General features: G+C 35.2%; 116 protein-coding genes and 1 tRNA gene (1 of these 117 running past the window's edge). 78 read left to right on the top strand and 39 right to left on the bottom strand.

Annotation, left to right across the window (positions count from 1 at the left end; translation table 11 throughout):
• The 6 genes from FVB9532_RS12065 to trpA form a co-directional block, all read left to right on the top strand.
• Nucleotides 1–248 carry the final stretch of an anthranilate synthase component II gene (locus tag FVB9532_RS12065; RefSeq protein ID WP_150545435.1) on the top strand. The gene continues 346 nt to the left of window position 1, outside the view, so 248 of the gene's 594 nt are visible here — the last part of the coding sequence; its start codon lies beyond the left edge, outside the window; the stop codon is at nt 246–248.
• A gap of 173 nt (nt 249–421) precedes the next feature.
• The gene (gene trpD / locus FVB9532_RS12060) at nt 422–1,414 is read left to right on the top strand and encodes an anthranilate phosphoribosyltransferase (RefSeq protein ID WP_150545434.1); all 993 of its coding nucleotides are present in this window, start codon (nt 422–424) and stop codon (nt 1,412–1,414) included.
• On the top strand, nt 1,414–2,208 hold the full coding sequence (gene trpC / locus FVB9532_RS12055; RefSeq protein ID WP_150545433.1) for an indole-3-glycerol phosphate synthase TrpC: 795 nt from the start codon (nt 1,414–1,416) through the stop codon (nt 2,206–2,208). The genes trpD and trpC overlap by 1 nt, the downstream gene beginning before the upstream one ends.
• A gap of 173 nt (nt 2,209–2,381) precedes the next feature.
• Nucleotides 2,382–3,290, top strand: coding sequence for a phosphoribosylanthranilate isomerase (locus tag FVB9532_RS12050; protein ID WP_150545432.1), 909 nt, complete (start codon nt 2,382–2,384; stop codon nt 3,288–3,290).
• Complete coding sequence (gene trpB, locus FVB9532_RS12045; RefSeq protein WP_150545431.1) at nt 3,287–4,474, top strand: tryptophan synthase subunit beta; 1,188 nt, start codon at nt 3,287–3,289, stop codon at nt 4,472–4,474. Before FVB9532_RS12050 ends, trpB begins: the two co-directional genes overlap by 4 nt.
• A gap of 182 nt (nt 4,475–4,656) precedes the next feature.
• Nucleotides 4,657–5,421 carry a tryptophan synthase subunit alpha gene (trpA, locus tag FVB9532_RS12040; RefSeq protein ID WP_150545430.1) on the top strand — a complete coding sequence of 255 codons (765 nt, stop codon included), beginning with the start codon at nt 4,657–4,659 and terminating at the stop codon, nt 5,419–5,421.
• Nucleotides 5,422–5,581: 160 nt separating this feature from the next.
• Here the strand turns inward: trpA and FVB9532_RS12035 are convergent, their stop codons facing one another.
• Entirely contained in the window at nt 5,582–6,121 is a 540-nt protein-coding gene (locus tag FVB9532_RS12035) for a DUF1697 domain-containing protein (RefSeq protein WP_150545429.1), read from the bottom strand.
• A 107-nt stretch (nt 6,122–6,228) separates the two neighbouring features.
• On the opposite strand from FVB9532_RS12035, the gene FVB9532_RS12030 reads away from it, so the two are divergent.
• From FVB9532_RS12030 to FVB9532_RS11940, 21 genes are all read left to right on the top strand, one after another.
• Nucleotides 6,229–8,061: a vWA domain-containing protein gene (locus tag FVB9532_RS12030; RefSeq protein ID WP_150545428.1), complete on the top strand. Its 1,833-nt coding sequence runs from the start codon at nt 6,229–6,231 to the stop codon at nt 8,059–8,061.
• 793 nt (nt 8,062–8,854) lie between these two features.
• A complete protein-coding gene (locus FVB9532_RS12025) occupies nt 8,855–9,496 on the top strand; it encodes a TetR/AcrR family transcriptional regulator (RefSeq protein WP_228482325.1) in 642 nt (213 codons plus the stop codon).
• Nucleotides 9,486–10,805 carry a TolC family protein gene (locus FVB9532_RS12020; protein ID WP_150545427.1) on the top strand — a complete coding sequence of 440 codons (1,320 nt, stop codon included), beginning with the start codon at nt 9,486–9,488 and terminating at the stop codon, nt 10,803–10,805. The genes FVB9532_RS12025 and FVB9532_RS12020 overlap by 11 nt, the downstream gene beginning before the upstream one ends.
• 17 nt (nt 10,806–10,822) lie before the next feature.
• Nucleotides 10,823–11,905 carry an HlyD family secretion protein gene (locus FVB9532_RS12015; RefSeq protein ID WP_150545426.1) on the top strand — a complete coding sequence of 361 codons (1,083 nt, stop codon included), beginning with the start codon at nt 10,823–10,825 and terminating at the stop codon, nt 11,903–11,905.
• Between the two features lie 3 nt (nt 11,906–11,908).
• Entirely contained in the window at nt 11,909–13,504 is a 1,596-nt protein-coding gene (locus FVB9532_RS12010) for a DHA2 family efflux MFS transporter permease subunit (protein WP_150545425.1), read from the top strand.
• Between the two features lie 250 nt (nt 13,505–13,754).
• Nucleotides 13,755–13,898, top strand: coding sequence for a hypothetical protein (locus FVB9532_RS19510; protein ID WP_194716544.1), 144 nt, complete (start codon nt 13,755–13,757; stop codon nt 13,896–13,898).
• Between the two features lie 129 nt (nt 13,899–14,027).
• On the top strand, nt 14,028–14,675 hold the full coding sequence (locus FVB9532_RS12005) for a flavin reductase family protein (protein ID WP_150545424.1): 648 nt from the start codon (nt 14,028–14,030) through the stop codon (nt 14,673–14,675).
• Nucleotides 14,662–14,799 (top strand): DUF2256 domain-containing protein, encoded by a 138-nt coding sequence (locus tag FVB9532_RS12000; RefSeq protein WP_150545423.1) that lies wholly within the window; start codon nt 14,662–14,664, stop codon nt 14,797–14,799. Before FVB9532_RS12005 ends, FVB9532_RS12000 begins: the two co-directional genes overlap by 14 nt.
• Nucleotides 14,772–16,091 (top strand): DASH family cryptochrome, encoded by a 1,320-nt coding sequence (locus tag FVB9532_RS11995; RefSeq protein WP_150545422.1) that lies wholly within the window; start codon nt 14,772–14,774, stop codon nt 16,089–16,091. The genes FVB9532_RS12000 and FVB9532_RS11995 overlap by 28 nt, the downstream gene beginning before the upstream one ends.
• 30 nt (nt 16,092–16,121) lie before the next feature.
• Complete coding sequence (locus FVB9532_RS11990; RefSeq protein WP_150545421.1) at nt 16,122–17,657, top strand: cryptochrome/photolyase family protein; 1,536 nt, start codon at nt 16,122–16,124, stop codon at nt 17,655–17,657.
• An 86-nt stretch (nt 17,658–17,743) separates the two neighbouring features.
• Nucleotides 17,744–17,902: a lmo0937 family membrane protein gene (locus tag FVB9532_RS11985; protein ID WP_150545420.1), complete on the top strand. Its 159-nt coding sequence runs from the start codon at nt 17,744–17,746 to the stop codon at nt 17,900–17,902.
• Between the two features lie 31 nt (nt 17,903–17,933).
• A complete protein-coding gene (locus FVB9532_RS19505) occupies nt 17,934–18,098 on the top strand; it encodes a hypothetical protein (protein ID WP_194716543.1) in 165 nt (54 codons plus the stop codon).
• 79 nt (nt 18,099–18,177) lie between these two features.
• Nucleotides 18,178–18,852, top strand: coding sequence for a hypothetical protein (locus tag FVB9532_RS11980; protein WP_150545419.1), 675 nt, complete (start codon nt 18,178–18,180; stop codon nt 18,850–18,852).
• Nucleotides 18,853–18,978: 126 nt separating this feature from the next.
• Nucleotides 18,979–20,250, top strand: a complete 1,272-nt coding sequence (gene kynU / locus FVB9532_RS11975; protein WP_150545418.1) for a kynureninase — start codon at nt 18,979–18,981, stop codon at nt 20,248–20,250.
• On the top strand, nt 20,250–21,641 hold the full coding sequence (locus FVB9532_RS11970) for an FAD-dependent oxidoreductase (RefSeq protein ID WP_150545417.1): 1,392 nt from the start codon (nt 20,250–20,252) through the stop codon (nt 21,639–21,641). The genes kynU and FVB9532_RS11970 overlap by 1 nt, the downstream gene beginning before the upstream one ends.
• A 184-nt stretch (nt 21,642–21,825) precedes the next feature.
• Nucleotides 21,826–22,587, top strand: coding sequence for a 2-keto-4-pentenoate hydratase (locus tag FVB9532_RS11965; RefSeq protein ID WP_150545416.1), 762 nt, complete (start codon nt 21,826–21,828; stop codon nt 22,585–22,587).
• 101 nt (nt 22,588–22,688) lie between these two features.
• Nucleotides 22,689–23,117 carry a RidA family protein gene (locus FVB9532_RS11960; protein ID WP_150545415.1) on the top strand — a complete coding sequence of 143 codons (429 nt, stop codon included), beginning with the start codon at nt 22,689–22,691 and terminating at the stop codon, nt 23,115–23,117.
• Between the two features lie 642 nt (nt 23,118–23,759).
• Nucleotides 23,760–25,208: an aldehyde dehydrogenase gene (locus tag FVB9532_RS11955; protein WP_150545414.1), complete on the top strand. Its 1,449-nt coding sequence runs from the start codon at nt 23,760–23,762 to the stop codon at nt 25,206–25,208.
• Nucleotides 25,209–25,286: 78 nt separating this feature from the next.
• Nucleotides 25,287–26,072, top strand: coding sequence for an SDR family oxidoreductase (locus FVB9532_RS11950; RefSeq protein ID WP_150545413.1), 786 nt, complete (start codon nt 25,287–25,289; stop codon nt 26,070–26,072).
• Nucleotides 26,073–26,241: 169 nt separating this feature from the next.
• Nucleotides 26,242–27,324, top strand: a complete 1,083-nt coding sequence (locus tag FVB9532_RS11945) for an amidohydrolase family protein (RefSeq protein WP_150545412.1) — start codon at nt 26,242–26,244, stop codon at nt 27,322–27,324.
• Nucleotides 27,324–27,965 carry an O-methyltransferase gene (locus FVB9532_RS11940; RefSeq protein WP_150545411.1) on the top strand — a complete coding sequence of 214 codons (642 nt, stop codon included), beginning with the start codon at nt 27,324–27,326 and terminating at the stop codon, nt 27,963–27,965. Before FVB9532_RS11945 ends, FVB9532_RS11940 begins: the two co-directional genes overlap by 1 nt.
• Here FVB9532_RS11940 and FVB9532_RS11935 read toward each other — a convergent pair.
• The 7 genes from FVB9532_RS11935 to FVB9532_RS11905 form a co-directional block, all read right to left on the bottom strand.
• The gene (locus FVB9532_RS11935) at nt 27,960–28,535 is read right to left on the bottom strand and encodes a phosphatase PAP2 family protein (RefSeq protein WP_150545410.1); all 576 of its coding nucleotides are present in this window, start codon (nt 28,533–28,535) and stop codon (nt 27,960–27,962) included. The genes FVB9532_RS11940 and FVB9532_RS11935 overlap by 6 nt on opposite strands.
• A gap of 9 nt (nt 28,536–28,544) precedes the next feature.
• A complete protein-coding gene (locus FVB9532_RS11930; RefSeq protein WP_150545409.1) occupies nt 28,545–28,823 on the bottom strand; it encodes a Sec-independent protein translocase subunit TatA/TatB in 279 nt (92 codons plus the stop codon).
• Between the two features lie 82 nt (nt 28,824–28,905).
• Entirely contained in the window at nt 28,906–31,218 is a 2,313-nt protein-coding gene (locus FVB9532_RS11925) for a M1 family metallopeptidase (RefSeq protein ID WP_150545408.1), read from the bottom strand.
• Between the two features lie 24 nt (nt 31,219–31,242).
• The gene (locus tag FVB9532_RS11920; RefSeq protein ID WP_150545407.1) at nt 31,243–31,746 is read right to left on the bottom strand and encodes a DUF6702 family protein; all 504 of its coding nucleotides are present in this window, start codon (nt 31,744–31,746) and stop codon (nt 31,243–31,245) included.
• Nucleotides 31,743–32,525: a BamP family beta-assembly machine protein gene (locus FVB9532_RS11915; protein WP_150545406.1), complete on the bottom strand. Its 783-nt coding sequence runs from the start codon at nt 32,523–32,525 to the stop codon at nt 31,743–31,745. Before FVB9532_RS11915 ends, FVB9532_RS11920 begins: the two co-directional genes overlap by 4 nt.
• Nucleotides 32,516–33,262, bottom strand: coding sequence for a BamP family beta-assembly machine protein (locus FVB9532_RS11910; protein ID WP_150545405.1), 747 nt, complete (start codon nt 33,260–33,262; stop codon nt 32,516–32,518). Before FVB9532_RS11910 ends, FVB9532_RS11915 begins: the two co-directional genes overlap by 10 nt.
• A 36-nt stretch (nt 33,263–33,298) precedes the next feature.
• Complete coding sequence (locus FVB9532_RS11905; RefSeq protein WP_150545404.1) at nt 33,299–34,093, bottom strand: BamP family beta-assembly machine protein; 795 nt, start codon at nt 34,091–34,093, stop codon at nt 33,299–33,301.
• A 110-nt stretch (nt 34,094–34,203) separates the two neighbouring features.
• On the opposite strand from FVB9532_RS11905, the gene pepE reads away from it, so the two are divergent.
• The gene (gene pepE / locus FVB9532_RS11900; protein ID WP_150545403.1) at nt 34,204–34,908 is read left to right on the top strand and encodes a dipeptidase PepE; all 705 of its coding nucleotides are present in this window, start codon (nt 34,204–34,206) and stop codon (nt 34,906–34,908) included.
• On the top strand, nt 34,908–35,822 hold the full coding sequence (locus tag FVB9532_RS11895) for a glutaminase (RefSeq protein WP_150545402.1): 915 nt from the start codon (nt 34,908–34,910) through the stop codon (nt 35,820–35,822). The genes pepE and FVB9532_RS11895 overlap by 1 nt, the downstream gene beginning before the upstream one ends.
• A 123-nt stretch (nt 35,823–35,945) precedes the next feature.
• Here FVB9532_RS11895 and FVB9532_RS11890 read toward each other — a convergent pair.
• A tRNA-Gly gene (locus tag FVB9532_RS11890) sits at nt 35,946–36,018 on the bottom strand.
• 114 nt (nt 36,019–36,132) lie between these two features.
• On the opposite strand from FVB9532_RS11890, the gene FVB9532_RS11885 reads away from it, so the two are divergent.
• From FVB9532_RS11885 to FVB9532_RS11840, 10 genes are all read left to right on the top strand, one after another.
• Nucleotides 36,133–36,684 carry a ClpP family protease gene (locus FVB9532_RS11885; protein WP_150545401.1) on the top strand — a complete coding sequence of 184 codons (552 nt, stop codon included), beginning with the start codon at nt 36,133–36,135 and terminating at the stop codon, nt 36,682–36,684.
• Between the two features lie 6 nt (nt 36,685–36,690).
• Nucleotides 36,691–36,975 (top strand): GNAT family N-acetyltransferase, encoded by a 285-nt coding sequence (locus FVB9532_RS11880; protein ID WP_150545400.1) that lies wholly within the window; start codon nt 36,691–36,693, stop codon nt 36,973–36,975.
• A gap of 4 nt (nt 36,976–36,979) precedes the next feature.
• The gene (locus tag FVB9532_RS11875; RefSeq protein ID WP_150545399.1) at nt 36,980–37,423 is read left to right on the top strand and encodes a GNAT family N-acetyltransferase; all 444 of its coding nucleotides are present in this window, start codon (nt 36,980–36,982) and stop codon (nt 37,421–37,423) included.
• Nucleotides 37,416–38,156 carry a M15 family metallopeptidase gene (locus FVB9532_RS11870; protein ID WP_150545398.1) on the top strand — a complete coding sequence of 247 codons (741 nt, stop codon included), beginning with the start codon at nt 37,416–37,418 and terminating at the stop codon, nt 38,154–38,156. The genes FVB9532_RS11875 and FVB9532_RS11870 overlap by 8 nt, the downstream gene beginning before the upstream one ends.
• Before the next feature lie 86 nt (nt 38,157–38,242).
• The gene (gpmI, locus tag FVB9532_RS11865) at nt 38,243–39,760 is read left to right on the top strand and encodes a 2,3-bisphosphoglycerate-independent phosphoglycerate mutase (protein ID WP_150545397.1); all 1,518 of its coding nucleotides are present in this window, start codon (nt 38,243–38,245) and stop codon (nt 39,758–39,760) included.
• The gene (locus FVB9532_RS11860; protein WP_150545396.1) at nt 39,760–40,299 is read left to right on the top strand and encodes a TlpA family protein disulfide reductase; all 540 of its coding nucleotides are present in this window, start codon (nt 39,760–39,762) and stop codon (nt 40,297–40,299) included. The genes gpmI and FVB9532_RS11860 overlap by 1 nt, the downstream gene beginning before the upstream one ends.
• Before the next feature lie 11 nt (nt 40,300–40,310).
• Nucleotides 40,311–40,730: a BT0820 family HAD-type phosphatase gene (locus tag FVB9532_RS11855; RefSeq protein WP_150545395.1), complete on the top strand. Its 420-nt coding sequence runs from the start codon at nt 40,311–40,313 to the stop codon at nt 40,728–40,730.
• On the top strand, nt 40,730–41,536 hold the full coding sequence (map, locus tag FVB9532_RS11850) for a type I methionyl aminopeptidase (protein WP_150545394.1): 807 nt from the start codon (nt 40,730–40,732) through the stop codon (nt 41,534–41,536). The genes FVB9532_RS11855 and map overlap by 1 nt, the downstream gene beginning before the upstream one ends.
• Complete coding sequence (locus FVB9532_RS11845; RefSeq protein WP_150545393.1) at nt 41,517–42,095, top strand: HNH endonuclease; 579 nt, start codon at nt 41,517–41,519, stop codon at nt 42,093–42,095. The genes map and FVB9532_RS11845 overlap by 20 nt, the downstream gene beginning before the upstream one ends.
• A 1-nt stretch (nt 42,096) precedes the next feature.
• Nucleotides 42,097–42,873, top strand: coding sequence for a class I SAM-dependent methyltransferase (locus tag FVB9532_RS11840; protein WP_150545392.1), 777 nt, complete (start codon nt 42,097–42,099; stop codon nt 42,871–42,873).
• Here FVB9532_RS11840 and FVB9532_RS11835 read toward each other — a convergent pair.
• From FVB9532_RS11835 to FVB9532_RS11800, 8 genes are all read right to left on the bottom strand, one after another.
• Nucleotides 42,870–43,808: an FAD:protein FMN transferase gene (locus tag FVB9532_RS11835; protein ID WP_228482323.1), complete on the bottom strand. Its 939-nt coding sequence runs from the start codon at nt 43,806–43,808 to the stop codon at nt 42,870–42,872. The two genes, FVB9532_RS11840 and FVB9532_RS11835, sit on opposite strands and share 4 nt — an antisense overlap.
• Before the next feature lie 52 nt (nt 43,809–43,860).
• A complete protein-coding gene (locus tag FVB9532_RS11830) occupies nt 43,861–44,217 on the bottom strand; it encodes a DUF8840 domain-containing protein (protein ID WP_150545390.1) in 357 nt (118 codons plus the stop codon).
• A gap of 78 nt (nt 44,218–44,295) precedes the next feature.
• Entirely contained in the window at nt 44,296–45,585 is a 1,290-nt protein-coding gene (nqrF, locus tag FVB9532_RS11825) for an NADH:ubiquinone reductase (Na(+)-transporting) subunit F (protein ID WP_150545389.1), read from the bottom strand.
• 16 nt (nt 45,586–45,601) lie between these two features.
• Complete coding sequence (nqrE, locus tag FVB9532_RS11820) at nt 45,602–46,219, bottom strand: NADH:ubiquinone reductase (Na(+)-transporting) subunit E (RefSeq protein WP_150545388.1); 618 nt, start codon at nt 46,217–46,219, stop codon at nt 45,602–45,604.
• A 22-nt stretch (nt 46,220–46,241) separates the two neighbouring features.
• Nucleotides 46,242–46,994, bottom strand: a complete 753-nt coding sequence (locus tag FVB9532_RS11815; RefSeq protein WP_150545387.1) for an NADH:ubiquinone reductase (Na(+)-transporting) subunit D — start codon at nt 46,992–46,994, stop codon at nt 46,242–46,244.
• 7 nt (nt 46,995–47,001) lie between these two features.
• Nucleotides 47,002–47,730, bottom strand: coding sequence for a Na(+)-translocating NADH-quinone reductase subunit C (locus FVB9532_RS11810; RefSeq protein WP_150545386.1), 729 nt, complete (start codon nt 47,728–47,730; stop codon nt 47,002–47,004).
• Between the two features lie 10 nt (nt 47,731–47,740).
• Nucleotides 47,741–48,910 (bottom strand): NADH:ubiquinone reductase (Na(+)-transporting) subunit B, encoded by a 1,170-nt coding sequence (locus FVB9532_RS11805; protein WP_150545385.1) that lies wholly within the window; start codon nt 48,908–48,910, stop codon nt 47,741–47,743.
• A gap of 14 nt (nt 48,911–48,924) precedes the next feature.
• On the bottom strand, nt 48,925–50,271 hold the full coding sequence (locus FVB9532_RS11800) for a Na(+)-translocating NADH-quinone reductase subunit A (RefSeq protein WP_150545384.1): 1,347 nt from the start codon (nt 50,269–50,271) through the stop codon (nt 48,925–48,927).
• A 196-nt stretch (nt 50,272–50,467) separates the two neighbouring features.
• On the opposite strand from FVB9532_RS11800, the gene FVB9532_RS11795 reads away from it, so the two are divergent.
• Genes FVB9532_RS11795 through apaG form a run of 3 tightly spaced genes read left to right on the top strand, consistent with a single transcriptional unit; the run spans nt 50,468 to nt 53,106 of the window.
• On the top strand, nt 50,468–51,718 hold the full coding sequence (locus FVB9532_RS11795; RefSeq protein WP_150545383.1) for a type IX secretion system plug protein: 1,251 nt from the start codon (nt 50,468–50,470) through the stop codon (nt 51,716–51,718).
• Nucleotides 51,719–51,722: 4 nt separating this feature from the next.
• Nucleotides 51,723–52,718: a DUF3667 domain-containing protein gene (locus FVB9532_RS11790; RefSeq protein ID WP_150545382.1), complete on the top strand. Its 996-nt coding sequence runs from the start codon at nt 51,723–51,725 to the stop codon at nt 52,716–52,718.
• Nucleotide 52,719: 1 nt separating this feature from the next.
• Nucleotides 52,720–53,106, top strand: coding sequence for a Co2+/Mg2+ efflux facilitator ApaG/CorD (gene apaG / locus FVB9532_RS11785; RefSeq protein ID WP_150545381.1), 387 nt, complete (start codon nt 52,720–52,722; stop codon nt 53,104–53,106).
• On the opposite strand, the gene FVB9532_RS11780 is transcribed toward apaG, so the two are convergent.
• Nucleotides 53,103–53,819, bottom strand: a complete 717-nt coding sequence (locus FVB9532_RS11780; RefSeq protein ID WP_150545380.1) for an NRDE family protein — start codon at nt 53,817–53,819, stop codon at nt 53,103–53,105. The two genes, apaG and FVB9532_RS11780, sit on opposite strands and share 4 nt — an antisense overlap.
• A gap of 144 nt (nt 53,820–53,963) precedes the next feature.
• On the opposite strand from FVB9532_RS11780, the gene pruA reads away from it, so the two are divergent.
• Entirely contained in the window at nt 53,964–55,592 is a 1,629-nt protein-coding gene (gene pruA, locus FVB9532_RS11775; protein ID WP_150545379.1) for an L-glutamate gamma-semialdehyde dehydrogenase, read from the top strand.
• Nucleotides 55,593–55,799: 207 nt separating this feature from the next.
• Here the strand turns inward: pruA and rsmG are convergent, their stop codons facing one another.
• Complete coding sequence (rsmG, locus tag FVB9532_RS11770; RefSeq protein ID WP_150545378.1) at nt 55,800–56,432, bottom strand: 16S rRNA (guanine(527)-N(7))-methyltransferase RsmG; 633 nt, start codon at nt 56,430–56,432, stop codon at nt 55,800–55,802.
• Nucleotides 56,433–56,534: 102 nt separating this feature from the next.
• Nucleotides 56,535–57,284 (bottom strand): TrkA C-terminal domain-containing protein, encoded by a 750-nt coding sequence (locus FVB9532_RS11765; RefSeq protein ID WP_150545377.1) that lies wholly within the window; start codon nt 57,282–57,284, stop codon nt 56,535–56,537.
• 127 nt (nt 57,285–57,411) lie between these two features.
• On the opposite strand from FVB9532_RS11765, the gene FVB9532_RS11760 reads away from it, so the two are divergent.
• From FVB9532_RS11760 to purT, 3 genes are read left to right on the top strand one after another with little or no spacing between them, the layout of a single operon-like run.
• Nucleotides 57,412–58,515 carry a fatty acid desaturase family protein gene (locus FVB9532_RS11760; RefSeq protein WP_150545376.1) on the top strand — a complete coding sequence of 368 codons (1,104 nt, stop codon included), beginning with the start codon at nt 57,412–57,414 and terminating at the stop codon, nt 58,513–58,515.
• A gap of 24 nt (nt 58,516–58,539) precedes the next feature.
• On the top strand, nt 58,540–59,730 hold the full coding sequence (locus FVB9532_RS11755; protein WP_150545375.1) for a pyridoxal phosphate-dependent aminotransferase: 1,191 nt from the start codon (nt 58,540–58,542) through the stop codon (nt 59,728–59,730).
• A 3-nt stretch (nt 59,731–59,733) separates the two neighbouring features.
• Nucleotides 59,734–60,897, top strand: coding sequence for a formate-dependent phosphoribosylglycinamide formyltransferase (purT, locus tag FVB9532_RS11750; protein WP_150545374.1), 1,164 nt, complete (start codon nt 59,734–59,736; stop codon nt 60,895–60,897).
• 55 nt (nt 60,898–60,952) lie between these two features.
• On the opposite strand, the gene FVB9532_RS11745 is transcribed toward purT, so the two are convergent.
• Both FVB9532_RS11745 and trkA read right to left on the bottom strand, forming a co-directional pair.
• A complete protein-coding gene (locus tag FVB9532_RS11745) occupies nt 60,953–62,449 on the bottom strand; it encodes a TrkH family potassium uptake protein (protein WP_150545373.1) in 1,497 nt (498 codons plus the stop codon).
• Complete coding sequence (gene trkA / locus FVB9532_RS11740) at nt 62,449–63,798, bottom strand: Trk system potassium transporter TrkA (protein WP_150545372.1); 1,350 nt, start codon at nt 63,796–63,798, stop codon at nt 62,449–62,451. The genes FVB9532_RS11745 and trkA overlap by 1 nt, the downstream gene beginning before the upstream one ends.
• A 135-nt stretch (nt 63,799–63,933) precedes the next feature.
• Here trkA and ubiE point away from each other — a divergent pair, with 135 nt between their 5' ends.
• Complete coding sequence (ubiE, locus tag FVB9532_RS11735) at nt 63,934–64,662, top strand: bifunctional demethylmenaquinone methyltransferase/2-methoxy-6-polyprenyl-1,4-benzoquinol methylase UbiE (protein ID WP_150545371.1); 729 nt, start codon at nt 63,934–63,936, stop codon at nt 64,660–64,662.
• A gap of 4 nt (nt 64,663–64,666) precedes the next feature.
• Nucleotides 64,667–65,362, top strand: coding sequence for a type IX secretion/gliding motility protein PorT/SprT (gene porT, locus FVB9532_RS11730; protein WP_150545370.1), 696 nt, complete (start codon nt 64,667–64,669; stop codon nt 65,360–65,362).
• Between the two features lie 3 nt (nt 65,363–65,365).
• On the opposite strand, the gene FVB9532_RS11725 is transcribed toward porT, so the two are convergent.
• Nucleotides 65,366–66,088: a TrmH family RNA methyltransferase gene (locus FVB9532_RS11725; RefSeq protein ID WP_150545369.1), complete on the bottom strand. Its 723-nt coding sequence runs from the start codon at nt 66,086–66,088 to the stop codon at nt 65,366–65,368.
• 35 nt (nt 66,089–66,123) lie between these two features.
• On the opposite strand from FVB9532_RS11725, the gene tamL reads away from it, so the two are divergent.
• From tamL to accD, 3 genes are read left to right on the top strand one after another with little or no spacing between them, the layout of a single operon-like run.
• The gene (gene tamL / locus FVB9532_RS11720) at nt 66,124–68,697 is read left to right on the top strand and encodes a translocation and assembly module lipoprotein TamL (RefSeq protein ID WP_150545368.1); all 2,574 of its coding nucleotides are present in this window, start codon (nt 66,124–66,126) and stop codon (nt 68,695–68,697) included.
• 51 nt (nt 68,698–68,748) lie between these two features.
• Nucleotides 68,749–69,816: a class II fructose-bisphosphate aldolase gene (gene fbaA / locus FVB9532_RS11715; protein ID WP_150545367.1), complete on the top strand. Its 1,068-nt coding sequence runs from the start codon at nt 68,749–68,751 to the stop codon at nt 69,814–69,816.
• A 32-nt stretch (nt 69,817–69,848) separates the two neighbouring features.
• Entirely contained in the window at nt 69,849–70,706 is an 858-nt protein-coding gene (gene accD / locus FVB9532_RS11710; RefSeq protein WP_150545366.1) for an acetyl-CoA carboxylase, carboxyltransferase subunit beta, read from the top strand.
• A gap of 60 nt (nt 70,707–70,766) precedes the next feature.
• Here accD and FVB9532_RS11705 read toward each other — a convergent pair whose 3' ends face one another.
• Nucleotides 70,767–71,408, bottom strand: coding sequence for a hypothetical protein (locus FVB9532_RS11705; RefSeq protein ID WP_150545365.1), 642 nt, complete (start codon nt 71,406–71,408; stop codon nt 70,767–70,769).
• A 186-nt stretch (nt 71,409–71,594) separates the two neighbouring features.
• On the opposite strand from FVB9532_RS11705, the gene rpsO reads away from it, so the two are divergent.
• From rpsO to FVB9532_RS11655, 10 genes are all read left to right on the top strand, one after another.
• A complete protein-coding gene (rpsO, locus tag FVB9532_RS11700) occupies nt 71,595–71,864 on the top strand; it encodes a 30S ribosomal protein S15 (protein WP_150545364.1) in 270 nt (89 codons plus the stop codon).
• 157 nt (nt 71,865–72,021) lie between these two features.
• Nucleotides 72,022–74,193, top strand: coding sequence for a polyribonucleotide nucleotidyltransferase (locus FVB9532_RS11695; RefSeq protein WP_150545363.1), 2,172 nt, complete (start codon nt 72,022–72,024; stop codon nt 74,191–74,193).
• Nucleotides 74,194–74,479: 286 nt separating this feature from the next.
• On the top strand, nt 74,480–75,283 hold the full coding sequence (gene proC, locus FVB9532_RS11690) for a pyrroline-5-carboxylate reductase (RefSeq protein ID WP_150545362.1): 804 nt from the start codon (nt 74,480–74,482) through the stop codon (nt 75,281–75,283).
• A 20-nt stretch (nt 75,284–75,303) separates the two neighbouring features.
• A complete protein-coding gene (gene proB, locus FVB9532_RS11685; protein ID WP_150545361.1) occupies nt 75,304–76,080 on the top strand; it encodes a glutamate 5-kinase in 777 nt (258 codons plus the stop codon).
• Between the two features lie 29 nt (nt 76,081–76,109).
• Nucleotides 76,110–77,309, top strand: coding sequence for a glutamate-5-semialdehyde dehydrogenase (locus FVB9532_RS11680; protein WP_150545360.1), 1,200 nt, complete (start codon nt 76,110–76,112; stop codon nt 77,307–77,309).
• Nucleotides 77,310–77,504: 195 nt separating this feature from the next.
• Nucleotides 77,505–78,368, top strand: coding sequence for a sigma-70 family RNA polymerase sigma factor (locus FVB9532_RS11675; protein ID WP_150545359.1), 864 nt, complete (start codon nt 77,505–77,507; stop codon nt 78,366–78,368).
• 167 nt (nt 78,369–78,535) lie between these two features.
• Nucleotides 78,536–78,943 carry a BLUF domain-containing protein gene (locus FVB9532_RS11670; protein ID WP_150545358.1) on the top strand — a complete coding sequence of 136 codons (408 nt, stop codon included), beginning with the start codon at nt 78,536–78,538 and terminating at the stop codon, nt 78,941–78,943.
• A 52-nt stretch (nt 78,944–78,995) separates the two neighbouring features.
• A complete protein-coding gene (rpe, locus tag FVB9532_RS11665) occupies nt 78,996–79,655 on the top strand; it encodes a ribulose-phosphate 3-epimerase (protein ID WP_150545357.1) in 660 nt (219 codons plus the stop codon).
• Nucleotides 79,642–80,628 (top strand): YpdA family putative bacillithiol disulfide reductase, encoded by a 987-nt coding sequence (locus tag FVB9532_RS11660; RefSeq protein ID WP_228482321.1) that lies wholly within the window; start codon nt 79,642–79,644, stop codon nt 80,626–80,628. Before rpe ends, FVB9532_RS11660 begins: the two co-directional genes overlap by 14 nt.
• 9 nt (nt 80,629–80,637) lie before the next feature.
• Nucleotides 80,638–81,384: an NYN domain-containing protein gene (locus tag FVB9532_RS11655; protein ID WP_150545356.1), complete on the top strand. Its 747-nt coding sequence runs from the start codon at nt 80,638–80,640 to the stop codon at nt 81,382–81,384.
• Here FVB9532_RS11655 and FVB9532_RS11650 read toward each other — a convergent pair.
• Entirely contained in the window at nt 81,381–82,205 is an 825-nt protein-coding gene (locus FVB9532_RS11650) for a zinc-dependent peptidase (RefSeq protein WP_150545355.1), read from the bottom strand. The genes FVB9532_RS11655 and FVB9532_RS11650 overlap by 4 nt on opposite strands.
• Nucleotides 82,206–82,292: 87 nt before the next feature.
• Between FVB9532_RS11650 and FVB9532_RS11645 the strand changes: the two genes are divergently transcribed.
• The 3 genes from FVB9532_RS11645 to FVB9532_RS11635 are packed head-to-tail and all read left to right on the top strand — an operon-like array spanning nt 82,293 to nt 85,675.
• A complete protein-coding gene (locus FVB9532_RS11645) occupies nt 82,293–83,423 on the top strand; it encodes a M20 metallopeptidase family protein (protein WP_150545354.1) in 1,131 nt (376 codons plus the stop codon).
• Nucleotides 83,420–84,568 (top strand): alanine racemase, encoded by a 1,149-nt coding sequence (alr, locus tag FVB9532_RS11640; protein WP_228482320.1) that lies wholly within the window; start codon nt 83,420–83,422, stop codon nt 84,566–84,568. The genes FVB9532_RS11645 and alr overlap by 4 nt, the downstream gene beginning before the upstream one ends.
• A gap of 54 nt (nt 84,569–84,622) precedes the next feature.
• Nucleotides 84,623–85,675 carry a flavin-containing monooxygenase gene (locus FVB9532_RS11635; protein WP_150545353.1) on the top strand — a complete coding sequence of 351 codons (1,053 nt, stop codon included), beginning with the start codon at nt 84,623–84,625 and terminating at the stop codon, nt 85,673–85,675.
• 191 nt (nt 85,676–85,866) lie between these two features.
• Here FVB9532_RS11635 and FVB9532_RS11630 read toward each other — a convergent pair whose 3' ends face one another.
• Nucleotides 85,867–86,274: a DoxX family protein gene (locus FVB9532_RS11630; RefSeq protein ID WP_150545352.1), complete on the bottom strand. Its 408-nt coding sequence runs from the start codon at nt 86,272–86,274 to the stop codon at nt 85,867–85,869.
• Nucleotide 86,275: 1 nt separating this feature from the next.
• Entirely contained in the window at nt 86,276–86,716 is a 441-nt protein-coding gene (locus FVB9532_RS11625; protein ID WP_150545351.1) for a hypothetical protein, read from the bottom strand.
• Nucleotides 86,717–86,785: 69 nt separating this feature from the next.
• Between FVB9532_RS11625 and FVB9532_RS11620 the strand changes: the two genes are divergently transcribed.
• Entirely contained in the window at nt 86,786–88,018 is a 1,233-nt protein-coding gene (locus FVB9532_RS11620; protein ID WP_150545350.1) for a BaiN/RdsA family NAD(P)/FAD-dependent oxidoreductase, read from the top strand.
• On the top strand, nt 88,008–88,958 hold the full coding sequence (locus tag FVB9532_RS11615; protein ID WP_150545349.1) for a bile acid:sodium symporter family protein: 951 nt from the start codon (nt 88,008–88,010) through the stop codon (nt 88,956–88,958). Before FVB9532_RS11620 ends, FVB9532_RS11615 begins: the two co-directional genes overlap by 11 nt.
• A gap of 11 nt (nt 88,959–88,969) precedes the next feature.
• Here the strand turns inward: FVB9532_RS11615 and FVB9532_RS11610 are convergent, their stop codons facing one another.
• From FVB9532_RS11610 to FVB9532_RS11590, 5 genes are all read right to left on the bottom strand, one after another.
• Complete coding sequence (locus FVB9532_RS11610; protein ID WP_150545348.1) at nt 88,970–89,464, bottom strand: hypothetical protein; 495 nt, start codon at nt 89,462–89,464, stop codon at nt 88,970–88,972.
• Between the two features lie 9 nt (nt 89,465–89,473).
• On the bottom strand, nt 89,474–89,800 hold the full coding sequence (locus FVB9532_RS11605; RefSeq protein ID WP_150545347.1) for a hypothetical protein: 327 nt from the start codon (nt 89,798–89,800) through the stop codon (nt 89,474–89,476).
• A gap of 214 nt (nt 89,801–90,014) precedes the next feature.
• Nucleotides 90,015–90,626 carry an FMN-binding negative transcriptional regulator gene (locus FVB9532_RS11600; RefSeq protein WP_150545346.1) on the bottom strand — a complete coding sequence of 204 codons (612 nt, stop codon included), beginning with the start codon at nt 90,624–90,626 and terminating at the stop codon, nt 90,015–90,017.
• A complete protein-coding gene (locus tag FVB9532_RS11595) occupies nt 90,626–91,147 on the bottom strand; it encodes a DUF421 domain-containing protein (RefSeq protein WP_150545345.1) in 522 nt (173 codons plus the stop codon). The genes FVB9532_RS11600 and FVB9532_RS11595 overlap by 1 nt, the downstream gene beginning before the upstream one ends.
• A gap of 75 nt (nt 91,148–91,222) precedes the next feature.
• Nucleotides 91,223–91,702: a TspO/MBR family protein gene (locus FVB9532_RS11590; protein ID WP_150545344.1), complete on the bottom strand. Its 480-nt coding sequence runs from the start codon at nt 91,700–91,702 to the stop codon at nt 91,223–91,225.
• A 98-nt stretch (nt 91,703–91,800) separates the two neighbouring features.
• Between FVB9532_RS11590 and FVB9532_RS11585 the strand changes: the two genes are divergently transcribed.
• The 4 genes from FVB9532_RS11585 to FVB9532_RS11570 all read left to right on the top strand — a co-directional run bounded on the left by FVB9532_RS11585 (nt 91,801) and on the right by FVB9532_RS11570 (nt 95,708).
• Nucleotides 91,801–92,883 (top strand): diphosphomevalonate decarboxylase, encoded by a 1,083-nt coding sequence (locus FVB9532_RS11585; protein WP_150545343.1) that lies wholly within the window; start codon nt 91,801–91,803, stop codon nt 92,881–92,883.
• A gap of 22 nt (nt 92,884–92,905) precedes the next feature.
• Nucleotides 92,906–93,844, top strand: coding sequence for a mevalonate kinase family protein (locus FVB9532_RS11580; protein ID WP_150545342.1), 939 nt, complete (start codon nt 92,906–92,908; stop codon nt 93,842–93,844).
• Between the two features lie 22 nt (nt 93,845–93,866).
• A complete protein-coding gene (locus tag FVB9532_RS11575; RefSeq protein WP_150545529.1) occupies nt 93,867–94,775 on the top strand; it encodes a geranylgeranylglycerol-phosphate geranylgeranyltransferase in 909 nt (302 codons plus the stop codon).
• Between the two features lie 99 nt (nt 94,776–94,874).
• Complete coding sequence (locus FVB9532_RS11570; RefSeq protein ID WP_228482318.1) at nt 94,875–95,708, top strand: pseudouridine synthase; 834 nt, start codon at nt 94,875–94,877, stop codon at nt 95,706–95,708.
• 38 nt (nt 95,709–95,746) lie between these two features.
• On the opposite strand, the gene FVB9532_RS11565 is transcribed toward FVB9532_RS11570, so the two are convergent.
• From FVB9532_RS11565 to FVB9532_RS11550, 4 genes are all read right to left on the bottom strand, one after another.
• On the bottom strand, nt 95,747–96,166 hold the full coding sequence (locus tag FVB9532_RS11565; RefSeq protein ID WP_150545341.1) for an OsmC family protein: 420 nt from the start codon (nt 96,164–96,166) through the stop codon (nt 95,747–95,749).
• Nucleotides 96,167–96,284: 118 nt separating this feature from the next.
• Nucleotides 96,285–97,352, bottom strand: coding sequence for a homoserine dehydrogenase family protein (locus FVB9532_RS11560; RefSeq protein WP_150545340.1), 1,068 nt, complete (start codon nt 97,350–97,352; stop codon nt 96,285–96,287).
• A complete protein-coding gene (locus FVB9532_RS11555; protein ID WP_150545339.1) occupies nt 97,315–98,328 on the bottom strand; it encodes an alpha/beta fold hydrolase in 1,014 nt (337 codons plus the stop codon). The genes FVB9532_RS11560 and FVB9532_RS11555 overlap by 38 nt, the downstream gene beginning before the upstream one ends.
• A gap of 3 nt (nt 98,329–98,331) precedes the next feature.
• Complete coding sequence (locus tag FVB9532_RS11550; RefSeq protein WP_150545338.1) at nt 98,332–99,624, bottom strand: O-acetylhomoserine aminocarboxypropyltransferase/cysteine synthase family protein; 1,293 nt, start codon at nt 99,622–99,624, stop codon at nt 98,332–98,334.
• A gap of 781 nt (nt 99,625–100,405) precedes the next feature.
• Between FVB9532_RS11550 and metK the strand changes: the two genes are divergently transcribed.
• From metK to FVB9532_RS11520, 6 genes are all read left to right on the top strand, one after another.
• Entirely contained in the window at nt 100,406–101,662 is a 1,257-nt protein-coding gene (gene metK / locus FVB9532_RS11545; RefSeq protein ID WP_150545337.1) for a methionine adenosyltransferase, read from the top strand.
• A gap of 93 nt (nt 101,663–101,755) precedes the next feature.
• Complete coding sequence (locus tag FVB9532_RS11540) at nt 101,756–102,337, top strand: carboxymuconolactone decarboxylase family protein (protein WP_150545336.1); 582 nt, start codon at nt 101,756–101,758, stop codon at nt 102,335–102,337.
• 31 nt (nt 102,338–102,368) lie between these two features.
• Nucleotides 102,369–103,229, top strand: a complete 861-nt coding sequence (locus FVB9532_RS11535; RefSeq protein WP_150545335.1) for a hypothetical protein — start codon at nt 102,369–102,371, stop codon at nt 103,227–103,229.
• A 2-nt stretch (nt 103,230–103,231) separates the two neighbouring features.
• Nucleotides 103,232–103,603 (top strand): response regulator, encoded by a 372-nt coding sequence (locus FVB9532_RS11530; RefSeq protein ID WP_150545334.1) that lies wholly within the window; start codon nt 103,232–103,234, stop codon nt 103,601–103,603.
• A gap of 111 nt (nt 103,604–103,714) precedes the next feature.
• Entirely contained in the window at nt 103,715–105,568 is a 1,854-nt protein-coding gene (locus FVB9532_RS11525; RefSeq protein ID WP_150545333.1) for a hypothetical protein, read from the top strand.
• Between the two features lie 102 nt (nt 105,569–105,670).
• Nucleotides 105,671–106,312 (top strand): MarC family protein, encoded by a 642-nt coding sequence (locus FVB9532_RS11520; RefSeq protein WP_150545332.1) that lies wholly within the window; start codon nt 105,671–105,673, stop codon nt 106,310–106,312.
• A 1-nt stretch (nt 106,313) separates the two neighbouring features.
• Here FVB9532_RS11520 and FVB9532_RS11515 read toward each other — a convergent pair whose 3' ends face one another.
• From FVB9532_RS11515 to FVB9532_RS11505, 3 genes are all read right to left on the bottom strand, one after another.
• Nucleotides 106,314–107,585, bottom strand: coding sequence for an NAD(P)/FAD-dependent oxidoreductase (locus tag FVB9532_RS11515; RefSeq protein ID WP_150545331.1), 1,272 nt, complete (start codon nt 107,583–107,585; stop codon nt 106,314–106,316).
• A 218-nt stretch (nt 107,586–107,803) separates the two neighbouring features.
• Nucleotides 107,804–110,041, bottom strand: coding sequence for a DUF7619 domain-containing protein (locus tag FVB9532_RS11510; RefSeq protein WP_150545330.1), 2,238 nt, complete (start codon nt 110,039–110,041; stop codon nt 107,804–107,806).
• A 125-nt stretch (nt 110,042–110,166) separates the two neighbouring features.
• Nucleotides 110,167–112,296, bottom strand: coding sequence for a Tex family protein (locus FVB9532_RS11505; protein WP_150545527.1), 2,130 nt, complete (start codon nt 112,294–112,296; stop codon nt 110,167–110,169).
• A gap of 779 nt (nt 112,297–113,075) precedes the next feature.
• Here FVB9532_RS11505 and FVB9532_RS11500 point away from each other — a divergent pair.
• Nucleotides 113,076–113,633 carry a phage tail protein gene (locus tag FVB9532_RS11500; protein WP_262714396.1) on the top strand — a complete coding sequence of 186 codons (558 nt, stop codon included), beginning with the start codon at nt 113,076–113,078 and terminating at the stop codon, nt 113,631–113,633.
• Nucleotides 113,634–113,771: 138 nt separating this feature from the next.
• Nucleotides 113,772–115,343, top strand: a 1,572-nt coding sequence (locus tag FVB9532_RS11495) for an immunoglobulin domain-containing protein (RefSeq protein ID WP_449405561.1), incomplete at its 3' end; no start/stop codon positions are given.

The raw sequence follows: 115,343 nt of genomic DNA, 5'->3' as shown, positions 1-115,343 counted from the left end.
TCTTTAAAAATCTTCCGCAGAAATTAGAAGTAGGCCGCTACCATTCTTGGGTAGTTCAAGACTTACCCCACTCATTAATCCCAACTTCTTATGATGAAAACGGACAAATCATGTCATTGCGTCACCGAGATTTTCAGGTGTATGGTGTCCAATTTCATCCGGAATCGGTACTCACGCCACAAGGAAAAGAAATCTTAAAAAATTGGATAGAAATCCCAGTTAAAAATGAAGAAACGGTCTCAGCTTAATTCCCTATCGTCACCCTGAACCTGCCCGTCCGGCAGGCGGGCTTGATTCAGGGTCACATCAGAAGGATGAGAACACGCTGATTGAAAATTCACAGGAATCGAATAAATGAAAAACGTCCTTTTAAAATAAATTCATCATCTAAAACTCTTTTTTAGAAGGAAAATAGGTAAAAATGAAACAATTACTCAACAGATTAACACATCACGAAATTTTAAGCAAAGCGGAAGCTAAACAAGCGCTTATCAATATTTCTGAAGGCAAAGCAAATCATAGTCAGGTTGCTAGTTTTCTTACCGTTTATATGATGCGTAGCATTACCATTGAAGAGTTAGCAGGTTTTCGTGATGCTTTATTAGAACTTGCGGTTCCCCTCAATTTAGCAGATCATCATCCCATCGATTTATGTGGAACGGGCGGCGATGGCAAAAACACGTTTAACATATCTACCCTAGCATCGTTCATCACTGCCGGAGCTGGAGTTAAGGTGACCAAACACGGAAATTACAGTGTTTCTTCGGTCAGCGGAAGTAGTAATGTTCTGGAAAATCTTGGAGTCAAATTTTCTAACGATCAGGCGTTTTTAGAAACCTGTTTAGAAAAAGCAGGCATATGCGTGCTACACGCACCACTTTTTCATCCGGCTATGAAGTTTGTCGCTCCGATACGAAAAGATTTAGCGGTAAAAACGTTCTTCAATATGTTAGGTCCCATGGTAAACCCTGCAAAACCGCCCAACCAAATAGTAGGAGTTTTTAGTTTGGAATTAGCGAGAATTTACAGTTATCTCTATCAACATACCGATACTAATTTTAAAATTGTACACGCCCTTGATGGTTACGATGAAGTTTCCCTCACCGGAGATACCAAAATTGTAGGTAATCAAATAAATACGGTTTTAACTCCCGAAGATTTTAAAGCTGAAAAAATTAAAGCCGAAGAAATTTATGGAGGAGAAACGATTCCTGAAGCGGTAAAGATTTTTCAGAAAATTTTAAACGGTCAAGGTTCTAAAGCTCAACATCAAGTGGTTTGTGCCAATGCTGCCCTAGCCATTTCAACCGCTAAAAACTGTAGTATTTCAGAAGGCTTAGCCTTGGCAGAAGAATCACTAAAAAGTGGTAAAGCCTTAGAAAAATTAAAAACACTCCAAAAATTAAGTGCATAATGGCTACTATTTTAGATACCATCGTCAAGCATAAGCTTACAGAAATTCAGCTAAAAAAAGAATTGCTTCCCATAAAATATGTAGAGCAATCGCCACTTTTTAACCGAGCATGTTTTTCGTTAAGCCAAGCTTTAAAGAAAAGTGAAAGCGGAATTATAGCAGAGCACAAACGAAGATCTCCTTCTAAGCCCAACATCAATCAAAATTTATATGTGAATGAAGTGCTTGTAAGCTATCAAAAAGCGGGAGCATGCGGAAGTTCTGTTTTAACCGATAATAGTTTTTTCGGAGGTTCTTTAGAAGATTTACAACTGGCTAGATCGAGTGTACAATTCCCTTTGCTGCGAAAAGATTTCATCATCGATGAGTATCAAATGCTAGAGGCCAAAGCTAACGGCGCCGATGTAATCCTATTAATTGCTGCCATTTTGAGTCCGCAACAAATAAAAAATTTCGCTTTACTCGCTAATGAATTAGGGATGGAAGTTTTATTAGAAGTTCACAACACAGAAGAATTACAAGCAAACCTTCAGGCACAAGTTCAACTCATTGGAGTAAACAACCGGAACCTAAAAACATTTGAAGTTTCTACGGAAATCAGTAAACAACTATCTTCCTTAATTCCTGAAGAAATGGTGAAAATTTCTGAAAGCGGACTCCAATCTACTTCCGATACTTTAGAATTAAGAGAATATGGTTACCGAGGTTTTTTGATAGGAGAAACGTTCATGAAAACTGAAAATCCCGGGGAAAGTGCTAAAAATTTTATTGAAGAAATTGAACGGAAAAAGTAAGATGAGATTCCGTGTCAGATACGGAAGACGAGATAAAGCGTCTAATTGAAGATCTTAGTCACCCCGAGCGGAGTCGAGGGACAGCATCACATCAAAAGAGCAAATCAAGATGAGACCCCAGATCAAGTTCGCCTGACGGACAGGCAGGTCTGGGATGACGAAAAGAACCAAATATGAAAAATAATAAGCCAAATACAAATGTTCCATTTCCTTCCCCTTGGGGGAAGGCTAGGTTGGGGCTTAAAGTCTGCGGAATGAAATATGAAGAAAATATTTTGGAGTTAACCCAACTCCAACCCGACTATATGGGTTTTATTTTCTATGAAAAATCACCTCGGTTTATGAATGAAAATATTCCTGATATTCATTCATCCATAAAAAAAACAGGTGTTTTTGTGAACGCAGAACCAAGTTTTATTCAACAAAAAGTTGAAGATTACAATTTACAGGCCATTCAACTTCACGGGAACGAAAATGTGGAGTATTGCCAACAATTAAGAAATTTATTCAGTAATAAAAAGCGAGATGAGATCCCGGATCAAGCCCGCCTGCCGGACGGGCAGGTCCGGGATGACGAATTTCCCGACGTCATGCTGAACTCGATTCAGCATCACATCAAAAATGAGAATAAGAATGAGCCCCTGAAACATATTCAGGGTGATGCTCTAAAAAAACAAAATCAACTTATTGAAAATTATCCCGAGCGGAGTCGAGGGACAGCATCACATCAAACCAAATCAAATTCCATTGAAATCATCAAAGCATTTTCTATTCAAGATCAATTCAATTTTCAGGAATTGGAAACATATCTTCCGGTGGTAGATTACTTTTTATTTGACACCAAAGGAAAAAATCCTGGAGGAAATGGTTTCACTTTCGATTGGCAAGTCTTAAAAAATTACCCTTTTCAAAAACCATTTTTCTTAAGTGGAGGTATTGGTTTAGAAGAAGTCGAAAAAATTAAGGCGTTTCAAGAATTTAATTTACCGCTTTATGCCCTAGATGTAAACAGTAAGTTTGAAACCCAACCCGGCAAAAAAAATATAGACGATTTAAAAAATTTTAAAACTCAATTGCTATGAGTACAACAAATCATATAAATGAACAAGGCTATTACGGTGAATACGGCGGTGCTTTTATTCCTGAAATGCTCTACCCAAATATTGCACAGTTAAAAGAAAACTACTTAGCTATTCTTAGCGAGCAATCATTTCAAGAAGAATATCAGCAATTGTTACGAGATTATGTAGGTCGCCCTACTCCACTCTACTTTGCCAAACGGTTAAGTGAAAAATACAACACCAACATCTATTTAAAACGCGAAGACCTTTGCCATACCGGTGCTCACAAAGTGAACAATACAGTTGGTCAAATTCTGTTAGCTAAACGCTTAGGTAAAAAAAGAATTATTGCTGAAACTGGGGCCGGACAACACGGAGTAGCCACCGCTACGGTTTGCGCACTCATGGGAATGCCGTGTTTTGTGTATATGGGTGAAATAGATATGAAACGCCAAGCGCCCAATGTAGCTCGTATGAAAATGCTAGGCGCAGAAGTGATCCCATCAACCTCAGGGAGTAAAACCTTAAAAGATGCTACCAACGACGCGATTCGAGATTGGATTAATCATCCTGAAGAAACCCATTATATTATTGGTTCGGTGGTTGGACCGCACCCTTATCCGGATATGGTGGCACGTTTGCAAAGCATTATTTCACAAGAAATTAAATTGCAACTACAAGAAAAAGAGAATCGAACCCAACCCGATCACATTATTGCTTGTGTAGGTGGTGGTAGCAATGCTGCCGGGGCTTTTTATCATTATTTAGATGAAAAAGAGGTCAACCTCATCGCCGTAGAAGCTGCCGGAAAAGGAATTAACAGTGGAGAAAGTGCCGCAACTTCTCAATTAGGGAATAACGGAATTATCCACGGAAGTAAAACGCTATTAATGCAAAGCAAAGACGGTCAGATTACCGAACCTTATTCTATTTCTGCGGGACTGGATTATCCTGGTGTTGGCCCAATGCACGCCCATTTATTTAGCAGTAAACGAGCAGAATTTTTATCGGTTACCGATGATCAAGCCATGCAAGCCGGAGCTGAGCTTACTAAATTAGAAGGGATTATCCCAGCAATTGAAAGTGCTCACGCTTTAGCGGCATTAGGACAGAAAAAATTTCAACCCGATGAGGTAGTTGTCATTAACTTATCCGGACGTGGTGATAAAGACCTAGAAACTTATATAAATTATTTTGATTTATAAATTGGGCGCCTGAGCGGGCTATTCGCTATATCTTTTTTGTTGTCATAATGAGCTTGTCGAAGTACAACAAAAAAGGATGCCGCTACTATCCCTAGCGCAAAAAAATCACAAACTGTAAACTGTAAACTGTAAACTGTAAACTGTAAACTGTAAACTGTAAACTGTAAACAAAACTAAAAATAATGAATCGCATCACCCATAAATTACGAGAAAACAAAAAGTTACTTTCTATCTATTTCACCGCTGGCTACCCTCAAATCGACGATACCAAAACCATTCTTGAGCAATTAGAAAAATCGGGGGTAGATGTAGTAGAAATTGGTTTACCCTTTAGCGATCCGCTTGCCGATGGCCCAACCATACAAGCAAGTTCTACCCAAGCTTTAAAAAATGGAATGACTAGCGAAAAACTTTTTGAGCAATTGAAAGACATTCGAAAATCGGTTTCCATTCCCTTGATTATCATGGGATATTTTAATCCGATGCTTCAATATGGAATTGAGAAGTTCTGCCAAAAATGTGAGGAAATAGGCATTGACGGACTCATCATTCCTGATCTTCCCTTAGAAGTTTATACCGAAGAATATCAAGAAATTTTTCAGCAATATGGTTTACAAAATATATTTTTAATTACGCCACAAACCACTGAAGAGCGAATTCAACAAATTGATCAAGTTTCCGAAGGCTTTATCTATATGGTAAGTTCAGCAAGTATTACGGGAAGTACAAATAGTTTTGGTGAAGCACAACAAGCTTATTTTGAAAGAATCGACCAAATGCAACTTCAACATCCACAAATTGTTGGTTTTGGAATCAGCAATGCTGAAACTTTTCAGAAAGCAACAAAATTTGCCAAAGGAGCGATCATTGGTTCAGCATTTATCAAACACTTAACTGAAAACGGAACCCAGCATATTGATGGTTTTATCAAGCAGATTAGAATGTAAAATTAATCTTTTTGATTATCTGTGATTTATAATAATGGGTGTTTTCGTCATTCTACATTGAAAAACAAAAATAGTAAGGATGAGACCCTGAATCAAGCCCGCCTACCGGACGGGCAGGTTCAGGGTAACGGTTTCTTATTATGATTCTACGGGTATTCAATCAATCTTTTAATAAACTAGAAATTTTTAAAAGCGTTTTCCAATTTCGAGCGGTGGCTTTGGTGCTTAGTTTTTTTTCGATAAGCGTGGTAGAGAGTTTTGAATTACGAACACCCTCGATATAATTTACAAAAAGATGCTTCCCTTGTATTTTAAATTCTTCCGATGCAAATTCTAATTCTTTAAAGTCTTTCACTAAATCTTCTTCCGGCTTTTCTTTTAAGAAAATTAGATGCAATTGCTTAAAATCTTCTACATCAGGAAACGGATTTTGAGTGATCGCTGCTTCAATTTCTTTCGAAGTTCTAACAATTACCGGAATTTCGTAACTATATTCTTCTAGTAAATGTTGTGCCAGTTTCTCTTCAAGAACCGCACTATTTTTCTCTTCCGCAGTAAAAAATAAATTTCCGCTTTGTATGTAAGTAGCAACCTCTTTGAAACCTATTTTCAAGACCGATTCACGTAAATCTGCCATTTTTAATTTTCGCTTTCCACCTACATTTATCCCTCGTAATAAGGCTACATATTGCTGACTCATTTTTGAATTTAGATTAAAAAATTTATGTAAATCTAATAAGTACGTAAAATTATTGTTTTTTTTGGCAAGTTGTTTGTTATTGAATTTATAACTTAAAACTTATCATTATGAAAAACGCATTACTCTTCACTTTATCATTTTTCTTTACAATACTCTGTTTTGCAAAAAAAATTACTGGAACAGTAACCGATGAACAAGGTATGCCAATACCAAGTGCAAATGTTCATTTAAAAAACTCAACGGTAAGTACCTATACAGATTTTGACGGAAATTACGAGATTGAAGCCGAAAAAGGAGATATACTTGTATATACTGCTATAGGTTTTGAAAAATTAGAAAAAAAGATTAAAAACAAAGCGGTAATCAACATTACTTTAATCGTTAATAAATCTCAATTAGATGAAGTTGTTATTACTGGTTTCGACAAGAAAATACTTTCTGGTAGAACGCAAGGAATAAAAGTAGAAAATTCAATGCCCAGTTCTAATTCTCAGTTATTATTCCGTGGAGCTAATTCAACTATTCCAGCAAATCCGCAACCAGTCCAAAACCGAGAATCTTATAAAGAAATTGAAGAAAACACCTTTAAAATGGTGAATGCTTCACCGCTTTCTACCTTTTCGATAGATGTGGATAAAGCGAGTTATAGCAATGTGCGTAGAATGATTAACAACGGACAAGAAATTCCAAAGGATGCCGTGAAAATCGAAGAGTTTATTAATTATTTCGATTATGATTATCCGCAACCTACCGGTAAAGATCCGTTTTCAATTAACACCGAAGTCGCGAAATCTCCGTGGAATAAAGATACCCAACTGGTAAAGATTGGCTTGCAAGGAAAAGAAGTTCCATTAGGTGACATTCCTCCATCTAACTTAGTATTTCTAATTGATGTTTCCGGTTCGATGAATTCTCCTAACAAACTTCCGCTTTTAAAATCGGCTTTCAAAGTATTGGTCAATCAATTACGTGACGAAGATAAAATTAGCATCGTTACCTATGCCGGAGCTGCAGGACTGGCGCTAGAACCTACTTCAGATAAAAATAAAATCATAGAAGCTCTTGACAAACTTAATGCAGGAGGTTCAACGGCGGGCGGTCAAGGAATACAATTGGCTTATAAAATTGCAGAAGAAAACTTCATTAAAAACGGAAATAACCGAGTGATTCTAGCCACTGATGGCGATTTTAATGTTGGTGCCAGCAGTGATCAAGCCATGGAAGATTTAATTCTTGAAAAAAGAAAAAGTGGCGTTTTCCTTACTTGCTTAGGTTTTGGTACCGGAAATTACCAAGATTCCAAAATGGAAACGCTAGCTGATAAAGGTAATGGAAATCACGCGTACATCGACACCATGCAAGAAGCCCAACGCGTTCTAGGTACCGAGTTTGGCGGCACTTTATATACGATTGCTAAAGATGTAAAAATTCAGGTAGAATTTAACCCGGCTAAAGTACAGGCTTACCGCTTGATTGGTTATGAAAATCGCTTACTTAACGCAGAAGATTTTAATGATGATAAAAAAGATGCCGGTGAATTAGGAAGCGGCCATACGGTAACGGCACTTTATGAAATTATTCCTGTTGGTGTAAAAAGTGAATGGTTAAAAGATGTGGATGATTTAAAGTATTCTGATAAAAAAATAAAAGGGAATGCTGATGAATTATTAACGGTAAAATTTAGATACAAAAAACCAGATGGCGATAAAAGTAAACTCATCACTAAAGTTGTGAAAGATGAAAACACTCCACTTGAAAAAGCTTCAGCAGATTTTAAATTTAGTGCGGCACTTGCGATGTTCGGGATGCATTTAAGAGCATCTGAATACGCTAAGAATATTTCCAAAGAAAAAATCGTTCAATTGGCAGAAGCCGGAAAAGGAAAAGACAAAGAAGGTTATCGGGCAGAATTTGTTCGGCTTGTTAATTCTTCTATTTAATGCAAAACAGCAAAAAAGTAAAGCCTTGTTAAAGACAGGGCTTTATTTTTATACCTCCAGAAAGCATTAAATTTTACTTAAAACTTATATTTCTATTAAAAAAATCAATAATTTACATGGGTTAAAAATGTAAATATCAAAGATCAAGAAATATATAAGCTAGCATTAGAAAAACACCAATTGTATTTTGGTAGCTTTTATTTTTATAAAAATTATATTATTGGTGAAATTAAGGAGGGTGTTTTCTATGACTGGAAAAAAGCTAATAGATTAATAAAGTTAGCCCTCAATTTTTATGGTAGTGGCAAGAAACCTCATTATATTTCCAATAGAAAAAACAGTTACTTCGTAAATCCAGCAGATTGGATTAAATTTTATAAATCTGAGCATCGTATAAGTTCATACCTCATTGTTCACCGTAGCAAATCTTCCATGTTCAATATCAAGTTTGAGAAAATGTTCTTTAAAGATAAAATACTTCATTTTGACAGTCTCCATGAAGCTGTAAATTGGGTAAATTCGACAAAGAAATAAAAAGCCTCAAAACTACGTAAAATGACTTAAAAATAAGTCAGGTGTAGTGGATCATGAATCTCTCCAAAAAATTAATTTTCAACTTCCTTCCCTATACAACTCACTAGCTGTTCCACATACATTAATCTACGGTTGGTCTAGCTATACTATTAATTGCGCAAAAGACAAATCAATTCCTACAAAACTACTACGGTAGGATTTTACTGAAATTTAAAAAAATTCAATAAAAACAAATTAAACAAACGTTTAATTTAAACAAATGTTTAATTTCGCATCTCATATGGGAATAAACGAAAAGCAATTAAAAATTCTACAGGTTACTGAACGCCTTTTTTCAGAACATGGCTTTGATGGCACTTCTGTTAGGACAATTGCAAAACAAGCGCAAGTAAATATTGCGATGATCTCTTATTACTTTGGTTCTAAAGAAAAATTATTAGAATCTCTTTTATATTATCGTTCACAAGGTTTTAAAGCTCAACTAAAAGAGGTACTGGCAAAAGATATTTCTTATCTACAAAAAATAGATGAGATGGTAGCGGTGATGATAGAACGTGTACACAAAAACCGTCGCATATACAAAATCTTACATTTTGAAAGCACCACCAATACTAGAAGATCGATTATCAATGATCATTTAATAAGAAAGAAGGAGACCTATAAAATTATTGAAAGCTTTATTAATGATGGACAAAAAGTAGGTGTTTTTAGTAAAGATGTAAATATTAAGCTTATTTCTTCCACCATTTTAGGCACCTATTTTAACTTTTATTACAATCACAACTATTTTAAAATCATTCACGGTTGGGATCCCGATACTTCTATAGATCATTTTGTAAAAAATGAACTTACTCAACACATACAAATTACTATTAAAGCCCTTTTAACCTATGAGAATTAAATATTTATTAATTCTTTTTCTACTTGTAACCGCTTGGAGTTCACTTAAAGCACAGGAAATGCAAAAACTCTCCATAGAAAAAGCTGTAGAAATAGCATTAAACAATAGTGATGAAGCAAAACTGGCAGACACAAAAGTTCGAACAGCAGAAAATCAACTTCAATCTACTAAAAACCTTCAATACCCAGATTTGAGTATCTCTGGCCAGTATCAACATTTATTTAAGCCGGATGTAGATGTAAAATTATTTTCCAATCAAAATCCCGATGCAGCTGAAGGCCAAGCTACCGCCTCTCCAAATGTCAACCAACTTCTTTTAGGACAAGCCAGTTTAAGTGTTCCCGTTTTTTCTGGTTTTAAGATTCAAAATACCATTGAAGCCAATGAAAATAATTTTAAGGCTGTTAGTTTTGATGCGAAAGAAAGCAAAGAGCAAATTGCACTAACAACCATTCAAAACTACATTAACCTCTATAAAGCACAACAAACTGTTGAACTCTTTAAGGAGAACCTGAAAAGCTCACAGCAACGGGTAAAAGATTTTTCGGCAATGGAAGAAAACGGGTTACTGGCCAGAAACGATTTATTAAAGGCAAAACTTCAAGAAGCTAATGTTCGGTTGAGTTTGGAAGAAGCTCAAAAACAAGTAAAAATCTTAAACTATAGATTAGCTATTTTTCTAAAACAACCCCGAAACACTCAATTTCAAATACAAGAAAATTTCGGTTTACCCCCAAAAGAAATTGCCATTAACGATGGTGATGCCAGGCCAGAACTAGAAGCTTTGCGCTATCGTCAACAAGCTTCTGAAAATGGAATAAAAGTAGCTAAAAGTAACTATTACCCATCGGTTTCCCTTTTAGGAGGTTATATCGCTGCAGATATTAAAAACGCCATTACAGTTACCAATGCTATGAATATAGGTATGGGACTATCTTACGACCTATCCAATATTTTTAAAAACAAAAGTGAAGTTAGAAAAGCAAAAAGTAAAGCTGAAGAAGTAGAATACAATTTAAAAATCTTAGATGACCAAATAAACGTTGAAATAGAAAATGCTCGACAAGAATATGAACTCGCCCAAAGAAAGCTTGATGTATTTGCAGAATCTGAAGAACAAGCTATTGAAAATTACCGAATAGTAAAAGATAAATATGATAATGGCCTGGTAGACACCAACGATTTGCTGGAAGCAGATTTACAAAAATTACAATCTAAAATTAATTTGGCCTATGCCAAAGCCAATATCACCTTGATGAAATATCAATTATATAAAGCTGAAGGTACTTTAACAAACCAGTTCAAATAAAAATGGAATCAAATAAAATGGAACAAAAGAAAAAAACCAATAAAAAATTTATTGTTATAATTTCTGTATTGGTAATAATTGGATTGGCCTACGGTAGCTATAAGTTTATTCATTCTTTATCTCATGAAGATACAGATGATGCTCAGATTGCTACCAATATGAGCCCTATTATTCCACGTGTAGGCGGCTATATAGAAAAAGTATATGTAACCGATAATGAAAAAGTTAAAAAAGGGGATACCCTTTTCACCATCGATAATCGCGACTATTTAGTAAAACTACAACAAGCCAAGGCGAGCCTAACTGCTGCTAAAAGTCAATTAGCAGTTACAGAGGCCGGTATTGGTTCTTCCCGTGCAAATGTACAAACCTCTGTTGCTGAAGTAAGTTCTGCCAAGGGAAATATAGAAACTGCAAAAATTAAATTATGGAGGGCTACCCAAGATTTTGAACGTTATAAAAATCTCTATGAAAATCATTCGATCACCGCTCAACAATTTGAACAAGCTGAAGCTACTAAAAAGGAAGCAGAAGAAGAATTAAAAATTCTCCAGCAACAAAAAAACGCTACCACAAGTCAGCAAAATGCTGCACAATCGCAAACCGAAGTTACCGAAAAACAAGTTTCAGTTGCAGAGGCCAATGTAGAAAGTGCGAAAGCTGTTTTGGAAGCTGCTCAATTAAATTTAGGATATACCGTAGTTATTGCACAAATCGATGGACAGCTTTCTGAGGTAGATCTAGAAAGAGGCCAATTTGTTCAACCGGGACAATCGCTATTTTATTTAGTTAACATAACTAAAAAATGGGTAATAGCCAACTTTAAAGAAACACAGCTTACAAAAATGAAAGTAGGACAAAAAGTTAGCATTGAAGTAGATGCTTATCCTGATATGGAGCTTGAAGGGGAAATTTCTGCATTCTCTCCCGCCACCGGTGCCCGCTTTTCATTATTGCCACCCGATAATGCGACCGGCAATTTTGTGAAAACTGTACAACGTATACCGGTAAAAATAAATTTCACTAAAAACAACAATCCAGAAGATCTCCAAAAATTACTTTCAGGTATGAATGTTCTTGTTGATGTACATTTAAAATAAATTATGGCCCAAGCTCAAGCAAATATACAAGATGATGATAGCTTAGTTGAATATGGCTTTAGAAGGGTAATTATTACCATTACTGCCATACTTTGCGCACTACTTGAAATTATTGATACCACTATTGTCAATGTAGCACTTAATGATATGCGCGGAAGCCTTGGGGCTACCCTTACAGACGTTGCTTGGGTAATCACTGCTTATGCTATTGCCAATGTAATTGTTATCCCGATGACAAGCTGGCTCTCTAAACAGTTTGGACGCAGAAATTATTTCGCAGCTTCAATTATCCTTTTTACGGTTTCTTCATTTTTATGCGGAAATGCTACTAATATATGGGAATTGGTAACCTTTAGATTTATTCAAGGGATGGGCGGTGGAGCCCTGCTAGTAACAGCTCAAACTATTATTACTGAAGTCTACCCCATTAAAAAACGCGGAATGGCTCAAGCCATTTACGGAATGGGCGTTATTGTAGGACCAACTTTAGGGCCACCATTAGGCGGATATTTAGTAGATAATTTTTCTTGGCCTTATATTTTTTACATTAACATTCCCATTGGAATCGTAGCTACCTTTTTAACCATTTTTTTTGTAAAAAGTCCCAAGTATGGTGAGAAACTTAAAGTAAACCAAGTAGATTGGTGGGGTATTATTTTATTAGCTTCATTCGTTGGTTCTTTACAATTTGTGTTAGAACACGGCCAACAAGATGATTGGTTTGAAGATTCAATGATTGTGAGCTTATCTCTAGTATCTATATTAGGTTTAATTCTTTTTATATGGCGTGAACTCGTGTATGAGAACCCCATAGTAAATTTACGGGTTTTAAAAGATGGCAACTTACGCATTGGTACCATTCTTACCTTTATTTTAGGATTCGGTCTTTTTGGTTCTACTTTTATTATTCCTATCTACACCCAATCCATCTTAGGATGGACCGCGACCGATGCCGGATTGTTGTTAATCCCAAGTTCTATCACCACTGGATTAATGATGCCCATTATAGGTAAATTACTTGAACGTGGAGTTTCTCAAAAATACTTAGCTGCCGGAGGGTTTATTATATTTTTCGTTTACAGTTATTGGATGTATGTATTAATGACTCCCGATACCGGTTCAGAACATTTTTTCTGGCCACTAGTAGTAAGAGGTGTTGGGCTAGGTTTATTGTTTGTTCCTATTACAACATTATCACTCTCTACATTAAGAGGAAAAAATATTGGAGAAGGTGCCGCCTTTACCGGAATGATGAGACAACTAGGAGGTTCCTTTGGTATTGCTATTATCACTACCATGGTTTCGCGTTGGACACAACAAAACCGAATAGATTTAATTCCTAACATAAATCCTAATAAATTTCAAGTTCAACAACGCATTAATGCTTTTCAGCAAATGTTTATTTCCAAAGGGTTTAGTATCAACGAATCTTTAAATAAAACCTATCAAACTATGGAAGGAATCATTATGAAACAAAGCACGATAATTGCTTATATGGATGTATTTTTATATCTAGGTATATTATTTCTAGTATGTGTACCTTTTGTATTGTTCATTAAAAAAGGAAGCAATAAAACAGATCATGCCTCAGCTCATTAAATAAAAATCAAGAGCATTTATTCATGATTGTTTAATTTCTTATTAAAATTTATACGATTGCCTAAATGGTATTCTTTCATCCGAAAATTATAGATTCCTATCATGTTCTTGATAGCATACATTGAATTAATTCTATAAAAGAATAAGAATTTTAAACAACTTTAAAGTTCACTTAACAAGATTTTACAATCCTTTTAATAAACCTAACTATAATTTATACCTACCTTTAAGGAAAATAAAAAATTGTATTATGGGACATATTGAAGATAATCGCAGAAAAAGAAAACATGATGACACTGAAAGTCCATTAGGAAATATAGGTGATCGCAAAAAAAACACCAATAAAGTAGATTTTGATGAACCTACCATCAGAAAACAAAAAAATAAAGAGTAATGGGTATATATAAAAACATACCATAAAATATAAAGCTGTCTTCATCGACAGCTTTTTTAGAATAAAACTATTTTTTGTTTAATCTTATTTATTAAAAATTAAACAAACTATGCCTTAAACTTACCCCAAATGAATTATTACAATAGAGAAGATATTGAAAACTTGGAAAAGCAATTTAGAATTAATTTGGTAAATAGCTTAAGTGGCTACAAATCTGCCAACCTAATTGCTACAAAATCTAAAGATGAAATTACCAATGTCGCTATTTATAGTTCTGTAATTCACCTAGGTAGCAATCCACCTTTACTCGGCTTTATTTTACGCCCCACTTCTGTGGAGAGAAACACGTATGATAATTTAGTTTCTACCGGAGAATTTACAGTAAACCACATCCACAAAGGAATTATTAAAGATGCTCACCATACTTCAGCTAAATATGATGGAAAGATTTCAGAATTCGATAAAACTGATTTAACCGAAGAATATCACAAAGGCTTTTACCCACCTTTTGTAAAAGAGGCAAAAATAAAAATTGGTTGCAAGCTGGTTAATTATTATTACTTGAAAGAAAACCAATGCCGAATGATTATTGGGGAAATAGAACATTTACTTTTTGAAGACGGTATTGAAGAAAAAGATGGCTGGCTTAACCTTGAAAAAGCAGAAACTATAGCCATAAATGGATTAGATGGTTATACAGAAACACACCTCATCGACCGGTTTGATCATGCTAAGCCCAACAAGGAAGTGAATTCTATTTTAGATGAAGAAAAGTGAACTTCCCACTAAAATTTGTCCGGTTTGTCAACGACCCTTTTCGTGGCGTAAAAAATGGGAAAAGGATTGGGAACACGTAAAATATTGCAGTAAAAAATGCGCGAAAAACAAACATACAATGTAATCTGGTTCAGAAACGACTTACGGGTTTTTGATAATTATTCCATTCAAAAGGCATGTCAAGAATCCCGACCAATTTTAGCAGTTTACTGTTTTGATCCTCGGCATTTTGAGGAGACTACATTTGGTTTTAAAAAAACTGAAAAATTTAGGGCTAAATTTCTGTTGGAAAGTGTACAAAATTTACAAAAAAATTTAAAAGAAAAACTCCATATTAGCCTATTGGTTTTTAATGATTATCCCGAGAAAATAATTCCAAATCTTGCGGAAAAATATCATTTTCAAAAAATTTTTCTGCAAAAAGAATGGACACAAGAAGAAGCCGAAGTTCAGCAAAATCTAAAATACCATCTTCCCGAAGTTGATTTTATTGAAACCTACGATCAATTTTTATTTCATCCGGAAGATATTCCTTACGAATCGTTTCAAAATATCCCGGAAATTTACACCCAATTCAGAAAAAAAACAGAATACCACGTTAATGTAAAACCCCCGGCTAATTTACCTCAACCTCAACCTGAAGAATACCTTGTAAAACATACAACGCAAGTTCCTCCATTAAAAGATTTAGAGTTAAGTGAAGTTGAAATAGATTCGAGATCTGCATTTCCTTTTCGTGGAGGCGAAGATGAAGCCGATAAACGTATACAGCATTATTTTTGGGACACATGTCAACTTCAGCATTATAAAGAAACACGTAACGGACTTCTAGGCGCAGATTACAGTTCTAAACTTTCAGCTTGGTTAGCCAATGGAAGTATTTCCGCAAGAAAAATTTATTGGGAAATCAAAAAATTTGAAAAGCAAATTGTAAAAAACGATAGCACCTATTGGCTCATTTTTGAATTGATTTGGCGGGATTACTTCAAATACATTTCCTTAAAACACGGCAATAAACTATTTCAGCTTAACGGAATTTCAACTAAAAATTTAGACTGGAACCACGATACAGAAACGCTTGCAAAATGGGTAAATGGTGAGACTCAAGAACCCTTTGTGAATGCAAATATGAAGGAAATTGATGCCACCGGATTTATGAGCAATCGTGGTCGACAAAATGTAAATAGTTTTTGGGCAAAAGAATTAAAACAAGATTGGCGAGTGGGCGCTGCCTATTTTGAAAGTATGCTCATCGATTATGATGTGCACAGCAATTGGGGCAATTGGATGTATAATAGTGGCGTAGGCAACGACCCTAGAGATCGGAAGTTTAATATAAAATCACAAGCAAAACGTTACGACCCCAATCAGAAATACCAACAAACTTGGTTATCTGGTCAAAAAGAATTGTTCTAAAACTCAACTTCAATCCTTTTTTGATTTAATATGAAAAAACTTCGATTTCTACTTGGCGACCAGCTCCATCACAAACATTCTTGGTTTTCTTCACCAGACAAAGACACGCTCTATTTTATGGCAGAGATGCGTCAGGAAACCGATTATACCGTACATCATATTCAAAAAGTTGTCGCGTTTTTCGCTGCTATGCGAAACTTCTATCAGCATTTAAAAGACAAAGGTCATCAAGTAATTTATTATGAAATTGATGCCAAGGAAAACAAACAGGATTTAATTGAAAACCTCCAGCAGCTTATCGATAAGTATGAAATTGAAAAATTTGAATATCAACTTCCCGATGAGTACCGTTTAAATGAACAACTCAAAGATTTCTGCTCGAATCTAGAAATTGATTCTGAAGCTTTCGACACCGAACATTTTTATACTTCTCGCACAGATTTAGCTGAATTTTACAAAGGCAAAAAAGAAATGACGATGGAATATTTTTACCGCGATATGCGTAAGAAACATTCTATTCTCATGCAAAATGAAAAAAATCCGGAAGGCGGTCAATGGAATTTCGATAAAAGCAACCGTAAAAAATGGAAAGGTCAACCTGAAATTCCGCACGAAAGAGGCTTTAGAAAAGATGTTTCTAACATTGTAAAACAAATTGAACAGCAGGAAATCAAAACCATGGGAAGTATCCAGGAGAAAAACTTTAACTGGCCAACTTCTCGCCCCGATTGCTTAAAAGTATTGAACTATTTCTGCGAAAATTTATTAGTTCATTTTGGAGATTATCAAGACGCCATGCATACAGAACAGCTATACCTTTTTCATTCCCGGCTTTCTTTTGCGATGAATTCTAAAATGCTATCGCCGCAAGAAGTTATTGAAAAAGTGATCGATACCTACCATGAAAATAAAAGTGATATTGATATTTCTCAAGTGGAAGGGTTTGTTCGGCAAATTTTAGGCTGGCGCGAATATATGCGTGGTATTTATTGGAAAGAAATGCCCGGTTACCGCAGAAGCAACAAATTAGACAATCAAAACAAACTCCCCGATTTTTATTGGAACGCCGAAACAAAAATGAATTGCCTTAATCATTCCATCAAACAAAGTTTAGAGGAAGCTTATGCGCATCATATTCAACGATTAATGATTACGGGCAATTTTGCTTTATTAGCACAAGTACATCCAGACGAAGTTGACGCTTGGTATTTAGGTATTTATATAGATGCGATTGAATGGGTAGAAATGCCCAACACCCGTGGAATGAGTCAGTTTGCCGATGGAGGAATTGTTGCTACCAAACCTTATGTTTCCAGTGGAAGTTACATTAACAAAATGAGCAATTACTGTAAAGATTGTCATTACAATGTCAATAAAAAGCAAGGAGAAGACGCTTGTCCCTTCAATTCTTTGTATTGGAATTTTTTAGACGAGAAGCGAGAACATTTTCAAGATAACCAACGCATGAATATGATGATGAGCCTTTTGAACAAGATGAATTCTGAAACCTTAAAAAAACATAAAGAGCGAGCCGCAGACATCCTAAAAAACCCAAATAAGTATTAATTCTTAGTTAATTGATAGTTAAACAATCGCAAGCGAAAAATCTTATTATATACATTTACTTCGACTAACTATAAAAATAAAAAACCATGGGTGATTTAATTTGGCTTATTATAGTAATCCTACTTATAGGATGGCTCATAGGCTTTTTTGGTTTTGGCGAAGCTGTTGGTAGTTTAATACACATCCTTTTAGTCTTAGCCGTAATCGGAATATTATATAGACTTGCCACTGGCAGAAGACCGTAAATTAATTAACGAATCAATTAAAATTAGAATTATGAAAAAATTATTTTTATGCCTATTTTTAGTAGGATCTTTAGCAACTACATTTACAAGTTGTAGAGAAGAAAAAAGTACTGGAGACAAAATAGAAGATGCCGCAGATGATGTTGGTGATTCTATGGAAGATGCTGCAGACGATGTGAAAGACGCTGTAGATTAATCTTTCATCAACAATAAAACAGAAACCTCTTGAGATCATCAAGAGGTTTTTTTATTTTTAATAAATAAATCATTCCAACATGAAACAACTCATTCTTCTTCTCATCCTATCAACTTGCGTGATAGGTTGTAAAAACGATTCTGAAAAAACCAAAACATCTACTTCCTCTGCAAAAGAGCTTTCCATCTTAGAAAAAATTGCTAATGCTCACGGCTATAAAAATTGGAAAAATATTAAAAAGCTTAATTACACTTTTAATGTAGATCGTGATTCGAGCCACTACGAGAGATCTTGGCAATGGTATCCTCAAAAGAATGAGGTCAAAATGCTATCAGCTAAAGACACGATTGAATATTTCCGTAAAGATATGGACAGTATTCAGCAACAAACAGACCAAGGTTTTATCAACGATAAATATTGGTTACTCTTCCCTTTTCAATTGGTTTGGGACAAAGGTTTTCAATATTCTGTAGAAGAAAATGTAAAAGCACCTATTAGTGAAAAATCAATGAAAGAAATCACCATTGCCTACGATCATCAAGACGGTTATACACCGGGCGATACTTATAAAATTTATGTCGATAAAGATTTTATCATTAGAGAATGGTCTTACATTGCTTCAGGTAGTCAAGAACCAAATTTATCAACTACTTGGGAAGGTTACCAAGACTTTAAAGGACTTAAAATCGCAACTTCCCATCAAAACAAAGAAGGAAATTTTAAACTCTATTTTACAAATATTAAAGTTGAATAGTTACTTGTGAAGTAATTCTCATTATTTCAAATTCTACAAAACAATCATTCAAACGTTTGAATTAATCAAAAGCAACTCATTAATTATTGCTAAATTTGTGGAAAACTCATTTTTTAGAACATAAAAATGCAAACAACCCAACATAAAAACACCTTGGAATTTGCGAAAGAGCAAGACCAAAAAGACCCTTTAAAACGCTTTAGAAATCAATTTCATATTCCCAAAGATAAAAACGGGGAAGAACAAGTTTACCTCTGCGGAAATTCATTAGGATTACAACCTAAACTCACCCAAGAATACATTCTACAAGAATTGGAAGATTGGAGCAATTTAGGCGTTGAAGGTCATACCGAGGCTAAAAACCCTTGGATGCCTTACCACGAATTTTTAACGGATAAAATGGCAAAAATTGTTGGAGCAAAACCATCTGAAGTTGTCATGATGAATACCTTAAGTGTCAATTTACATTTAATGATGGTTTCTTTTTATCGTCCAAGTATAGGACGCTATAAAATTGTGATAGAAAGCGATGCTTTCCCATCCGATAAATATGCTGTAGAATCTCAACTGAAATTTCACGGACATCAACCAAAAGATGCTTTAATTGAATGGAAGCCTAGAGAAGGTGAAGAACTTTGCCGTTATGAAGATTTAGAAAATATAATGGAGGAGCAAGGAGATGATATTGCACTCTTGCTTATTGGCTCTACCAACTATTATACAGGGCAATCTTTTCCTTTAAAAAAAATCACCGAATTAGGACATCGTCACGGAGCCAAAGTTGGTTTCGATTTAGCACACGGTGCAGGAAATATTCAACCTAATTTACACGAAACAGGACCGGATTTCGCCGTTTGGTGTTCCTATAAATATTTAAACAGCGGCCCTGGAAGTGTTGGGGGTTGCTTTGTTCACGAACGCCATGCCAACAACAAAGATTTAAAACGCTTTACGGGTTGGTGGGGACATAACAAACAAACGCGTTTTAATATGCGTCACGAATTTGACCCAATTCCCGGAGCAGAAGGTTGGCAATTAAGCAATCCACCCATTTTATCCTTAGCAGCTATTAGAGCTTCTTTAGCGATTTTTGATGAAGCCGGATTTGAAAATATTAGAGCTAAATCGGTAAAAATCACCAATTACTTAGAGTATTTGCTGGAGGAAATTGAAGGCGATCAAATTGAAATTATCACTCCAAAAAATCCAGAAGAACGAGGTTGTCAACTATCCATTAAGGTTCAACATGCCAATAAAGCTTTATTCGATAAATTGATGGCAGCCGGAGTAATTGCCGATTGGCGTGAACCGAATGTAATTCGCGTAGCTCCTGCCCCACTCTACAATTCTTTTGAAAATGTATACAAAATGGTTGAACGTTTAAAAGCACTCTTATAATGCAAAAGAAAGAAAACATCCTTATTATCGGTGCCGGACTTTGCGGTTCCTTATTGGCCTTACGAATGGCGCAACGCGGCTATCAAGTTCAACTTATTGAAAAACGTCCCGATTTAAGAAAAACCGATATCTCAGCAGGAAGATCCATCAATTTGGCATTTTCCAACCGTGGAATAAAAGCCATGAAACTCGTTGGCTTAGAGCAAAAAGCTTTAGAAATTTGCATCCCAATGAATGGACGAATGATTCACGATCAAGAAGAAAATACCTTTCTTTCCCCCTATAGTGGTTTAGAACACGAATACATCAATTCCATTTCCAGAACAGATCTCAATGCACTTTTATTAGAGGAAGCTGAAAAAATGGAAAATGTTTCCATTCAGTTTAATCAGGAGTGTTTAGCTGTAAATTCGGCAGAAGCAAAAGCAAGCTTTAGAGATTATCATTCTGGAGAAGAAAAAACCATTTCAGCCGATCTTATTTTTGGCACTGATGGTGCAGGTTCTGCTCTACGAAAAAGTATGATGGAAGATCACAGTTTCCTATTCAGCTTTTCGCAAGACTATCTACAACACGGTTACAAAGAATTAACCATTGAACCCTCTACTGAAGGTGATTTTCAACTCTATAAAAATGCATTGCACATTTGGCCAAGAGGTGAAAATATGCTTATTGCGCTTCCTAATTTAGATGGAAGTTTTACCGTGACGCTATTTATGTCGTATGCAGAAGGAGATTATAATTTCGACAATATTACTTCCGCAGCAAAAGCAGAAGAATACTTCCAAAAATATTATCCCGATGCCTTAAAACTCATGCCGAATTTAGGGGAAGAATTTTTTAAAAATCCCACGGGAGCTTTAGGGACAGTAAAATGTTCACCTTGGTATAGCCATGGAAAAAGCTTGTTAATGGGCGATGCAGCACACGCGATCGTACCATTTTATGGTCAGGGAATGAATGCTTCTTTTGAAGACGTAGTAGTTTTTGATGAAGTTTTAGAAAAACACACCGGAGATTGGGAAGCTACCTTTAAAACCTATCAAAATATTCGTAAAAAAGATACCGATGCGATTGCCGATTTAGCGATTGATAATTTTTATGAAATGAAAGAACACACAGCTGCTCCTATTTTTCAACAGAAAAGAAAACTGGAAACCGCTTTAGAACAAGAATTCCCTGCTGAATATGCCTCAAAATACCGCTTGGTAACGTTTCAAGAACAAATTGGTTATGCCGAAGCGATGCAACGCGGACGGGCCCAAGACAAAGCGATGTTGCGATTACTCTCTGAGCAGAAAATAAACGATCAATTAAGTTTAAAAGAAAAGCTTAATTTAGTAAAAGAGGAAACTAAAAATATTTTACAAGAAGATACCGTTGTTTATTAAGAAATAAAATCAATTAAGTATACATCATATTCAGTAAATATATATCCGTCATTCCGTGCTTGACACAGAATCTCATCATCAATAGATAAATGAAGCTTAAAGATGTGATCCTGAAATCAAAGATTCAACGTAATTAAACAAGTTCAGGATGACGATTTACTAAAAATAAACTAAATTAATAAAAATGACTCATCAGGAGATAGCAGAGATTTTAGATCAGGCCGCAAGGCATGCTAGACCCACATCACAATTAGCAGCCACTTACCAAATAGATTTAGATGCTGCTTATGAAATACAAAACCTTTGTGTTGGCAAAAGGTTAGACCGCGGCGAATATGTTACCGGTTACAAACTTGGTTTCACCAACCGTGCAAAAATGGAACAAATGGGCGTTCATGACCTTATTTGGGGAGTACTCACCAATTCCATGGAAATATTAAACAAAGAAGAAGTCGAAGCTAAGCGTTGGATTCAACCTCGTGCCGAAGCTGAAATTGCCTTTCGAATTTCTAAAGATATTGAAGAATCTGTAGGATTAAAAAATATCACCGATTACATCGACAAAATGGCTCCAGCCATTGAAATTGTCGACAGTCGCTATGAAAATTTCAAATTTGCCTTAGAAGATATGGTCGCCGATAATTGCTCTGCTTCTGCTTATGTGCTGGGGGATTGGATTGATTTAAAACCAAGTATTAACGATTTGCAAATTCATTTAAAAGTAAATCGCGAAACCTTAGCAGAAGGAAAAACCAATGCCATACTTTCCAATCCGCTACAATCGGTGGTAGAACTAAGCCGACTCGCTTCTAAAGCTGATACCATTATTAAAAAAGGACAAATCGTATTAGCCGGTGCAGCAACTGCTTCAGTACATTTTTCAGAAAACCAATCTATTGAAGCACAAATAGAAAAATTAGGAAAAGTAAGTTTTAAAACAAAATAAAAAAAGATAGGAGATGATAGATTTCAGGAGGAATGCTAAATTTTTCCAGTATTGATTTAAATCATACTCAAGTCTCATCCCTAACCGCTAAAAATCTAAAAATGTCAGGAAAAGTAATTGAAGGAAAAGCAACACCCAGAGGAAAATATCCACACGTAAAACGCGTAGGTGATTTTATTTATGTTTCAGGAACAAGTTCTCGTAGGCCCGACAATACGTTTGAAGGCGTTGAGGTAGATGAAATGGGCACCACTAACCTAGATATCAAAAAACAAACTGCTGCCGTTTTAGAGAATATCGACAGTATTCTTAAAGAAGAAGGCGCTTCTTTAAAAGATGTAGTCGATGTAACTACGTTTTTGGTAAATATGAACGATTTTGGCGGTTACAATGAAACTTATGGAAAATTCTTCGAACCCGAAACCGGCCCAACACGAACTACTGTAGCGGTACATCAATTACCACACCCGCATTTATTAATTGAAATAAAAGTGATTGCTTATAAAAAACAACAATACGCAACGCATTAAAGTTTGATAAACTCTCAGCTTTATGTTGTGTAGTTTGTTAACTATATAAATTGCTTCCATATTAAGTTCACGACATACATAGCGTAATTAAAAGGAAGAATATAAGTGATACATAAAAAATGTAGAAAAGAGCATAACCCTACAATAATAAAACTCAATTTATTTTGAAACCCAATAACTAAAGACAGCAAAATCAGTAACACCAAGACCACTATTATTAAGATACGATAAGGTACCGTATAGAAACCTCCACTGCACATTTGAGGTTCTAAAATAACAGGTAATAAGATAGACCCTGTAAATGCTAAAAAACTTATCCAGGTTGTTAAAAATAGTACTGAACTTTTAAACTTTTTCTTGATATAAAATAAAGATGCGACAAGAAAAATACATATGCTTACTGACAAATAAATGGATGTAATCCCTATTAAAAAAAAGTCAATAATGAAGACTAATAATAGGGTAATGATGGTTATAAGTAAAATAACAAATACATTTATTTTTATCCAATAGAAAAAATTTCGCCTCAAACTTTGCATCTACGAAAGATAACAAATAATTTTTATAAAAGTATTTAGCCAATTTTTCAACATGCGTTATATTTGAGTGGAATTTTCTAAGAATTCTACAATTTTTCAACCCATGCAACAATTACAAAATTATATTAACGGCGAATTCATTTCACCTATTTCTGATGAATGGATCGATAATTACGATCCCTCGAAGGGAGAAGTCTACAGCAAAATACCCCGAAGCAAACAAGAAGATGTAGAACTTGCTTTTGATGCAGCTAAACAAGCTTTCCCGGAATGGAGCAACACGACTTTAGAAGAACGCAGTAAAGTTCTATTAAAAATAGCTAATTTGCTTCAACAAAAATTAGTCGATTTTGCCAAAGCCGAATCTAAAGATAACGGAAAGCCACTTTCGCTAGCTTTAAATATTGATATTCCACGAGCTATTAGCAATTTTGAATTTTATGCGCATGCGCTTACCCAATTTGGAAGTGAATCGCACGAAAGCGTCGGAAAAAACACCATCAATTTCACCCTTCGAAAACCGATTGGTGTGGTGGGTTGCATTTCTCCATGGAATTTACCGCTTTACCTCTTTTCTTGGAAAATCGCCCCTGCCCTAGCTGCAGGAAATTGCGTGGTTGCCAAACCTAGTGAAATCACGCCGATGACCGCTTATTTACTTAGTGAAATTTGTATCGAGGCCGGTTTACCTAAAGGCGTTTTAAATATTGTTCACGGTTTAGGAAATGAAGTTGGTCAAGCTATTGTAGAGCATCCTCAAATTAAGGCGATCTCTTTTACCGGTGGTACCAAAACCGGAGAACATTTGGCAAGAACAGCGGCTCCAATGTTCAAAAAACTATCACTCGAACTGGGCGGTAAAAATCCGAATTTAATTTTTGCCGACTGCGATTATGAACAGATGCTCCAAACTACGGTAAAATCATCCTTTGCCAATCAAGGACAAATTTGTTTATGTGGCTCAAGGATTTTCGTAGAAGAATCGATTTACGAAAAGTTCAAAGCCGATTTTATTGCTGAAACAGAAAAGCTAAAAGTGGGTGTTCCCAGTGAAGCTTCTTCAGACTTAGGAGCCGTTGTTTCTGAAACCCATATGAAAAAAATCTTGGGATATATTGCTAACGCCAATCAGCAAGAGGCTAAAATTCTCACCGGAGGAAAACGAGTTGAAGTAAAAGACCACGAACATGGTTACTATTTAGAACCCACAATTATTGAAGTTCAATCGAATCGTTGCCAATTAAATCAAGAAGAGATTTTTGGTCCGGTGGTCACGATTATTCCGTTTAAAACAGAAGAGCAAGCTTTAGCTATGGCGAACGATGTGCGCTACGGACTTTCAGCTACGGTTTGGACGAGTAATTTAGATCGCGCTATGCGATTAAGCAATGATTTAGAAGCCGGAATTGTTTGGGTCAATACTTGGCTTAATCGGGATTTACGCACCCCGTTTGGAGGCATAAAAGACAGTGGCGTTGGTCGCGAAGGTGGTTTCGAAGCCCTACGCTTTTTTACTGAACCAAAAAATGTGTGTATTCAGTATAAGAGGTGAAAATGAAGTTGAAACTGAAATCGAATTTGAAGTTAGAAGTTAAGTTGTAAAAAATAAAAACGAATAGAAAATATATCTATGAATTTAAATTTAAAAAATAAAAATGCCTTGATATGCGGAGCGACCGGAGGAATCGGGAAAGCTTCTGCTTTGGCACTTGCTGCAGAAGGAGTAAATGTAACGCTCGTAGCTAGAAACGAAGATAAACTAAAAACCGTGCTCGAAGAATTAGATCATCACCAAGGACAAAATCACACTTACTTGGTAGCCGATTTTTCGAATCCGTCAACCTTAAAAGAAAAAGTTGAAGAAGCAACTCAAACCAAAGCTTACCATATTTTACTGAATAATACCGGTGGACCTCCGGGTGGTAAAATTTCAGAAGCTAAGACTGAGGAATTTGAAGCGGCTTTCACTCAGCATTTAATTTGTAATCATATTCTGGTTCAAGCACTGTTGCCCGGAATGAAGGAACGCGGTTACGGCCGAGTGATTAATGTAATTTCAACTTCGGTAAAACAACCTTTAGATGGTTTAGGAGTTTCCAATACCATTCGTGGTGCGGTAGCGAATTGGAGTAAAACCATGGCCAATGAATTAGGTGAATTTGGCATTACGGTGAACAATATTTTACCTGGAGCAACAGCAACAGGAAGACTCTCTGATATCATTAAAAACAAAGCCCATAAAACCGGAAAAACAGAAGAAGAAGTAACGCAAGCAATGCAAAATGCCATTCCGGCAAAGCGATTTGGACAACCGGAAGAACTGGCCAATGCGGTTACTTTTTTAGCCAGCGAAGCAGCAAGTTACATTAACGGAATAAACGTTCCGGTAGACGGCGGAAGAACAAAAAGTTTATAATTTCGCTCGCGTGAGGGATAGCAGCGGCATCCTTTTTTAGGTGTAAAAACTTCTCGACTCCGCTCGAAGTGACTCCTAAAAAAGATATAGCGAATAGCCCGGTTTTGAGATTTTATTTTTACCAAAATAAAATCTCAAAACACGCCAATAACCAACAACAAACTCAACCATGACAAAAAAATTACGTATTAACGGACATTCTCATTTACTGCCTTATCCAGAAGAAATTCCACAGTTTATGAAAGATAAAGAGATTTTCTGGGTAGATGAGGAGCGTAAATACATGCTACAAAAAAATTGGCGCCGACCAGTGACTGATTCTAGCTTTTTCTTAAAAGAAAAATTAGAATGGATGGAACGTTTTAAAATTGATCATGCCGTAGTGTTAAACCTTTCCCAGCTTTACGGAAATGGTTTGCGAGTAGAAGAAATGAAGCAGGCATTGCGGTTTCAAAACGATTTTAATGCTCGTGTGCAACACGACCATCCTACCAAATTCACTTGTGGTTTTGTGGTTCATCCCGGTTTTGTTCGTGGTGCGTTGTGGGAAATTGAGCGTTGTGTGGAAGAATTAGGAATGCGATTGTTATGCTTACCTACGCATTATATGGATAGCATCGGCACTTGGCGCTGTATTTTTGATGAAGAAAATGAGCCGATTTTTGAAATGGCAAGCAAGTATAATCTTGCGGTTGAAATTCATCCGTATGATGGAGAAAAATTTATAAAACTAGAAAACACATCTTGGCGTTTTCATTTAATTTGGATGTTAGCGCAGTGCGCGGATGCGTATCATTTTTTAACGCTGAACGGTTATCCTGACAAATATCCCAATATGCGAGTTTGTTTTGCACACGGTGGACAATTAGCGCAAATTAATTTAGGTCGAAGAATACAAGGCTTTGATGGCCGTCCCGATTTATTTGAAGGGAAAGTACATCCTAGAAAATCGGTAGGACACAAGAATATCTTTTTTGACACCTTGGTTCACGATACAGGTTCGTTAAAGTTATTGGTTGAAAACCAAAAGCCGAAACAAATCATTATGGGATTGGATGATCCTTATCCCTTAGGAGAAATGGAAAGCGCACCGCAATCTTCTTATCCCGGAAAAATCTTAGACCTAGCTAAAGAACGGGATATCATTACCGCAGAACAATATGATGATATTTGGGAAAACAACGTGATTAAATGGCTTTGCGGGGATGACGAACAAGCGAAAAAAGAATTAGTAAAAAGAATTACAGGCTAATGCATTTTTTACCGGAATCTATCGATCAATATGCTGAAGAGCATTCACAGACTGAACCTCAACTTTTAGCAGAACTCAACCGAGAAACGCATCAAAAAGTCTTGCAACCCAGAATGCTGAGTGGCCATTTTCAAGGTCGAGTGTTGAGTATGCTTTCTAAGTTGATTAGACCAAAACATATTCTGGAAATTGGAACTTACACCGGCTATTCTGCGTTGTGTCTAATGGAAGGAATTCAGCCAGGTGGAAGTTTGCACTCCATTGATAAAAACGAAGAGTTATACGACCTCCAACGAAAGTATTTTGATAAATCGGGCTTTGGTGAACACATGCATCAACACGTGGGAGTTGCTTTAGATATCATTCCGCAATTAGAAGAAAAATTCGACTTAGTATTTATCGATGCGGATAAAAGCAATTACCTCAATTATTTTGAAATTATTCTCCCAAAAATGAATACAGGTGGCATTATCCTTTCTGACAATGTGCTTTGGAGTGGTAAAGTGGTAGAAGAATTAAAGGAAGGTGATAAAGACACAGAAGTATTACTGGAATACAATAAAAAACTAGCTACCGATAAGCGAGTAGAAACGGTGTTATTACCTATTCGGGATGGTTTAACGGTAACGAGGGTTTTATAACTCTTCCAACTCTTTATCTCCCCTCGCCAACATTTTCTTACAGATTTTATAGATGATAAGGGCAATGATCACACCGAGCAAAGCACCCGCGGCTATATCTGAAGGATAATGAACACCTACGTAAATGCGACTTGTAGCAAATAAAATGGGCCAAATATAAAAAACATATACCCATTTAAAACGATGCCTCAACGCTAATACGATAAAGGTGGTAATTGCCATTGAGCTCGAAGTATGCCCGGAAACAAAACTGTAATAGGTAGGTTCTTGAAGAATCCTAATAATTTCTTTGAGATTTTCAGCATTATTAGGCCTGATGCGAGCAACTGAAGCTTTTATTAAACGAGTTAAACCAAAGGTGACTACAAAACTGGAAAGAAACCCAATACAAACAATAAAAGCTTGTTTTTTTTTATAGGCTATAAAAATTAAAATGAAAAAGATAATGTAAAGCGGAATCCAATATTCTTCTTGAGTTACTGCAATCCAAAAAGAATCAAAACGTTCAATCCCTAAACCATTTAAATAAATAAATAGTTCCCTATCCCATTCTTTTAATTGTTCAAACATTTACATGAATTAATTCTTCCTTTTAATAGAGCCGGTAATTTCTTCGATATCGTCTTTCACCTCTTCTACTTCTTTTTTGAAGTCTTCTCCTCCGGCATCTTGCATATGCTTTTCAGCACTATTGGTGATTTCATTTTTGATATCGTTGGTAGCGTCCTTTAATGTACGCATCCCTTTACCAAGCCCTCTTGCTATTTCAGGAATCTTATCGGCTCCAAAAACCATCACTAAAATGAACATAATAAAGGCTATTTCAGCGCCGCTAATGAATAATGGTAGTACTAACATAAAGCAAATATAGGCAGTAAAAATAGTATAAAAAAAGCTGACTCGTTAAAGTCAGCTTAAAAATTATTGTTTAAACCTTAGCTTAGTCCTTGGTTTGTTGTTCTTTGAATTTTTCAAACTCATTAGGCTTTTCTTCTTTTGGCCAAGCATTGTTTTCAGTATTTACATCGGCAGTTTCCATATCTGGATCTACAACTACACTTTCCAATACTTTATCAGTAGCCAATACACGACTTACTTCCTTATCGTTTCTTCTCCAAATTTGTGCTGGATAAGTTACTTTTTCTGAGGTACCATCTTTGTAGTTATAGGCTACAATTAATGGCATCACTAAACCTCCCGGCTTTTCAAAAGTCACTTGATAAAAATGCTTAGGAACTTTCATCTTTTTACGTTCCTGCTCGGTAAAATTATCCATCATATATTCTTTGAGCGTTGCTGCATTTTCTAATGGATCTTTTTTCTCTAAGTCTGCGTTATATTCTTCGCTAGCTCCTTCTACAACATAAACAGCTTGTACTTGACTTGGATCTTCAATACCATAATTGCTCAACACTTTTTTTCCTTCTTTGGTAGGTTGATCGGTGATGTAATAAGATTTTACATCTTTTACGCCCATATCTACATAATCGGTGGTGTAGAACCAACCTCTCCAATACCAATCTAAATCTATCCCGGAGGCGTCTTCCATGGTTCTAAAGAAATCTTCTGGAGTTGGGTGTTTAAACATCCATCTTTTTGCATAGGTAGCAAAAGCATAATCAAATAACTCTCTTCCCATAACCGTTTCCCGAAGAATATTTAAAGCAGTTGCAGGTTTTCCGTAAGCATTATTCCCTAATTGATATACGTTTTCAGGATTACTCATAATGGGAGCAATATATTCCTGATTTCCTTTCATATAACTGGTGATTTTAGTGGGTTCTCCTCGACGGGAAGGGTATTTATCCAAGGGCGCAATCGCTTCGGGATATTTTTCACCAAATTCTTGCTCAGCCATATATTCTACAAAACTGTTGAGGCCTTCGTCCATCCAACCCCATTGACGTTCATCACTATTCACAATCATCGGGAAAAAGTTGTGCCCTACTTCGTGAATAATTACACTAATCATTCCGAATTTAGTTCTATCGGTATACGAACCGTCCGGATTTGGTCTTCCGTAGTTCCAACAAATCATAGGATATTCCATTCCTTGGTTTTTAGCGTGTACCGAAATGGCTTTATGATAAGGATAGTCAAAGGTGTGGTCGCTATACGATTTTAAGGTATGTGCTACTGTTTTTGTAGAATAATCTTCCCAAAGTGGATTTCCTTCTTTTGGGTAAAGTGAAACGGCCATTACATTTTTACCGCCTACATCTACCGCTTGCATATCCCAAATATATTTTCTAGAAGTAGTAAAAGCAAAGTCTCTTACCATTTTTGCTTCAAACTCCCAAGTTTTGGTTTTATTGGAAAAACCTTTTTCGGCTTCCCTTGCTTCTTCTTCGGTTACGATAAATACGGGCTTATCAAAAGATTTCTTAGCCTGCTCGTAACGCTTCATCATTTTATCTGAAAATACTTTTTTTCTATTCTGAAGTTTTCCGGTTCCATCTAAAATATGATCGGCAGGAACGGTAATTTTTACATTATAATCACCAAAGGGTAAAGCGAATTCCCCACTTCCCCAAAATTGATAATTTTGCCATCCTTCCACATCATTATAAACCGCCATTCTTGGGAAGAACTGAGCAATCACATAATTGTAATTCCCATCTTCAGGAAAATACTCGTAACCTGAGCGACCTCTATTCACCACGTGATCGTTGATATTATACCACCATTTAATTGAAAATTCAAAATCGTCTCCCGGCTCTAACGTTTCGGGTAAATCTACTCTCATCATCGTTTGATTAATGATGTATTTTAAAGGTTTTCCGTCTTTGGAAACTTCTTGAATGTTGAAACCTCCATCAAAAGGTTCTTCTATATAATCTGACACAAAGCTGCTGGGCCGGTTAACAGGCTCTAGCTCTTTGCCATTTCTTAATGGCGATTTACTATCTTTTGCCCTTACATTTTGGTCTAATTGCACCCACAGGTATTCAAGCGGATCTGGAGAATTATTGGTATAGGTAATCGTTTCAAAACCGGAAAGCTTCTGGTTTTTATCATCCAAGGTAACTTCTATCTCATAATCTGCCGTATTTTGATAATAGGCAGGTCCCGGTGCTCCAGAAGCAGTTCTATATTGATTGGGCGTAGAAAATTCTTGGTAAAGCTGTCTAAACTTGTTTTGGTTTATGTGTCCTTCTTGAGGTTCACTTTTCTCTTGTTGTTCTTCTTGCGCAAATGCAGCTAAAGAGAAAACAGCCAATAGAAAAGTAAATAAGAATTTAGCTTTTTTCATTATATGTACTTGATTTTAGATTAATTAAAATTTCAGTTCTCCTTCAGGTTTATCTTTCATCAGCATCAAACTTTTAGTTTCATCTCCTTTTTTAAAATGAATTAAGTTCTTTTGCTCTTGGTATAAGTCGGTTAAAATAAGATTTGTTACGCTAACCTTATGAAAATCTTCCACCTGAGTGGCTTCAAAATAACAAATTATCAAATCGTCTTCATAGCGTTTTCCTATAAATTTTAAAGGAAGCGTTTTTTTGTTGATTTCAATTTTCAACTTGTCTTCAAAATATCGTTCAATATACAAATTTGTTTGTTCATTGTTTTTCCCACGGACTAATTCGATCGATTTATCATATCGGGTTTGCAATAATTTCTGAAAGTCATCTACAAAAATCCTACTTATCATCTGAAGGGATTTTTGTTCTTGGGCATATTCAATTTCAGTAATGCTCAGGTAATATTTATGGACCGATGTAAATGCGGAAAGGGAATAGATGAGACTAAATAAGACAATAATGCGTGTAAACTTCATTCTTCTCTACTTCTTAATTCTTTATAAGCTTTCGCTTTTTCTTTATAAAACTCTGAAAGTTTAAAAGTATTTTCTTTTTGGACTATTAATTCCCGAAATGGTTTAAAAGTCACACAATAATACAAGAAATCTTCTATCAAATCTTCATGAATATCTAGATCGATAACAAAAAACTCTAATGGACGGGAATTATAGGCTTTCACCATTAAATTCTTATCAATTTCATAATCGCGTTGCCGGTAAACCATTGCCAACCGTCCAGAAATAGCATTAATAATAGGATCTAAAGGAATAATACCACCTCCACTAGTAGTTGCGGTGTAAATTCGTCGTTGCGCAGTAGTAGGTTTGGGTTTAGTATTCACTGGTAAACCGTGTTCTTTAGGATCAAAAAAAGGAGAGGTTTCTATACGATTAGCATCTTTGTTTAAATCTCCCGATAAATCGATATCGCTAATCTTCACTTCTTCCAGTTCATTTACTAAAGGAAATAAATAAACTATATTCTTTTTCTGCTGAAGCATTGCTGAAGTCACCGTAATTTGATAAGGTTCATATTGAACCGAAGAAAAAATCACTTCGTCCCCTACTCCTGCGTCTATTACAAATTCGCCAGTAGAATTATTGGTAGTACCCAGTTCTTGAGTCAGGTTCACGATATTCACTTGGGTGAATGCAATGGAATCTGCGATAATTTTTCCTGAAAAGCGATCTTGAGCAAAGGAGGCTGCAGAAAAAAGCAGCAAAAGGATAGATATTGATTTTCTTGTTAATCCCATTCCTTAAAACTACGATAATCTTCTACTTTAGAAGTAAAAAATTCAATCACTTGCAGTTTAGCTTGTTGATGTACTAACTTTTCAAATCGTTCATCTTTCGCACAAAAATAAATGAAATCTTCCACGAATTCTTCAGGAATATGTAAGTCTTCAGTAAAAAAGGATTCCCGTACCATTTTTTTTGAATTTGCTACCACTAACTCAAAATCGGCAATAGCTTTCATTCGTTTCAACATATCCATTCTCCCAGACAGTATATCGATAACAGTAAAAATACCTCCAGTAGAAGCGGTGTATAATCTCCTATCTTCTACTGTCATAGGTTGAACGTTGGGGAAACCAAAAGAGGTAGAATTAAAAAAAGGCTTGGTTTTAATATTGGCAGCATCTTCTACCAAATTACCGGTTAAATCTATATTACTAATATTGACTTCTTCTAGTTCATTCACCAATCGAAACAAATAAATCTTATTATCTGTTTGCTGAAGAATGTCTAGAGTAACCGTAATTTGATAAGGTTCATATTGAACCGAGGAAAACATTATTTTGTCCCCTTCTTCAGCATCGATTATAAATTCACCTTTTGTATTATTGACCGTCCCAATTTTCTGGGTGAGGTTTACAATATTCACTTGCGTAAAACCAATGGAGTCTGCAATAATTTGTCCTTGAAATTGCTCTTGGCTAAATCCAAGAAAACCCATCAATAGGAATAAAAGAAGGTAAAAATGCTTCATAAGTAAAGTCTGTCTATTACATAAATAGACGTTACTTTATTTATTTTGTTGCATTTTATAAGCTTTACTTTTTTCAATTAAAAACTGAATCAAGGCAAGATCGTTTCCTCTTTTCAACATTTCTTTATGAAGGCCGTGCTCTTGTGCATAGAAAATAAATTCATTAATATTTTCTCTTTTTATATTTAGGTATTGGTTGAAAAAATCATCGTCGTAAACTTTTCTGATTTTGACATCAATATCTTCTTTAATCATATCTTTACTGGCATCCTTATCTCTTGAACTAAAGATCTCCCTAAAAATATTGGCAAAATTCAACCCGTTTTTCAAGTAACTTTTATCGATGGCATCATTATGAACTTTGGTTTTATCGTCAGGGCGTAATTCGTAATCATAAGTTTCCACTAATGCCAAACTCCCTCCATTTGGTGAATTAATGTCTTGTGTTTGAATTTTTTGCAAATCGACCTCTATATTTCCCGAAAGTCCATAAGGCCTAACCGTTACTTCTTCTAATTCTGTTACCGCTTCATTAATAGTAATATTAAGCTTTTTACTTTTCATTATATCTTCGGTAATCTCAACAGTAAAATCTTGGTATTGAATTCCTGAAAAGTAAAGTTTATCTCCTTCTGCCACCGCAATCAAAAATTCTCCGTAATTATCGGTAATCGTTCCTTTGGTAGTACTTAAGTTATATACATCTATAGAAGAAGCTTCATCATCAATAGGAACATTTATTTTTCCTTTAATAAGCATTCTACTACTCATCTGGGCGTGGAGAACAGTAGCTAAAAAAAAGATTGGCAAAAAGAGAAGTATTTTTTTCATTGTTAATTTTTTAGTTAAGTTACCAATAACTATCTTATAAAAAACCTAAAACGCGCGTAAACTTTTGTTAAAGCATGACTTTGCAATAAATTTACAAAAAAACTGACGATATGAACTGTATTATAGCCAGTACTTCTACTGTTCACGGTAGCAATTACTTAGCTTATTTAAAAGAAGCTTTAGAAGAATTATATAAAGATGTTTCTGAAATAATTTTTATTCCCTATGCACGTCCCGGCGGAATTTCACACGACGAATACACCCAAAAAGCTAAAGAAGGTTTAGCTTTTTTAAATAAGGAAGTAAAAGGACTGCACAAGTTTGAAGATCCTGCAGAAGCACTGCAGAGTGCTCAAGCACTTTTTACCGGTGGCGGAAATACTTTTTTATTGGTTTCGCAACTCTACAACCAAAAAGTATTAACACCCCTAAAAAAGGCTATTGAAAGCGGAACACCTTATTTAGGGACCAGTGCCGGAAGCAACATTTGCGGATTAACCATGGGAACCACCAATGATATGCCCATTGTTTACCCGCCAAGTTTTAAAACACTGGGAATTTTAGAATTTAATTTGAATCCGCATTACCTAGATCCCGACCCTACCTCTACCCACAAAGGAGAAACCCGTGAAACCAGGATTAAAGAATTCCACCATATGAATGCCATGCCGGTAGTTGGTCTAAGGGAAGGAAGCTGGTTACGAGTAAAAAATAACGACATTATTCTTGAAGGTGGATTAAATGCCAGGATCTTTGAAAAAGACGAAGAACCTTACGAAGTCGAAAACGGAACTTCTCTTAAAGATTTAGAATAATGGATTACCAAGCTATTTTAAATGTAATTGAAAAAGAACTGGAGCATTTTGATCCTGGCGGAAAGGTTCCTGATTACATTCCTGAACTGGCAAAAATACCTGCTAACAAATTTGGAATGCATTTGTATTGCCTTAATGGTGATGATTTTTGTTTTGGAGATCACGATGAGCGCTTTTCTATTCAGAGTATTTCCAAGGTCTTCACCTTGGCCTTAGCTAAAAAGCACGGCGGTAAGAAAATCTGGAAACGGGTAGATGTCGAGCCGTCCGGAGATCCGTTTAATTCTTTGCTACAATTGGAAAAAGAAAAGGGAATCCCCAGAAACCCATTTATCAATGCCGGTTCTTTAGTGATCGCTGATATTTTAATTTCTGAATTGGATAACCCCAAAGAACAGCTTCTCGAGTTTGTAAGGGAAATTAGTGATGACCCCAGTATTGAATATGATAAAAAAGTGGCTGCTTCTGAAAATGAACATGGGTATCGCAATATAGCACTCGTCAATTATATGAAAGCCTTGGGGAATATTGAGAATGATGCAGATGATATTTTAGACTTTTATTTTCACCAATGCTCCATTGCTATGTCTTGCCGACAATTGGCCAAAGCCTTTATTATTTTTGCCAACGAAGGAAAAACACTGAACACCAACAAGAAAGTTATTGGCGCGAATAGTGCCAAACGAATCAATGCCATTATGCAGACTTGTGGTTTTTATGACGAAGCCGGTGAATTTAGTTTTCGGGTCGGTTTACCCGGAAAAAGTGGTGTTGGCGGTGGAATTGTCGCCATACATCCGGGAGAATATTCCGTAGCGGTTTGGAGCCCTTTGTTAAATGAAAAAGGAAATTCAGAAAAAGGAATGAAAGCTTTAGAAGAACTTACTTCCTTAACCGGTTTATCAATTTTTTAAAAATTTCAAAAAAACTGATTTACTTGTATCTCGTTCAGCATAAACCTTCAATTAACAACTCACTCAACAACAACCTGTTAAAAACAAAAAAATCCTATCAATAAATATCGATAGGATTTCTAGAGCGGGAGACCAGGTTCGAACTGGCGACATTCAGCTTGGAAGGCTGACGCTCTACCAACTGAGCTACTCCCGCAATCGATGGCAAATATATCAAAAGCTTTATATTTTCACCAAATAAAATTTCAAAAAATTTGAGGTGACTTTTATGAAAATAATTCTATTTTTAAACAAATAAAAAATTGTAACCATGAGCAACAAGCCAGGAAAGTCTCAAGACCTGATTGACCATAAATTTTTAGAGGACCGTAAAGTATTTCTTTGGGGACAAGTAGACGATAAATCTGCTAAACATATTGTTGAGCGATTAATGTACCTAGATTCGCTAGGTAAAGAAGATATCCAGTTTTTCATTAATAGCCCGGGAGGCTATGTTACTTCAGGATTTTCTATTTATGATACTATGCTATCGCTTTCGTGCGATGTTTCTACCATTTGTACCGGATTAGCCGCTTCAATGGGTTCTATTTTACTTTCAGCAGGAACCAAAGGCAAACGTTTAATTATGCCACATGCCAAAGTAATGATTCATCAACCCAGCGGTGGAGCCAGAGGTCAAGCTTCAAATATTGAAATTCAGGCACAAGAGATTTTAAAAACCAAAGAGTTAAGTGCACAGATATTAGCCGATAATTGCGGACAGGATTTTGAAAAAGTGATGAAAGACTTCAACAGGGATTATTGGATGAACGCTGAAGAATCTCTTGACTACGGAATTGTAGACAAACAATATTCAAAATAAAAAATCATGAACCACGAAATCTTACATAAAGAAAATCTCACCAACGGGATGTTTTACATGCAAGACGATGAAGGTATTGTTTGTGAACTTACTTATGTAAAAAAAGAAAAGGTACTGGTGATCGACCATACCCAAACCAGAAAATCCTTAGAAGGAAATGGTTTGGCGAGTAAATTACTAGATCACACCGTAAATTACGCTCGGGAAAAAGATTTTAAGATAGACCCACTTTGTCCTTTTGCCGAAGTGAAATTTGACGAAAACGAAGATTACCAAGACGTAAAAGTATAATTCATTGAAAATACATATTAAAGAAGTCAACGTTGAAACTATTCTTCCCGTTAGGCAAGCTGTTTTAAGAAACGGCAAACCGCGGGAAGAATGTTTTTTTGAAGGAGATCATGCTGAAGAAACCATTCATCTTGCTTTGTACATAGATGAAGAGATTCAAGCTATAGCCACTATTCTAAAAGATAAAAGCGAAAAATTAAAAAGTAATAACCAGTTCCGCTTAAGAGGAATGGCTGTTATTCCGGAAGCTCAGGGAAAAGGCTTAGGTAAACATTTATTAGTATATGCCGAAGATTTAATCCATCAAAATCCACCCGCTATTTTATGGTTTTATGCCAGAAAAAGTGCTGTGAAATTCTATCAAAAAAATAATTTTGAAGTTTTTGGAAAGGAATTTGAGATTCCCACGGTAGGCCCACATTTTTTGATGTTTAAAAATTATGAATAGACGAAACTTTCTCCATTTATCTTTACTTTCTTCAGCAGCTGGTTTACTTCCATTCAATTCATTTTCATTTTTGAACTCTGCAGAAATTTCTACGGAAGAATTATTGGGCAAAGGTTCGCCTAGCTTATATGGTTCCGGTTATCAGATAAGAAAAGAAGCATACAGAGCCTTCTTAAAAATGCAAAAAGCGGCACAAACCGATGGGATTGCTATTCAAATAGTTTCCAGTTACCGAAGTTTCGATCATCAAAAAAACATTTGGAACAATAAATTTAAACGCTTTACACAACAAGGTTTATCACCTGTAGAAGCCATTGAGAAAATTGTAGAATATTCTACCATTCCGGGAACCTCTAGGCATCATTGGGGAACCGATATCGATATTATTGATGCTAACCCTAAAGCGCCTTCTTCCTTACTTCAGCCTAAAAATTATTACAATAAGGGTGTTTACACTCCACTTCGTGAATGGATGGATAAAAATTCAAAAAAATTCGATTTTTACCTGGTTTACACAAACGATAAAAGCAGGAAAGGTTTTAAACACGAACCTTGGCATTTTTCGTATTCGCCACTTTCCATTCCATACCTTAAAAAATACAGGAAATTAGACATCGATAAAGTACTCAAAGAAGATTCTGAAATTCGCGGCAATCAAAACTTTTCAGATACTTTTATCAAGAATTACGTAAACGAAAACGTTTTAGATATTAACCACTCTCTTTTAAGCTAAAATAAACGTTGTATGGCGGATAATTTTAGGAAAATATTATAAATTAGCGTTTTTTAAGTTTTTACCTTTACCCCAAACTTTACTTGATGTCAAAAAAAACAATTTTATTGATTTTAGACGGATGGGGGCTTACTCAAAACCCTGATGCATCTGCGATAGAAAAAGCAAACACTCCAAATTTCGACAAGCTTTACAAAGAATACCCTCATGCCCAGCTTCGTACCGACGGTATGAACGTGGGGTTACCTGAAGGTCAAATGGGAAATAGCGAAGTTGGCCATATGAATTTAGGAGCTGGTAGGGTTGTTTATCAAGATCTAGCCAAAATTAATATGGCAGTAGATAATGACACGTTGAAGGATGAGGCTGTTTTAAAAGAAGCTTTTGATTATGCCAAAACTAATGACAAAGCGGTTCACTTTTTAGGATTATTAAGTGATGGTGGGGTGCATTCTCACATTAAACACCTAAAAGGTTTAGTAAGTGCGGCCCACGACTCGGGAGTAAAAAACAAATACGTTCATGCGTTTACAGACGGTCGTGATGTAGATCCAAAATCTGGAAAAGGATTTATTGAAGACTTGCTACCTACGTTAAAAGAAAACGATGCAAAACTAGCTTCAATAATAGGCAGGTATTATGCTATGGATCGTGATAAACGTTGGGAAAGAACCAAAAAAGCTTATGATTTAATTGTTAAAGGCGAAGGGGAAGTAAGCACTGATAATCCTTTAGAAGCTATCCAAAATAGTTATGACAACGAGGTGACTGATGAATTCATCAAACCTATTGTAATTACTGAAAATGATAAACCTGTAACTAAACTTCAAAAAGGAGATGTAGTTATTTTCTTTAATTTCAGAACCGACAGAGGAAGACAACTTACACAGGCATTATCTCAAGAAGATTTTACCGATTACGATATGCATAAATTGAAATTGTATTTCGTAACTATGACTACTTATGATGAGTCATTTCAAAATATAAATGTAGTTTACAAAAAAGACAACATCAAAGCTACCTTAGGAGAAGCTTTAGAATATGCGGGTAAAACCCAGCTAAGAGCTGCCGAAACGGAAAAATACCCACACGTTACTTTTTTCTTTTCTGGAGGAAGAGAAAAACCATTCAAAGGAGAAGATCGTATATTAGTAAACTCACCGAAGGTTGCTACTTACGATTTACAACCGGAAATGAGTGCTTATGAGCTTACTGATAAGCTAGAAAAAGAAATCAAAAAAGCCTCTATAGATTTTTTCTGTATCAATTTTGCCAATCCAGATATGGTAGGCCATACAGGAGATTTTGATGCAGCTGTAAAAGCATGTGAAACCGTAGACGAATGTTTAGGCAAGGTTTATGAAGCTGCTAAAGAAAATTATAATATGATTATTCTTGCAGATCACGGAAATAGTGAAAAAATGGTTAATGAAGACGGAAGTGCCAATACCGCTCATACCACTAATCCTGTTCCGGTTATTTTGGTAAGTAAAGATAAAAAGGAAATTAATGATGGTATCTTAGGAGACGTTGCCCCAACTATCCTTGAACTAATGGAAATTGACCAACCTGAATTAATGACACAAAAATCTATTATAAAATAATGAAAATCAATAACCTAAAATCAATAAAGTTTAGTTTTTTACTATTTTTTTTAGTAAATTTATATACTCTTGCACAAGAAAAGAATCCTACTGCAGATAAAAACCATACAGGTCTTATCACTCAAGAAGACTTTAGAACAGGTTCTACTGCAGATTGGTTCATAAAAGCTTATGATGCTTACAAACCAAAGAAAAAGGTTTTAAAAGAAATAAAAAAGCCTATCAAAAAATACCATATAAAGGTTTTTATGGGAACATGGTGTCCCGATAGCAGAAGAGAAGTACCTAAACTTTTAAAGCTTTTAGATGATGTAAACTTTAAAGAAAAAAATCTGGAGATTTACTCGATGGATCGATCTAAATCTACAGAGAATGATTATGAAGAAGGATTAGATATTCAACGTGTACCAACAATTATTTTTTTCGACAAAAATGGGAAAGAAGTAAATAGATTTGTTGAATTTCCTCAGAAAACTTTAGAAAAAGATATTTTAAAGATTGTTACCGAACAACCTTACAAAAACGTTTACGCAGAATAAAATAAAGTTGAATGATAAGTAATAAGTCTTTAACCATAGCAGTAGATTTTGACGGCACGATTGTAGAAGACGCATATCCTAGTATAGGAGAACCTAAAATCTTTGCATTTGAAACGCTTAAAAAATTAGAAAATGAAGGTCATCGATTAATATTGTGGACATACAGACATGGCGAGAGATTAGACGCTGCTGTAGATTTCTGCAGAGAAAGAGGAATCAAATTTTATGCGGTCAATCAAAGTTTTCCTGAAGAAGAATTTGACCCTAAATACAGTCGAAAGATTAATGCAGATATTTTTATAGATGACAGAAATGTAGGAGGTTTTTATGGATGGGGAGAAATTTACCAAGAACTCACCAATACCAAACCCAATATCCCGGAACAAAAAAAGAATAAGGGATTGTTCTCATTTCTTAAAAAAAGTAGTTAATGATCATTACCAAGAATAAAGAAGAATTAGAATTAATGCGCGAAAGCGCCCAAATAGTATCAAGAACATTAGGGATTATAGCAAAAGAAATAAAACCGGGAGTTACCACTCTTCAGTTAGACAAAATAGCTGAAGAATACATAAGATCACAAGATGCTATACCCGGGTTTTTAGGATTATATGATTTTCCTAATACTTTATGCGTAAGTCCAAATGCTCAAGTAGTTCACGGCATACCTAATGATAAACCCTTAGAGGAAGGCGATATCATTTCGGTAGATTGTGGAGCTGTAAAAAATGGCTTTTATGGTGATCACGCCTACACTTTTGAAGTAGGTGAAGTCGCCCCAGAAATAAAACAGCTTTTAAAAGTGACCAAAGAATCACTTTATATTGGCATAAAAGAATTTAAACTTGGTAACCGTGTTGGCGATGTAGGCTATGCTATACAAAAGCACGCTGAAGATCACGGTTACGGAGTAGTAAGAGAATTGGTAGGTCACGGTCTAGGTACTAAAATGCACGAAGACCCAGAAATGCCAAACTATGGCCGTAGAGGCCGAGGTAAGAAATTTATTGAAGGTATGGCAGTAGCCATTGAACCCATGATAAATCTAGGAACGAAACGCATCAAGCAACTTCGTGATGGCTGGACTATCCTAACTGCAGACGGAAAGCCCAGTGCACATTTTGAACATGATGTGGCCCTGGTAGACGGTAACCCCCAATTACTATCTACCTTTGATTATATTTATGAATCATTGGGAATTAAAAGCGAAGAAGAAGATGAATTTAGACAAACTTGAATCTTTTTACCGCGACAACAACTTAGTTGAAGAGTGGCGGTATTATTACGAAGACGACTGGGAAGAAGGTTATGAAATAGCCATTTCCAGTAAAGGCAGAATCATGAATTTTGTGAAGAGCAAAAATGGTGTCGTCCTTAAAGGAAGTGCCATTAACGGTTACAAGGTTTTTAATACAAAATTAAAAAACGGTAAACGTAAAAACTTTTATGTACACAAAATTCAAGCAATTGCATTTTTAGACAAGCCGGAAGATGGCCTGTTTGTTATCCATAAAAATTATGATAAATTGGATAACAACCTTAGTAATCTTGCTTGGGTAAACCGCAAAGAGTGGGAATCTCATCAAGATCACAACCCCAAAGTAATTGCTAAAAGACAAAGTAAACGTAGAACTTACACTAAACTAACTTTAGGTGAAGCTACCATCTTAAAAAGAAAACTTCTGGACCCCAACAGAAGAACAAGATTGAAAGTGTTAGCCAAACAGTTTGGTGTTTCAGAAATGCAGTTACACCGTATTAAAACCGGTGAAAACTGGGGAGACATAAAAGTATAACATGTTTAAAAAGGCTTTTAAAAGTATATTAAATTCCGTTCCTAGACCTATACTTATAAAGCTAAGTTATTTAGTAAAGCCTTTTTTAGCAATTGCCCTTAAAGGCAATAGATATACCGATCCGATAGATGGTAGAAGTTTTTCAAAATTCCTTCCTTATGGATATGAAAATCAGCGAGAAAACGTTCTTTCGCCTTCTACCCTCTCTTTGGAGCGGCATAGACTTTTATGGCTTTATTTAAAAAATGAAACCGATTTTTTTACCGTACCCCACAAAATGCTTCACTTTGCACCTGAGCAAGCTTTTTACAAACGGTTTAAAAAATTAAAGAATTTAGATTACACTACTACTGATTTAAATTCTCCTTTAGCAGATGTAAAAGCAGATATCTGCAATTTACCTTTTGAAGATAACAGCTATGATGTAATCTTTTGTAATCATGTGTTAGAACATATTCCTGATGATGATAAAGCCATGGAAGAGCTCTATCGCATTTTAAAGCCTAATGGAATGGCTATTTTACAGATTCCACAGGATTTAAATCGGGAAAAAACCTTTGAAGATAATAGCATTACCGACAGCAAAGAACGTGCAAGAATTTTTGGACAATATGATCATGTTAGAATCTATGGCAGAGATTATTTTGAAAAGCTTCGCAGTAAAGGTTTTATTGTAAAGGAAGTGGATTACACCCATCAACTCTCAAAAACAGAAGTTGATAAATACCGATTAGCAAAAGGCGAAATTTTACCGATTTGTTTTAAATCGAATAATTAATTTTGCAATACTTTTTGAAAACCTTTGGTAGCATAAGTTTTTACTTCTCCATTTTCATCATAAATCAAAAAAGCATCAACCGAAGGGAGTTGTTCTAAAGTTTCTTTACTTTTTTCAAGTCCCATAGCCATAAATGCTGTTGCATAACCATCGGCTAAGGCACAATTTTCAGCTAACACAGATGCACTCAATAAATTACTTTTACTTGCCAATCCAGTATTGGGATTAATGGTATGTACGTATTTTTTTCCGGTAACTGAATCTACTCGGAATTTTCTGTAATTACCAGAGGTAGCCATTGCCCTGTCGTTTAAAGTAAGAACAGAAGTTATAGTCCTTTGAGCTTCCGTTTGGTTAGGATCGTCAATCCCTACTCGCCAAGGTTTGTTTTTATCAAGATTTACGCCTTTTGCACTTAATTCACCACCTACTTCCACTAAGTAGTTTTTAGCTCCGTGTAGCTCTAAATATTTAGCAATTCTATCAACTGCATAACCTTTACCTATGGCATTAAATTCGAGATAAACACCAGGATTCATTTTTACTAGTTTCCCTTCTTCAGTTATGCTTACCTTTTCAATTCCCACAAATTGCAATAAAGAATCAATAGTAGTGGAGTCTAGTTGAACTTTAAGGTTTTCTGAACCAAAGCCATAAGCATTCACCAAATTGCCGACAGTAGGCTCAAAATACCCCTTAGTGTTGTGATGAATTTCCTTTGAAAGCTGAAAAGTTTCCTTAAACATTTTATCGACCACTATACTGCTATCCCCTTTATTAATTCTGGAAATATCCGACTGTGGCATGTAGGTACTCATAGATTGATTAACAGCATAAAAAACAGAATCGATCCCTTTTTCTACATCAAACTTTTCATCTGAATAATATTTAATATGATAAGTAGTACCGATGGCATTCCCCTCCGTATAACTCAATGAAGGACTATTATTGCATGAAGTAAAGACTATTACTAAGAGAAGTATTAAATTAAATTTCTTGTAATCCATTATAATTTACTACGTATTGAGAATCTTTAGTTAAAGGTTTTTCATAATCTTCTGAATGGGCTAAGCCCACCCCTGCATAAAAAGTACGGGCGTTAAATTTATTAGCGTGTTCTTTTATAGTTTCCATAAAAACAACATCATACTCAACAGGATTGTCAGGATAAGAAATAGCACGCACAATAACAAAGTGTAGTTTTTTATTCTTTAAGGCTACAAATTGAGGATTTCTTTTTAATTGACTATTTACACCTAGAAATTCATAACCTTGTTTCTGGAGATCTTCTCCCACTACATTCATCGCCAGGTTATGTAAGTCTTGCTCAGATAATTCATTCATAACTCAAAGATAAGTTATTAAAAAGAAAAAGTCCGATATAAGGTTATCGGACTTTTATTATTCTTAAAGAGGAAGGTTTTATCCTCCGAAATCATCGAATCTGATATTTTCATCAGGAATACCAAAATCTTCTCCCATTTTTTGAACCGCTTTATTCATTAACGGTGGTCCACAGAAATATAATTCTATTTCTTCCGGCTCGTCATGTTTACTAAGGTATTCATCGATCACAGCATTGTGAACAAACCCTAAGAACCCATCACCTTCACTATTTATATCTTCTTTTACTTTCCAATTATCTTCTTCTAAAGGTTCAGATAGAACGATATAGAATTTAAAATTTTCAAATTCTCTTTCTAGTTCTCTAAAATGTTCTAAATAAAATAATTCTCTTTTAGAACGACCTCCGTACCAATAGGTTACTTTTCTACCCGTTTTTAAGGTTTTAAATAAGTGATATAAGTGAGAACGCATAGGGGCCATTCCTGCACCACCACCTACGTATAACATTTCAGCTTCACTTTCGTTAATGAAGAATTCCCCATAAGGACCGGATATAATTACTTTATCTCCTTTCTTTCTAGAGAAAATATAAGAAGAAGCTATCCCTGGATTCACATCCATCCAACCGCCTTTTGCACGATCGAAAGGAGGAGTTGCAATACGAACATTAAGCATCACTTCACGTCCTTCAGCAGGATAAGAAGCCATAGAATAAGCTCTTTCTACTGTCTCTGGATTTTTCATCACTAAAGGCCAAAGCTTAAAGTTATCCCACTCTTTTTGGAATTTATCTGGCTCTCCTGGATGTTCTTCCGGGTGAGCAGTAATATCCATATCTTCAAACTTCACCTCACATTTAGGAACTTCAATCTGAATATAACCTCCAGCTTTGTAGTCCATATCTTCAGGAATTTCAACTACAAATTCCTTGATAAAAGAAGCAACATTCCAGTTTCTCACTACGGTTGCTTCCCATTTTTTAATACCAAATACCTCTTCAGGGATTTGAATATCCATATCTTGTTTTACTTTCACCTGACATCCAAGACGCCAACCTTCAGCAATCTCTTTTCTGGTAAAGTGTGGCTCTTCGGTAGGCAGAATTGCTCCTCCACCTTCTTTAACGATACACTTACACTGAATACAAGTACCACCACCACCACAGGCAGACGGTAAAAAAAGTTTATTATCCCCTAGTGTAGATAACAAAGTTCCCCCGGAACCTACTTCTATATCTTTTTCTCCGTTGACATTGATTTTTACAGGACCAGAAGGAATAAGTTTTGCTTTAGCTCCTAAAAGTACACTTACCAATAAAAGTATTAATGCTAAAAATACAATTACACTTGCAATTATTACTGTCATAATGCTTTGTTTTCTACTATAATTTAATTCCCATAAAACTCATAAAACCTATCGCCATTAATCCGGTAATAATAAATGTTATTCCCAAACCTTTTAATGGGGCAGGTACGTTTGAGTACGCAATTTTTTCTCTAATAGCTGCAATCGCTAAGATAGCTAAGAACCAGCCTATACCACTACCAAAACCATAGGTTACAGCTGCTCCAACATTATCAAAATTCTTTTGCTGCATAAATAAAGAACCTCCTAATATCGCACAGTTTACCGCGATAAGTGGTAAGAAAATACCTAACGCTCCGTATAATGCAGGTGCAAATTTTTCAACAATCATTTCTACTAACTGAACCATCGATGCAATTACCGCAATAAACATGATGAAACTTAAGAAACTTAAATCTACATCTGCATAAGCAGGGTCTATCCATTGTAACGCTCCAGGTCTTAATAAATATTGATCCATCCAGAAGTTGATAGGTACTGTAACAGTAAGTACGAAGATTACCGCTGCTCCTAAACCAACTGCAGTTTTTACGTTTTTTGAAACTGCCAAGTAAGAACACATCCCTAAGAAGTATGCGAAAATCATATTTTCGATGAAGATACTTCTAACAAATAAATTTAAATACTCTTGCATAATCTATAATTTTAAGCAGTTTCTATGCTTCTTCTATTAATTTTCTATTTCTTGAACGTTGTACCCAAATAATGATCCCAACGATAATTAAAGCCATAGGCGCCAATAACATTAACCCGTTATTTTCGTAACCAAAAGCATATAGTCCTGTTGATTCAGCTAAAGTTGCTCCTTTATGACCTAATACTTCAAAACCGAACAATTTACCAGAACCTAGAAGTTCACGGAAAAACGCCACGATAATTAAAATTAATCCATATCCGGCTGCATTACCAATACCATCTAAAAACGATTTATAAACTCCGTTACCCAATGCAAATGCTTCTAAACGCCCCATCACGATACAGTTGGTAATAATTAAACCAACGAATACAGATAGCTGTTTACTAACATCGTAAGCATAGGCTTTAAGCACTTGATCTACTAAAATTACCAATGCAGCAACGACTACTAACTGAACAATAATCCTAATTCGGCTAGGAATAAGATTACGCATTAATGAGATAATCATGTTACTAAATGCCATTACAACCATTACCGCCAAAGACATCACAATAGCAGCTTGCAATTGCACGGTAATCGCTAATGCCGAACAGATACCTAATACCTGAACAGTAATTGGGTTATCATCATTTAATGGATCTGACAATAACTTCATGTTTTGTTTAGACAAGAAGCTTTCTTTTTCTTCTGAACTAGAAAGGAAAAAGATTAATTCTTTTTTCTTGGCTTCTTTTTCTGAAACCTCTGTGTTTTTACTATTTTCTTTAGCCATAAAAATTTTATTTTACTGCTACTTTCATATCAGTTTTACTCTTAAAATAAGGAAGGTAATGCTTTAACCTTTCAGAAATCATTCTAGTCACACCGTCACCAGTAATGGTTGCTCCTGAAATTGCATCTACTTCATTATCGTCTTTATTGCTTCCTCCTCCATAGCCTTTCACTACAGAAACACCTACTAAGTTACCAGCACTATCAAAGATTTTTTCATCTTCAAAACGTTGCTGAAACCAGGCTTTAGTAATTTCACCTCCAAGTCCGGTAGTTTCCCCCTTGTGATCAAAAACAACACCTTTTATGGTATTTACATCATTTTTTAAAGCAATATATCCCCAAATTGCATCCCACAGACCTGTACCTCTTAAAGGAATAATATAATATTCTTCGCCTTTTACATCAGCTATATATAATGGGAATGCCTGTTCTGTATCTGCCTTATTTAATTCTTTAGAAAGATCTACCTGGAAAGCCTTCTCGCCTTCAAACTTCACCTTTCCTTTTGAATCTAAAGCTAATTCCTTAATGATATATTTATCGAAATTTTCTTTTGCCTGAGAACGTTCTACATCTATACCTACAGTATGTAAAATATTCTGCATTTTCTCTTGTCGAACATTTTCATTTTGTATCGGCTGTAAGGAAGTAGCAGTGAATGCCAGTACAGAAGCCACCACGATTACCATTATTACCGCAAAAATGAAAGTATATGCGTTACTATTTCTATTCATGAGTATACTTTTAAGCTGTTTTTACTTGTGCTTTAACTCTTTTCTTACGTTTCTTCACATTAGACTCTATCACAAAATGATCGATGGTCGGTGCGAATACGTTCATTAACAAGATGGCCAACATGATTCCTTCCGGATAAGCTGGGTTAAACACCCGAATCATTACCGCGAAAAGACCTATCAAGAAACCATAAATCCATTTCCCTTTAAAGGTTTGCGCTGCAGAAACAGGATCTGTTGCCATAAACACCACTCCAAAAGCAAGACCACCAACAATTAAGTGATTATACCAAGGGAAATTCATTAAATCGTTATCTGGAAAATAAGCTCCTCCAAGCCAGTTAAAAATCAACGCCATACAAGCAGCTCCTATAAAACCACTAAATATAATTCTCCAACTTCCAACTTTGGTTAAAATCAACAACAAAGCTCCGGCAAGAATACAGATAGTAGAAGTTTCTGAAATGGAACCTGGTATTAATCCCGAGAACATATCCATAGAAGTATAAGGAACATCTGTTCCAGCCGCTAATTTACCTAAAATTGTTTCACCAGAGACACCATCGATTACACCTGCTTCACTTACCCAAACGGTATTACCAGACATATAGGTAGGATAAGCAAAAAAGGCAAAAGCCCTCGCAGTTAAAGCGGGATTTAAAATATTCATCCCGGTACCTCCAAATGCTTCTTTACCAATCACTACAGCAAATACTACTGAAACCGCTACCATCCATAACGGAATACCAATAGGCATAATCATTGGGATAAGTAAACCGGTCACTAAATAACCTTCGTTTACTTCGTGCCCCCGCATAATAGCAAATGCAAATTCAATTCCTAAACCTACAGCGTAAGAAACCACAATCATAGGTAAAAACTTTGTAGCTCCGTAACCTATAGCTTCCCAAAAACCAACTTCACCTTGAATTTGATGTAAATATTGGTAACCTGTATTCCACATTCCAAATATTAAGGCAGGAACCAAAGCAAGTACCACTGTTATCATGACACGCTTTAAATCTACCGCATCTCTAACGTGAGCACCTTTTTTAGTTGTATGATTAGGTACAAATAAAAATGTATCTAATGCATTGATCGCAGGTGCAAACTTTTCGTATTTATTTCCTTTAGAAAATGGCTCTTTAATTTTATCGAGCCTTTGACGTATCCACTTCATATATGATGATCCTTTTATCCTACTTCAGTAATCATTAAATCTAAACCAAGACGAATTATTTCTTGCGCCTCAATTTTAGAGGTATTCACATAATCTACCAATGCAAAATCTTCCGGTATTACTTCGTAAATCCCAAGATTTTCCATTTTTTCAATATTCCCGGTCATACAAGCTTTTAACAATTGCATCGGATAAATATTTAAAGGCATAACCTCTTCCATCTCCCCTGTCACCACTAAAGCTCTTTCTTCACCGTTTAAATTGGTATTTACATCATACTTCTTTTTAGGCAACATCCAAGAAAGTGAAGTTTTAGACATGGAATGAATACCATTATAAGTAAATGGCAACCAACCAAATATCCTATAGTTATTCCCTTCTGGGATTACGGTAAGCGTATTATCGTAAAAACCTAAATAATGATGCTCTTTGGTTAGTTTAATCCCGGTTAACATATCACCAGAAATTACACGGCTTTCATTCTCATTAAAACCGCCCACTAAATCTGTTGCATCAGCACCAATATAAGTTCTAAAATATTTCCTGTCTTTTGCATCGGCACCAACAACAGCTATTGTTCTTTTGGCATCAAATTTACCAGTCAAAAACAATCTCCCGATAATCGCTACATCTTCCGGACCTACAGTCCATACACGATCCCCCATATTCATAGGTTCTGTTTCACTAACGTGAACACCTACATTTCCGGCGGGATGCGGACCTGAAACATTTAAAATTTCAGCCCCTTTTATATCTTTAAAATTAGAAGATTTATTATTTACCGCTGCATAAACTTTCCCGTCAGTTAGTTTTTTCAAGACATCAATCCCTGCTTGAAACTCTTCTTTTTGATCTTGTAAAAAGAAATCAGGATCTGCCGCAAGTGGTGCTGTATTATAGGTTGAAACATAAATAGCCTTCGGAGTATCTTCAGAGTTAGCAACAACATCATAAGGACGCTGTTTTATAAAAGCTCCACAACCACTTTCAAAAACCCTATTCTTAACTACTTTCGCATCAGCCGAAGCAATATCTATACGATCATATTCTTTATAAGAATTGGTTTGATCTGCTTGAATCACAACCTCCAACACACGGCGCTTAGCACCTCTAACTACTTCTTTGACCTCACCACTAACAGGAGAAACAAATTTTAATTCTTTATTATATTTAGAAAAGAAAATCTCTTCACCCGCTAAAACTTTAGCTCCTTCTTTTAAAGTAAGTTTGGGAACAACTGAGTGAAAATCCGGTGGTTTAATAGCAAAGGTCTTCGATCGTGGGGCATCTACAAGGGTTTTTTCCGCTTCCCCCTTGAACCGCAAATCAAGACCTTTCTTAACTTTAATGTCTTTTGACATAATTCTGTTATCAGTTAATATTCGCGGTCGCAAATTTAGTAATTAAATACCTTATGTGATAAACTTGTCAATTGGAACTTAGTTAATTCTAATAATTTATAATTATTCTAAATAATGCTTTTTCATTTTTAGAATAATAAGCCTTTGAAAAAACTTTTTAATTATATTTAAACCCAAATTCATCAAGTATTTTTTTATGAAAAATATAATTATTTTCATCTTCAGCATCGTTATTTCTAATTCCTTATTTTCACAAGTATTAGAAACCACTCCCCCTCCTTACATTAAAACAGTTCAGTTTTTTGGAAGTACAGAATTTCCTGGAACCCCAATTGTAAAACTCGGTGACCCCATCACCATTAGTTTTGATGATTTAATTGGAGATGAAGCCGATTACTACTATACGATTGAACATTACGATTTTGACTGGACGCCTTCCAATTTAGCTAAAAACGAATATATGGAAGGCTTTGATGATATGCGCATTCTTACTTATTTGAATTCGTACAACACACTTCAAATGTATTCCCATTATACACTAAGCATTCCTAATCGAAATACACGAAGATTAAAAAAGAGTGGGAATTATATGCTAAAAGTATTCAACAGCGATAAAGAATTAGTTTTTTCCAGAAAATTTATGGTCTACGAAGACATCGCCATTGTAAAGGTTGAAATAAGAAGATCCAGGGATTTAAAATACATCGACGAAAAACAAGTCGTTTATTTTTCCATCGATGGTTCCGATAGGATAATTTTTAAAAATCCTGATCAGAATTTAAAAACCCTGATCATCCAAAACAACAACCTTAAAAATTCTATTTACAACTTAAAGCCTCAATATTCATTAGGAAATGAATTTATTTACCGCTATGATCAAGAAGCTTCTTTTTGGGGCGGAAATGAATACCTGGAATTTGACAATAAAGATGTAAGAGCAGCCAATATGAATATTAGAACTATTGAACTAAAGGATATTTACAATACCTATTTATTTACCGATAAAAATCGTTCCTATTCTCCATACACTTACGATCCCGATATTAACGGAAATTTCAGAGTAAATACCATTCAAGGAGAAGACCCTACGATTGAAGCAGAATATACTTGGGTTCATTTTTCCTTAGCCAATTATGAAAATTTAAATGGTGGTGAAATTCATATTTTCGGGAATTTCAATAATTTCAACTTAGACGATTCTACCAAATTAACCTACAACCCAAAAACAGAACGCTACGAAGGAAAACGACTTTTCAAACAAGGGTTCTACAACTACAAGTATGTATTACTGAATCCTGACGGAACCATCAACGAAGGTTTTAACAGCGGTAATTTTGATGAAACCGAAAATCAATACACCATTTTAGCTTACTACAGGGATATAGGCGGACGCTATGACAGGATAATTGGCGTAGGGAGTGCCAGCAGCAGGAATATTAGCAACTAAAACTATGGAAAACTCCAGATTTAGTAGGGAATATAGAAGCAAGCAATGCTTAAATTGTGGAACTCCTTTAGATCTGGAAGATCGTTATTGCCACTATTGCGGACAGTTGAACTCCAACAAGAAGTTAAGTTTTCGAGACTTTTTTAATGAATTCTTCGGAAGTCTATTCTCTTACGATTCTAGATTATACCGCACATTAAACACCCTTATTTTTAAACCAGGAAAAATTTCTTCAGAATACATTCAAGGGAAACGAACGAAATACGCCAATCCATTTCGGTTTTACCTGAGTATTTCTATTATATTTTTCCTCCTTTATGGACTTTCCTCTCAACTTAATTTTGATGATGAGAATGATATAGCCATTACGAATATTGAAAACAAGGATGGAGAAAGGGATTATTCTGACATAAAACTTCTTTCAGAAAATAAATTAGATTCTCTAGGGTTTTTAGACAAATCTGTAGCCAAGGTAGAAATCTATATGGCTTACCAACATAGCCACCACCAAGAATCTACCTCAAAAGCTTTACAGAACTTAGAACACCACTCAACTTTTTACAATAAATGGCTATACAAACGGGCAATAGCAGCTGAAAACGTTATCGAGAATCCATACAATTTTACGCTTTACGCAATAGGCAAACTACCTTTTGTCATTTTCTTTTTCATCCCTATCTTCACTTTAATTCTTTGGCTCACCTACGGACGCACCAATTACTCTTACATGGAACATCTGGTGTTTGCATTTCACTCGCAAACCATGTTGTTTTTCTTAATGAATATTGGGCTCATTTTTAAATGGACAACCGGATCAAACCTCGCAACTAACTTATTACTTATTGGTTATACCATTTATCTGTTTCAAGCCCTGAGAAAATTTTATAAGCAATCAATCGTAAAAACCTTTATCAAATTCGTGTTTTTAAATGTTATATTTGTTATATTAGCCATCACAACAACAGGTCTTGCTGTTTTAGCATCCTTTGCAGTATATTAATATGATTCAACAGGTAACAAGAGGTATTAAAATTTCAGTAAAAACTAGTTTTCAAGGCACTTTCTTGAAAAACTACCAAATGCATTTTGCCTTTAGTTATGAAATTACTATTGAAAACCAAAGCAATGATTCTGTTCAATTAAATTCCCGTTTCTGGAAGATCAAGGACTCTTTAAACAAGACCACTACCGTTTCTGGCGAGGGCGTTATTGGCAAAAAACCGGTATTGAAACCCGGTGAATCCCATACTTACTCTAGTGGTTGCAGCTTAAGTTCTCCTTTTGGAGCAATGAGCGGACATTATAACATGATTAATTTCACCAGCACCCGAAAGTTTAAAGTGAGTATTCCTTCTTTTAAGTTAAGTGCTCCTTTTGCATTGAACTAAAGTTTAGCTTCATGAATCTCCTGATTCAATAAATCTTTATACTTCATTTTTAAATTCTTAGCTTTTTGATGAATTTGGGTAATACTCGTTGTTTTCAATAATCCACGGTCAATTATAAATCCATTAGTTGGATCGTCTTTTCCGGCATTATGATGAAATTGCCATACCTCTTCTGAAGTTAATTCTGAAACCTTATTTTCAGCAATAAAACTTTCAAACCACTGGTGACGTTCTTTTTTCATTTCTGAAGTATAAGTCATCGAAGCCGACCAAATTTGTGGTTTAATTTCTAGGGGAAGTAATTCTGCTTCATCACCATCCCAAATCAATTGAATTAATCTCAGCCCTTCATACCATTCTACATAAATAATGGTAAAAGGTTCAATACCTTCAAACTCATAATCATCTACTGCATTTTTAAAATTTGCGGAGGTAAGTAAATCCTTTAAAACGACTCCCCTACTTTTACGGTAAGGTTCATTTCTTTCATGAGCTTTCCTTGCACCATTCATCAAACAAATCAACTTTTTTTGACTACTGGCCGCAATCCAAGTTCCACCTGCTACCTTATCTTTAGGATAGAGCAATTCCACTCCGTTTTCCCGATAAACTTTTGGAGGTATCGAAGGACGGTTACTTGCCTCGTCCCGATTGGAAGTAAAAATAAATTCAGTAGAATTTTTGCGTTTCGGAATAAATGTAACAGTACACATATTGCAAATGTAGGACAAGAAGCCTCGACTTAATAAAACTTAACAGAAATTAATAAAACCTTACATTTCTATAAGATTCAAGTTGATAGAATTTACCTATATTTAAAAAATTAAATATTAACATATAAAAAAACGAAATAAACTATGGGGAAAGGATTTTTTCAAGTTCCGCCAGCTCATAATGAACCTATAAAGAGTTATGCGCCAGGAACCCCGGAAAGAGAAGAAGTATTACTCACTTACAAAGATTTATTCAATCAAAAAGCAGATATTCCGCTTTATATTGGTGCCGAAGAAATTAGAACTAAAAACACGGCTACCATGCACCCTCCTCACGATCATAAACACAATTTAGGGGTGTACCATTTAGCAGAAAAAAAACATATTGAAAAAGCGATTAGTGAAGCTTTGGAAGCTAGAAAAAAATGGGCTAAATTAGAATGGGAACAGCGTGCAGCGGTTTTCTTAAAAGCAGCCGATTTAATTTCAGGACCTTACCGTTATAAGCTTAACGCCGCAACGATGATAGGTCAGTCAAAAAATATTTTTCAGGCCGAAATAGATTCAGCATGTGAAATTGCAGACTTTTTACGTTTCAATGTAGAATACATGTCTGAAATTTATAACGATCAACCAGAATCTGACGAAACTGCTTGGAACCGTGTTGAACATAGACCCCTTGAAGGTTTTGTTTACGCAATTACACCTTTTAATTTCACTGCCATTGCAGGTAACTTACCAACTGCACCGGCTTTAATGGGTAATGTTGCTATTTGGAAACCAAGTGACAGCCAGATGTTTTCTGCTCAAATCTTAATGGACGTATTTAAAGAAGCAGGAGTTCCTGATGGTGTTATCAATATGGTTATGGGCGATCCGGCCATGATTACCGATGTAGTATTAGAAAGTCCAGATTTTGCCGGAATTCACTATACCGGAAGCACCGAAGTTTTCAAAGATATTTGGGCTAAAATTGGAAACAACATCCATAACTATAAGAGTTACCCAAGAATTGTGGGTGAAACCGGAGGGAAAGATTTTATTATTGCTCATCCTTCAGCAAACACCAAAGAAGTTTCAACAGCTATTTCTAGAGGAGCCTTCGAATACCAAGGACAAAAATGTAGCGCCGCTTCCAGAATCTACTTACCAAAAAGTTTATGGCCACAAATTAAAGAGGAATTGATCGAAGATATTTCTTCTTTTAAAATGGGTTCTCCGGAAGATATGAGTAATTTCATAAACGCGGTAATTCACGAGCGTTCTTTTGACAAATTGGCAAAATACATTGACCAAGCTAAAAAAGACAAAAAAGCCGAGATAATTATTGGAGGGAATTATGATAAATCTGTGGGTTACTTTGTAGAACCAACAGTAATCGTAACTACAGACCCTCATTACACTACCATGGAAACCGAACTATTTGGACCGGTAGTAACTATCTATGTTTATGAAGATGAAAAGTGGGAAGAAACCTTAGAAACTGTAGATAACACGAGTGCTTACGCATTAACCGGAGCTGTTTTTTCTAAAGACAGATATGCTGCTGCACAAGCGACAGATATGCTCCAAAATTCCGCAGGTAACTTCTACATTAACGATAAATGTACAGGAGCTGTGGTAGGAAGACAACCTTTTGGAGGAGCAAGAGCTAGTGGAACCAATGATAAAGCAGGTTCTAAACTAAACTTGATGCGTTGGGTTTCTCAACGTCTTATCAAAGAAACCTTTGTCCCTGCTAAAGATTACAGGTATCCATTTATGGGTGAATAATCTTAAAAAGGGAATTAGTTGAATAAAAAACCTCGCAGAAATTGCGAGGTTTTTTTTAGAAAAATATTTAGTTAATGACTCTATTTATAACCAATACCATTCCGTACTTGATAAAAAATCCACATATAATCAAGATGAGACCCTAAATCAAATTCAAGATGAAGATAAAATATGATTAATTAGGAGAATGGAATTCAACACTTAAAATCAACCTTTATATTTCATTGGTAAATGAACCACTTTTTTAGTATCAAAAAATTCCTCTTCAAAATAATCAGATAGATTATAAATCTTAGCAGTTTTATAATTGGCCAATTCTTCGGTTAAATCACCTCCTTTTAAATAAAGGATTCCATTTTTAAGTTCGTGCTGACTCTTTTTTGCTATTTTTCCTTTTACCCAACGAACAAAAGTTTCCATCTGTGCAACTGCTCTACTCACAATAAAATCGTACTGACCGGTAATCTCTTCTTCCACTCGGCAGTTAAATGTTGTTACATTTTCTAATTGCAAGCCTTCTTTTACTTCATTAACCACTTTTATTTTCTTTCCGATACTATCTACCAAATGAAATTGAGTTTCCGGAAATAAAATGGCCAACGGAATTCCAGGAAAACCGCCACCAGTGCCTACATCTAAAACTTTAGAACCGGGATGAAAGGCCTGAACTTTCGCAATTCCCAAAGAATGAAGTACGTGCCTAAGGTAAATCTCATCGATATCTCTTCGGGAAACCACATTGATTTTAAGGTTCCAATCTTTATATAAATCTTTAAGTTGAGAAAACTGTTCTTTTTGATGTTCAGTTATATCTGGAAAGTATTGAAGTACTTCTTGCATAGGTTTTTTCTTATTTCAATTTTAGCTAAATTATTTCCAAAGAAAAGTTCTTGTCCATAATTTCATTGCAAAATTACAGGTTATCCTTGAATATTAATTTATTTAAACATCACTTTCTTTTTCAGACTTCTCTTGTGCTACAATTTTTTTATGGCTCCAATTTCCTAAAAAATCATCATCCCGAGCATCTAGATTTTTAAATACTTCCGCCTTCCCATACATCGTAATCACATCACCTACATCAATTTTATGCTCTCCATTTGGAGCTCCGACGTAATCACCTTTTTTCTTTTTAATTCCTAAAACGTTGATTCCTTCACTCTTCAAATCTAATTCCAATAAACTCTTACCAGCCAGCCAGCTACTTTTTCTCACCCTCAATTCTGAAATTTGATATTCCCCGGAGAGGTGCAAAATGGCCGCATAGTCTTTTACATCGATATTCGTATATTTTTTAAGCGAACGGTCTATCATTTTTGAAAGCCATCGGTCTACCATTTTGCTTTGAATGGCAAACCAAAGCACACTAAGTCCTACCAATAAAATTAGAACACTATATAAAAGAGAATTCCGGTTATCAGGCAATACAAAAGTTAAAATTAACGAGGAAAGTGTGGTAATAATTCCCGCATTACCCACCAACATTAACATATAAATAATTCTTCTTCTCACCGGATGGTTCAGTAACTTTTCACTTTCACTCGAAGTAAAACCAGAACCGGTATAAGCAGAACGTGCTTGAAATTTTGCTACTTCAGTAGAAAGTCCGGTATGCATTAAAGCAATTGCGGCCACTTTAGTAACTAAAGCGGAAAGGGTAATAATAACAAATAAGGATACTGCTGCTAACATACAATAAATTATAGCTTTGCTTGGGCACTAAAAATAAGATATTTTAGTTTACAAAAAGGTTTATGACTTCTAATAAGTTTTTCAACCGATTAATTTTTACCTTTGGAAATATTTAACTTTTGAACTAATGACACAACCAAATATAAAATTTTCCCGTGTTGATTCTGCAAAATTCTTCAGAACACTAAACAAACGGGTAAATTCTTATTTTAAAGAAAATAAAATTAAAAGAACTGGAAACTGGAAACTTCACCTAAAAACCATCGTGATGTTTTCCCTGTTTTTAACTCCGTATTTCATCATCCTTACCTTAGATATTTCTCAATGGTGGATGCTTCTGTTAACGATAGTGATGGGAATAGGAATGGCCGGCGTTGGGATGAATGTGATGCACGATGCCAATCACGGCTCTTATTCTTCTAAGAAATGGGTGAATAAAATCATGGGGGGAAGCATGTATATTCTTGCCGGAAATGTTTATAACTGGCAAGTTCAACACAATGTGCTTCATCATACTTATACGAATATTCACGGCCATGATGAAGATTTAGAAGCTGGACGAATCATCCGCTTTAGTAAACATTCTAAGTGGAGGAGATTTCATAAGTTCCAACATTACTATTCCGTATTTTTATATGGATTACTTACTTTCAATTGGGTGCTTACCACCGATTTTAAGCAAACCCGACGCTATTTAAAACGTAAACTAGCTTACGGTGAGATGCCAAGCCCTATTAGACAATGGAGCACATTAGCAATTACTAAAGCACTTTACATTGCCATTTGGATTATTTTGCCGATGATAATTATGAATATTGCTTGGTGGAAAATCTTACTCGGTTTCTTCATCATGCATTATACAGCAGGATTGATTTTAAGTATTGTCTTTCAGTTGGCTCATGTAGTTGAAAACACACAAATGCCACTACCGGACGAAAAGGGCTCTATGAAAAACACTTGGGCGATTCATCAATTGTTTACTACCGTAAATTTTTCAACAAAAAATAAAATCGTGAATTGGTTCACCGGTGGATTAAACCATCAGGTAGAACATCATATTTTCCCGAATATTAGTCATATTCATTATTCAAAAATTTCAAAAATCGTAAAACAAACTGCGAAGGAATGTAACCTTCCTTATCACGAATACCAAACTACCCGAGCTGCTATTATTGCCCATTTCAAACATTTAAAAGAAATGGGGATGAAACCGGCGACAATTACTGTTTAAACTTAAAATTTCACTCAATTACCCATGCAACACCAAGAACTATCTGAAAGAATCAATAAGCTTGAGACGTCTGCTACTTTAGCTATGGCCGCAAAAGCTCGAGAACTAAGAGCGCAAGGCAAAAAAATTATCGGTTTAAGTTTAGGGGAACCCGATTTTAACACACCAGATTTTATAAAAGAAGCCGCCATACAAGCTATTAATGATAATTACAATTCTTATACCCCGGTAGATGGTTATGTAGAATTAAAAGAAGCTATTATCGAAAAGTTTAAACGCGATAATAACTTAACCTATAATCTTTCACAAGTTGTGGTTTCTACTGGAGCTAAACAATCTTTAGCTAATGTCGCTATGGTCATGCTCAATCCGGGAGACGAAGTGATTTTACCTTGCCCATATTGGGTTAGTTACCGTGATATTGTAAAAATTGCTGAAGGTACTCCGGTAGAGGTAAAAACTTCTATAGAGAATGATTTTAAAATGACACCTGCGCAATTGGAAGCGGCGATTACACCAAAAACAAAAATGCTTTGGTTCAGTTCTCCTTGCAACCCCAGTGGTTCTCTTTACAGTACTGAAGAATTAAGAGCATTAGCAGATGTACTCCAAAAACACCCACAAATTATCGTAGTAAGTGATGAGATTTATGAACACATCAACTTTGTAGGTGGTCACGCTTCTATGGCACAATTTGAAGACATGTATGACCGTACCGTTACCGTAAATGGCGTTTCTAAAGCATTTGCGATGACCGGTTGGAGAATTGGTTACATTGGAGCTCCAGAATATATTGCTAGGGCTTGTAATAAAATTCAAGGACAAATCACTAGTGGTGCCAACTGTATTGCACAACGGGCAACCATTACCGCTTTAAAAGCTCCGGTAAGTAAAATTCGCTATATGATTGATAAGTTTAAAGAGCGTAGATCTTTAATCTTAAACTTATTAAATGAAGTTGAAGGTTTTAAATGCAATGAACCGGAAGGAGCTTTTTACGTATTTCCCAATGTTTCTGAATTATTCGGAAAGACTTTTAAAGGAAAGAAAATTGAAAATGCCACCGACCTTTCCATGTACCTTTTAGAAGAGGCTCAAGTAGCAACCGTAACTGGAGAAGCTTTTGGAAACCCTGATTGTATAAGGATTTCTTACGCAGCCAGCGAACAGGAAATCTCTCAAGCGATTGCACAAATCAAAGAAGCTTTATCTTAAATTATGGCAAAATTTTTATTACTGGGAAGTGGAGAATTAGGAAAAGAATTTACCATTGCAGCACAGCGAATTGCCCAAACTGTAATTGCTGTAGATAGTTATAAAAATGCGCCGGCCATGCAAGTGGCTGATGGTTTTGAAGTTATCAATATGCTCGATGGCGATGCTTTAGATAAAATTGTTGCAAAACACCAACCAGATTTTATTGTTCCTGAAGTCGAATCGATTAGAACGGAGCGTTTTTACGATTACGAAAAGCAAGGCATCAAGGTAGTCCCTTCTGCAAAAGCAGCAAATTACACCATGAACCGAAAAGCCATTCGGGATTTAGCTGCTAAAGACCTCAACCTTAAAACAGCAGGTTATCGCTATGCAACTTCCTTAGAAACTTTACAACAATCAATTAAAGAGATTGGTTTACCCTGCGTTATTAAACCTCTTATGTCTTCCAGCGGAAAAGGACAAAGTTTAATTAAAACGCAAGATCAAATCGAAAAAGCTTGGAATTATGCTTTGGAAGGTTCACGTGGCGATTTAGTAGAAGTAATTGTTGAGGAGTTTATCAAGTTCGATTACGAAATTACTTTGTTAACGGTAACACAAAACAATGGAAACACCTTGTTTTGTCCAGCAATAGGTCACCGTCAAGAAGATGGAGATTACCGAGAAAGTTGGCAACCGGCTACGATGAAAGATGCGCATCTAGAGACGGCTCAGAAAATGGCTGCAGAAGTAACCCAAGCATTAGGTGGAGCCGGAATTTGGGGAGTCGAATTTTTTGTGTCTGAAGAAAACGGCGTTTACTTTTCAGAATTAAGTCCACGACCACACGATACCGGAATGGCCACTTTGGCTAATACACAAAATTTTAATGAATTTGAATTGCATTTACGAGCAATATTGAGCTTACCTATTTCTGAAGTTACTTTAGAAAGAGCCGGAGCGAGTGCAGTGATTTTAGCAAAAGAACACTTAGATCATCCTGAAGTAAAAGGATTGGAAAAAATTGCTGCGGAAGAAAAATCTGATTTTAGAGTTTTTGGTAAGCCTATCTCAAGACCCAACCGAAGAATGGGTGTTGTTTTAACTTATGATGAAAAAACCAAAAATCCGGAAGAAATTGCACAACGCGCCAAAGAATTGGCTAGCAAAGTTTATGTAGAGTAATTACATTTTTCCCTATAAAAATTTCTAGGAGAGTTTTTTAACTCTCCTTTTTTTATCACCTATTTCTCCAAAAAAACGGAGTTAGAATAATCAACACAGTGAAGAGTTCTAATCTACCAATAAGCATTAAAAAAGCACACCACCATTTGCCGGGAGAAGGCAAAGCATCAAAATTATTCACCGGACTTAAAGAACCAAAGGCCGGACCAATATTCCCTAAAGAAGAAGCCGCTCCACCAATAGAGGTAGGAAAATCTAATCCCAAAGCAGCTAATCCTATAGCTCCAATAATAAAAGCTAACATATAAAGGATAAAGAATCCTAAAATATTAAAAACAATCTCCCCTTTTATACTCCTGTCATTATAACGGACCGGTAAAACAGCATTGGGATGGAGAGTTCTTTTAAATTCTGTAATCCCGTTACGGATCATGATAATATGTCGTACTACTTTCACGCCACCGGAGGTAGATCCTGCGGAACCCCCCAAGAAAAACATTCCGAAGAAAAAGATGGTCAGAAAAGGCGTCCACAAACTAAAATCTGCAGATACAAATCCTGTGGTAGTAATTACACTTAATACAGAAAATAAGGCATGCCGAAAAGCACTTTCTCCTTCTCCCCAAACCATTGGATGTGCTATAGAAGATACTCCTACATCAGCTTCAAAATAAATGAGTAAGGATGCTACGAGTGTAAACGCAGAAATAAAAATACAATACCATTTAAATTCTTCATCCCTCAGTACTCGCTGAATCCTTCCCTTAAAGCAAAAATAACTTAACACAAAATTAGTCCCTGCCAAGAACATAAACAGGATAATAATATACTGAATAATAGGTTGGTTATTCCAATAGGCAACGCTGGCATTTTTGGTAGAAAAACCACCTGTGGAAAGTGTACTTAAAGCGTGATTAGCCGCATCAAAAAGACTCATTCCCGCAACTTTCAACAAAATAGTCTCTGCAATGGTATAGCCCACATAAATAAACCAAAGTCGTTTAGCAGTATCGGTAATTCTGGGTTTTAATTTATCGGCACTCGGTCCGGGTGCTTCTGCTGAAAAAAGCTGCATTCCTCCAATACCCAATAAAGGTAAAATTGCCACGGCGAGAACGATAATTCCCATTCCGCCAATCCAATGGGTTAAACTACGCCAAAATAAAATCCCCTTAGGGATTACTTCTATATCGTTTAAAATAGTTGCTCCGGTCGTAGTATAACCAGACATAGTTTCAAAAAAGGCATTGGTCACTGTAGGTATGGCTTCTGAAAAAAGGTAAGGCAGCATACCACTAAGTGTCATAAAAACCCAACCAAAAGTTACAATAATGTAACCTTCCCGTTGTTTCATTTCTTTACGATGGTTTCGGGTAAAAAACATAAGTCCCATCCCCAACAACATGGTAGTAACTGAAGCTCCTAATATCTGAACGGTTACCCCATCTTCATAATACCAACTTACGAAACAGGCAAAAATCATGAAACCGCCGTTGCAAACCAATAGCAATCCCATAATGTGAAGGATAATTTTATAGTTGAGTTTTGGCATTACAAGAAGAGTTTTTCTACCTTTTTAATCGACCTTGGCAAGCAACAAACTACTACCCGGTCTCCTTCTGCAATTTTAAAATCCCCTAAAGCGATTAGTCCTTTCCCATCCCTCACTACTCCACCAATAATAGAAGAGCGTGGCAAATCTACATCTACAATTCTTTTGTTACAGACTTTAGAAGAAGAATTAACGATAAACTCCAACAATTCAGCATTCATATTGTTGAGTTTAGTCATCGCTACCACCTCTCCTTTTCTTACGTACCTAAAAATATTATTAGCCGCTAGTAGTTTTTTATTAATTAAAGTATTGATACCTATAGAATGGCTCAATTGAAAATAATCCATGTTCTCTACCAGCGCTATGGTTTTTCTTACAGTTTTGGATTTAGCTACTAAGCAAGACATAATATTGGTCTCAGAATTTCCGGTAAGCGCAATAAAAGCATCCATATCATGAATATTCTCTTCTTCCAATAATTCTACATTACGGCCATCTCCATTAATCACTAAAACCTTAGGAAGCTCATCGGCAAGTTCAAATGCTTTTTCTTTATCGTGTTCAATAAGTTTGACATTGAATTTTTTATCACTCAAATCCTTGGCGGTTCTTCTACCTATTTTACTTCCCCCAAGAATCATGACGTTTTTAATCTCCTGTTTTACTTTTCCGGTGAGTTTAAAAAGCTCTTCCACTCCATCAGGAGTAGTGATAAAATATACCTGATCACCTTCCCGAAACTGCGTATCTCCACGTGGAATTAAAGTATATTGTGTACTAAAACGTTGAATGGCAATGGGCACAAAATGAAGTGCAGGAAAAATTTCGGCTGCTTCTTTTACACTTTTTCTAACAAAGGAAGCATTTGTGGACAGTTTAAATCCCACCATCGTTAATGCTCCATCTTCAAACTGAAAAGTATCGTTAAATGCAGATTGGTCTAAAAGTAATTCAATCTCTTTTGCGGCCAAGGCTTCCGGAGAAATCAGTTCATCTATCCCAAAGCGTTTAAAACCTATTTCATCTTTATTTTCTAAAAATTCTGTATTAGATATTCGGGCTACTGTACGTTTGGCGCCCAATTGTTTAGACAATACACAAACCGTAATATTGGTAGTTTCACTAGAGGTTACGCTAATTACCAAATCTACACCCTTTACTTGTGAGTCATTTAAAACTTTTATAGAAGTGGCATCACCTTTAATAGTTCTGATATCTAAATGAGTATCTGCATATTCTAGGTTATACTTATCGTTATCTATTAAGGTAATATCTTGAGATTCAAAAGATAGCAATTTTGCTAAATGAAAACCTACTTCTCCTGCTCCCGCAATAATAATTTTCATATAAAGATGAAATTTTTCACAAAGTAACAAAGATAGTTTATTTTACAGATATCCTTTAACGCCTTATCTGGCAATTTTTTAAAGCTTGAAGCTATTTGTGGTTCATAAATATTATCTTTGCCAAAATTTTTTGCTATGTCTAAAAAGGTAACCCCTTACAAAGATTCTAAGCTTACCAAGAAAAAGCAGGTAGAACAAATGTTTGATACCATTTCAGAAAATTACGATGGCCTTAACCGCGTAATTTCTTTTGGGATAGATACTTCTTGGAGAAAAAAAGTGATCCAGTTGGTCACCGAAACCCAACCTAAAAATGCACTGGACATAGCCACAGGAACCGGTGACTTAGCCATTAGCATGGCTCAGGAAGGAATACCGAAAGTAGTAGGCTTAGACCTTTCAGAAGGGATGCTAAAAGTAGGGCGAAAGAAAATAGCCAATTCTTCTTTAGCTAATAAATTGGAACTCATACAAGGAGATTCTGAAGCGCTTCCTTTTGAAGAAGATAGCTTTGACGCTATTACCGTTGCCTTTGGAGTAAGAAATTTTGAAACCCTTGAAAATGGTTTAAAAGAAATTTATCGTGTACTCAAACCAGGAGGTATTTTTGTGGTTTTGGAGACTTCAGTACCTACCAAGTTTCCTTTTAAACAGGGATATAACATACATTGTAAATATATTTTACCTACCATTGGAAAAATTTTCTCTAAGGATAAAGTCGCCTACAAATATTTAAGTGATAGTGCGGCAGTTTTCCCTTATGGAGAAAAGTTCAACAATATTTTAAAGAATATCGGGTTTATAAATGTAAAAGATAAGCCCCAAACTTTTGGTGTTGCAACCATATATACGGCTTCAAAGTAATTGTATGAAGAGATTAATTGTTGTTTTAACCATACTCACACTAAGTTTTCAAAGTACGAAGGCCCAACTTTTCACGAAAGAAAAGATTAAGAACCTCGAGAATTTCGATCAGAAAAGATGGTCTTGGGGTTATTTTTTAGGCTTTAATAATTACGATTTTAAGTTTAATTACAAAGAACATCCTACCGAAGACTTAATAGTGAAAAAAAATGTAGGCTTTAACGTTGGCCTTATTGGGAACCTTCGCATTAACGATTACATGGATTTACGTCTAGAACCCGGTGTTTTATTCGTGAACCGTGAAATTACCTTTCCCGAAATACCAGAGGACAATTTAAGGGAAGTTAAATCTACTTATGTACACATTCCGCTTCTAATGAAATTTTCTACTAAGAGGTTGAATAATTTCAAACCTTTTGTAGTGGGTGGAGTTTCTACTTCTATCAACCTTTCCAGTAATGAAAAAAATCCGGATGACAACAGTGCCGGAGAATTCAGGATGAACAGTAAAACATACTATTACGAAATTGGTTTTGGAGTAGATTTATATATGTTCTTCTTTAAATTCACTCCTTCTATTCGTGGAGTTTTCGCTATTAATGATGAATTAAAAAGAGACATAGACCCTAACAGTCCCTATACGGGAAATATAGACCAGATGTCTTCTCGTGGAGTTTTTATCAATTTCACTTTTCAGTAAAAATCACCGGCGTTTAAATTCACTTAAAAAGATAGCCGTAGCCGTAGCAACATTCAAACTTTCAGTATTTTTCACATTGCCAAATTGAGGTATACTTAGCTTATTGGTGATCATTTGTTCGATATCATCAGTAATTCCGTTGGCTTCGTTTCCTAACACTAAAATCCCTTCAGAAGGAAGCGAAGATTCATATACGTTTTCGCCGCTCATAAAAGTCCCAAACAAAGGAAGCTTCAAGCTAGGAAGTTCTTCCTTCAAATTAGTATAAATCACTTCTACCCTAGCTATACTACCCATCGTAGCCTGTATCACTTTTGGGTTGTAACAATCTACTGTATCTTGAGAGCAAAGCAATTGCTTCACCCCAAACCAATCACAGAGCCTGATAATCGTACCCAAATTCCCGGGATCCCGAACACCATCCAAGGCAACTATAAAATTTTCATTTATTTCAATTTTCTTCTGTGGAATTTTAAACAATGCCAAAGCTGTTTGAGAAGTACTTAGCTTGGTAATTTTATTAAGTTCATTGTCTTCCAACAACTGCATTTTATCTTTTTCTGTAAAAAATATATCAGCTTGAGAAAATAAACGCTCCAATTCGAAGTTAGAATTTAAGAGCTCTTTGATCACTTTTATACCTTCAGCAATAAACAATCCGTTTTTTTGTCGATATTTTTTTTGAGATAGACTGTTTATTAACTTTATTTGGCTTTTGCTAAGCATAAAATGACGTATTTTTGAAACTTAATTTTTTTTGTTTGAAATCCTTCCCCGCAAAAATATCATTAATTCTGTTGGTATTGCTCATTATTTCCTGTAATGCAACAAAAAAGGTTAAAGAAGGCCAGCACTTATTGGTTAAAAACAACATTTTAGAAAATGGAGAGCGCATTAAAAATAGAACTATTTACAATCAACTCTACCAAGAACCTAATGTAAAATTACCTTTATTAGGAATTCCGTTAAAACTCCATATTTACAATATAGCAAATCCTAATCCCGACACTACTTTTTACAATTGGCTTCATAAAAAGCCTAAACGTGAAGAACGCCTAATTAAGTTTTTATCTAAAAAGCAAGTAGAAAAATTAGGACAATCTTATGTTGAATTTAATGAGTTTTTAGAAGAAACAGGAGAAGCTCCCGTTATTGTAAGTAAACAAAAAACAGAACGCTCATCAAACCGTTTAAAGGCTTGGTACTGGAACCACGGTTGGTTTAATGCAGAAACCGATTTTAAAATTGAAAAAGAAAAAAATAAGCGGGCGAAAGTAGATTATTTTATAAAACCTCATCAAGCTTATATACTCGATTCCATTTCAGAAAGGATCGCTTCCCCACAAGCAGATTCAGTCTATCAAATGTATAAAAAGGAAGCCTTAATTAAAAACGGGCAGCAATTTGAAACTGAAAATTTTGATGCTGAAAGACAACGGATAGTTGCGTTATTCAGAAATAATGGATTTTATCATTTTGAGCAAGAATATATCACCTTTGAAGCTGATACAATCAATACCAATCATAAAGCCAATATAGATTTGGTAATTGCCGATCGCAACATTCAAAAAGAAGACACTGCTTACACGGTTCCCTATCGAAAGCATTTTATTAGTGATGTGAATATTTTTACAGATTACACATATTCTAATCAAGATAAACCGATTACCGACTCTGCCAGCTATGAAGGGTATACGCTTTACAGCTTTGAAGATTTAGAATACAAACCAAAAGCAATAGCAGATGCTGTTTTTATAAAAAAAGGAGAAGTATATAGTGACCGGGCAAGGTCGCTTACTTATAGAAGAATGAATGAATTGGGAATTTTTAAATATCCCGATATTCAATATATGCCGGATCCAAGAGATTCTACAGGAACTAAATTAATCACTAATATTTTTTTAACCCCAAAACCAAAATTTGGGGTCGATTTTAATTCTGATGTTTCTCGAAGTAATATTCAAGATTTCGGGATTGGTTTTGGAGGTTCGCTGTTGATTAGGAATGTATTTGGGGGTGCCGAAACTTTTGAAATTGGAGGTCGTGGAAGTATAGGCTCTTCTAAAGATGCTTCCGATAGCGAGGACCGATTCTTTAATATTTCTGAAATTGGCGCAGACGTTAGTCTTTCTTTTCCAAAAATCGCCTTCCCCATTAATACCGATAGGATTATCCCGAAATCTATGTCGCCTTTTACCACTTTTAGCGTTGGGGTAAGTTCACAAGAAAACATTGGATTGGACAAACAGAACGTCACCGGGAAATTAAATTACCGCTGGTATCCCAACAATGAATTAACTCATAAATTAGATTTGCTAGATCTTCAATATGTAAGGAATTTAAACACGGGAAATTACTTTAACGTATACCGAAATTCCTACAACCGATTAAATGATATTGCACAAACTAATTCAGACCAAGTAGATGCTTCTTATTTTGAAGAAGATAATAATATTTCAGACGACAATGCACCCGATTTAATCGTCCCTGAAGGAACAAGAGGTTTTATTAATGATTTTAACAATAATACTTATAATTTAACCCGTCAGGAAAACCAAATTACGAGAAACATTATTGAACGTCGCGATAGATTAACTCAAGACAATTTAATTCTCGCTTCCAACTTCAACTATATTAAAAACACAAGGGAAAATATTTATGATGAAGAGTTTACACAGTTTCGGTTCAAAATAGAAGCGGCAGGAAATACGCTTTCATTAGTTGCCCCCTTATTAAATTTAGACAAAAACAACAATGACAATTATGAGGTATTTGGGGTCGAATTTTCACAGTATGGAAAGCTTGAAACCGACTTTATCAAACATTGGGATTTTGGTCAAAAGAATATTTTAGCTATTCGCGCTTTAGGAGGAATTGCCATTCCTTATGGAAACTCCAACAGCATCCCTTTTGCAAGAAGTTTTTTTGCTGGTGGCGCTAACGATAACCGTGGTTGGCAAGCTTACGATTTAGGCCCCGGAAGTTCTGGTAGCTTAAACGAATTTAACGAAGCCAATATGAAAGTTACCCTCAATGCAGAATATCGTTTCAATCTATTTGGTTCTTTAAATAGTGCTATTTTTATAGATGCTGGTAATATTTGGAATGTACTGGACAATGTAGAAGATGAACGATCTAAATTTTCTTCCTTCAAAGATTTCAAAGAACTGGCCGTAAGCTCAGGATTGGGTTTACGTTACGACCTTAGCTTTTTTGTGATTCGTTTTGATGTAGGTTTTAAAACATACAACCCTGCTTATAACAAGCAAGAATGGTTTAAGCAGTATAATTTTGCCAATGCCGTTTACAATGTTGGAATTAATTATCCTTTCTAACCCATTTTATTTTATTAATTTTGTAAATCGTTTAATTAAAAAAACTAATCCATGAGTCATAATATCAAACCTGGTGTTGCTACCGGAAAAGAAGTTCAAGAAATTTTCAAACATGCCAAAGAGAATGGTTACGCGCTTCCAGCGGTAAACGTAGTAGGTTCTAACACTATCAATGCGGTAATGGAAACTGCTGCCGATTTAAACTCACCTGTAATCCTTCAATTTTCAAATGGCGGAGCCTCTTTTAATGCCGGGAAAGGTCTTTCTAACGAAAACCAGCAAGCAGCTATTTTAGGTGGTGTAGCAGGAGCTAAACACGTTCATGGTTTAGCAGAAGCTTACGGAGCAACGGTAATTCTACATACCGACCACTGCGCTAAAAAATTATTACCTTGGATAGATGGTTTATTAGATGCTGGTGAAAAGTTTTATGAAGAGCACGGTAAACCTTTATACAGTTCTCATATGATTGATTTAAGTGAAGAATCGCTTGAAGAAAACATCGAAATCTGTAAAAAATATTTAGAGCGCATGAGCAAAATGGGAATGACGCTTGAAATTGAATTAGGAATCACCGGTGGTGAAGAAGATGGTGTAGATAATACCGATGTAGATTCTTCTAAACTTTATACTCAGCCAGAAGAAGTAGCCTATGCTTATGAAGAATTAAGCAAAGTAAGTGATCAATTTACTATCGCAGCTGCTTTTGGTAACGTTCATGGAGTTTACAAACCAGGAAACGTAAAATTAACTCCAAAAATCCTTAAAAATTCTCAGGAATATATTACAGAAAAGTACGGTGTTGAAAAAAACCATATCGATTTTGTTTTCCATGGAGGAAGTGGTTCAACTGTTGAAGAAATTAGAGAAGCTATTGGATACGGAGTAATTAAAATGAATATCGATACCGATCTACAGTATGCTTTTGCAGAAGGGGTTCGTGACTACATGAAAAAGAACGAAGATTACCTTGCTACGCAAATTGGTAACCCAGAAGGAGAAGATGTTCCTAACAAAAAATATTACGACCCAAGAAAATGGTTAAGAGAAGGTGAAGCTACATTTAAAAACAGATTAAAGTTAGCTTTTGAACATTTAAATAATGTCAACACCCTTTAAAACCGGAATCCCCACCCTATAACTCAAACAATATGGCTTGGTTTAGAAGAACAAAAAAAGGAATCCAAACAGCAACCGAAGACAAAAAAGATGTCCCTAAAGGTTTGTGGTATAAATCACCTACCGGAAAAATTGTCGATGCTGAACAATTAGAAAAGAATTTCTATGTAAGTCCAGAGGATGGATATCACGTTCGAATAGGAAGTGAAGAGTATTTTGAAATTCTTTTTGATGATAAAAAGTACAAAGAATTAGATAAAAACTTAACTGCTAAAGACCCTTTAAAATTTGAAGATACCAAAAAGTATCCTGATCGTTTAAAAGAAGCGCAAGAAAAAACCGGTTTAAAAGACGCGATTAGAACAGGTATCGGAAAATCTAAAGGCAAAGATTTAGCAGTAGTTTGTATGGATTTCAGGTTCGTGGGTGGATCGATGGGCTCTGTTGTGGGAGAAAAAATTGCTCGTGCTGCCGATTATTGCATCGAAAATAAAACACCTCTAATGATTATTTCAAAATCAGGAGGAGCAAGAATGCAAGAAGCTGTTTACTCATTAATGCAAATGGCAAAAACCTCGGTAAAATTAGCACAATTAGCAGACGCTAAACTCCCCTATATTTCCTTATGTACAGATCCTACTACAGGAGGTACCACTGCTTCTTTCGCCATGTTAGGAGACATTAATATTTCTGAGCCTGGTGCCCTAATTGGTTTTGCTGGACCACGAGTAGTAAGAGATACCACAGGAAAAGATTTACCAGAAGGATTCCAACGTTCTGAATTTTTATTGGAACATGGCTTTCTAGATTTTATAACCCAACGTAAAGAACTAAAAAACAAGATCAACCTTTATATAGATTTAATTTTAAATCAACCGGTTAGAGCTTAAAGAAGTTTAGAGCAAAAAAAAGCTGCCAATTGGCAGCTTTTTTTTGTTCAATAATGATATTTATTTTTTTATATAATCATCAAAAAATTTGTTAGCTATCAAATAGAGGGAGTCTTTCTCGATTTCATAAGTATCTAATTCATCATAATCCGGTAATTCAGATTTTTTCAATGCAAAACCAATCATCGCATGGTTATGCTTTTTTAAATCGTAACGTTCAAAAAAGAACATAAATGGAATATCACAATAAGCATTAGATAAATAAGGATATGTTTTCTTAGAAAACCCTGCTTTTTGTAAAGAGTAAAAATCATAATGAATTTGATTTTTTTCAACATAAAAAACCCCTATCTGCTTCACATCTGAAGCTTCAATCACTATGTTTTTCACATTCAAGTCTTTTTCAGTTTCAACAAATAAATCGGCACTAATAATTTCTTTGTAAATCTTTGCATTTAAGAATTCACCTATAATTTCATTAATATCGTTTTTGGTTATATTACCAGAAAGTGCACTGGGCAAGGTATCTTTATTGATGGAGAGTAATTTCAGCTCATCGATTTTAATAGAATCACCTTTTACTATCAAGAACGTTTGATGATCTTCCACCAAACGTGGATCTTTCCCTTGGCTACAAGAAGAAGAAAAAGAAAAGACAAAAAGTAAACCAAAGCTTAGCCTTAAAAATTGAGTATAACTCACAGAAGTTCATATTAGTTCTGAAGTTAATATACAAAATTATTGATTCATTGATCTACAATCATTTAGAAAAAAGGAAGGCTCAAAAAGGAAATCGAAAATTTCAATAGACAAATAAAAAAATAAATGTATCTTTGCCGCTCGATAGAAAACCTATCGGTACATAATAATCATTGAAATAATATTGGAATGTATTTAACAAAAGAAGAAAAAGAACAATTGTTCGAAAAGCACGGTAAAAGTAAAAATGATACCGGCTCAACAGAAGGTCAAATTGCGTTATTCACTAAAAGAATTGCTCATATTTCAGACCACTTAAAAAACAACAAAAAAGACTTTAACTCAGAGCGATCTCTTGTAGCGTTGGTAGGTAAAAGAAGAAGCTTACTAGACTACTTAAAGAAAAAAGATATTATGAGATATCGTGAAATCATTAAGGAATTAGGTTTAAGAAAATAAACATTGAAAGGGGCTTTTTACGCCCCTTTTTTTATAAGATAAATTGTCGCCCATACAAAAAATTGGGCAGTTTTTCATTGGTCAACTCACTACACAACAACACAACCCTTGACCGTCAGGTAAGACGGAAGACCATTGTTTAATAACACAAATTTTTATGATTCCAAAGACATTTAAAGAGGTTATCGATTTAGGAGATGGAAGAGAAATCTCTATCGAAACCGGAAAATTAGCAAAACAAGCACACGGTTCTGTGGTTGTGCAATCAGGGAAGTGTATGCTGCTTTGTACATTAGTTTCTAATTACAAACAAAGCGATGTAGATTTCTTACCATTAACAGTAGATTATAGAGAAAAATTTGCTGCAGCAGGACGTTACCCGGGTGGTTTCTTCAAAAGAGAAGCAAGACCAAGTGATGGTGAAGTATTAACGATGCGTTTAGTAGACCGTGTACTTCGACCACTTTTCCCAAAAGATTACCATGCAGAAACACAAATTATGATTCAGTTAATGTCTCATGATGAAGATGTAATGCCAGATGCGATGGCCGGTTTGGCAGCTTCAGCAGCTATCCAACTTTCAGACGCTCCGTTTGAGTGTCCAATTTCAGAAGTAAGAGTAGGTCGTGTAGATGGTGAGTTTATTATAAACCCAACACGCGCTCAATTAAAAAATTCAGACATCGACATGATGATTGGAGCTTCTGCAGATTCTGTCATGATGGTGGAAGGTGAAATGGATGAAATTTCTGAAGAAGAAATGACAGAAGCGATCAAGTTTGCACACGAAGCTATTAAAAAACAATGTGAAGCTCAAGTAAAATTAGCTGAAGCATTTGGTAAAAAAGAAGTGCGTGAATATGACGGAGAAAGAGAAGATGAAGAACTTGAGCAAAAAATTCACGAAATGGCATACGATAAAGTATATGCTGTTGCAAAAGCAGGTTCTTCTAAAAAAGAACGATCAACTGCTTTTGGTGAAATAAAAGAAGAAATTGTAAACAGTTTTTCTGAAGAAGAAGTTGAAAATTTTGGAGATTTAATTTCAAAATATTATTCTAAAGCAGAAAAAGCTGCCGTTCGTGATTTAACCTTAAATGAAGGTTTACGTCTAGACGGAAGAAAAACAGACGAAATTAGACCGATTTGGTGTGAAGTAGATTACCTACCATCAACACACGGTTCTTCTATATTTACAAGAGGTGAAACTCAAGCCTTAGCTACCGTTACATTAGGTACTTCTAGAGAAGCTAACCAAATTGACATGCCAAGTTATGAAGGTGAAGAGACTTTCTACTTACACTACAACTTCCCTCCTTTTTCAACTGGAGAAGCACGACCAATTCGAGGTACTTCACGTAGAGAAGTTGGGCACGGTAACTTAGCACAAAGAGCATTAAAAGGAATGGTTCCTGAAGATTGCCCTTACACTGTTCGTGTCGTATCAGAAATCTTAGAATCTAACGGTTCTTCTTCAATGGCAACTGTTTGTGCCGGTACGATGGCATTAATGGATGCGGGGGTGAAAATTAAAAAACCAGTTTCCGGTATCGCAATGGGATTAATTTCTAATGCAGATTCTGGAAAATATGCTGTTCTTTCTGATATTTTAGGAGATGAAGATCATTTAGGTGATATGGATTTTAAAGTTACGGGAACAGAAGATGGGATTACCGCTTGCCAAATGGATATTAAGGTGAAAGGATTAAGTTACGAAATCTTAATTAAAGCCTTAAAACAAGCAAGAGAAGGAAGACTTTACATTCTAGGGAAACTTACCGATACTATTGAAGCTCCTCGTGAAGATGTAAAAGGTCACGCTCCTAAAATGATTACACGTAGAATTGCTAACGAATTCATTGGTGCTTTAATTGGACCAGGCGGTAAAGTAATTCAAGAACTTCAAAAAGAAACAGGAACAGAAATCGTTATTAACGAAGATCCTGTTACCGAAGAAGGTATCGTTGAAATCTTAGGAACCAACCAAGAAGGTATTAATAAAGTGATGGCGAAGATCGATTCAATCACCTTTAAGCCTGAAAAAGGAAGTGTTTACGAAGTGAAAGTAATTAAGATTTTAGACTTTGGTGCGGTTGTAGAATATGTAGACGCTCCAGGAAACGAAGTGTTATTACACATCTCAGAACTTGCTTGGGAACGTACTAATAATGTAACCGATGTTGTAAATATGGGTGATGTTATTGATGTAAAATACTTTGGAGTAGACCCTAAAACTAGAAAAGAAAAAGTTTCTAGAAAGGCGCTTCTTCCAAGACCTCCAAGAGAAGACAAAAAAGGGAGAATAATAACGAAAAGTAATTGTTCTTAAAATCCAATAAAAAAAGCTCCGAAATATTCGGAGCTTTTTTATTTTAAGATTTTTTTAACTGACATACTAGCACCTTTCGACGCTTTGGCAGTTATTAAAATTTTCAACTTTTCTTATCAAATTAGATTATCTATATATTTTTATTAAAATAATGTCAAAGTATTAACTAATACACTAGTTAATTACTAATTTGCGGATAGCTGTGAATTTGCTAGATTTTAATAGACATCTGCACAGTACTTGCACATTATAGAGCAAATAAATACTAAACCAAGAAATATAAAAGATGAAAGTATTAGTTATTGGAGCAGGAAATATGGGGTTAACTTACGCAGAGGGAATGGTAAAATCTACCCTCCTTGGTGAGAAAAACCTAAAAATATATGATACTGATCCAGAAAAAATCTTATCTCTAAAAGAAGTTTCACATTTTGATGTTTACGATAAATTAGAAGACTGCTTACCAGAAGCAGACTTAGTTTTCATTGCTGTAAAACCTTATCATAGCGATGAGCTTTTTGCCGAAATGAAACCAATGATTAACGAGAGTCAAATCTTTATTTCTTTGATGGCCGGAGTGACCATAGAATCTATTCAAGAAAGATTAGGTGCTGCAAAAGTTGTAAGAACCATGCCTAACTTACCGGCACAAGTTGGTAAAGGAGTAACCTCTTACACCGAATCTGAGAAAGTTTCCCGCGTAGAATTATTAGCGATTAGAAACTTATTAGATACCACAGGAGAATCCATTCACGTAGACACCGAAAAATTCATAGATGCTTCTACCGGTATTTCTGGGAGTGGCCCTGCATATGTATTCTACTTTATGAATTCTATGTTGGAAGCTGCTAAAAAGATGGGCTTTTCAGACCACGATTCAAAAGTCTTAGTAAGCAATACTTTTGAAGGTGCTGTAGAACTTTTCAATAGAAATGATCTATCACCACAGACTTGGATGAACCGAGTAGCCTCCAAAGGAGGAACCACCAGAGCTGCATTAGACTCGATGGATGATAATAATGTGAAAGACCTTATAAAAGAAGCAGCTTACGCAGCATTTAATAGAGCTGTTGAATTAGGAGAAAAATAATTATTCATTATAAACCAATTATGGACGAGGATACAAAAAGAGTTGTAATTAAGGTTGGAACTAACGTAATGACCAACAAAGACAACCGAATTTTAGGACCTGTTTTAAAAGAACTTGTTAGACAAATAGCAGAACTGTACGAAAGAGATATCATGACGGTATTGGTCTCTTCTGGTTCTTCCATCGCAGGACAAGAAATACTTGGCGGATGTAAAATTCAAGACAAATCAATTAGAAGACAAGTCTTTTCTGCCGTAGGACAACCAAGAATGATGAGGCATTACTACAGCATTTTTCATGACTACGGTATGCGTTGCGCTCAAGTATTAGCCACTAAAAGAGACTTCGACCCAGGTAAGCACAGAGAAAACATGATTAACTGCTATGAAGGTTTGTTAGCAGAAGGAATTATTCCTATCGCAAATGAAGATGATGCCGTTTCGTTAACCATGTCTATGTTCTCTGATAATGATGAATTAGCAAGTTTAGTTGCCGAATTGATTAATGCCGATAAGCTAATTATTCTTACCGATATTGAAGGATTCTATACCGGTCACCCGGAAGATGAAAATTCAGAAAAACTGAACGAAGTTAAAGTTGATGAGAATGTTGAAAAATACGTTCAATCTTCAGACAAAGGTGAAGGTGAAGGCCGAGGAGGAATGGGCTCCAAATTAAAAATAGCAAAAGGAACAGCGAATAAAGATATACCAACCTACATCGCAAATGGTAAACGACACAACGTAATTGTTGATATAATTGATGGAAAAGATGTAGGTACAAAGTTTACCGCATAAGTAAATTTTAAAATCTTAAAAACCGACACATGGAATTATTAGATTCAACTATAAAAGATAAAGTTTTGAACTCGATGATGAAAATTATCGACAGAGAACGTTCTAACATTATCGCAGAAAATAAAAAAGACCTGGAAGCATTCGATAAAGATGACCAAGCCCTTTACGACCGATTGGTGGTAAATGAAGCCAAAGTCGATGGAATGATTCAAGCAATCAAAGAAGTTAAAGAACAAGACGATCCTGTAGGACAGGAAATTTCTAACAGAACTCTAGATAGCGGCCTTAACATTGTAAATAAAACCGCTCCTTTCGGGACCATCATGATTATTTATGAATCCCGACCAGATGTAACGATTGAAGCTGCCGTTCTTGCCTTTAAAGCCAATAATAAAATTTACCTTAAAGGTGGTAAAGAAGCTAAAAATAGTAATATTATTCTCGAAAAATGTTGGCACGAGGCTTTAGAAGAAAATGGTCTTTCTAAAGATTGGATTAAGTTAATGTTTACCGATAGAACGGAAACAAGAGAATTCTTACAAAACCCACCAGTTCAATTAGATTTAATTGTACCACGTGGAGGCGAACGTTTAATTCAGTTTGTAAAAGACAACGCTAAATGTGCCGTACTCATTAGTGGTCGAGGAAACAACTATCTATATGTTGCCGAAGATGCCGATTGGGAAAAAGCGGTAAAAGTTATTCTTAATGCTAAAACAGATAAAATTTCAGGTTGTAACGCACTTGACAAGGTCTTAATTGATAAAAAAATTCCTAATTACGAAGCTAAACTCAAAGAGCTCCAAACTGTTCTTAAAGAGGCAAACGTAGAAATTTTAGTAGATGAAAAAGTGGGAACGATTTTAACCGATGAAGAAAAAATACCAAATGAAGATACTTGGTATGAAGAATTTTTAGCGTTGAAAATAGTTGTAGCTGAAGCTGATGGAATTGATGAAGTTATTGAAAAAATAAATCAATACTCAGGAGGTCACTCCGCTTCTATCATTACCGAGGATAAAGAAAAAGCTACTAAGTTTATGGAGCAAATTGATAGTGCGGCAGTTTATCACAACGCTTCTACCCGATTTACCGATGGAGGTCAAATGGGAGTTGGAGCAGAACTTGCTATTAGTACCGACAAATTACACCACAGAGGTCCATTAGGACTTAAACAATTGGTCACCAATAAATATTATGTTTATGGTGATGGTCACGTGAGAGTATAATTTATATAATCAAGATTTTAAAAAGCCTGTTTGAAAATTCAAACAGGCTTTTTTATTTTTCTGTAATCCCGCTCATTTTCTAACGACAAGTACTTGTTTTCAATCTTTTCTAAAAAAATTGAATGTCTTTTGTAACAAAACAAATAAATCTTACGTACAATAAGTATAACCCATATTTTAATCTGGAGATCGTAAATGAGACAACTTAAAATTACGAAGCAGGTAACTAACAGAGAAACTGCTTCGCTAGACAAGTATTTACAAGAAATTGGTAAAGTAGATTTAATTACCGCCGAAGAAGAAGTAGAATTAGCACAACGCATTAAAGCCGGCGATGACAGAGCGCTAGAAAAACTTACAAACGCCAATTTGCGTTTTGTGGTCTCTGTAGCAAAACAGTACCAAAACCAAGGTTTAACCTTACCAGACCTTATTAATGAAGGAAATTTAGGTTTAATTAAAGCTGCCAAAAGATTTGATGAAACAAGAGGTTTTAAATTTATTTCTTACGCTGTATGGTGGATTAGACAATCTATTTTACAAGCTTTAGCAGAACAGTCTAGAATTGTACGCTTACCGCTTAACAAAATTGGTTCTATCAATAAAATCAATAAAACCTTTGCTTCATTAGAACAAGCAAATGAAAGACCACCAAGCGCCGAAGAAATTGCTAAAGAGTTAGATATGACAGTAAACGACGTAAAAGAATCCATGAAAAATTCTGGTCGTCATTTATCTATGGATGCTCCCCTAGTAGAAGGAGAAGATTCCAACCTATATGATGTAGTTCGTTCAGGAGAGTCTCCCAATCCGGATAAAGATTTAATTCATGAATCTTTGAAAACCGAAATCGAACGTTCACTAGAAACTTTAACCCCAAGAGAAGCAGACGTTGTAAGACTTTATTTTGGACTGGGAAATCAACACCCTATGACTCTAGAAGAGATAGGAGAAACTTTTGATCTAACCAGAGAAAGAGTAAGACAAATTAAAGAGAAAGCTATTAGAAGATTAAAACACACTTCTAGAAGCAAAATTTTAAAAACTTACTTAGGTTAAAATTTTGTAACTTTGTAATAACAAACAGTAATTCATAACTGTTCGTTTTTTGATTGATGAATGGAACCCCGGCTGATTACCGGGGTTTTTTAGTGCTTATAAATTTTACATTACATAAAAATGAACATTTAATCGGTTTTTTAGTACTTTAACCGAAAAACCAATGAATGCGAATTATTATTTTTTACGTAAGTAACGTAGGCTCTACTTTAACCCCTATGAAAATTCAAGAATTACTTTCTAAGAGCCAACAAAAAAATCACAAAAGAGGAATCTATGGAATTTTATTATTTTCAGAAGGAAATTTCTATCAGGTCATCGATGGTCCTACTGCCATAATAAAACAGCTTTGGGAAAAAATCAAAAAAGACGATAGGCATCATAGCATTATCAAAATCTTTGAAGAAAGAGCTCCTCAACCTTCCTTTGACAACTATCTTTGCGATTACATCTGTGAAAACGATGTTTTTCAATACGAAAATTTAAAAGAATTTTTTGATCACCTAAAATTGCTAGATGAAAAACTTAAAAATGCTGCAGAAGAAGTGCTCAAACAGTTTCTAAAATATCAATAAAAAATTAATCCATTATTTCTTAGTATTTTTGTAGTTCAATTAAACAAGAAAAATGGAAAAATTAATAGCCCCCTCTATTCTAGCAGCAGATTTCGCCAACCTTCAACGTGATATTGAAATGGTTAACGAAAGTGATGCAGATTGGTTTCATATTGATATTATGGACGGAGTTTTTGTACCGAACATCTCATTTGGGATGCCGGTCTTAGAAGCCATTAACCGCCACGCCGGAAAAGTAATTGATGTACATTTAATGATTGTAGATCCTGATCGATACATTAAAACTTTTGCAGAATTAGGTGCCGATATTTTAACGGTTCACTACGAAGCTTGTACACATTTACACAGAACTCTTCAAGCCATTAAAGCGGAAGGAATGAGAGCTGGAGTTGCCATTAACCCACATACCAATGTTGCGTTGTTAGAAGACGTAATTAACGATATTGATTTGGTTTGTATAATGAGCGTAAACCCCGGTTTTGGCGGTCAAAGCTTTATTGAAAACACCTACAAAAAAACCCGACAGCTTAAAGAAATTATCTTAGATAACAACGCTGCAACACAAATTGAGATCGATGGTGGTGTAACCGATAAAAATGCCAAACAACTAGTAGAAGCCGGAGCCGATGTATTGGTAGCCGGAAGTTTTGTTTTCAAATCTGCTACTCCAAAAGAAACAGTTAAAGAATTAAAAGAAATTGCAAACTCATAATTCAGGTAAAGATTTGTTAGACGTTGTAATTATTGGAGCTGGTCCTATCGGTATTGCTTGTGCCATTGAAGCCCAAAAAAGAAACCTTTCTTATGTGGTTATTGAAAAAGGTCCGTTGGTCAATTCCTTGTATAATTATCCGACCAATATGACGTTTTTTTCTTCTTCAGAAAAATTAGAGATCGATCAAATTCCCTTTATCAGTAAAAACGCAAAACCTAGCAAGGCTGAAGCCCTAGAATATTACAGAAGAATTGCGACTTCAAAAAAACTCGATATCCATTTATTTGAAAAAGTAAATTCAGTTAAAAAAAGTGGTGATTTTTATGAAGTAGAAACTAGCAAAGAAACCTATTCTTCTAAAAATGTAGTCATCGCTACCGGCTTTTACGACATTCCTAATTATATGAATGTAAAAGGAGAAGATTTACCTAAAGTCTATCATTATTATAATGACCCTCATTACTTTTCTAATCAAGATGTAATTGTAGTGGGCGCTAGTAATTCTTCTGTGGATGCCGCATTAGAAGTTTATAGAAAAGGTGGCCGGGTAAGCATGGTTGTGCGTGGAAAATCTATTGGTGAACGAGTAAAATATTGGGTAAGACCCGATATTGTGAACCGAATTGAAGAAGGGAGCATCAATGCTTATTTCAATTCTATTATTACTGAAATACGAGAAAACGAGGTGGATATTGAAGATGAAAACGGAAACAAAAAAACCTTAAAAAATGACTTTGTTTTAGCATTAACCGGTTACCGACCTAATTTTAAATTTTTAGAAGAAGTAGGAATTCAACTACGAGATAAAGAAAATAAAATTCCAAAATACGATCCACAAACCATGGAAACCAACTTAAAAGGAGTTTACTTGGCCGGAGTGATTTGTGGCGGGTTGGAAACACATAAGTGGTTTATAGAAAATTCACGTATTCACGCCAAGATGATTATGGAAAACATCTCTTGCAACTAAAAAACAACTATGGAAAATAAATTGGCAGTTCTAATAGATGGCGATAACATCCCGTCGGCTTACATTACAGAAATGTTACAGGAAATTGCCAAGTACGGTAATCCTACTATTAAAAGAATTTACGGTGACTGGACCAAGCCTCATCTTAACAAATGGAAAAGTGTTTTATTGGAAAATGCGGTAAACCCTATTCAACAATACGCTTATACGCAAGGTAAAAATGCAACCGATTCTGCCATGATCATTGATGCCATGGATATTTTATATTCCAATAAAGTAGATGGTTTTTGTTTGGTTTCCAGTGATAGCGATTTCACAAAACTCGCTACGCGACTTCGGGAAGCCGGTAAAAATGTAATAGGAATTGGCGAAAAGAAAACCCCAGAACCTTTTATTGTAGCCTGCGATAAGTTTATCTATATTGAAATATTAAAGAACCAGAATAAAGAAATCGAGAGCAAAAATTCTTCAAAATCAAAAGAAGATAAAAAAGACGATGTCGATAAAATTACACCGAAAGTCATAAAATTAATTGCTTCCACTATTTCTGATATAGCCGATGAAGATGGTTGGGCATTTTTAGGAGATGTAGGGAGTTTGCTTCAAAAAAAGCAACCCAACTTCGACTCTAGAAATTACGGCTTCCAGAAACTCACCCCAATGATTAATTCCATTAATAAATTTGAGGTAGAATCCCGCGAAAATCAGCATAACAACAACAGATTCAAATTGATTTACGTACGGAACAAAAATTAATATCCGTTAAAATTATAATTCAACATTTCCCTGATTTTACTATAAAATTCAGGGAATTTTTGTTTAAAAACGATAGGGCTTTCAATAAAATATTCCACTAAAACCGCTAAAAATTCAAAGCGATTGGTAAAGGCATATTTTCTAAAGTATTTAGTATCCTGCAAACGCTGCCGTATTTCATCATTCAACAATAGATTCACCAATTTTTTAGACGTATCTGCAAAAATGGTGGCACTAATATCGCTCTCTTTCATACTATTGATCTGAAGCACGTGAATAAACTCATGAATTGCCAAATTGATATTATCTTCCTCATCGGCAAAACCTTCCAGAAAATGCTTCCAAGAAAAAACCAATGCTTTTAAACGTGGGTTAAATTCGCCTTTATGGTGATTTTGAGTAATGGTAGAATAATAAATATCAGGATATACAAAAATTTTCTGTAGCGCAGGCAACAAAAAATCCCGCATCCCGAAAGTGAGCATCACTGCGGTTGCCGAAATATAGAGTTTCACTTCTTTGGTAATTTCAAAGCCTTCCCTTGCTTCAAAAGATTTATCCTGCATAAAAGTAATCAGTCGATGCTGAAAGAACTTTTGTTGCTTAGCATTTAAGCGATTATAAAACGAAAAACGATTCTTAATAAACTTTTCTTCTTCATAAGTCAATTTCTTCAACCTAAAGTACAAATGAATGTAAATAGGTCTCTTGAAAAAATACATATAAACATGATCAAATAAAGAAATAGATTTCACCAAAATAATACCCACCAAAGCGACGAGTAAAAGAATAATAAGAATGGCAATGATAAATCCTTCCATAGAGAACTCCCGAATATACTTGAAAAATTTTAACCCTGTATTAACAAGACTTAACTTTTATTAACCGCAGAAAGTTTTATATTAAAAATGATGAATTTAGAAGAACTTAGAAAAACATTGCATCAACATCCTGAGGTTTCAGGAAAAGAAAAACAGACTTCGGTTTTCATAGTAAAGAAGCTGAAAGAAATTGGTGTAACACAAGTACACGAGAATTTTTCAGAATATAGTTTGCTTGCTGAAATAGACTTTAATTCTCCCGGAAAAACAATTCTTTTCAGGGCAGAACTGGATGCTCTTCCCATTGAAGAAACTAACCAATTTACCTACCAATCGAAAAATAAAAATGTTTCCCATAAATGCGGTCACGATGGACATATGACAATGTTGTTGGGCTTAGCTGAAAAACTTATTGAACACAGAAATGAATTTTCCGGAAAGGTTTTACTTCTTTTTCAATCTTCAGAAGAAACGGGAAAAGGAGCCAAAAATATTTTAAAAAGTAAAATTCTGGAAAAATTCAATATCGATTATGCTTTTTCGCTACATAACGTACCAGGCTATCCCTTAGGAAATATCATTACCAAACCCCAAACCTTTACACCTTCAGTAGAAAGTGTAGATATCGAATTACTAGGAAAAACAAGCCATGCAGGAATGCCATGGAAAGGGATTAATCCTGCTTCAGCCATTCGTGACCTTATCAATTATTTCACTTCCATTCATCAGCCTGATGTAACCCAAGAAAATTACTTTTTGGCAACGCCAATTTATATCCAAATGGGAGAAAAAGCTTATGGAACTTCCGCCGGAAAAGCTACCTTAAGTTACACGCTTAGAACAGGCGAACACAAAAAATTTGTTCAGCAGAAAAAAGAAATCATTCATCAAATAGAAAAAACCTGTCAACGGGAAAACCTCAACTTTTCTTTGCAATGGAAAGAAGCTTTTGAAGCTAACAATAATGATCCGGAAGCTTTTGAGCTCATTAGAAAAGCTGCTGAAGCAAATCAATATTCATTTACAGAAAAAGAACACTTTTTTAACTGGGGCGAAGATTTTGGAGCTTTTACCCAACAATACAAAGGAGCAATGTTTGGCTTAGGCTCAGGAGAAAACACACCGGAATTACATAATCCTGATTATGATTTTCCAGACCAACTCCTTCCCTATGGAATTAACATGTTTTACTCATTAAGCAAAAAACTTTTACAATGATCACCAATCACAGTTCGGTTATAGAATTAAACAGAAATGCCTTAGCCAACAACTTCAAATTCATAAAAAACCTTATCGGCGAAAAAGTTACCTTATCAAGCGTCATCAAAGGAAATGCTTATGGCCACGGAATCCAACAAATGGTTCCGGAATTACAATATTTGGGAGTGAATCATTTTTCCGTATTTAGTTCTTTTGAAGCTAAAATTGCCCATGAATCTTTAACCCAAGCAGCGACAATTATGGTGATGGGAGATATTGCTGAAGAAGATATTTCTTGGGTAGTTGAAAATAAAATTCAGTTTTTTATCTACAATATTTCTGGATTGCAGACTTTATTGAGGGAAGCGAAAAAACAAACGAAAAAAATTCATGTCCATATTGAATTGGAAACCGGAATGAACCGTCACGGTTTTGAGCAAAACCAACTTTTAGAACTCGTAGAAATCATTGAAGAAAATAAAAATTTAATAGAAGTTGAAGGAATCTGTACTCACTTTGCGGGTGCGGAAAGCAGTGCCAATTTTAAAAGAATTCAAGAACAACAACAAAGCTTTTTAAAAGGGATTGAGTTTTTAAAAATAAAAGGAATTGAAGCCAAAAAATTGCATACCTCTTGCAGTGCGGGAATTATCGCCTATCCGCAGTTTAATTTAGATATGGTAAGAATAGGGATTATTCAATATGGCTTGTGGCCCAGCAAAGAAAGTCAACTCACTTATAATGTAAAACATGAATACGAAACCCAATTGGAAAGTGTTTTAAGTTGGCGTTCCTCTATTATTGATATTAAAAATGTAAAAGCCGGAGACTTCGTTGGCTATGGAACTTCATTTTTGGCAGAAACCAATATGAAAATCGCTAGTGTTCCCGTAGGCTACGGTTATGGTTTTAGTAGAAGTTTAAGTAACACCGGAAGAGTATTGGTTAACGGAAAACGCTTAAGTGTCATAGGAACTGTAAACATGAACATGTTCCTTATCGACGTCACCAACATCGAGGTAAAAATTGGGGACACCGTCACCATTATCGGGCAAGATGGCGAACAATCTATAAACGTTTCTTACTTCGGAAATTTAAGTGAGCAACTTAATTACGAACTCCTTACACGCTTAGATAAAAGTATTCCTCGGGTTGTTGTATAAAAACTTGTTTTTCAGTATAAAAAAGGTTATCATACTCGCATAACTAACACAATTATGCGAGATTTTATAATTATTGGGGCTGCTCAAGCCGGACTTTCTATGGCTTATTATTTAAAGCAATTGGAGAAAGACTTTTTGGTAGTCGATAAAGAAAATGAAATTGGAGCAAGTTGGCTCAACCGTTGGGATTCTTTAACGCTTTTTACCCCTACAGAATTCAACCACCTCGCGGGAATGGATTTTCCTGCTGAAAAAGGCCATTATCCCAATAAATATGAAGTCGCTGATTATTTTAAAAGCTATGTCAAAAAATTTGACATTCCAGTTCAGCTAAATACGTTGGTGAAAAACATTAAAAAAGTAAACGGAAAGTTCATTTTAACTACGGACAATGCTACTTTAGAAACCAAACAAGTAATTGTTGCCACCGGACCTTTTCACATTCCTTATACTCCGCCTTGCTCGAAACATATTTCCTCGAATGTTTTTCAAATTCACAGTAATTATTATAAAAGCCCAAGTCAGTTGCAAGAAGGAGCTGCTATGGTGGTAGGTGCAGGAGATAGTGGCTTTCAAATTTTAGATGAAATTTCTAAAGACGGGAGAACAACTTATTTCTCTGGGGATACGAATGTAAAAACACTTCCGCAGGAAATATTGGGAAAAACACTTTGGTGGTGGTTTACCAAAACCGGTTTTTTAAGTTTTAGCAAAAAATCGTGGATTGGCAAACGTATAAGTCATTCTAAACAACCGGTGATTGGTACTGATGTTAAAGAGATTTTAAGTCGAAAAAATGTAATTCCTGTTGGAAGAACTAACGACGCAGATGAAGAAAACATTGAGACCGAAAAGCAAACCTTAACCAATGTAAAAAATATTGTCTGGGCGACCGGCTACCGACCCAATTTTTCTTGGATTGAAGGCCTAGAACTTGACCATGAAGGTTATCCCAAAAACAATCGTGGAATAAGTAGCATAAAAGGTTTGTATTTTATGGGCTTGCCTTGGTTGCACACACGAGGCTCTGCCACGCTTGGGGGAATTAAAAAAGACGCGGAATACCTTGCTATACAAATTAAAAAACAGGAATTACAACCAGTTTGATTTATAATCCCTGTCTTTTTTATTGTTGATGATCCACTATTATAATTAGCGTCATTCTTTGCTTGACACGGAATCTCTAGTATTGAAAAAAACAAAATCTTGAGGATGAGACCCTGAAACAAGTCCAACTTTCAGGCGGACAGGTTCAGGGGGAACGACACCTTGTTATGATTCATTTCGGAAATTCAAATCTATTTCTTTAAGAAAAAATGGTCTAACGAATATTTTCCACTTCCGGTTAACATCAACAAGATATAACTGAACAAATACAAAAGTGGCAATTCTTGATGAGACATCCCGTCTGAAGCATGCACTATAAATATAGCCACTAGCATCGTAATTAATAACGGAATGGCTGCTAATCTCGTCCCTAATCCTAAAATTATAAGAATGGAACATATAAATTCTGCAAATACCGTTAGTGCTAAACTTGCCATTTCACCAATTCCTATAGGATCGGCAAATGCGATTTTTTCTTCGCTAAAAAATTGCATTAATTTACCATAGCCATGTGGCAACATTAAGGCTGAAACCCCTACTCTAAAAATTAGCAATCCCAAATCTGTTGCCGGCAAACTTAAATTTGTTCTGTAAGCCATTTTATGAGGTTTTAGTTAATAATTCCTGAGCTTTTTCAATGCTTTTGTTTACTCTATCTTTCATTTCCTTTACCTCTTCTTTTTCCGCGGAAAGTATAGGTTCTCGTTTTTCATATTCTTCTTTAGAATAAGTAGTATCCACAAGTGCATTCGGGAACTTCTCTCCAAAATCTTTCATCCAAGTCATCATCAACTCATGAGCCTGCTTTAACTCTTGATTCACATTCTCGAACTCTTTCCCGATTTCTGTAGTGTCAATTTTAGTTTCGGTTTTTTCAATTAAAGAGGAAAGCGCTCCCATTTTGGGCATCACCTCATCGTGAACTACTAAAATTTCATCGATGCTCTCATCATAATGTTGCTTCTCTTTAGAGGCTTTTTGTTTTTCGCCACAGCTTACTAAAAGAATTCCGGCGAAAATAAATACAAGTGTTTTTTTCATTTGAATTAGTTTTATGGATAAAAATAAACAATTTTATCCCCAAAACAATCAAATACGTATTTTTGCGGAATGGTTCAACAGCGAGAAATACTTATTATTGGCGGCGGAGCAGCAGGTTTTTTTACGGCGATTAATTTAGCAGAAACTAAGGAAAACTTAAAAATCACCATTCTAGAACGTGGAAAAGAAGTTTTAACCAAAGTGAAAATTTCCGGGGGTGGACGCTGTAATGTCACACACGCAGAATTTATTCCGCAAGAACTCAGTAAAAACTACCCGCGTGGCGAAAAAGAATTATTAGGACCCTTTCATCAATTTATGACAGGAGACACCATTGCTTGGTTTGAGGAACGTGGCATTGAATTAAAAACGGAAGAAGACGGAAGAATGTTCCCCATAACCGATTCTTCGGAAACGATTATTGATTGCTTTCTTGCCGAAACCGAACGTTTAGGCATTGAAATTAAAACAAGCCATTCCGTTCAAAATATTGAAAAACACGAAAAAAACTGGTTAGTAAAAACTTCAAAAGGAGATTTTTCTGCTGAAAAAATTGTCATCGCTACCGGAAGTAACCCCAAAATCTGGAAACTGCTCGAGCAACTTGGCCATCAAATCATACAGCCGGTTCCTTCTCTATTTACCTTCAATATTCAAGATCACCGTATAAAAGATTTAGCGGGAATTTCAACTTTTGCACACATCAAAATTTTAGATGAAAAACTAGAAAGTGACGGTCCTTTACTTATTACACATTGGGGATTAAGCGGTCCCGGAATTTTAAAACTTTCGGCTTGGGGAGCACGCATTTTAGAAGCTAGAAATTATCATTTTAAAATTCAGGTGAATTGGTTAGGCTACACCACTTCTGAAGAAGTAATTGAGCAACTAAAGAAATTAAAAATTGAATTTGCCAAACAACAATTAACTACATACGCACAGTTTAATTTACCCAAACGTTTATGGTTAAGTTTACTCAATGCTACCAAAATTCCAGAAACCCAAAAATGGGCAGGGTTAAGTAAAAGGCAAATGCTTCAACTTGCCCGTGAATTAACCGAATGCCAACTCACCGTTAACGGAAAAAGCACTTTTAAAGAAGAATTTGTGACGGCCGGAGGAGTCGATTTAAAAGAGGTAAATTTTAAAACTTTTGAAAGCAAAATAGAGCCTAAGCTCTACTTGGCTGGAGAAGTGTTGAATATTGATGCGATCACCGGAGGGTTTAACTTTCAAAATGCGTGGACAGGTGGTTTTCTAGCTGCTCAAGCCATTTCAAAATCGATTGAAGATGAAGATTAATCCGTTTGTTATTTCCTTATTATTAGCCATTTTAGTTGCTTACCTCTTTCCGCAACTCGGAGATTTTGTGCCGCTAAAATTGATCACCGATATAGGCATCGGACTCATTTTCTTTTTCTACGGATTAAAACTCTCTGTTTCAGAATTAAAATTAGGAATGAGCAATTACAAACTGCATGCGCTTATTCAACTAACTACGTTTTTATTATTTCCGGCCTTGGTTTTTATCGCTTATCCTTTTTTAAAAGATACCGCTGCGGAAGATTATTGGTTGGCATTTTTCTTTTTAGCGGCTTTGCCTTCAACGGTTTCTTCTTCGGTAGTCATGGTTTCCTTAGCGAAAGGAAATATTCCGGCAGCAATTTTCAATGCTAGTTTATCGGGAATTATTGGAGTGATTATCACTCCGTTTTGGCTAGGCTTTTTCCTAGATGCTTCTGAAGGTTTTAGCTTTACCGATGTGTTTTTAAAACTGCTTTACCAAATCATTATTCCATTGGTATTAGGTTTTGCTTTACACCGAACCTTAGAAGCTTTTGTTAACCGTTACAAGAGCAAATTAAGCTTATTTGATAAATCAATTATTGTGCTTATTGTTTACGATAGTTTTAGCAAATCGTTCTTGGCCAATATTTTCAATGATTTAGATTTTTTAGATTTAGGCTTAATTTTACTTTGTGTATTGGCACTTTTCTTTGCCGTTTATGGCATGACGGGTTGGATTTCTAATCTATTTAACTTCAATAGGGAAGATAAAATCACCGCACGCTTTTGTGGTTCCAAAAAATCCTTGGTTCACGGTTCGGTAATGGCAAATATTATTTTTGGCAATTCTGCCGGCGCAGGTTTGTTTTTACTCCCCATTATGCTTTTTCATATAAGTCAGCTGATCTTGATTTCTGTTTTTGCTGAACGTTATGCAAAAGAAGTGGAAGATTAGTAAATATTCAATTAATTATATTCCTTCAAAAATAAATTAGCGATTTTTCTATCTAATTTAGCAGAAATGCAACCTGAAGTTTCAATTACATATTCTTCTTCCAGATAACATCGCCAACGAGTATTAAAAGTACTATCTAATGAATAAGCAAAAGAGTAAACGCTTCTAATTTGATTTCCTAGAATAACATATCTTTCATCAACTTCAAACCAATTAGAGCAATTTCCTGCTTCAAATTGATTAATAAAAATTTCATTTTCAGTTTGAGGTCCTTTTATTAAAGAATCTATTTTAAACTTAACATCTGTAAAACCGTCAGGGTAATCTGAATGTGTACTTTCTATTATCGTGCCTATCGCTATAAAATCCACACTTTCTTTTAAATTACAAATATTGTTTTCGGTATAATCAAAACAGGAGCAAAATACTGATTTACTTATAACTTTCTCTTTATTAGTAAAAGCTAAAAATGACAGACAGATTAAAAAAAATAAAAAAATTTTCAAAGTAAAAGATTAGGCTTGATGATCTTCTTTTAAAAATGCAGAAGCATTAAATTGAATTAATTTATTTCTTCTATAAAGATATAATAACGGTATAAGCCAAGGAAGAATAAACATGCTTAAAATCCAAAAGCCTTTATTGATTAATTCTTGCTGAAGCATATCGGCCATGATAATCACCCAAGAAACCCCTGAGATAAAAATACCAAAGGTTAATAGTTCCCCATTTAGCGGAAAATGCATGATTTTAAAAAACGTTCCCACCACTGTAAATAAGATTCCGAAAATCACCATTCCGCACACTAACTTTTTACTCACTTGAAGCTCTGAATTCGACATATCTTTATAAGTTTCGGATTAAAATACAAAAACAATCTTAAAAAATCAACTATTTTGTTAATATCCTCCTAATACATTAGAAGTTAAGCTATTATTTTTAGCGTCAGGGATGGCAGCGGTATGCTTTTTTGGATTGCTACCTACCACAGGAATTTACAAAAACCCTTCCTCCCGGAGGTAAGTAAAGCGAACGGCCAATCCAACAAATAATGTCCTACTTATTTTTAAAGTTTTCTTTTTTAATTTCTTCAGCTAGTTGATAATTTCCATTCTCTGATAGGTGATGAATTACCCGTTTTGCATCACTGGTTTTTGAACCCTGATGATGTTTGGCAATGGCTTTCACCTGGATTGGCTTTGCCCAAAAACCGGTTATTAACGGTAAATGTTCTGCTAATAGTTGCTTCGGTAGGTCTTTATAAAATAAGGGCTGGTGCTGATTTTCTTCAAAATGGTGTACCAACTTCTCTAACGAATTTTCTAACTCTTTTTTTGTTTGAAGGTGAATTTCTACAGACACATGTACTGCCGAATAGTCCCAAGTGCTAATATCTTTTTCAGCATACCACGAGGAAGAAACATAAGCCTGTTCACCTTGAAAAATCAATAAAGCTTTCGCTCCGTTTTTTAAGCCGGAAAACATTTCGTTATGTTTAGCTATATGGCTGTACAAGCTAAAATCTTTTGGTTTACCTTCTAACAATACGGGAATATGGGTAGCTTGCAGCGCTTGATTCTGCATTACAAAAGTCGCAAAGGGATGCTGTTGAATAAACTTAAAAATATATTCCGGATCTTGTTTTTTGTATTTTTGAGGTTGGTACATTAACGCTTGACGCCCGTTAACAATTCAGCTTCTAATTCCATATCGCTATTTTCTGCATGCAATACAGAAATATCTCCAGTGGCTTCAAATACTACTGCTTTCACTTGTGAAAATTTAATCACATTAGCTTCCCGCAATTTAGAATGTAAGTCTGCTTTAGTAACTTTTGCTTTTTTTAAATTCTCTTCCAGTATTTCTTGTCCATCCATTAGAAGCAAAGGAGAATTGTCGATCATTTTTTCGAAAAAAGAAAAACTCCTTAAAGAAGCAGCCGTCATTTGCAATACATATACAGCAATTAAACCCACAGCACCATCAACCACACTTACCGAAGAACTTAAAATGGTGGAGGCCACAATAGAACCTATGGCTACGGTAATGGCAAAATCAAAACTCGACATTTTAGAAAAACTTCTCTTTCCTGCAATTCGAGTGCATACAATAACTGCTATATAAATCCCGATCGCACATAAAATTATATTTAAGAGGGATTGCGGACTAGTTTGTAACCATTTATTCATTAGCTCTACTTTAAGTTCTAATCCTCTAAATTATACCAAACAGAAACCAATAACCTTGTCCTTAACGAAGATTTATTAATTAAGACGCCAAATTTCAAAATTCACAATAGCGGTATAGGCAATCCAAAAAGTATAGGGAATCAACAAATAAGCCGCAAAAGGTTTTACTACTTTAAACCATTTAACAGTAAATAGCAGAAGTAAAAATAAGGCTACAGTAAGTAAAAAACTTAGCATGAGCATTTTCAGTTCAAAAAAGGTAAGAAACCACGCTACCGTTAATAAAATCTGAAAGCCAAAATGATACAAGGCCGTTTTCACCCAAACATGATGCAAGCCCCTACTCCATACAATTCCGGCTGCAATTCCCATCAAGGCAAAATTAATCAACCATAAAGAAGAATATAACCAATCAGGGACCACAAAAGAGGGCTTATTAATTACTGCCAACCAGTCGTGCAACACACTTTGTATAGCGAGCGTGCTTAAAAAACCTAGAAGCACACAACCTAAGGTACTGGCTAAAATTTTCAAATAATTGGGCCTATTGTTCATAAGTTAGTTTAGTCGCGTTCTAATTTAGAATTATTTTTGAATTTCTACAACCACATCGCCTATCTAATCGTTTATATTTGCAGAAATTTTTTAAAGTGATGAGTATACAAGCCTTTGTTTTCCCAAAACCCAAAGAAAATTTAACCAAAGGAAAAGTTTCTTGGGAGTCACCCAGCAATATTGCTTTGGTAAAATATTGGGGGAAATATGGGGAACAACTCCCTAAGAACCCTTCAGTGAGCTTTACATTGAACAATTGTAAAACTACTACTACACTTGAATACCATCCTATCCCACCAACTGAAGATTTTTCTTTTGAAGTTTTTTTAGCGGGAGAAAAAGCACCTTCTTTTGAACCGAAAATCAAAAAATTCTTGGAACGGATTGAAGTTTATTTACCATTTCTAAAAGATTATCACTTTAGCATAAAAACTTCCAATTCTTTTCCACATAGCAGCGGGATTGCCTCTTCTGCCAGTGGAATGAGCGCTTTAGCTTGTTGTTTAATGAGTTTAGAACAACAATTCAATCCAGAAATTTCTTCAGCTTATTTCAAGAAAAAAGCCTCTTTCTTGGCCCGATTAGGTTCTGGGAGTGCTGCGAGAAGTATTGAAGGCGGCTTAGTGGTTTGGGGTGAACATCCAAAAATTGAAGATAGCAGTAATTTATATGGAACTTCCTACCCTTTTGAAATAAATGAAGTTTTTAAAACCTATCAAGATACCATTTTATTGGTAGATAAAGGGGAAAAAACAGTAAGCAGTACTGTTGGCCATAATTTAATGCACGATCACCCTTATGCCGAAGCACGTTTTCAACAGGCTTTTCAGAATTTAAAAAAACTACAACCGGTTTTTGAATCGGGAGATCTAAACACCTTCATCAATATTGTAGAAAGTGAGGCATTAACTTTGCATGCAATGATGATGAGCAGTAATCCTTATTTTATTTTAATGAAGCCCAATACGCTTGAAATTATTAATAAAATTTGGAACTATAGACAAGATACGAATTCTAAATTATGTTTTACCTTAGATGCCGGTGCTAATGTGCATTTACTCTACCCTGAAGTAGAAAAAACAGAAGTTTTAGATTTCATTAAGAACCAGTTAGTTGCACATTGTCAAAATGCTCAGTATATTTGTGATAATGTTGGAACGGGAGCAAAACAGTTAGCTTAAGTTTTCAGCCGAATAATTCATTATGAAAGGACCTTTATTTTATTCAAAAATTTTATTGTTTGGAGAGTACGGAATCATTAAAGATTCTAAGGGTTTATCTATTCCTTACAACTTTTATAACGGAGCTTTAAAGATTGATTCTAACCTGTCTGAAGCTCAGCAAAAATCAAACAATAACCTGAAGCGTTTCGCCGATTACTTAGGAGAACTGCAAATTAAGTTTCCTAATTTAGTTCAATTCGATTTAGAAGAATTAACGAAAGATATTGAAGGTGGAATGTATTTTGACAGTAGTATTCCCCAAGGTTACGGTGTAGGAAGTAGCGGTGCTTTAGTCGCTGCCATTTATGATAAATATGCATTGAATAAAATTACCGTTCTTGAAAATTTAAGTCGGGAAAAACTATTAAAGTTGAAGAAGATCTTCGGTGAAATGGAATCTTTTTTCCACGGAAAATCTTCTGGTCTTGACCCTTTAAACAGTTATTTAAGCTTACCTATTCTCATTAATTCCAAAGATAATATTGAAGCTGCAGGAATCCCTTCCCAATCAAAAGAAGGAAAAGGTGCGGTATTTTTATTGGACAGCGGAATGGTAGGGGAAACTGCTCCTTTGGTAAATCTTTTTATGGAAAACCTAAAACAAGAAGGCTTCCGTAAAATGCTGAAAGATAAATTTGTAAAACACACCGATGCTTGTGTAGAAGATTTTATGAAAGGTGATGTAAAATCACTATTCTCTAACATTAAGCAGCTTTCTCATGTGGTTTTAGATAACTTTAAACCCATGATCCCAAAGCAATTTCATAAACTTTGGAAAGAAGGCATCGATACTGGACATTATTATTTAAAACTTTGTGGTTCCGGTGGAGGCGGTTACATTTTAGGTTTTACGGAAGATATTGATAAAGCGAGAACAGCACTAAAAAATCATAACCTAGAAGTCGTTTATACTTTCTAAAACCCCTTCTCTTTTTATGGGGATGCTTTCACGTAAGAACAAACTGGTATTACTTAAACTGGCAAGTTTGTTTTCAGTGGTTCGCGGTTACAATATTCTTATTTTATTCATTGCGCAATATTTGGCTTCCATCTATATTTTGGCGCCAAACATGCCAATTAGGGACATCATTTTAGATGTAAATCTATTTTTATTGGTGATCGCTTCTACCTTTGCGATTGCTTCCGGTTACTTAATCAATAATTTTTACGACGCTGAAAAAGATTTAATCAACCGGCCACATAAAACCTTATTGGATAACTACATTAGTCAAAAAACAAAACTGGCTATTTATTTTACGCTGAATTTCCTCTCCGTAATTTTAGCAAGTTATGTATCGTTTAAAGCGGTAATTTTCTTTTCGGTATTTATCTTTTTCCTTTGGTTCTATTCCCATAAACTTAAAAAATACCCATTTATAGGAACTTTAGTGGCTTCCCTATTAGCCATTACCCCATTTTTTGTAGTCTTCGTGTATTACCATAATTTTGATATGGTCATATTTGTTCATGCTACTTTTCTATTTCTTATTATTTCCATTCGGGAATTAACCAAGGATTTAGAGAATTTAAAAGGTGACCTTACGCAAGATTACCGAACCATTCCTGTGGTTTACGGAGTAAAGTTTTCAAAAATAATTATTAGCTCTCTAGTAGCTTTAACACTTGTTCCCACACTTATTTTAATTTTCAAAAAATTTGAGATTGGCTATATGCATTATTACTTCCTGCTTAGTTTTATCTTGATGATTACATTTCTCTTTTTCCTATGGAAATCTTCTTCCAAACTTCAATACACCTTGCTACACAATCTTTTAAAACTAATTATTGTGATTGGGGTTTTTAGTATTTTATTAATCGATATTGATGTAGTTTTAAATAGGGTTTTATAACTATTTACCCTTAATCTATTGTAAATCAATATTTAATTATTAATTATACATTTTTAATAATTCATTTATTAATACGTACCTTTGCAAAAAATTTAAGCTATGGGCAATTTTAAGAAATCGGGAAAAGGAACTATGAAGCAAAAAAATAAGCCTTTCAAGAAAAAAAGCGAGAAAAAACCTCAACAAAAAATTGCGGTTGATAAACAGGTAAAAGACCCAGAAGCCGGCATGCGCTTAAATAAATACATTTCTAATGCCGGAATCTGTAGCCGTCGGGATGCCGATATTTACATCCAAGCCGGAAACGTTCGCGTAAATGGCGAAGTAGTTACCGAAATGGGGCACAAAGTAAAATTGACCGATGAAGTAAAATTTGACGGGAGAAGAATTAGTCCGGAGAAAAAAGAATACGTTCTTTTAAACAAACCTACCGGTTTTTACGTAACTGGAAGTTTAGAGCGTAACAACCGTACGGTAATGGATTTAATTGCCAACGCATCAAAATCTAAATTAGATCCGGTAGGAAAATTAGATACAAGTACCACCGGCCTTTTGCTTTTCACCAATGATGGGACGATGTCTAAAAACCTAGGAAGCACGAAAAAAAGAATCCGACAGATTTATCATGTTGAACTTAATAAAAGTTTAGAACAGGAAGATTTAGAAAGTATTCGTGATGGAAAGATCACCTTGGAAGATGGAAAAGTAACTGTGGATGAGATAAGCTATGTAGAGAATCGCCCTAAACGCGAAATTGGGATTGAACTACAAAGCACCCGACAACATATTGTACAACGTACCTTTAAAAAGTTAGGTTACGAAGTAGTAAAACTAGACCGCGTGGTGTATGGCGGTTTAACTAAAAAAGATTTACCAAGAGGTCGCTTTAGACATTTAACCCAACAAGAAGTGATTAACTTAGGGATGTTATAAAACAAAAAGACCGGAATTTAAATTCTGGTCTTTTTTGTTTAAATCTTATTTCCGTTTAAGAAAACTTCATACGCAATGGTTGCGGTTTTCTCTAGCATCTTTGCTACGGAACAATATTTTTCCAGAGATAAATCTACCGCACGACGGGCTTTATTTTCCGGTAAATCGCCCTCAAGTTTTATTTGTAAATCTATTTTTTCAAACACCTTGGGGATGGCATCTGGATTACGATAACCTTCTACCTCCATTTCTAAGTTGGATAATTCTAAATTTTGCTTTTTTAGAATATGAACAATATCAATACCGCTACAACCGGCAATCCCACGAAGCAATAAATCCATAGGACTTGAGCCTTGAGGATTTTCTACCGATTTATTATCTAAATGAACTTCATCGCCACGCTCATTAGTAGTGACAAAATGGAAATCGTTATTGAGGCGTTTTAAATGTACTTTCATCTTTTTCAGTTTTTATTCAAAGATAAGCATTCTAACTTTCCATTAGAAATTACAATCCGCAAACATTGGCTCTGGGATTAGTGGTAATTCAACAAAATAATTTTAGTTTTTAAAATAATTAAATTCGTTCAGCTAATTTGATAACATCACTCACCAAACCTCTTGCCGTAACTGCCGCTCCTGCTCCGGCACCTTGAATTACCAAAGGCTGGGTGCCGTAAGACTCCGTATAAATTTCAAATAACGAATCGGCTCCCTGTAGTGCTCCTAACGGATTTTCTTTTTGTGCTTTGACCAGTTTTACTTCTAAAACCTCATCTTCCACATCAAGTTCACCAATGTAACGCAAGACTTCATTTTCTTTCAATTCAGATTTCAACAATTGAAACTCTTCATCTAAGTCTGTAATTTGTTCTTGAAATGCGGTTACAGAATTGGTTTCGGTTAGATAGGCAGGCACTAAGTTTTTCACCACTACATCTTCTAAATTGTAGCTAAGCTGAAGTTCTCTACCCAAAATCAATAATTTTCTGGCTACATCGGTTCCTGAAAGATCGACACGCGGATCGGGTTCGGTATAACCTTTTGATTCAGCTAATGCGACTACCTCACTAAAGTTTTTGTTTTCTTCAGAAAAAGTATTGAAAATATAACTCAATGATCCGGAAAACACACCTCTAATTTTGGTGACTTTTTCTCCGGAAAGGTGTAAGTTTTTAAGAGTCTCAACTACCGGAAGACCTGCACCAACATTAGTTTCATATAAAAAATGTTTTTTATGTTCTTTTAAAACCTCTCTAAAGAACGCGTATTCATCGTAAGCTAAAGTATTGGCTACCTTATTGGCAGCAATAATATGAAAAGCGTTTTCTACTAAATTGGTATAATTGTTCACAAAATCTGCGGAAGCCGTAGCGTCGATTGCAACAACGTTTTTCCAATTTTTAGAGTTTACATAATCAATAATTTCTTCAACCTGATACGGTATACCAAAATCTTCAAAATTGGCTTTCCAGTTTTCACCGATGCCTTCATCCTTTACAAATGCAGTAGATGAATTTAGAATTATCGGAATTTCAATTTCCAGGTTTTGTTGTTTAAATACTTCTTGAGCTTGAATAATTTGATTAATAAACGTACTCCCTACCTTACCTATGCCAAACAAGATGAGCTGTATTTTTTTCATTGCTAGTTTTTATTTGTTGAAAAATGGGTTGTAATAAATTTGCGAGTTGTTGATGTTCGATTAAAAAAGCATCGTGACCGTGAATCGATTTTACCTCTCCAATCGTAACGTAAGGATGGTGCTCACTCAATTGAACGTAAGTATTCCAATTGTCTTCTGCTAAAAAGAATTGATCGGAATTCACGGTAATAATGTGTATTTGCGAACAGATTTGTTTCGCTACACTTAACCAATCACCAGTTCCTTTAGTAATATCTATGGTACTCAATAGATGATTCATCAATCGATATGCGGGTAGCTTATAGCGGTTTTTTAAAGCCTTCCCATGAAAATCTAACCAGTCTTGTACTTTAAAAGTATTCCCTTCTTTTTCTCTATTGAATTTTTGATTTAGCGATGCCGGAGTTCTATAAAACGTCATCGCATGGCGACGTGCATCTTCAATAGGCTCCGATGAATGACTAAGAATGGCTTCCTGAATGCTACAATTGGCCAACACCCAATCGTTGGCAGTATGATGTGTAGCTACAGGAATAATATGTTCTGCTAACTTTGGATGATGTACTGCCATATGCCAAGTAAGCGCACCACCAATAGAACAACCTATGATGGCGAATAGTTGTTCTATTCCTAATAATTGAAGGCCTTCTACAAAAAGTCGAGCCACATCATCTATCGTAAAATCTTTATAGTTGAAGAGCAGATCTTCTACATCCCCGCTATAGCCATTACCTGGAATATTAAAAGCCAATACGGTAAATTTATTTAAATCGATTGTTTTTTCTTCGCCTACAATTTCATTGAACCAACCGCTTTCTCCTACTAAAGTTGAATTTCCTGTAAGTGCATGATTCACCAACACTATGGGAGCTTCTCCCAAGGCTTGACCAAAAATTTGATACGACAAATCGAGATCTCGTGTAAAACCTTTTTCGGTTTTAAAATTTTCAACTGTGATGTACCTTAAACTTGCCATAATTTATTGCTGAACTAATTCGTGTGCTTTGACCAATGCTGCTTTTAAATCGACTTTTAAGTCATCGATATCTTCTAGACCAACACTCAATCGAATTAAGTCTTGTGTAACTCCCGTAGCGATTTGCTCTTCTTCTTTTAATTGCTGATGTGTGGTACTCGCCGGATGAATAATCAGTGATTTGCTATCGCCAATATTGGCTAACAATGAAAATAGTTTAGTGGTATCTGCAATGGTTTTTGCTGCTTCAAAACCTCCTTTAACACCGAAAGTCACGAGTCCGCTTTTCCCCTTTGGCAAATACTTTTCAGCCAATTCGAAGTAGTCACTAGTTTCCAAGCCGGGATAATTTACCCAAGCTACTTCTTCTTGTTGCTGAAGCCATTGTGCGATTTGAAACGCACTTTGAGAATGTTGCTTAATTCTTACTTCTAAGGTTTCTAAACCTTGAATAATTTGAAACGCATTAAACGGACTCAACGCAGCCCCGTGATCTCGCAAACCTTCTACTCTTACTTTAGCAATAAAGGCCGCTTCGCCAAGAGCCTCGTGGTAAACCAACCCGTGATAACCTGGAGAAGGTTCTGTAAATTCAGGGAATTTTCCATTGGCCCAATCAAAATTTCCGGCATCAATGATAACTCCGCCTAAAGCAGTTCCATTGCCATTAATGTATTTAGTAAGGGAATGGATAACGATATTGGCTCCGTACTGAATAGGGTTTAACAAACTTGGGGTTGCCACCGTATTATCAACAATAAAAGGAATTTTAGCTTGTTTAGCTTGCGTAGCAATAGCTTCTAAGTCTAATACATCGAGTTTAGGATTTCCTAGCGACTCCACAAAAACAGCTCTAGTGTTCTCCTGTACTGCTTTTCCGAAATTTTCGGGTTCATTAGGATCTACAAATGTAGTAGTGATTCCAAATCTTGGCAGTGTAACATTGAGCAAATTATAGGTTCCGCCATACAGGCTACTCGACGCTACAATATGATCTCCGGCTCTTAGCAAAGTAAGTAAAGCTGTATTAATCGCGGCAGTTCCTGAAGCGGTGACCACCGCTCCGATACCACCTTCGAGTGTAGCTAATCGCTGTTCTAAAACATCATTGGTGGGATTGTTTAAACGCGTATAAATAAATCCGGGTTTTGCTAAGCTAAATACATCGGCTGCGTGTTGTGAATCGTCAAAAACATACGAAGTAGATTGATACAAGGGAACGGCTCTTGTTCCTTTATTAATAGTTACATCGTGACCGGCGTGTAAGGCATTGGTTGCATTTTTTAGTGTACTCATTTTTCTGATTTTTAATTATTGAACATTGATTTTTTTTTGATTTTTGGACATAAAAAAAGTCCCTTTGGATCGCTATCACCAAAGGGACTTTAAGTTTGAAAACAATTAGCTTAAATCACAATATATGGCAATAACGTGGTGGATGCTGCATCATACGACACATCATCATTGGCATAGCCATCATCATTACGTTAGTTACCAAATTGAAATTCATTTTTAAATTATTTTTCTTTTTCATAGCACCTGCTAAAGCAGGATATTTTTCAAAACAAGGCATAAAAAAAGCCGCTGTGGTGACAGCGGCTCTATTGATTTATATGTTAAAATTTATGCAATAGAACACGCTGTGAGCTTTCGCCACATCATCATATTCATAGTGCACAATAAATTTTTCATTTGTTCTTGTTTTGTGATTACAAAGATAATGGTAGATTTTTTTAATATGCAAATAAAACCATCATTATTTTTTGCGTTAAGGATTGAACGCCTTGTTTGAGCTCTTTTAAATGAAGGCATTAGACTTTATTTAAAAAGCGAGTAGTGAAAGCCTGACCCGAATTTTTTAGTGAGGGAAACGCCCAAATTATAAAAAAACATCCTAGATTTCAAGAAATTAAAAAGTCGTTAAAATAGTGTTGCTTTTATGGCTTTTTCATAACTTTGCCGGAGAAAATAACAGGGAAAAATTTGACTGATTGCAACCCTTTAAAAATGCTAAAGCAGTAAATTACTTCTTTAGATTGAACTTCAATCAGCCTTCTTCCTTCTTAAAATAAAAATAATGGCTTATTTATTTACTTCAGAAAGTGTTTCTGAAGGACACCCAGATAAAATTGCAGATCAAATTAGTGATACTTTATTAGACAATTTCTTAGCCTTTGATGAACAATCTAAAGTGGCTTGTGAAACTTTAGTGACTACAGGACAAGTGGTTCTTGCTGGTGAAGTACGTTCGAACACCTATTTAGATGTACAACAAATTGCACGTGATGTAATTAATGATATTGGCTACACTAAAGGAGCTTATCAATTTAGTGGGGATTCTTGTGGGGTTATTTCTTTACTACACGAGCAATCTCCTGATATTAATCAAGGGGTAGATCGCGAAACCAAAGAAGAACAAGGGGCCGGTGACCAAGGAATGATGTTTGGTTATGCAACCACCGAAACAGAAAATTACATGCCATTGGCGCTTGACATCTCTCATAAAATGATGATTGAGCTGGCCAAGCTTAGAAGGGAAAACAAAGAGCTTACTTATTTACGACCTGATGCTAAAAGTCAGGTAACCATAGAATACAGCGACGATAATGTTCCGCAGCGAATTGTAGCGATTGTACTTTCTACACAGCACGATCAGTTTATGGAAGATGATGAAAAAATGCTTCAACAAATAAAAGAAGACATCATCAACATCTTAATGCCCCGTGTAATTGCACAGCTTCCGGAATATGTGCAAAAATTATTTAATGATGATATTACGTACCACATTAACCCAACAGGAAAATTTGTAATTGGAGGTCCGCACGGTGATGCCGGTCTTACGGGTAGAAAAATTATTGTAGATACGTATGGTGGTAAAGGTGCGCACGGTGGTGGAGCTTTTTCTGGGAAAGATCCTAGTAAAGTAGATCGTTCTGCAGCTTATGCTTCTAGGCATATTGCTAAAAATTTAGTTGCCGCCGGAGTTGCTGATGAAGTATTAGTACAAGTTTCTTATGCCATTGGTGTGGCCGAACCTACTTCTGTTTTTGTAGATACTTACGGGACTTCTAAAGTAGATTTATCAAATGGAGAAATTGCTTTAAAAGTAAAAGAAGTTTTTGATATGCGCCCGGCAGCTATTGAAGAACGCTTAAAGCTTAGAAACCCTATCTATCGCGAAACGGCCGCATACGGACATATGGGAAAAGAACCTAAAACTATTACCAAGATATTTGAAAGTCCGTATTCTGGTAAAATCACTAAAGAAGTAGAACTGTTTACTTGGGAAAAACTAGATTATGTAGAAAAAGTAAAGGACGTTTTTAATTTATAATTGGCCTTTCTTATTCATTTACACCACATGAAAAAATAACCAATTTAACAGCGTTTTTTTATCTTATATTTATAACAAATTGTAAAAAGGAATATGAGTACCAATACACAACATACACGCTATCGATTAGTTTCTATGGAGGATGCTTCTGAGGATGTAAAAGCGATTTATGAAGATACGATGAAAACCTTGCAAATCCCTTTTGTTTTAAATTGGTTTAAATGTCAAGGTAGCAATGTGAATTTATTAAGAGGGAATTGGACGAAGCTTAAATATACCTTAATGATAGGTGATATCCCAAATGTGCTAAAACAGTTGATTATCTACAATGTTTCAAAAGAAAGAAACTGTCACTACTGTTCTACTGCTCATGGAATTTTTGCTGATAGTATGAGTTCCATGGTTAGTGATAATGAAAATTTTAAAATAACCGATGATCTAGATTCTCCCCTAATCCCGGAGAGTTACAAAACTGCTATCAAAGTGGTGACCAAAGCTGCTTTAAATCACCAAAATATTAGTGAAGAAGATTTTAATGACCTTAAAAATGTGGGCTACAATTTAGATGAAATTCAAGAATTGATGGCTCAAGCAGACTTGGTGAACATGTTAAATACAATTGCAGATGTTTCGGGTATTAAAATAGATAACGAATTATTAGAGGCAACTGCTTAATTTCACTATCATAGAATACTAAAATAAGGGTGTGAGTCTATACGAAAATAAATATAGGGTGACTTATGAGGCTTTTTCTAAATTCTCAGCAAAAATAAGCAAAGCAGATAATAAGAAAGAGCTTTTAGCTATCATGGAAACCCATTTAAAATATTTATTCAATTACAAATATTTTAGGGTCCTTATTAAAGACGAAGATAGTATAAAGTCTTTTAATATTTTTCAGAATTCAATTTGCCCAACAGAATTTATTTTGGACGTCGTCTTTGATTATGAAGAAAAATTACTAGCTAAAAATATTCCGTTATATCAAAATACGGATGGAAGCTTTTTAAAGGAATACCAAGAACAACTCCAGATTTGTGAAGGAAAGTTATGGGGCTGGCATTTTGAATATCAAAATACAGAACTTTGTGTTTCCCTAATTTCTGACAAGAATAAGCCCTTTATTGTTAAAGATATAGAAATCTTAAACCTGTTAATAGATAGCTTTTTCACAAAGTACCAGCAATTAAAATTAAGGAATCGTCTTCACAAAAAAAATCTAAACTTGGAAAATGCACTTCGTATTATTAAAAGTCAAAAACTCCAAATTTCCAAGATTGTAGATAACCAAAAGAGCATTATCAAAAAACGCACGAATGCCTTACAACAAAGCAATACTGAATTAGCAGAAATTTCCCGACTAAATGCTCATAATGCACGAGAACCTTTATCGAGAATTTTAGGTTTAATTGAAATAGCAGAATTTTATACTGAAAAGGAATTAAAAACCACTATTCTGAAAAATTTAAAAATCTCTGCTCAAGATCTAGATAAGGCCCTAAAAGGTATTATCGAAAAAAGTGCTCAAGCTATAGAGAAGTTATCTAACGAAGATTTATCCTCATAAAAATGGAAAATAAAATTAAAATTTTTCTGGTAGACGATCAGCAAATTGCCAATTTCATTATGAAAAAAGTAATCTCTACCTTAGCTATAGATTGCGAAGTCATAGCTTTTGACAAACCTAAAGAGGCCTTATCTGCCTTAAGCGAAAACAAACCCCATTTAATTTTTTTAGATCTAAACATGCCGCTCATTAACGGATGGCAATTTTTAGAATACATGCAGGATGATCAAGAAACTAAAGTGGTTATTTTAACTTCTAGTATAGATCCTGTAGATGAAAAAAAATCAAAAGAATTCCCTCAAGTAATTCACTACGAAACTAAACCTCCCTCCAAAGAGAAAATCAAAGCAATTATTTCTAGAGAAATTAAATAAATCTAAAATTTCAAATAATTAGTTAGGAGTTTTAATTAGATAGTTGTTGTATATAAAAAATCACAACAACCAGTATCAATGTTTAACATTATAACAAACTAATTAATTATTATGAAAAAAATTCTAATTTTATTTAGCCTTATCATTTTTATTTCCTGTAGTAATGATGACGACTTTAGCGCTCCGGAGAATCAGGAAGTTGAAAATCCGGAAAACCCTAATCCGGAAAATCCCACTATCGATTTATCGCAAAACTTTGGAGATGAAGTTTCCCGAGATTTTATAGGTCAGATTATCGATGCTGACCATAACCCTATTCAAGAGGTTTCTATTCACATAGGCAATTCTAGCTCAACAACTGATGAAAACGGAATTTTCATTATCAAAGAAGCAAATGTCCATGAGAACTTTGCTTATATCACAGCTTCTAAATCAGGCTATATTAACGGTTCCAGAGCATTAGTCCCTACAGAAGGAACTAACGAATTAAGCATTATGCTACTAGAAAAAAATACCACCGCGACCGTTAATTCCGGAAGTGCAGAAACAGTAAGCTTAGCTAATGGAGCTGCTGTAGATTTAGCCGGAAATTACCAAGATAGTGAAGGAAATGATTATTCTGGCAGTGTAAAGGTAAGCATGCACCATTTAAATCCTTACGATGAAGATATGTTCAACCAAATGCCGGGAATGCTTTATGCCGCAAATACTGAAAATGAAGAGCGCATGCTCCAAACTTTTGGGATGTTAGCAGTAGAATTAGAGGGAGCTAATGGAGAATCGCTTAATTTAGCAGAAGGTTCTACGGCCACTATCCATGTTCCGTTAAGCGCTGAACTTTTAGCACAAGCTCCTGCTACGATTCCTTTATGGCATTTTGATGAAGAAAAAGGTTATTGGGTTGAAGATGGAGAAGCTACTTTACAAGGAAATGAATATGTAGGAACGGTTTCTCACTTTTCCTTTTGGAATTGTGATATTCCTGCAGAAGCAGTTAATTATTGCTTAACTATTACTGATGAAAATAATATCCCGCTTAGTCAAGTAAGAGTAACTATTAGCAGCGAAGAATATGGAACAACAAGCGGAATAACCAACGGTGATGGAGAAGTTTGCGGATTGATTCCTTCAGGAGAAACCCTTGAAATCAATTTTTACACCAATGGAGCTTGCAGTATAGAAGCTTTTTACACAGCCAATATTGGTCCTATAAATGATGATACTTCAGAAACCATAAGTATTAATCTTCCAGCAGAAAATGAGGTCATTTTAGAAACTATAACTGGAACATTTAATAATTGTGAAGGTAACCCTGTTTCTAGCGGTTATGTCACCATGACTTCAGCCAACAATACATTCAACAACTTTTATGCTAATGTAGAAGCAGATGGTTCGTTTGAAATTAGCATATTAAATTGTCAAAATAATAGTCTTGAAGGAGATTCTTTTATCCTTACAGGAGACGATTACGATAATTTTCAAACTACCGGAGATATTACTTATACATTTACCACACCAACCACAGATGTGGGGAATTTAGTATCCTGTAATGATGTAGAAGAATTTATACAATATTCTATTGATAATGGCGAAACTGAATTCTATGCATTCTCAGATATTGAAGCTACATTTGAAGCATTAAATCCTAATTACAATGCACCGCTCATAACAATATATACTAACGGCAGCCAAAATACTTGTTTCTACTTAATGGGAATACTCAATGAAACTCCTTATGTAGGAGAATATAATTATCTCAATTGGAACAATCAGGATGAAGTAGGATTTGATTTTTCAGAATGTAGTAACATCTCTGGTGGAGATGATAATAACATCATAATTAACCTTAATTCTATAGGAGAAGTAGGTGAATATATTGATATCAACTTTAGTGGTGATTATTTAGATTATAATGGTAATCCTCATACTATTACAGGTACAATCCATGTTTTAAGAGACGAATAACAATCTAACATTCTTTTTATAAAAACCTCATCATAAAATTTGATGAGGTTTTTTTGTGTTCTTCAGAAATAAATCTGCTTTATTTGCAAAAAATTTTAAGCAATGAACGATTTGGTAGGTTTTGGGTTACTGGTATTTACTTCATTTTTCACTTTAATTAATCCCATCGGGACAATGCCGATATTTATGACGATGACTTCTGAGCTAGATACAGAACATCGTAATGCTACCGCCCGTAAAGCTACTATTGCTGCTTTTGTGACCATTGTTGCTTTTGCCTTCTCGGGACAAGTGCTTTTTAATTTTTTTGGAATCTCAGTAAATAGTTTTCGCTTGGTAGGTGGGGTAATTTTCTTCCAGATGGGGATGGATATGCTTCAAGCCCGTTTAGCAAGTGTAAAAGTGAGAACCAAAGCTGCCAAGAAAAGCTATATTGAAGATATTTCTATCACCCCATTAGCAATCCCCATGATTTCCGGCCCGGGTTCTATTACCAATGCGATTATTATGATGGAAGATGCCGAAACCATTCAGGAAAAAGCGGTTTTAATTGGTGGAATATTTTTAGTGCTACTCCTCACCTACCTCATCTTATTGAGTTCTTCTAAAATCTTAAAAATATTGGGGAATACCGGTAAAAATGTTTTGATGCGTTTAATGGGATTAATTGTGATGGTGATTGCGGTAGAATTTTTCTTTAGCGGTTTAAAACCTATTCTTCAAGATATTTTTAAAATAGGATAATTCACTCTAAATCTACATCATCTTTAGGTCGAATAATCATCCGAAGGTCTTCTTTTTTCGTAAAATAAGAAATACTCCAATTAAGGAAGGTTCTTATACGATCGGTCCTACCTATTAAAGAAAACAAATGAATTAATCCCCAAATCATTAAGGCTATAAATCCTTTAAAATGCAATTTACTAGGTAAATCTGCAACCGCATTGCTTTTGCCAATCACTGCCATCACCCCTTTATCTTTATATGTAAACGGTCTTGGTTTTTCTCCATTCTCTGCAGCGATTAGATTTTTCGCTAAATTTCGCCCTTGTTGAATGGCTGCTTGAGCCAAACGTGGATGTCCTTGCGGAAAATCTTCATCTTCATACATAATACTTCCATCGCCAATTACATAAATATTATCGGTAGATTTTATTTTATGGTAAGCATTCACCAGTAATCGATTTCCCGGCTCATACCAATCTTTTGGTAACCCCTTAAAAGTTCTTCCTTTTACACCGGTTGCCCAAATTAAATTTCTGCTTCTAATAACGCTATCGTCAGTTAAAATCACCTCTTTACCATTAAAATCTTTTACTCGATTATTCAGCACTATCTTCACATAATTATCACGAAGCTGGTGGTAAGCAAACTGCTGTGATTTCTCACTCATCGATTTTAACAAATTTTCGCCACTATTCACTAAATAAATACTGGCCTTTACATTTTTTAATTCCGAATACTCCTCTAAAATCACTTGTTTTCTCAACTCAGCAAACATTCCTGAAACTTCTACTCCGGTAGCACCGCCTCCGGCAATCACCATGGTTAACCATTCTTCTTTTTCTTCTTCACTTTTAGCCCGGGTTGCCTTTTCAATACGCTGCAATAAAATATTCCGCATGTTAAGCGCATCATTTAAAGAATTCATAGGAATACCATATTTTCTTATATTCTCGATTCCGTAGTAATTGGTACGGGTTCCGGTACTTAAAATTAGGGTATCATAGTTAAGCTCCCCATTAGAAAGGATAATTTTGTTTTCTTCAGGAATTACTTCTTGAAGCTTCCCTAACCAAAAATGAGCATGAGGTTTTCCGGAAAGTAAACTCCGAAACGGGTAACTAATGGAAGAAGGCTCTATAAAACCCGTCGCTACCTGATAAATGAGAGGCGTAAAGTAATTGTAGTTGTTTTTATCTACCAGAGTAATTTCAAATTCTTGATGTTTTACAAGGCGTTTTAATACGTTTACTCCGGCAAACCCACCTCCTACAATGACTATTTTTTTTCTCATGAAATCTTTCAATTTCTCTAAAATTAAATGATTTCAAAAGCATTACCATAAGGAAGGCTTAAATTTAAATTACTTATAACATTTTGAGTAAAAGCCTAAAGCTTCACACAGGTTCTCGACAGTCGCTTTTTTTAATTCCTTCGCGGATAGGAATAGAAAAAATTAAAATAACATACTAATCAATGATTGATTCGAATTTAGTAAAAATTAATTTTAAGTTATCTCTTTATCAACTGCTTATTTGTAAAACTCTTATCAGTTTTAATATTCAATATGTAAATTCCAGAACTTAGATTTTCAAGATTTAATTGATTTAAGTTTTCATTGAAACTTAATAATTTTTTACCTTGTAAATCATATATGCTGATCTCCTCTAGAACTACTCCATCATTAGGCTTAAGGTTTAAGATATTTTTGATTGGATTGGGATAAATCACCACTTGACTTTTTTCTGAATTTGCATTATTCATCCCTAAATTATCAACAAATTCTGTAGATACCATATTCGTAATGATTGGAGAATTGAAATCGAAATAAATCTGTGCATTTCCTAAAATTAAATCACCTATAGCTACATTATCTTTTGCCTTTATTTTATAAGCTATAAAACCATTACTTCCTTCTTCATCTAAATTTTCTTGGGGAAGATTAATATCGTCAAAAATAAACTCCACCTGGTTATCATTAGTAATTTTTACACGATAATTGTCACTAGCACTAATAGGTTTCAATGTACTATAATCTAAATTTGGATGTAAAGTATCAACTACTCTTATATTTACTGCACTTGCCGTTCCTGTGTTTTGAAAACGAATCAAATAGTCCAAATATTGATCGGAATCATCAATATGAACTTGTGGCCCTTGTAAAACTTGTTTGTCGTTTGGATCATAAGAATTCACAACAATTTGTTCATAATTAAACGTATTATCTTCAGGAGTATAATCATTAGTATTTGGAGCTACTTCCACAGTAAAATTCAGAATATCATTACCATTAACGGTTGGAGGCTGAAAGGTTAACATTGTAAAATTTATTATTTGTTGACCTAATGGTTGCAAATCGTTGATTTCAAAAGTGAGTTCGTTTGCGGTGCTTAAAACTTCAGAAGGAGTTGCCGTTAAAAAACTCTGAGCGCTTTCATCAAAAATTAAACTGATATCTGCTGATGCAAGTATTTGTGTTCCCATATTTTCTATCACCAATTGGTAATCTGCCTCGAAACCCGGACGCGCTTGATTAATTGGCAGCAAGGTAATATTTAAATCTTCAACGCTTTGGTTGGCGGTAAGGCAAAAGTTTTGCTCTATCTGTTGATTAGGCTCAGTAAAAGTTACCTCAACAGATTCTGGCGAGACATCAAAATAAGGAGGTAAGTTATTTACAGATAATGTAATGAATTCATCTATAGCTCCCAAACTAAATTGTTCTCCACTAGAAAAAGTGATGTAGTTATAATTTTCACTAGATACCGATAAACTAATATTGTCAGAATAAATATCATTTTCATCACAACCGTTATTATCTTGATCAAAGCTGACAGTACTAATAATAGTGTTACAAGTTTCTGAAGGAATATCTCCAAAAATATCCCAATTCAATTCATTAAGTAAATAATCACGAGGTTGTTGATTACAATATTCTAGGTTTAACGCACCTAAATTTCCGTTATCAATATTCAACACACTTAAATGAAACAATAAATTCTCATAATTAGAACTATTAATACCTGAATTATTTAAAAAATTATCTAAATTACCCGTATTAAACTGCCAATTTGATAAATCTTGATTAAACGATATTGCGTCCCGAAACATAGACAAAAAATTTGTTACATTAGAAATATCCCAAAAGCTTAAATTTTGGTTAAATGATTGGGCATTGTTAAACATATTCTTCATATTAGTAACGTTTGAAACATTCCAATTATTTAAGGGTTGATTGAAAGATGAAGCTCCATCAAAGAGACCTTCCATATCTTGAACGTTTGAAACATCCCAAGAATTGATATTTTGATTGAAGCTTAAACATCCCTTAAACATTTCTTTCATTGTCACTACTTGACTCATATTTGGTGTATCTGTAGCATTAATTATTAAATTTTCACAGTCTGTAAAACTGTAATCCATATATTCCCATTCTAAATCTCCCCACTGTTCTACAGTCCTGATTTGTTGTTTATCTGTAAAAAAAACTTTATAACTCGGTAAAACCCCTGTAATACTTATAGTATAAATTCCTGGAGTTTCATATGTGTGATTTGTATTAGAAGTTTGATTATTAAAAATGGTACCATCACCAAAATCTACTGAATAATTATAATCTCCTGTGGAATTTGGAATTCTGATTTCCAAATCATTTGCTGTAACTTCCCAAGTCGTTATAAAGGGTGCTTCTTGGGCAGTTAATAATTTGGCTGCTAATATGAAAGTTAATAGTAAATAGAATTTTTTCATTATCAAATTATTTTCGGAAAGATAACTATTCTGAATTAATATAAAAGCATACAGATATAACACAAATTACAGAACTAAATAATAACAGCTTAAAAATATCTCTTCAAGTCAAATTATAACTATTACTATCTCTTTCTATAAAGTTTTAGCTGAATTCTTTTTCTAGCAACATCTACTTCCAACACTTTTACGATCACTTGCTGGTGCAAATGCACATAATCGTTCACATCGCTCACAAATTCATTGGCGAGATTAGAAACATGAATAAGTCCGCTTTCTTTAATCCCCACATCTACGAAGCAACCAAAATTGGTGATATTGTTCACGATACCCGGCAGCAATTGACCTTCTCGTAAATCGTCAATCGTTTTAATGTTTTGATTAAACGTAAAAACCTTTGCTTTTTCCCGAATATCCAATCCCGGCTTTTCCAATTCAGCAATAATATCTTTTAGTGTTGGTAAGCCTACTTCTCCTGAAACATATTTTTCTAAATTAATTTTATGGAGCAAATCCGTACTTCCTATTAATTCTGAAATACTTCTTCCTTCATCTTTTGCTATTTTTTCAACTAACGCATAGCGCTCCGGATGAACTGCCGAATCATCTAATGGATGATCTGCATTTTTAATACGTAAAAAACCGGCACTTTGCACAAAGGCTTTATTTCCTAAACGCTTTACTTTTTTAATTTCATTTCTATGGGTAAAAGTTCCATTCTCAGTTCGGTATTCGAGTATATTTTCAGCCAACTTCTCCCCTATCCCAGAAACGTAACTTAGTAAAGATTTACTTGCCGTATTTATATTTACCCCAACTGCATTCACACAAGATTCAACCACACGATCAAGTGCTAATTTTAATTGAGCTTGATCTACATCATGCTGATATTGCCCCACCCCAATTGCTTTCGCATCAATTTTTACCAACTCGGCCAATGGATCTTGCAAACGCCTACCTATAGAAACCGAACCTCTAACGGTAGCATCGTAATTAGGAAATTCTTCTCGTGCCACAGAAGATGCTGAATATACTGAAGCTCCAGCTTCACTGACCACAAAAACTTGAATTTCATTTTTAAACCGAATCTTTCTTACCAAGGCTTCTGTTTCTCGCGAAGCGGTTCCATTCCCGATGGCAATAGCGTCAATCTTATAAGCTTCAGTTAACGTACTAATTTTCTTGATGGCAGTTTTCTGATCTTTTTGTGGAGGATGTGGATAAATAGTTTCATTATGCAGTAAATCGCCTTGAGCATCTAAACATACCAATTTACAACCGGTCCTAAATCCGGGATCGATAGCCAAGACACGTTTCTCACCTAATGGAGCTCCCAACAAAAGCTGTTTTAAATTTTTGGCAAATACACCAATAGCTGAATCATCCGCACGTTTTTTAGCTTGAAGAAAGGCTTCATTCTCCAAAGAAGGTTTTAGCAAACGTTGATAACTATCGGCAATAGCGAGTTCTATTTGCTCAGCACATTCTCCAGAAGAACGAATTATTTTCCTTTCCATATACTGAAGGATTCGCTCTTTGTCAGCTTTTAACTTTACTCGAATAAAACCTTCGGTTTCGGCACGCTGAATTGCCAAAAAACGGTGGGATGGAATTTTCTTTAAAGATTCTGACCAATCAAAATAATCTTTGAATTTTTGCGCCTTTTCATTATTAGCTTTAGTTTTCACAACCGAAGACGTTATGATTGAAAAATTATGGAATTGATTCCTCATATAATCTCGAATATCACTTCGTTCAGAAATCCATTCAGCAATAATTAATCGTGCTCCTCCTAAGGCCTCGGAAGCATCTTTTACTTTATCAGTTCTATAGTTTTGAGCAATTTGTTGTAGGTTATGGGCATTTTGAGCCATTATGATTTTGGCTAAGGGCTCTAAACCTTCCTCACGAGCTTGATCAGCTTTGGTTTTCCGCTTTTTCTTATACGGCAAATACAAGTCCTCCAATAAGATGAGCGACTCTGCCGCTTTAATCTTCGCTTTTAAATCGGCAGTTAAAGCTCCTTGTTCTTCAATACTGGTTAGAATAGAAGTTTTTCGTTTTACAAGCTCTTCGTAATAGTTCTTTGCTTTAAGTATTTCTTCGATTTGCACTTCATCAAGATTGCCCGTCATTTCTTTACGATACCTTGCTATAAAGGGGATAGTACAATCTTCTTGAAGAAGCTTTATAGTATTCTGAACGGATTTTTCTGAAAGTTGTGTTTGTTTCTTTATAAAATCAAAAAGCTGCATACTAATTTTTATCATGGCTAAGATGCAATTTTAAGTCTTTTTACATATCCCATAAAATATTAGGATAGAAAATTAAATAAACAAAAAACATATCCGATACCGTTTTATTGAATATCTATTAAAAATATTTATCTTATAGAGACATGTTGTTTTATAAATCTTCAATAAATTATTATAAAAAAATAAAAGATTTATTATTACATAATGAGTCTCAACTATGCTATTTTACTAATTAAGCACATAAAAAAGTCAATAGAATACCTCTCCAAGTAATGTTAATACAACTTAAAGAATAGATTAAAAGATAAAAATAAATTAATTTATTTTAACTTTTTATTATACATTTACCGACGAAAAGCATTTTTCATAGATTTATAAATTAATTTTACAATTATCGTTTTTTTTATTAAAATTTTATTAAATTCACAATAATTAATATTATAAATTATATTTATGAGACAAAATTACGCTTATACCTACTAATCACATTATTAATCTATATATTTTGTTTGTATTTACGAATAAAAAAATAATATATTTATTAATTACACAATAGTAGTTAAATAAAAAGCATACTAAGAAATTTAATAGTCAGTTTGAGTGATTTTGCGCTGTAGAACAAAGCAAAATTTGTAGTTACAACTGCACTGGATAATTTATCAAAAATTAAAAAAACAAGTATTTATACGCGTTTATAAATACAAGCATCTTAATAAATTTAGCCACATTAATTAAATTATTTAAACATTTTTATTATGGAACCATTATTAGGTCAAATTATGATGTTCGCAGGGAATTTCGCTCCAAGGGGTTGGGCTTTTTGCAACGGACAGTTACTAGCTATTTCTAGTAACACTGCACTTTTTTCAATTATAGGAACCACCTATGGCGGAGACGGAAGAACTACTTTTGCTTTACCAGATTTACGGGGGAGAGTTCCAATTAACTCAGGTGGTAATAGTGCTGGACCAGGACTAACTCCTAGACAATTAGGACAAAGAAGTGGTCAAGAAACACATACCCTAAATATTACTGAGATGCCTTCTCACACTCATAATGCAATATCTAACTCTAGCCACCTAAAGCTTAGTACTGACAATGCTGCTAACGAAACTCCGAATGCAGGTGATGTCCCTGCTGTAGCTAATTACCCAGCTGGATTAACAACTCAAAAGGTTAAAAGCTTTGGACCTCCTAGTAATACTGTAGATGGTCAAAGCATAGCCCCGCCTATTATATCTAACAATGGTGGAAACTTATCACATAACAATATGCAACCTTGGTTAGCCATTAACTTTGTGATTGCTATAGTAGGAATATTTCCATCAAGAAATTAAATACAAAAACAGGGTAGTCCAAATTTGGATTGCCCTATTTTTTATATGAAGCATTGATTATAAACTATGTATGTTTTTTTATATATCTAATGTCCTCGCTTGTTTAAACAACCATTTAACTTTAATCATATTTTAATTATGAAAAAAATTACTTTTTTATTAAGCGGATTACTTCTCTTTTTTTCTGCTCAACAGTTAAGTTCCCAAACAGTTTTTGATTGGGAAACCGCAGCTGATAATGGTAGTAGTATCACCCAAACAGTTAATGGCATAACTGCTACGGTTACTAATTCATCAACAAACATTGACCTAGTGAATGGTGGAGGTTTTGCTGGATCTTCAGGTGTTGTCGTTTATAATCCCAGCCCAAACCAAGATTCATCAATAACTGTGTCTTTTAGCCAAGCTGTAGACTTAAAGAGTATATTTGCGCTTGATGCTGATGCCTCTGGTGGATCTACATGGACTTTTACACCAAATGGAGGAAGTAATTCTCCTGTATCAGAACCCATTGCTGCAAACTCTGGAAAAACAGTCGATTTAAATTGGACTAACATCAACTCTGTAACAATCACTAGTTCTCAAGGAAATGAATCGTTTGCGTTAGATAATGTTACACTTGCATTACCTTGCTCTCCCCCAGATGTACCTACATTAACTGCTACATCTACAACAGTATGTGATGGAACTTTTGCCACATTAAATATTTCTGGAGATTTAAACGATGCAACACAATGGAGAATTTATTCAGGGTCTTGCGGCGGCTCTAATTTAGGCTCAACTTCAGAATCTACGTTTACGGTGAGTCCTAATGCTCCTAATACAACCTATTATGTAAGAGGAGAAGGAGGTTGTGTAACACCAGGTACTTGTGCTTCAATAACGATTAATGTTTTGCCACAAGAAGATCCTAGTTTCTCGTATTCAGCAGCTGCATATTGTGCTGATGATTCAGACCCTACACCGAACGTTACAGGAATAGACGGAGGAACTTTTTCAAGCACTGCCGGTTTATCGATTGATTCTTCTACCGGAGCTGTAGATCTTTCTGCATCTACTCCAGCGACCTATACAGTTACATATACAACACCAGGAACTTGTTCTAATTCTTCCAATGTATCTTTGACGGTCAACGCACTTGACGATGCCTCGTTTAGCTATTCGGAAGCTGCATATTGCCCTGATGATTCAGATCCTACACCGAACGTTACAGGAGTCAACGGAGGAACTTTTTCAAGCACTGCCGGTTTATCAATTAATACTTCTACCGGAGCTATAGACGTTTCTGCGTCTACTCCAGGAAACTATACAGTTACGTATACAACATCAGGAACTTGTCCTAATTCTTCCAATGTATCTTTGACCATCAACGCACTTGACGATGCTTCGTTTAGCTATTCGGAAGCTGCATATTGCGCTGATGATTCAGATCCTACACCGAACGTTACAGGCCTCCCCGGAGGAACTTTTTCGAGCACTGCCGGTTTATCGATTGATTCTTCTACCGGAGCTATAGATCTTTCTGCATCTACACCTAGTACTTACACGGTTACATATACAACATCAGGAACTTGTCCTAATTCTTCCAATGTATCTTTGACCATCAACGCGCTTGACGATGCTTCGTTTAGCTATTCGGAAGCTGCATATTGCGCTGATGATTCAGATCCTACACCGACCGTTACAGGAGTCAACGGAGGAACTTTTTCA

It is taken from the genome of Mesonia oceanica, from assembly GCF_902499555.1.
GTDB classification, from domain to species: Bacteria; Bacteroidota; Bacteroidia; order Flavobacteriales; family Flavobacteriaceae; genus Mesonia; species Mesonia oceanica.
This window is presented reverse-complemented; position numbering and strand designations above follow the sequence as displayed.

Coding starts and splice junctions, on each gene's coding strand:
- trpD (WP_150545434.1), top strand. CDS start 422: ATGAAACAATTACTCAACAGATTAACACATCACGAAATTTTAAGCAAA.
- trpC (WP_150545433.1), top strand. CDS start 1,414: ATGGCTACTATTTTAGATACCATCGTCAAGCATAAGCTTACAGAAATT.
- FVB9532_RS12050 (WP_150545432.1), top strand. CDS start 2,382: ATGAAAAATAATAAGCCAAATACAAATGTTCCATTTCCTTCCCCTTGG.
- trpB (WP_150545431.1), top strand. CDS start 3,287: ATGAGTACAACAAATCATATAAATGAACAAGGCTATTACGGTGAATAC.
- trpA (WP_150545430.1), top strand. CDS start 4,657: ATGAATCGCATCACCCATAAATTACGAGAAAACAAAAAGTTACTTTCT.
- FVB9532_RS12035 (WP_150545429.1), bottom strand. CDS start 6,121: ATGAGTCAGCAATATGTAGCCTTATTACGAGGGATAAATGTAGGTGGA.
- FVB9532_RS12030 (WP_150545428.1), top strand. CDS start 6,229: ATGAAAAACGCATTACTCTTCACTTTATCATTTTTCTTTACAATACTC.
- FVB9532_RS12025 (WP_228482325.1), top strand. CDS start 8,855: ATGTTTAATTTCGCATCTCATATGGGAATAAACGAAAAGCAATTAAAA.
- FVB9532_RS12020 (WP_150545427.1), top strand. CDS start 9,486: ATGAGAATTAAATATTTATTAATTCTTTTTCTACTTGTAACCGCTTGG.
- FVB9532_RS12015 (WP_150545426.1), top strand. CDS start 10,823: ATGGAACAAAAGAAAAAAACCAATAAAAAATTTATTGTTATAATTTCT.
- FVB9532_RS12010 (WP_150545425.1), top strand. CDS start 11,909: ATGGCCCAAGCTCAAGCAAATATACAAGATGATGATAGCTTAGTTGAA.
- FVB9532_RS19510 (WP_194716544.1), top strand. CDS start 13,755: ATGGGACATATTGAAGATAATCGCAGAAAAAGAAAACATGATGACACT.
- FVB9532_RS12005 (WP_150545424.1), top strand. CDS start 14,028: ATGAATTATTACAATAGAGAAGATATTGAAAACTTGGAAAAGCAATTT.
- FVB9532_RS12000 (WP_150545423.1), top strand. CDS start 14,662: ATGAAGAAAAGTGAACTTCCCACTAAAATTTGTCCGGTTTGTCAACGA.
- FVB9532_RS11995 (WP_150545422.1), top strand. CDS start 14,772: ATGCGCGAAAAACAAACATACAATGTAATCTGGTTCAGAAACGACTTA.
- FVB9532_RS11990 (WP_150545421.1), top strand. CDS start 16,122: ATGAAAAAACTTCGATTTCTACTTGGCGACCAGCTCCATCACAAACAT.
- FVB9532_RS11985 (WP_150545420.1), top strand. CDS start 17,744: ATGGGTGATTTAATTTGGCTTATTATAGTAATCCTACTTATAGGATGG.
- FVB9532_RS19505 (WP_194716543.1), top strand. CDS start 17,934: ATGAAAAAATTATTTTTATGCCTATTTTTAGTAGGATCTTTAGCAACT.
- FVB9532_RS11980 (WP_150545419.1), top strand. CDS start 18,178: ATGAAACAACTCATTCTTCTTCTCATCCTATCAACTTGCGTGATAGGT.
- kynU (WP_150545418.1), top strand. CDS start 18,979: ATGCAAACAACCCAACATAAAAACACCTTGGAATTTGCGAAAGAGCAA.
- FVB9532_RS11970 (WP_150545417.1), top strand. CDS start 20,250: ATGCAAAAGAAAGAAAACATCCTTATTATCGGTGCCGGACTTTGCGGT.
- FVB9532_RS11965 (WP_150545416.1), top strand. CDS start 21,826: ATGACTCATCAGGAGATAGCAGAGATTTTAGATCAGGCCGCAAGGCAT.
- FVB9532_RS11960 (WP_150545415.1), top strand. CDS start 22,689: ATGTCAGGAAAAGTAATTGAAGGAAAAGCAACACCCAGAGGAAAATAT.
- FVB9532_RS11955 (WP_150545414.1), top strand. CDS start 23,760: ATGCAACAATTACAAAATTATATTAACGGCGAATTCATTTCACCTATT.
- FVB9532_RS11950 (WP_150545413.1), top strand. CDS start 25,287: ATGAATTTAAATTTAAAAAATAAAAATGCCTTGATATGCGGAGCGACC.
- FVB9532_RS11945 (WP_150545412.1), top strand. CDS start 26,242: ATGACAAAAAAATTACGTATTAACGGACATTCTCATTTACTGCCTTAT.
- FVB9532_RS11940 (WP_150545411.1), top strand. CDS start 27,324: ATGCATTTTTTACCGGAATCTATCGATCAATATGCTGAAGAGCATTCA.
- FVB9532_RS11935 (WP_150545410.1), bottom strand. CDS start 28,535: ATGTTTGAACAATTAAAAGAATGGGATAGGGAACTATTTATTTATTTA.
- FVB9532_RS11930 (WP_150545409.1), bottom strand. CDS start 28,823: ATGTTAGTACTACCATTATTCATTAGCGGCGCTGAAATAGCCTTTATT.
- FVB9532_RS11925 (WP_150545408.1), bottom strand. CDS start 31,218: ATGAAAAAAGCTAAATTCTTATTTACTTTTCTATTGGCTGTTTTCTCT.
- FVB9532_RS11920 (WP_150545407.1), bottom strand. CDS start 31,746: ATGAAGTTTACACGCATTATTGTCTTATTTAGTCTCATCTATTCCCTT.
- FVB9532_RS11915 (WP_150545406.1), bottom strand. CDS start 32,525: ATGGGATTAACAAGAAAATCAATATCTATCCTTTTGCTGCTTTTTTCT.
- FVB9532_RS11910 (WP_150545405.1), bottom strand. CDS start 33,262: ATGAAGCATTTTTACCTTCTTTTATTCCTATTGATGGGTTTTCTTGGA.
- FVB9532_RS11905 (WP_150545404.1), bottom strand. CDS start 34,093: ATGAAAAAAATACTTCTCTTTTTGCCAATCTTTTTTTTAGCTACTGTT.
- pepE (WP_150545403.1), top strand. CDS start 34,204: ATGAACTGTATTATAGCCAGTACTTCTACTGTTCACGGTAGCAATTAC.
- FVB9532_RS11895 (WP_150545402.1), top strand. CDS start 34,908: ATGGATTACCAAGCTATTTTAAATGTAATTGAAAAAGAACTGGAGCAT.
- FVB9532_RS11885 (WP_150545401.1), top strand. CDS start 36,133: ATGAGCAACAAGCCAGGAAAGTCTCAAGACCTGATTGACCATAAATTT.
- FVB9532_RS11880 (WP_150545400.1), top strand. CDS start 36,691: ATGAACCACGAAATCTTACATAAAGAAAATCTCACCAACGGGATGTTT.
- FVB9532_RS11870 (WP_150545398.1), top strand. CDS start 37,416: ATGAATAGACGAAACTTTCTCCATTTATCTTTACTTTCTTCAGCAGCT.
- gpmI (WP_150545397.1), top strand. CDS start 38,243: ATGTCAAAAAAAACAATTTTATTGATTTTAGACGGATGGGGGCTTACT.
- FVB9532_RS11860 (WP_150545396.1), top strand. CDS start 39,760: ATGAAAATCAATAACCTAAAATCAATAAAGTTTAGTTTTTTACTATTT.
- FVB9532_RS11855 (WP_150545395.1), top strand. CDS start 40,311: ATGATAAGTAATAAGTCTTTAACCATAGCAGTAGATTTTGACGGCACG.
- map (WP_150545394.1), top strand. CDS start 40,730: ATGATCATTACCAAGAATAAAGAAGAATTAGAATTAATGCGCGAAAGC.
- FVB9532_RS11845 (WP_150545393.1), top strand. CDS start 41,517: ATGAATTTAGACAAACTTGAATCTTTTTACCGCGACAACAACTTAGTT.
- FVB9532_RS11840 (WP_150545392.1), top strand. CDS start 42,097: ATGTTTAAAAAGGCTTTTAAAAGTATATTAAATTCCGTTCCTAGACCT.
- FVB9532_RS11830 (WP_150545390.1), bottom strand. CDS start 44,217: ATGAATGAATTATCTGAGCAAGACTTACATAACCTGGCGATGAATGTA.
- nqrF (WP_150545389.1), bottom strand. CDS start 45,585: ATGACAGTAATAATTGCAAGTGTAATTGTATTTTTAGCATTAATACTT.
- nqrE (WP_150545388.1), bottom strand. CDS start 46,219: ATGCAAGAGTATTTAAATTTATTTGTTAGAAGTATCTTCATCGAAAAT.
- FVB9532_RS11815 (WP_150545387.1), bottom strand. CDS start 46,994: ATGGCTAAAGAAAATAGTAAAAACACAGAGGTTTCAGAAAAAGAAGCC.
- FVB9532_RS11810 (WP_150545386.1), bottom strand. CDS start 47,730: ATGAATAGAAATAGTAACGCATATACTTTCATTTTTGCGGTAATAATG.
- FVB9532_RS11805 (WP_150545385.1), bottom strand. CDS start 48,910: ATGAAGTGGATACGTCAAAGGCTCGATAAAATTAAAGAGCCATTTTCT.
- FVB9532_RS11800 (WP_150545384.1), bottom strand. CDS start 50,271: ATGTCAAAAGACATTAAAGTTAAGAAAGGTCTTGATTTGCGGTTCAAG.
- FVB9532_RS11795 (WP_150545383.1), top strand. CDS start 50,468: ATGAAAAATATAATTATTTTCATCTTCAGCATCGTTATTTCTAATTCC.
- FVB9532_RS11790 (WP_150545382.1), top strand. CDS start 51,723: ATGGAAAACTCCAGATTTAGTAGGGAATATAGAAGCAAGCAATGCTTA.
- apaG (WP_150545381.1), top strand. CDS start 52,720: ATGATTCAACAGGTAACAAGAGGTATTAAAATTTCAGTAAAAACTAGT.
- FVB9532_RS11780 (WP_150545380.1), bottom strand. CDS start 53,819: ATGTGTACTGTTACATTTATTCCGAAACGCAAAAATTCTACTGAATTT.
- pruA (WP_150545379.1), top strand. CDS start 53,964: ATGGGGAAAGGATTTTTTCAAGTTCCGCCAGCTCATAATGAACCTATA.
- rsmG (WP_150545378.1), bottom strand. CDS start 56,432: ATGCAAGAAGTACTTCAATACTTTCCAGATATAACTGAACATCAAAAA.
- FVB9532_RS11765 (WP_150545377.1), bottom strand. CDS start 57,284: ATGTTAGCAGCAGTATCCTTATTTGTTATTATTACCCTTTCCGCTTTA.
- FVB9532_RS11760 (WP_150545376.1), top strand. CDS start 57,412: ATGACACAACCAAATATAAAATTTTCCCGTGTTGATTCTGCAAAATTC.
- FVB9532_RS11755 (WP_150545375.1), top strand. CDS start 58,540: ATGCAACACCAAGAACTATCTGAAAGAATCAATAAGCTTGAGACGTCT.
- purT (WP_150545374.1), top strand. CDS start 59,734: ATGGCAAAATTTTTATTACTGGGAAGTGGAGAATTAGGAAAAGAATTT.
- FVB9532_RS11745 (WP_150545373.1), bottom strand. CDS start 62,449: ATGCCAAAACTCAACTATAAAATTATCCTTCACATTATGGGATTGCTA.
- trkA (WP_150545372.1), bottom strand. CDS start 63,798: ATGAAAATTATTATTGCGGGAGCAGGAGAAGTAGGTTTTCATTTAGCA.
- ubiE (WP_150545371.1), top strand. CDS start 63,934: ATGTCTAAAAAGGTAACCCCTTACAAAGATTCTAAGCTTACCAAGAAA.
- porT (WP_150545370.1), top strand. CDS start 64,667: ATGAAGAGATTAATTGTTGTTTTAACCATACTCACACTAAGTTTTCAA.
- FVB9532_RS11725 (WP_150545369.1), bottom strand. CDS start 66,088: ATGCTTAGCAAAAGCCAAATAAAGTTAATAAACAGTCTATCTCAAAAA.
- fbaA (WP_150545367.1), top strand. CDS start 68,749: ATGAGTCATAATATCAAACCTGGTGTTGCTACCGGAAAAGAAGTTCAA.
- accD (WP_150545366.1), top strand. CDS start 69,849: ATGGCTTGGTTTAGAAGAACAAAAAAAGGAATCCAAACAGCAACCGAA.
- rpsO (WP_150545364.1), top strand. CDS start 71,595: ATGTATTTAACAAAAGAAGAAAAAGAACAATTGTTCGAAAAGCACGGT.
- FVB9532_RS11695 (WP_150545363.1), top strand. CDS start 72,022: ATGATTCCAAAGACATTTAAAGAGGTTATCGATTTAGGAGATGGAAGA.
- proC (WP_150545362.1), top strand. CDS start 74,480: ATGAAAGTATTAGTTATTGGAGCAGGAAATATGGGGTTAACTTACGCA.
- proB (WP_150545361.1), top strand. CDS start 75,304: ATGGACGAGGATACAAAAAGAGTTGTAATTAAGGTTGGAACTAACGTA.
- FVB9532_RS11680 (WP_150545360.1), top strand. CDS start 76,110: ATGGAATTATTAGATTCAACTATAAAAGATAAAGTTTTGAACTCGATG.
- FVB9532_RS11675 (WP_150545359.1), top strand. CDS start 77,505: ATGAGACAACTTAAAATTACGAAGCAGGTAACTAACAGAGAAACTGCT.
- FVB9532_RS11670 (WP_150545358.1), top strand. CDS start 78,536: ATGCGAATTATTATTTTTTACGTAAGTAACGTAGGCTCTACTTTAACC.
- rpe (WP_150545357.1), top strand. CDS start 78,996: ATGGAAAAATTAATAGCCCCCTCTATTCTAGCAGCAGATTTCGCCAAC.
- FVB9532_RS11655 (WP_150545356.1), top strand. CDS start 80,638: ATGGAAAATAAATTGGCAGTTCTAATAGATGGCGATAACATCCCGTCG.
- FVB9532_RS11650 (WP_150545355.1), bottom strand. CDS start 82,205: ATGGAAGGATTTATCATTGCCATTCTTATTATTCTTTTACTCGTCGCT.
- FVB9532_RS11645 (WP_150545354.1), top strand. CDS start 82,293: ATGATGAATTTAGAAGAACTTAGAAAAACATTGCATCAACATCCTGAG.
- alr (WP_228482320.1), top strand. CDS start 83,420: ATGATCACCAATCACAGTTCGGTTATAGAATTAAACAGAAATGCCTTA.
- FVB9532_RS11635 (WP_150545353.1), top strand. CDS start 84,623: ATGCGAGATTTTATAATTATTGGGGCTGCTCAAGCCGGACTTTCTATG.
- FVB9532_RS11630 (WP_150545352.1), bottom strand. CDS start 86,274: ATGGCTTACAGAACAAATTTAAGTTTGCCGGCAACAGATTTGGGATTG.
- FVB9532_RS11625 (WP_150545351.1), bottom strand. CDS start 86,716: ATGAAAAAAACACTTGTATTTATTTTCGCCGGAATTCTTTTAGTAAGC.
- FVB9532_RS11620 (WP_150545350.1), top strand. CDS start 86,786: ATGGTTCAACAGCGAGAAATACTTATTATTGGCGGCGGAGCAGCAGGT.
- FVB9532_RS11615 (WP_150545349.1), top strand. CDS start 88,008: ATGAAGATTAATCCGTTTGTTATTTCCTTATTATTAGCCATTTTAGTT.
- FVB9532_RS11605 (WP_150545347.1), bottom strand. CDS start 89,800: ATGTCGAATTCAGAGCTTCAAGTGAGTAAAAAGTTAGTGTGCGGAATG.
- FVB9532_RS11600 (WP_150545346.1), bottom strand. CDS start 90,626: ATGTACCAACCTCAAAAATACAAAAAACAAGATCCGGAATATATTTTT.
- FVB9532_RS11595 (WP_150545345.1), bottom strand. CDS start 91,147: ATGAATAAATGGTTACAAACTAGTCCGCAATCCCTCTTAAATATAATT.
- FVB9532_RS11590 (WP_150545344.1), bottom strand. CDS start 91,702: ATGAACAATAGGCCCAATTATTTGAAAATTTTAGCCAGTACCTTAGGT.
- FVB9532_RS11585 (WP_150545343.1), top strand. CDS start 91,801: ATGAGTATACAAGCCTTTGTTTTCCCAAAACCCAAAGAAAATTTAACC.
- FVB9532_RS11580 (WP_150545342.1), top strand. CDS start 92,906: ATGAAAGGACCTTTATTTTATTCAAAAATTTTATTGTTTGGAGAGTAC.
- FVB9532_RS11575 (WP_150545529.1), top strand. CDS start 93,867: ATGCTTTCACGTAAGAACAAACTGGTATTACTTAAACTGGCAAGTTTG.
- FVB9532_RS11570 (WP_228482318.1), top strand. CDS start 94,875: ATGGGCAATTTTAAGAAATCGGGAAAAGGAACTATGAAGCAAAAAAAT.
- FVB9532_RS11565 (WP_150545341.1), bottom strand. CDS start 96,166: ATGAAAGTACATTTAAAACGCCTCAATAACGATTTCCATTTTGTCACT.
- FVB9532_RS11560 (WP_150545340.1), bottom strand. CDS start 97,352: ATGAAAAAAATACAGCTCATCTTGTTTGGCATAGGTAAGGTAGGGAGT.
- FVB9532_RS11555 (WP_150545339.1), bottom strand. CDS start 98,328: ATGGCAAGTTTAAGGTACATCACAGTTGAAAATTTTAAAACCGAAAAA.
- FVB9532_RS11550 (WP_150545338.1), bottom strand. CDS start 99,624: ATGAGTACACTAAAAAATGCAACCAATGCCTTACACGCCGGTCACGAT.
- metK (WP_150545337.1), top strand. CDS start 100,406: ATGGCTTATTTATTTACTTCAGAAAGTGTTTCTGAAGGACACCCAGAT.
- FVB9532_RS11540 (WP_150545336.1), top strand. CDS start 101,756: ATGAGTACCAATACACAACATACACGCTATCGATTAGTTTCTATGGAG.
- FVB9532_RS11530 (WP_150545334.1), top strand. CDS start 103,232: ATGGAAAATAAAATTAAAATTTTTCTGGTAGACGATCAGCAAATTGCC.
- FVB9532_RS11525 (WP_150545333.1), top strand. CDS start 103,715: ATGAAAAAAATTCTAATTTTATTTAGCCTTATCATTTTTATTTCCTGT.
- FVB9532_RS11520 (WP_150545332.1), top strand. CDS start 105,671: ATGAACGATTTGGTAGGTTTTGGGTTACTGGTATTTACTTCATTTTTC.
- FVB9532_RS11515 (WP_150545331.1), bottom strand. CDS start 107,585: ATGAGAAAAAAAATAGTCATTGTAGGAGGTGGGTTTGCCGGAGTAAAC.
- FVB9532_RS11510 (WP_150545330.1), bottom strand. CDS start 110,041: ATGAAAAAATTCTATTTACTATTAACTTTCATATTAGCAGCCAAATTA.
- FVB9532_RS11505 (WP_150545527.1), bottom strand. CDS start 112,296: ATGCAGCTTTTTGATTTTATAAAGAAACAAACACAACTTTCAGAAAAA.
- FVB9532_RS11500 (WP_262714396.1), top strand. CDS start 113,076: ATGATGTTCGCAGGGAATTTCGCTCCAAGGGGTTGGGCTTTTTGCAAC.